This is a genomic window from Methanosarcina sp. (assembly GCF_049706645.1).
GTDB lineage: Archaea > Halobacteriota > Methanosarcinia > Methanosarcinales > Methanosarcinaceae > Methanosarcina.
On the sequence record NZ_JBNAKP010000035.1, the window covers coordinates 1 to 107,166 of the forward strand.

The following is a 107,166-nucleotide window of genomic DNA, read 5'->3' on the forward strand; positions in this document are numbered from 1 at the left end:
TCTAAATTGGATTCTAAGAATGTACTTTTATTGGGGGAACTCTGGTTATATGTCTATTACCTAAAATAAGCATTCTGAATCCTCAGTTTACGCACTTATTTTGTAGGACCCTAAATATATACCAATAATTTTATTGAAACATTTATTCTTTATATAGGATTTACGCACTTGAGGAGCAAAATAAAGCGCAAACAGGTCTGTTATAACTATTATGATTTAAAGTCTAATGCTATTGGCTTTTCAGTTAACCGCGTAAGTCCTATCTAATATTAGTAGTCCGTTTCTCAGGCTTATCTGAAATATGGATTTAATCGGAGTTAGCCCAAAGTTCTGGTTTTCAGGTGTCTTAAGTTTTCAATATTAATACAAAATACAGAGTTGCTAGATCTAAATAATCATCGTCTAACAAACCTTTGGGTTGAGTTCTTTTTTATATTATTTATTGCATATATTATTTATTGTATAATACTGAATGGAATGTCGACAATTAAATTGGGAAAGAAACAATAAATACTTGATAGGTAGGTGGACTTATCAGGAAAGGTTTTCAAACCAGAAGAGTCTATAAAATACATGAGGCAGGGTCATGAAGCTACTAAGGGGTCTTCCTTACAAGAGTAAATCAACACATGCTGTTGGCGAAGATTTCCAAGGCAAAAATAAACAATAAGGAACCAAATAAGGGGAGAAAACTAGATGCAGGCAAGTTCTATTGAAGTTCGGAATATTTTGAAAAGTATGAACTACCCTTTAACGAAAAAGGATCTAGTTCAGCAAGCCAAAAAGCATGGAGCCAGCTATGAGATAATAGAAGCTCTTGAGAATATTCCAGACAAGGGATACACTAGCGCTGACGATGTCATCAATGAATGCAAAGGCAAATTCAGGTCGTGGGGGTGAGTTCTTTAACAGACAATGCATTTGCAATACCTGTCCAGTCTGGGAAAGAATACAATCTGGAGAACGCAAAAACAATCGTGTATTATTGCAACAAAGGATAAGCTTAAAGCCAGAGTTGTGCTGAAGATTTTCCAGGCTTTCAGAATAGTCAAAGTTTGATATCCTCTCTAGAGTTATACGCATTTGGAGCACAAAATCAAATTCAATAGGCGTTGTAATTGACAGATCAGATTGACCGAGACTGTAAATCTATACAATTTTAAAATTAAATCCTGAAGTGCAGAGGATATTTTCCTGGCATAGTAATGCTTATTTTAGTTCAAAGCCGATAGTTGTATATGGATATTGCCGAGAGAAAAGACCTTAGAGGAGCTAACCTTCAAGGAGCTGACCTTCAAGAGGCTAAACTTCAAGGGGCTAACCTTCAAGGAGCTAACCTTGAAGAGGCTAACCTTCGAGGAGCTAACCTTGAAGAGGCTAACCTTCGGGGAGCTGATCTTTTTCATGCTGATCTTACAGAGGCCAACCTTCAAGGGGCTAACCTTATGGAGGCTAACATTGAAAAGGCTACCCTTCAATTGGCTAAACTTCATTTGGCTAACTTTAAAGAGGCTAACTTTAAAGAGGCTAACCTTCAAGGGGCTGACCTTTATGGAGCTGACCTTCAGGGAGCTAACCTTCAGGGAGCTAACCTTTATGGAGCTGACCTTCAAGAGGCTAATCTTGAAGGGGCTAACCTTGAAGGGGCCAAACTTGGAGGAGCTAAACTTGGAGGAGCTAAACTTGAAAAGGCTTACCTTATAGAGGCTAACCTTCAAGAGGCTAACCTTGAAGGGGCTTACCTTATAGAGGCTAATCTTATGGAGGCTAACCTTATAGAAGCTAACCTTGAAGGGGCTAAACTTGTAGGAGCTAAACTTGAAAGGGCTAAACTTGAAAGGGCTTACCTTATAGAGGCTAACCTTCAAGAGGCTAACCTTGAAGGGGCTTACCTTATAGAGGCTAATTTTCAAGGGGCTCATCTTGAAGGGGCTAACCTTAAATGGACTTACCTTCAAGGGGCTAACCTTGAAGAGGCTCATCTTGAAAGAGCTGACTTTAAAGGAGCTTCCCTTGAAAGAGCCAACCTTAAAAAAGCTAACCTTGAAGGGGCTTACCTTGTAGAGGCTAACTTTCAAGGTGCTAATCTTGAAGAGGCTAACCTTAAAAAGGCTAACCTTGAAGGGGCTAAACTTCAAGAGGCTCATCTTGAAAGAGCCGACTTTCAAGGTGCTAATCTTGAAGAGGCTAACCTTAAAAAGGCTAACCTAGAAGGAGCTCAGCATTTATCACTTGACCAGCTTTCTAAAGTGAAAACACTTTATGATACAAAATTAGACAAAGAACTCCTCATAAAATTAAAAGAGAAGTACCCTGCACTTTTTGAAGTGCCTGATGAATGACCAGATACTACCAAAACTTCCAGCATGGAATAGATCTCAACCTTTTATCATTTGCCTCTACAAATGATGGGAGACATCATGTTTTGTGTGGATATTTGACAGCTAAAGCCCTTATTGCACCCAACGTCAGCAGCAATACCGACATACCCAAAATAAATTGGTAATCATATTTTTGGGCATATACCCCTGCTGTGATTTCACGCATGACTATTAAAGTCGTAGCGTCGGTTACATATGTAAGTCTTATTTCTTTATGTTCTCGATAATCGACAAAAGTATTGAAAAGGTCAATAAGAATAAAAACTGTGAGGACACCGGATACTATCTGACCAAAACCGCCTCCCAGAGTCCCGGATAGAATTGATTTGATCTGTAGGAGGATATTTATTACCCCGACAATTAGCGCCAGTAGCAATATGTAAAGGATGAGAATAGTAACTAAATCAATTGTCATTTTAAATAATCTATCATGGGATATCATAAAATTTTTATAATGAGTTCTCATTTATATTTCCCCCTCAATAAAAAGATTACGATTTCTTAAATTCTAATTATATAAAAATTTTATCAAAGATATATATGAAACAAAAGATATTTTTGATATATTGTCCCGATTAGTTAATAATCTTGTTCTGCAACTCATTTAATGAAATGAAGATTTTTGAAAGTATTCTATTTTTTATGCTACTTCTTCAGACTTTTCTACTGTTTCTGCTGATACGCTTGCTGAAATTACTACAATAATTAATGTTAATATGTTTAATATTGTTACGAGTTTATTGATGCTTGATGAATATATTGAGGCTTCCAGAGCTAGTAACAAAAGAGCGATAATAATTATTGTTTGTTTTTTCTTTTCTACTGTTTCTGCTGATATGCTTGTTGTGATTGCTACAAAAATTAATGTTAATATGTTTAATATTGTTGCAGGTTTAATGGTGATTGTTGAATGTGTTGAGGCTGCCAGAGCTAGTAAAAAAAGAACGATAATAATTTTTGTTTGTTTTTTCAATGTGATGCCTTCTGATAATTAATATTTCTAAAAATGCTTTCGATAATTAGTAATGTTACGATCACGAACAATATAATTTTTGGCTTCCTTTTAAGAATATCCTTGAAGTAATTCAATCTATTGGAAGCTCTAGTGGGCTGGGCTCTCCGGCAGGTCTTAACCTTTACTTCAACACTTTCAGCTCGCTCTGGTGTGTCTTTTAACTATTACTCAAGAATTTATCCTCAGGATGGTTATAGATACATCAGAGAAATGTATAATAAAAATGTGCGAATCTGCAAAGGAAATTCAAAAACAATGGAATATAAAACGGAGATTATATTTTAGATCCTGCTGATGGAGAAGTTAAATTAACGAGAAAGAATGAAGCAAAGAAAAGATAAATAGCTCAGATTACTAGTAATTACAGAAAAAATCTAATGTGAGAGGTGCGATTCGAACGCACGAACTCCTAAAATCATTACTTTACGGTATCTGAAAGCGTTAATAAATTAAATACGACTTCAGTATTGTTCCTGCTGCCTGGTATTTTACACAGAGGCACAGTAGAAAGCCCCCCTCCCCGACAGACATCAGTCTGCCCTGGAGGGGTAGTTTACCCGGGATTAACCTACGAAGAGAAAATTTTCGAATTGCCATGGATCAGGATTGTGTTTCACGGCTGGATTTTCTTTGAAAAATATTTTGCGATTTTTTAGCGGTGTCCAGTCCGACGGTGTGGAAATAAATTTTCCAAGATACGGTCTGGCAATATCCAGGACAAAATCATGAGGCAGGTCCTCAGGTGTTTTAATACCTTCTCGCGGATTTTCAAGCATCCAGAGTACAGCAGCAACAATGCCTGCAGCTACCTGAAGAGTAGTAGCATTCTGACCGGGAGCAAGGGACCTGGCTTCTTCAATGCCCAATGAACTCCCAGTCCACCAGGAATTATAAGAATGGCCCATCAAGAGTGCACCCATTATATCCTCGCCAGATATGATTTCATTTGTCATAATCCTGAGCCTGGGTTGAAGCTTATAATTCCGGCCTCGCAATTCGCATAGAGACGAAAGTGTATCATGACAGGGCATATAAGCATAATGTACGGTGGGCCGATAGATCGCCCTGTCATCTTCCCAGACAGTTAACATTTGTGAAAGTCCATATGATTCGCCATGACGGATGGCCATACCTACAATTTCTTCATCCGGTATCCATGATCTGACCCATGTATTAACGCCCATCTGGGGCAAGAAAATCATATTTTTCGGTCCGTAATGAGGTATATGCGCCAGGGGCGGCAATTTGCTCTCATGCGTTCCCCAGGCTATTTCAACCGGGGCTATCCCTTCTTCCCTCAAGCCTTCGATGCTCCATGTTCCTACAAATTCATTAACCTCCTTTGCTCGGTTGGCAATTTGAGTATCTCGCTCGCTACAATGGATCACTTTGATTCCCAATTTCTTAGCCAGGCGGGCAAAATCCCTGTTTTTTGCAAGGAGGGCAATTTCCTGTTCATCCTCGGGGGAGACTTTCTTATCAGCACAGGTGCGGGTGGCAATATCCAGCAAGCCTTGTTTTACGAAGTGAGTTATCAGGCCAGGATTTGCTCCATGGTCAACGACTGCAGTCGGTGCATCTTTCCAATCACGGGAAAGTTCAAGCAGCCTCATTTGCCGTAAATAAAGCGATTTTTCCAATAGACTTCGGGTCAAAAATCCCTCAGTAGGATCCCATACTTCAACAGACGTGTTAACGAACAATACATTGTGATCATGGCACCACTTTATAATGTCATTGGCATCGATATTCCATGAAAGATCAATGATCAAGCCTTCATTTTCCATATATTGTGACAAAACTTGATCCAAATTTTTCGGGGTAATCTTTTCACAGACAAATCTTAATCCCTGATTAGTATACTTTTTCAGAGCCTTTGATTTGTCTTCAAAATCAATTAAGGTAATGTTTTCTAGCGGAACATCGAGTTTGTCCAGTAAAATGGGTAGGGTACATTGTGAAACTGAGCCATAACCAACAATGAGGATTTTATTGGAAAACCTTTTTTTCATAGGATTCGTAAACGTAAGGCATGGATATAACTTTTCGCATATACTTTTTTCAATAATACAACCTGATTCCTTCAAACCTGAGCGAGGGTCCATAACTGAAAAAGATAGTCGTCTTGCAAAACCTCTAAAAAATATGTACAACTTCATCGGATCACAACACACCTCGTTAAAACTTATTGTTTTTATTTCAATTCAGAAGGAGCTTTACAGGCCGTTCAGGACTGCATCCTAAAATCTGGGCCACTAATTAAGAAACATTCTTAACAAAACAGATCGGGTGAAAATATGAAAAAATCAAGTTCCGAGTTAAAAAGTATAATATGAGCTCATATCAAAACCTGTCTTATTCTAAATCATCAGGAGTTTTCAGGATAAATTTTCCATGATCAGATATTCGGTCGATTGTTCTAAATATGAGGTTTAAAAATGAAATTTTGAGTTTCGGGATAGGCTCATAATATAAGTGATAGTAGTGAATCATCATGAAAATGAATAAATCATAAGCTAAAAATTTTGATCTAGAACATTGATGCAAATTAACCAATATTATGGCCGTTTATTAATTTCCTGTTTCTCATAAAAGTATTAAGAGCCTATCCGAAAAGTAGAATAACTACATTTTAGGGTAATGTTGATTAGTGGCAACACGAAAAAACGGATACGACTACAAGATCTCTGACGAATTTTGGACTAAAATCAAACCATTGTTCCCCTTCCCTAAACCAAAAAAGAAGCCTGGAAGACCTAGAAAAGATGATAAGAGAATATTAAGTGGTATTTTTTATCTCCTTCGTACTGGTTGCCAATGGAAAGCTTTGCCAAGATTTTATGGAGCTCCAAGCACTGTCCATGATCGATTTCAGGAATGGCGAAGATCAGGATTATTTGAACAAATGTGGAAAGCTGGTCTACTGGAGTACGATAATAAAAACGGATTAGAGTGGGAGTGGCAAGCAATTGACGGTGTTATGACAAAAGCACCATTAGGCGGAGCTGGGACTGGAGCTAATCCAACTGATCGTGGCAAAAAAGGTACAAAAAGGAGTATTTTAACAGATGGTAAAGGTATACCACTTTCAGTAATAGTGGATGGAGCAAATCGTCACGATAAAAAGCTTGTAAAAGAGACTTTAGATGCCATTATTTTTGAAAGACCTTCTCCAGATGATGGAATTCAGAATATATGTATGGATAAAGGATATGATTTTCCTGATATCAGAGAATTAGTTAAAGAATATGGTTATACTGCCCATATCAAAAGCCGTGGAGAGGAAAACATAAGAATAGAGATACCAGATTTTAGGGCAAGAAGATGGGTTGTAGAAAGGACACATTCCTGGATAAACAGATTCAGAAGACTGCTTATAAGATGGGAAAAGAAAATTGAGAATTACCTTGCTATGCTACATTTAGCATGTGCATGGATAACATTCAGAGCAGCAGGACTTTTCGGATAGGCTCTAAGAAAAACTCTATCATATCTTAATAAATGTCAACAAATAATAAAATCAGTTTTACTCGATATAATTAAAAAAGTTTGATACGAGGGTGCAATTCGAACGCACGAACTCCTACGAGACTGGACTCTGAATACATCCCATAAGCTTTCAAGGAAGAGGTCAAGAAAGAGGTGATGGCAGTTCACACTCCAGAGACTAACGGTCTATGATATCCTATTGAATGGGCTGAAACTGTCATAAATCGCTATGCGGTTTTGTAGCGCAAGATCGCCCATCAGATACTGAAAAAAGGTCCAAGTCTCGTGCCATGATGTCCATCTCGTTAAGCCTGGCTGGTTGCCGGTTCGAGCTTCTCCGATTTCAAAAGCTGCTCAAACCTCTCTGGATTGAACCTGATGACCATAACATTGCCGACCCTGACAAATGGGAAGCCGATATCACCGAATCCCTTCACCATCTCAGCCGCTATCTTGTTTGCTCGCTCTCGCTGGCGAGATCTTAATGACGAAATCGAATGGTACGCCTCTGGCCTGGAAAAAACTCCTTTGTTTTCCAGCAGATCGGGCATATGCTTATGGTGTATATTGCCACTTTTGCCATAACTCTACTAATTCTATTGTTAGTCCTGTTTCATTTATTCTCTCCGCTTAGTTCCCAGAAGCTTAATACTCGATAAGAACATTGATATCCCCCCTCTTTTTGGATACGTTGACCAGCGTTTCGCACTCGACCTTCCTGAAATTCAGATCTGTCAGTGTGTTGCCGACCTTCACGTTGTTGAACTGCACGTTGTCCAGCCACGAAGGCAGATGGGGCTTGCTGATGATCAGACGGTTGTTCAGGGCGTCGGGAGCTATGCCCAGGCTGGCGATTAACATAAATGGCATGGTTCCAGACGCCCACGCCTGCGGGCTACAGGCTATAGGGTATTTCACTGGGATGCCGTACTCCGAGCGCGCCAGCCCACTGAAGCATTCCGGCAGACGGTAGTCCTTGAACGCCCTGGCCACCTCATATATGCCCGTGAACAATAAGGACATCTCATTGATGAATCCATACTTTCTCAAGCCCATGGCAATGATCGCATTGTCGTGAGGCCAGACAGTGCCGTTGTGGTACCCTAGCGGGTTGTATCGTGGCTCTTTCGATGACAGAGTGCGAATGCCCCATTCAGTGAACATGTCGTCTCTGAAGATCCTGTCGACCATGTATTTTACGTATTTTTGATCGATGATTCCTGTCCACAGGCACTGCGCAGGGTTCGACGATATTACATCGCATATGCCTTCCGCGTCCAGCGCCTGGGCGAAAAATTGCCTGTCTTTCATCCAGAACTCCCGGTTGAACCTCTCTTTCAGTTCCCGGGCTTCCTTTTCAAGCCTGGCCGCGTCTCTTTCCCGACCCAGTCGCCTGAATAACGGCGCAAGGTGTCTTTTTGCCATGTACACGTATCCCTGTACTTCGGCAACAGCAATTGGTTGTTTCGCCAGCGTGCCATCTGAACGGCTGATAGAGTCGGGGGAGTCCTTCCATCCCTGGTTGTAAATGCCCAATGGGGATTTCACCGCATAGTAGACAAAACCATTTCCTTCCATATTGGCGTAGATATTGATCCATTCCAGGGCCCGGTCCACATTGTCTTCCAGCTGCTTGACCAACTCGATGTCCCCAGTCCAATTCACATATTCGGTCAGAAGGATCAGGAACAGGGGCGTGGCGTCGACGGTGCCGTAGTAAGGCGAATGTGGGATCAGGTTCAGGTTAGCCAGCTCGCCCTGCCTCAGCTCGTGAAGCATTTTACCGGGCTCCTGGTCCCTCCAGTCATCTGAGATGTCGCTTTGGAATTTTGCGTTCACCAGCAGCGTGCTTTTTGCCAGCCCCGCCTCGAAAGGCAATAGCTGGAGAGCCGAGATGATGCTATCCCGCCCGAATAGTGCGTCATACCAGGGTACTCCGGCCGAATGGAACAAGTCTCCGTTAAGGCTCATGCGCATCATGTTTAGGTCGGCCAGAGAGCGCATCATGATGCTGTTGAAAATGTTATTGCTGGTAGGTATGTTGTTGCAGCAATCGAGGGTCTTAACGTAGGACTTCATGATCTGGTTCATTCGCTCATCGGGATTTTTCACTGGCCGTTCCGGTTCCTGTCCAGGCTTAATCTCCTCGGCGGAGATTTCCACATTGACCGTCTGTGACCCGCGGGGAGCTATCTTTAGCTCGAATGTGCATTTTTTCCCTTCAACCCTTGTTGGCAATGGATCAAATGCGATGATCGTATTGCGCCGACGCTTGTCCTCTCCCTCGTAGGATAAGTAAAGATTTTTACCATCGAACCGGGCAGGCAACACTTTCCCAGCGGTCGGAGGGGCGATGCCCCTGACGGTGAACATGTCTGCGAAATCTGCGTCGAATTCAAAAGTAAGTCTCAAATTCACAGGAAACATGTTGAAGTTCCGGATGGTCTGGCTATGCCGGATGCATCCTGGTATGACCGTGGCCAGGATGCCGAGGAGCGTTTCTTTGGCGACTGTGGTGCCCGTGCAATCCTTTAGTTCCGGGTTGGTGACCATAAGCGTCGATCTGAAACCATTCACGTCACTGGACAAAACCCGCGTCGGAGGCATGTCCATGAGTCGCATGAGAAAACCACTCAGGTACCTGCAATCACGGTAATAGAGGCCATACCCGTAATTTTCTGTAATAGGTATCTCGCCATTCTCTTGCGTTACGAGCGTCAGCTCGTCGTCCCGTATGACCATACTGTTGATAATGGTATTGGATAGGGTATGCCTCTTGTATATGTCCCAGGCTTCGGGGATTCTCTCTCGTTCAGAAAGCTCTAGCACGCAAATTCCTCACAACATAATTTCAATTTTTATATAGTGACTGCAGCCTTCAGGACATGCTCTGCCGTCAGGTCGCTTCTTACAAAAACTGCATGGTCAGACTGGTCACATATCCAAAGCGTATGCTTTCCGCCGTCATTGGCGTAAGCAGAACTTTTTCCATATGGAATCAATCTCAATAAACGCTCATTTTTCATAAGATCCAGGAGTGGTACAGGTTTTGGAGTAGTTGTCCAGGTTTTGGAGTAAGTATTCATTCTCACATATTTTATGCACTTGCCTAGCTAAAAAGTGATGTTGATATCTTCAACTAGTAACTCATTATCGGCAAGTACTGGATATTCCTTGCTGGTGTGATAACCCACAGGACGATGATTACAGGCGATATGCTTGAATTCGACACATTGGGGGAAATACAATTGATCAAATCCAGGAAAGTATTCTTGCTTTGTTTGTTTATCGGGAACTGAAAGTTCCCTTAAAAAAGAGACCATAGCATTCTACCATTTTCTTCATTTTAATTAAGATTAAGGGTTTTGGGACTAATTCAACCACAAGGTTTGATATGGCTCAAGAGAAACAATTAATTTTTCACATTTTAAACAAACATTTATTTTTTCACGATCAATAAGATTTACCATACCTGTCGTTTTACCTATCTTTTCAACTAAATCATTTGATAATGTAAGAGAAGTCTCTAATTTTTCTCCAGATAAATTATTTACAACAATCACATACTGATCGTCACTATTTATTCGATAGGAAAAAATCTCTTTATTGTCTGATTCTAATCTGGATAATTTTCCTCTTCCTAAAACAGGCATCCCTTTTCGCACTTCTATTAAGTTCTTGACTGTTTTGTAGATTACATTGTCTTTCTCTGAACTATAGAAGTCACTCTTTAAGATAGGGCCGCGGTTAATATCTCGACTATCAAAAGAACAAAAGTTTGTATCTATTTTATTTAGAACTTCCTTACGCTTATTTTCAGCTTCTTCTCCATGATTCGTGTTATTTTCGGCTCCAATTTCATCTCCATAGTAAATTACAGGCATCCCGGGAAGAGAAAGAAGTATAGCAAAAGCAAGACCTATTTTCGCTGGATTTTTGTCCAGGAAATTAGCCATTCTGCCGCTAATTCCAAGACCCTTAAAATCTTTACCCTTTGAAAGTAATGCATCATAAATAATTTTTCGGGTACTGGTATCAGCCATCTCAACAGTCAATTCGTCATGTACTCTTAAAAATTGAGCCCATGCAGTGGATTCAGGAATAGGAGGAGTTTCTTCATGTACATTCCAGAAATATTCGTTACTTCCTGTAATTAAGCTTGCCCAAATTGCAGGCATATACGGAAAATTATAAGCAACTTGAACCCCATCTGTTCGGGTTAAATTTTCGCCTCCGTAAATATCAAAAACGCGTTCTTTGCTAAAATATTTAAGAACCTCTTCTGGGGGTTCACAGGCTTCAGCGTGAAAAATTGATCTAGGGCCGATTGCCTGATTAAATGAACTTAAAATCTTGATTATACAGTGAGTCCTTGGCTGATTTTCAGCATTTGTACCTTTTTCCTTTATAAGAAAAGGAATAGCATCCAATCTGAATATATCTATACCTTTATTGCTCCAAAAAGCGATTATTTTCTCCAGCACATAGTAAAGAACCTCGGGATTTTCCCAGTTTATATCAAGCTGGAAAGGATAGAATGTATGATAAAGATAATAATCATCTCTGCCGATATTGACTTTCCTGTAGTGAGTTTCCTCACTGGCATCGGTAAAAATTAACCTTCTTTCTGACGGAGGGCCTCCGTCTTCTTCAATATATTTAATTATCGTACCGTCCTGCGAACATTCATACTTTGGTGGCTCTTTGCGAAATACGAAGTAATCCAGTTTACTGACATCACCATTTAAGGCGTCTTGAAACCATTCATGCTGATCCGAAAAATGATTCAATACTAAATCTGCTTGTATTTTAAATCCATATTTTTTCGCCTCTGCCATAAACTGATCAAACTCAGCAATCCCACCAAGATCTTCTCTAACTTTTTGAGGGTCTCGAACATCAAAACCTGCGTCACCCATTGGAGAATCCATAAAAGGCAAAATATATAGTGTTGTCACTCCTAAATCTTTAAGATAAGGGAGCATTTCTATCAAATCTTTAAATGTATTGGTAGTATTTTTATTTTTTACACCAAATTGATCTGCATAGAACGTGTACATTATTTCGTCTTTATACCAGCTGCAATCTCTTGTGATATCATCCATTTTTAAAGAAGCTAGACGTTCCGATCTCGCTCTTTCAATAATTTCCAGAATATTTGCAAACATCTCATCTACTTTGTCTTCTCCATAGACCTTTTCCAATGCTGGTTTAATATCTATTTCAAGTTGTTTTAAATAGGTTATACGTTCTGATCTGGCTCTTTCAGTAATTTCTAGAATATTTGCAAACATCTCAACTACTTCGTCTTCTCCATAAACCTTTTCCAGTGCCGGTTCAAAATCTATTTTGTTTTGTTCCGGTATTTCAAATACCATCAGACACCCTCTCTTGAGATCGGTGCAAAATCAAATAAATCCATGATAATCGCCCTCTAATTTTATTAAATTCCGGTTATCTTATTAACAATCCTCAGATATCATAAAGGCAAAAAAATACTAAAATAATTTATTTCTTTATTACATACTTCTTAATGTATTTATCTATTTTTTTATTATTGTCTAATGCTGAGTGCTAATGTTTTTTTAGAAGGTACAATCCTAAAATTGTATAATCCTACAGTTGTACAATCCTAACATAATACAAGCCAAAAATAAGCCTGCTAAGAGCAGGTCTTAATAATTAAATTTAGTTCCACAATTGGGATAGATTTATACATTTAAACTGAAAAATCAACAATAAATCGTTAAAAGTTTAAAAATAATTTCAACCAATCAAGCTTTAAATATCTCTTTCTGAAGGGCATTAGTACTCTCAAAGAAAAGAAGGAAAAAGGTTTAGGTTAAAAAATAAACTCTCCGATTATAGTGAAATTTAAAAGGACTGCTGATATTCAGGTTTTTCAAAATATTATATGTGCAAAGATGGACTAACAAAATAGAGTTAGTAAGAACTTAGTGTGAGATATGTAATTCTAACCACAACCGGCTTATAATTGGATTAATCCATCACCTTTGGCTAAGCGGAAGGCTATCATGTAACAAATATATATACTGCAATTGAGTGCGAGGAGTGCGATTCGAACGCCCGAACTCCTATGAGAATATATCGTAAACTTAAATCCTTTGATTCAGCTTCCTGCCATAACCCCAGAAGATATAAAAAATAGATATGAGCAAAAAAGTAGCTAATTAAAAAAAGTTTAATGCGAGAGGTGCGATTCGAACGCACGAACTCCTACAAGACTAGGCTCTGAACCTAGCGCCTTTGACCTGGCTGGGCAACTCTCGCATACGGGTATTTCTTAATTAAAAAGCTGGCTGGGCAACCCTTGCATGATATAGCTTATGTTGCAGGAGCAATAGTAGTGCTCTTTGTTCTTATACTTTTTCCTTGAAAGCCTCTTCGGAGGACGAAATTCGTCTGGACTCTTTTAATAATTTGCTTTTTCAGGGGCGGAATTTAACGCCGATTAAACCGGAACTCAAAAGACAGGAACCGGAAAAACCATGAATATTATAAAATATATAAAGTAGGTTTGGAATTGATGAAATTTTCATCTCATCAATTTCAGGATAAGGGCTTTTTGCGCATGCAGGCGGTTCTCGGCTTCTTCGAAAATTACGGAATTCGGGCCGTCCATGACTTCATCCGTAATCTCAAGGCCTCGCCGGGCTGGCAGGCAATGCATAACTATTACGTCCGGCTTTGCGATTCCAAGGAGTTCGGTGTTAACCTGGAAAGCGGAAAAGTCCTTCAGGCGTCTCTCCTGTTCGGCTTCGTCGCCCATGGAGACCCAGACATCCGTATAAATGATATCTGCATCTTTTGCGGCAATTTTGGGGTCGTCTGTAATTGTGAACTTGCCTCCGAGGGCTTTTGCCTTTTCAAGGAATTCGGCTTTCGGTTCATATCCTTTCGGGCAGGCTATGACAAATTCCATTCCCATAATAGCCGAGCCTAGCAGGGCTGAGTTGCAGACGTTATTTCCGTCTCCCACCCAGGCGAACTTCAGGCCTTCGAACCTGCGCTTGTATTCCATGATTGTCATGAAATCGCCCAGGATCTGACAGGGGTGTTCCCGGTCCGAAAGCGCATTGATCACGGGTATGGTTGAGTATTCGGCTAATTTCTTTACAGTTTCGTGGCTCATAACTCTAGCCATGAGTCCGTGAAGGTAGCCTGAGAGGGTTCTGGCAGTGTCCTCAATAGTTTCACCTCTTCCTACCTGGATATCTCTGGAATTCAGGTAAAGGGCGTGTCCTCCGAAATCAGTCATTGCAACCTCAAAGGATACCCTGGTTCTGGTGGAAGATTTCTCGAAAATCATCCCGAGGCTTTTATTCTTCAGGAACTCTGTAGATTCTCCTGCCTTGCGTTTTTCTTTCAGGTCTGCGGCCGATTCGAGGAGGTCATAGATCTCCTCTCTGGACAGGTCAGTTATCGAAAGTACATCCTTCTTCATCGCTTCAACCCCGATTTTATTCTAGCTAAATCTACTCCATTCTAGCTGAATTTACTTCATTCTGGCTGAACTTAAACTTTATATTACTGCATAGTACTTATTTGCACGCTGTACTTTTGCAGGACTCTTCAGGCAGTCAGCCTCTATTCCAGGCAGTTAGCCTCTAAGTTCTTTCATATGGGATATTCTCTTCTGGATAAGAGCGGCAGTCCCAATGTCTTTCCGGAAAAATAGCTTACCCCTGAGATTTTCAAGGGCGTTCTGGGCAATTTTTTCGGCTGCAGCTATGGTTTCCGCAATCCCGACAACTGCAATGGCTCGGGAGCCGGTTGTATAAACTTTCCCTTCTTTTTCGTAGACACTGGCATAGTAAATGGAAGCTTCCCCGACATCTCCTACACTTACCTCGCTGTCCTTTTCAGGCTTATCAGGGTAGCCTGCGGGAACGGCGTACTTACACACAGTCGCTTTCTTGCTGAAGCTTACAGGCAAGTCTCCAAGGGTTCCTTCAACCACAGCAGACATAATTTCCACGAAATCGGTTTCAATGAGGGGTATCACATTCATGGCTTCGGGGTCACCGAACCGTGCATTGAACTCGACGACTTTGGGGCCGCTGGCTGTAAGGATAAACTGGCCATAGAGAACACCCTGATACCCGGTTCCAGTTTCCTCATAAAGTGCCTTTACGGTATCCTGCATAATCTTTTTTGCTTTTCCAAGATCGTCAGGGAGCATAAAAGGCAGGATTTCCCCGGCGTCGGTATATGAACCCATGCCGCCTGTATTGGGTCCAAGATCCCCTTCATAAGCTCTTTTATGGTCCTGGACAGCAGGGAAGAAGACAAGGCTCTTTCCGTCCACAAAGGCCTGAAGCGTAAACTCTTCTCCTATAAAGCGTTCCTCGATGACCACAGCCCCTTTCTCAAGAAGCTCACTTGTGTAGGCTTTGGCAGCTTCAAGATCAGGGAGCTGGTCTCCCATAACTTTTACGCCTTTGCCCCCTGTCAGGCCTGAGGGCTTGACGGCCACGTCGCCCAGTTTTTCTATGAAAGCGTGTGCAGGTTGTTCCTCTGTGAAAACTTCATAGGCAGGGCAGCCTTCAATTCCATATTTTTTCATGAAATTTCTTGCCCAGGCCTTGTCAAATTCTATAATCGCACAGGCTTTTTTAGGCCCTACAACCGGAATTCCGGCTTCCCAGAGGGCATCTGCAGCTCCTGCTGCAAGAGGAGCTTCAGGGCCTATAAAAGCCATTTCAACATTTCTGGCTTTTGCATACTCAACGACTTTTTCAATTTCGGTTTCCGTCTCAAGGAGAAAATCCTCACAGAGGGCGGCAATTCCGGGATTTTTTTTCGCCATTAACGCATAAAGGGAGGGTTTATGCTTGCTTTTCTTGATTCCTTCGGCGATTGCATGTTCCCTTCCGCCTCCGCCGATGAGCAAAATTTTCATTTTCATTCTCCTGGTTTTAAAAAGATTACTTTCTTATGTTCAGGTCTGGCTTTAATGTGTACTGATAAGAAGATGAGATAAGAAAAGGTAATGAATTTTCAGTCCTCAAAACCTCTCGACGTTACTTTATGCAGCTATTTGTTTTTCTTGACAACACTTTTAATCAGGAATACACTGAAGGACTTCCTAGTTCTCTATTTCTTCTGATAAATATCTTCTCATTGTCAGGCTTCAAACCGAACTAAAGATCTTTCTTCTCAATATCTTTTCCAAAGCCTTGCGTCATTCTTTCCGGTGGTCGATCTTCCAGTTATCAAATTCTTTCCGCTGAACATGGGGTCTCAGGATTTCGTTATAGGCTCTGAAGCGCATATCCTGCCCTGACACGCAAAACCTAATTTTGTTAATTAAAAAATGAGTAAACTCTCTCAGGAGATACAGGGTGCGAATCAAAACCCATATGAAATATTCCAGAAAGAGCACCCGGAAGTAGTAGCACGTTTTAATGATCTTATTGAAGCCCGGAGAGCCTTGAAAGGGCTTGATGCCAAAGCAAAACAGTTAATCAATATAGCCATTCAGTCTGCGAATCGAAACCCAAGAGGCGTACAGATGCATGCGATGATGGCAAAGCAGAGGGTGCAACTCGTGACGAAATTATCGGTGAAGTGATCTTGAACCTTCATCAGTCCGGTTTCGCTAAAACTCTTGAGTATCTTCCTGCAGCGATTTACGGATTTAAAGGTAAAACCTGAAAGCTTCAGTAAAGGGAGTTGCTCTCGCACCTTCCTTACTTTAAGATATCGCTAGCACTCACAAGAGGAAGAAGTTCCGCACCTGCCTCTTTTAAGCTTTCTTTCGCTCCTTCTTCCCTGTCCACTACACTGATTACGTATTTGACGTTTGCTCCGGTTTCTCTGACAACCTCAATTGCGTCCCTGACCGAGCCCCCGCTTGTCGTTACGTCTTCAAGCATTACAAGCCTGTCTTCCGGTTTAATGTCGCCCACAAATCGGCTCTTTGTACCGTAGCCCTTTACAGCTTTCCGGACTATAAGCAGAGGAAGTTCGGTTTCCATGGAAACCGCGGTTGCCAGCGGCACACCCCCAAGTTCCACTCCTGCTACTATGTTCACATCCATTTGTTTTATCCTGAATGCTGCCTGCCGTGCTATAAGTTTCAGAGTTTTAGGATCGGTACTGGCTTTTTTGATATCTATATAATACTTGCTTTTCTTTCCCGAGGCAAGCGTGAAGTCCCCGTAGCGGACAGCTCCGCAGGCTTTGAGGGCTGCGATCAGTTCCTGTTTTTGCGTCTCTAATTCATTTTCTGTTTCCGATTTGCTCATGATCTCACCGGTTTGCAGCCTTATTAGCTATCTGTTTTTAAATATTACCTCATCAACATATTAAATCTTATATTTATTAATAACCTTATTAGCTCCCAAGCTTACCACGGTTCACATTTTTTGGTCAAACTTTTTTTGAAAAAGTTTGTGCTAAGAACCGTATTAGCTCCCAAGCTTACCGCGGTTCACATTTTTTGGTCAAACTTTTTTTGAAAAAGTTTGTGCTAAGAACCGTATTAGCTCCCATAAGCTTACCACGGTTCTTTCTTTATACCTGTGAAGTATCCTATTATATTTGTCGTAAGATGCAGCAGAGGCGTCGTTATAAGGATAGTTATCATTATCGAAGGCGTAAAATTGCTTACGAACCATTCAGGCGCTGTAAGGTATGCAAAGACCCAGGCTCCGATTACAAAGTCCAGCTGGTCTACAAGCGGGAGTGGAGCTCCTCTTTTCAGGCCCATTCTGCGCTTGAAGAAGCTTTTGAACATATCTCCGAAAAGTGAGCCGCAGGCAAGAGCCAGAACAACTATGAAAGCCTCTGTATAGTTCGGGCCGAAGGCTGGCATCTCGATTCCCAGAATCTCAAATCCTCTCGAACTCAGCCAGATCTGGATACTACCTGCAAGCACTCCGAAGAAAATGCCTGAAAAAAGCCCTCTGTAAGTTTTTCCATCTCCTATAATCCTTCTCCCGTCCCTTAAAGTTCTGCCTCCGTCAATCGGCTTTCCACCCCCGAAAACAGCTGCAAATGGGTTGGGAAGGTATGCCGGAATCATCAGCCAGAACGCTTTGATTATCAGCTCGATCGTGCTATCAACTCTTTATACCGGTTTTGTCTTTCTCTTGAGGCGAACTCAACTTTCTGGATATCGCTGTACTTTTTATTTTTCCTGGTATTTGTCCGCAGGACATACCAATAACTCATGCTCGCTATTTTTCCTACTTTCAACTGGTCAGTTACGGTTAAATAATTGACTTAATGAATAGACTTAAGTAGTTGGCTTAGATAATGAATTAAATAATAACTTAATGTGCTTAATTAATGGGCTTATGTAACTATTGACCCTATTTAATTGTATTTATTTTATTAAGTTTAATCTTAATTTACGCTTCTAAATGCCTTTTATAATATTGCTTCCAGAATCGTTTTTTCCAGTAGCAGAAAGTTATAAATGAGTAATAAGAAAAATGAGCTAATGAGAAAAAATGAATTAATAAGAGAGATCCGATTAATAGAAAAAACCGATTAATAGGATAGAACCGATTAATGAGATAGAACCGATTAATAGGATAGAACCGATTAATAGAGAAAACCAGTTAATAAGATAAACATATTCAGGTTTTTTTCTTTTACAGCATCGGTCTTAATTTTTGCAGTCTCGATCATTAAAACCGGGGTTCTTGCATTTTTAATAATCTTTTATTCCTTTCATTCTTTAAATCGGCCTATCTTCTTCCAGAAATAGCTGGTATTAAAGAAGAATAGTCAGGTTCAATTTATCCAGTGCGATTATAGGTTTCCTTCAGCTGAATTGGGAATATCAGTTTCCAATATATTTTCTAATTCCATTTTCTCCTGAAACGAGAGACCAAATTATTAATCAGTTGAATTATAATAATTTTACTATGAAACTTGAAATTTTTTATCTGAATCTTGATATTATAATGTCTCCTATGTTTAAATATTTTCATACAGTAACTCATGTCAGGAGTAATTGAAAGTTTTTCAATTCCCTTTTAATATATACAACTTTAAATAGTATGAGTACATTATTAATTGTTGGAGATGAATAACCTTCTAATTATATACGTATACAGGTTTAATTGTTAAATCTGTAAGGCCCTTCCCATCAATCTCATAAAACGGGGCTCTAGTAGCCGGTTATAAACATAAGATATTTGTTTTTAATAACCGGTTGTTGGACTTAAAACGGAAACAATCCGCTATATCACGTAAAAACGTTTTTTATTGTCTTTAAAATTTCAAAACGAAATACGTTACCGTATAAATATATCTACGGTGTGTATATTTGGCAGTTGTTGTCAGTTTTGAAAGGTGATTATAAAAGCATTCTTTGAAGGTCTAAACATAATTATCTTGATATTATTTTAACTGACAAACTTATCCATTAAACTACAAGTATGAAGGGGTTATCATGAAAGACTATGAAGTAAAAGTGCTGGACGAAAACGACCACATTTTTATTGAAACGTTACGGAACCTCGGGATGTCCAGAAATGTCGCTACAACCATGGCATATCTTATGAATGTCGACGAGGCTTCATCCCGCGAAATCGAAATCAGTACCGGATTAAGACAACCCGAAGTAAGCCTTGCAATGAGGCTGATGCGCAACCAGTCCTGGGTTAGCGTTCGTTCGGAAAAGAAACCTGGTAAAGGGCGCCCAATAAAGATTTATGCTCTTGCAGCTCCCGTTGACGAGATCATAAGTTATTATGAAGATAAAATTTACAAAGAATCTCAGGCAACCATCTCAGCAATTAAGAAGCTGAAAGTCATGAGTAAAAAGGTGCCTCTTGCTCCCTCAAAGTAAAGACTATCAAACAGGATTTGCTCCATAATGGCTGACAATCCTTCTCTGGAATTCGACCATTATGGAAATAAAAACCTTCCCATCATTTTTTCGTTCATGTTCTTTACTCCTCCGGATTTTCTTCTGCGCATTCAATCAACTTTTGCGTTGAAAATTACCTGATTCCGGACTTTTCCACCTTATATACAACTTGTTTCTCTTTTCCCGGGTTTAACTCTTGTTTAACTTTTTAAATCCTCTTTCTTCATGATTTCCCTTTAACCACAACTGCTGAGCCGCAACCGCTGAGCCGCAACCGTTCGCCGGTTGATCACGCCGGATAGGGCCTGGGAATTATAAGTATTTTCTGAATCACAGGCGTTCGCCGTTTTCAATCTAACTTTTTTGAAAAAAGTTTGCGGACAGGCCTTTTTTCTAAAAAGGTCTTTGGCTTGCAGAACTCGGGTAAGAATGCTCTAAAAGTGCTCGAAAGCTAAGAAATGCTCTCAATAATAAAAACGCTATACGGAGACTTTAAAAAATGTGGAAAAAAGGAATTGTAATAAAGGAGGGGTTCTGCTTTTTGCTGGCAGGTCAGCCCCCTGTGACAACTTTGAGGATTGTTAGTCTATCGGAACTGACTGCCCCATCAAGGGGAACAGCATTTCCTCCATTTAATACAAGTACTGTTTCCTGATTTATATCCAAAGTATTAAGCAGGTCTTCGTAGGTAGCGCTCTCAGCTATTTCTACGGTCTGCTCGGAAATCTTTCCAGCCTGGATTGTTATGTGTACTTTTCTACTCACTCGATAGATCCACCGCCGCTTACCTGAATTTCGTCTACGATTTCCTTTATTAACTTCTGCTCCAGTTCATATTCTTTTCTGATGCCTTTCCTTTCTGCATTTCTTTTCTGGAACTTTCCTGTCATTTTCAAATCTCCTACGATTTTTCAGGTTTGCAACATAGTTGGTATAGATCTCTTCAAGCAGACTTGTCTCTCTGTCTTCTCGAGATGTATATCCAATAATTATAATGATTTTATGTTTTAATTAATTTTTTGGTTGACAATGAGCTGGTTAACACATCTTATTTTCCAGGCCTATGGGTACTACACTCTCTAAGTTCCGATCCTGAGTATAGGTTAACATTGAATATGATATCTTTCGAAAGCTTGACAAAGGAGACCTAAAAAGGAGTCCTTAAAAATAAGCTAGAATATATTTACTCAGGAACTAATGTTTTGTTGTAGAGCTGGACAATACAATAAATGTTTAAAACTCGAAACAATAAGTTTTAATATAGGTTATGCCCGGAAAACAGGACTAACAGAGAATAGGAACTGAATAGAAATAAACAAAGAATAGAGAGTGGGTAAAGAATAGAGAGTGGACAAAGAATAGGAGTGGACAAAGAATAGGAGTGGACAAAAAATAATGAATCGGTAAAAAAGAAAATAGGCAAAGAATAGATAGCAGGAAATGAAAGAAAATAAGCAAAAAACCGGAACGGTTTGCCTGATTCTTAGACGTATTTAATTCGTAAATTGATTCGCAAATTAATTATACATCAGCCGGGATTCGAACCCGGGTTCGAGCGTTGGCAACGCCCGGTGATGACCGCTACACTACTGATGTGCTATGGTGCCCAGACCCGGATTCGAACCGGGGACAACTGCCTCTTCAGGGCAGCGCTCTCCCACTGAGCTACCTGGGCAGGCAAGTTAAAATTTATCATTTAATTAAGTAGTAGCCTGTTTTTTACTTTCCGGAAAAATCTCCGGAAAATTTTTGAGTGGGCCCGCTGAGATTCGAACTCAGGACCTCCGCCATGTCAAGGCGACGTCATAACCGTCTAGACCACGAGCCCAGTCGTTTGTTGTTTCCGTTTTTCGCATCAAAGTGCAACTCCATAGTACGCATCATCATTTATATAAGTTTTGGGTGGTCTGGACTTTTTCTATTCAAATCAGCCTTGAAAAGACAAAGAATTTTACACTCTGGTGGCCGATTTTTCACTCTGCCTCATACTTTGGAATTCTGGCTCAAATTTTTTATTCTCTGATTAATTCTTAAAAGCTCTCCCATAGTTTAGTTCTTTCATTCCTTATTTACTTCTTCCATTGTTTCCTTTTATACATCGCTTTAATTTATTTTCAAGTCCTGTTTTTAGAATCTTGCCATCTATAATTAGAGTGAACACGCCTCTAAAATAGTATGAATTCAATATCCCGGTTGAGGGAAACATGAACGGAGCATTCGATAATACAGGGACGTCCCGAACAATTCCGGAAATTCAGGGTAAAATTGATGCGGGAGACGCTGTGGTTCTTACGGCAACAGAAGTTAGTGCGAGAATTCGGGCAGGGGGGAAGATAGGGCTTGAAGATGTGGATGTTGTAACTACTGCAACTCGCGGCATTATGAGTGGAACTTATGCCGTACTTTCGTTCAAAGTTTCAGAGCCCGACTCGTTTGTCAAGGCATCCAAAGTCCTGCTGAACGGCGTGCCTGCAGTTGTAGGTCCCTGCCCTAACGAAAGGCTTGGAGTGCTGGACCTGATCGTACTCGGAACAGCTCACAGTGAGTCGGATCCCAGCTACGGAGGCGGACACCTGTTCAGGGAGATGGTAGAAGGAAAGACCGTTAAAGTTGATGTGACTACCAGTGAAGGAGATCGCTTTTCAGTGGAGACACGGCTATCTGAAATCCCCTATGCAAAACTCCATGCAACACGACATGCCTTTAAGAATTACCGGGCGTTTGTTAATCCCGGAAAAGAGCCTATTAAAACCATCTTTCATGCCCTGCCGTTTGAAGGTGAATTTAAAGAAATGACTTTTTGCGGCTGCGGCGAGTTAAATCCAATTGAAAACGATCCCGGGCTCGAAACTATAGGAATCGGGACAAGGGTGCTTCTCAATGGAGCAGACGGGTTTGTTACGGGCGCTGGCACTCGAAGCGCTCCGGATAATCCTAACCTTACAGGTTTTGCGGACATGCATGACATGATCCCTGAATACATGGGAGGCTTCGTAACCTCTGCCGGCCCTGAGATAATCAATACCTGGGCAGTCCCGATCCCGATTCTTCACGAAGGCATGCTGGAGAATATCCTGAAGCTCGATAAGGAAATTCCGCTTAAGCTGGTAGACCTCGCAGGCCGAATCCCGCTCTGTGAGATCACTTACGGCGATGTCTGGGATAATGCCGACCTGAATATAAAGTACGAGCCCGGAAAATGCATTAATTGCAAAGATTGTCTTGTAATCGAAGCCTGTCCCATGGGTGCGGTAAGCAGGGGGGAAACAGGAGCTGCACACCGTCCGGAACTTTGCTTTAGCTGCGGGCTTTGCATCTCAAGGTGCCGGGGGGAAGCATTCAGCGCAAATCTGGGTTCTGTCAGATGTGCAGCCGGGGGCTGCCTGAGAGACATCAAAGTAACCCTGCGCCAGTCTGACCGCGCAAGGGCAATCATAGCCGCCGAGGAGCTCAAAACGAAAGTTCTCACCGGGAGGTTCAGGCTTACTGAGGCTGTAGAAAAGATAAGCTGGAGAGAATGATACCAAAAAAGCTGCATAAAATAAAACTGGAAAGCTGATGTGGGAACTTAGACCTATAAGCAGAATTTTAAGCCCGTAAGCTGGAGAAAATCCCGGAGTAGAGAAAGCAAACGAGAAAAAGCGATAATCGCCCGGTATATTTTTCTCTCGCCCTCCTCCCATTTTCTTTCCTTTCCTTCTCTCCTTTTCCTTTTTTAATACTCTTGCGATTTGTGATACTTATTTTTTAAATTCCATTTCCACAGCTTTTTTACTTTCAAATACAATTTTTTAAAGCCTCTTTAGCCTCTTGCACTTAAAGCCTTAAGGCTTTCAAAGCCTCTTTAAATTCTGGGCTTTTAGTGCTTCTTTAAAGCGTTTTGTAATCTCTTCAGGGCTCAGGGGGATATTGGGAGCTTTTGTATTTCCGGGTTTCAGGATTACATGGATAAAGGAAAGTTCCTGCATGGCCCGAAACTTACTGAAAGCTTCTATTAGCCCCTCTCTGCTGTTTACTTTAGCCGTATTCTGAATTCCGCAGGCATTAGCGAAAATTTCCAGGTCAATATAGCGGAGGGCGCAGGTTTCCTGCGAACCTGTGGAGCCATATGCGCCGTTGTCAAGGCAGATAATTATCAGGTTTTTCGGGGCTTCTCTGGCAATTTCGAGCAGGGCGTTAGGATTCATAAGCAGGCTGCCATCCCCGTCAAAGGTCACGACTGTCTCCTCGGTTTGAAGAGCCAGGCCAAGGCCTATCGACGAGACAAGCCCCATTGACCCGAACATATAAAAATTAAGATCCCGGTCCTTGCAGGCATAAAGTTCCTTGCAGGGAACTCCCAGATTTGTCACCGTAATTTCGCCATCAAGTTGAGAAGCAACTGCGCAAATTGCATCGTTTCTGAGCATTTCTGGCTTTAGGGTTTCCCTGGTAAAGTTAAACCTGCATGTCCTTTCCATAACCTCTGGCTTTTCCGGCATTCCTGCAATTTCCCAGGCACAGCAATCCGAATTTTCCCAAACCTTAGGGGAGACCAGGGCTATATGTGGCCTTAAATTCTCAAAGGCGTCGTTTATTACGTTTTCAAGGAGAGAGAGCTTTTCGGCCTCATCGATTATTGTGTATTCCAGTCCTGCTCCTTCAAGGATTGCCGGCAGGTGGGCACCAAGCGGAACCTGTGCTTCTATGCCTTCGCCGTAAACCCCGCGCCAGCTTGTCAGGACAGGTAAGGGGATTTTGCATATTACATTCAGGGATTCGAGGGCGTTAACCATATTCCCAAGCCCTGTGCTCTGGATAAGCATCATGGGTTTCCCACCTGCCAGGTAAGCTCCGGCACAGATGCCCACGCCGTTCTCTTCTCTTGTTAAACGGACTTCGGGAAAGTTCTTCGAAACCAGGGGAAGTAAGTTCTTGATCCTATCGCAGGGCAGAGTTGCAGCAAGGTCGATACCTGTTTTTTTCATAATTGCTATTACTTCTTCTTCCGGACTTGCCACGTAAACACCTCTTTAGTTTTCTTTCTCTCATTTCTTCTATAATTTCCGAATTCAGACATTTTCTAAAAACCAAATTTTCTCCGAATTAGGTTTTTTCTCCAAACTCAGTTTTTTCGAATCAGATATTCAGTTCCTCCAGGGGCACATCCGGGTTTCCGGCAGTAGCTACCGGCGAGATCTGGAAAAGTGTGAAGTCCTCTTTCAGGCGCCTGTATCCTCCACCTGCAATGTTCAGAAGAATAGTTTCGTCCCTGGAGACCTTTCCGGCCTCTACGGCTTTTAAAAGGGAAGCTGCCGCAACTGCCGAGGGAGGCAGGATATCGATCCCTTCCAGGGATTCAAAAAGGGCCTTGGCCTCAAGGGCTTCTTCTTTCGTAATTGCGTACATTATTCCATCAGTATCTGCGAGTGCATCATAGAGCCCCCCAGTAACCCCATACGGAGGAGCCCGGTTGGTAAGCACGGTGGCGTAAGTATCCTCGATCTGTTTCTTTGCGTCCTTCATATCAAGCTCGGGAATAATCTGTCTTCTTCTTTCCTGCCAGGCGCTGTACATGGGCACAAAAGGAAGGTTCTGGGCAAGCTGAAGCTTCGGAAGTTTTTGTCCGAACCGCCCGTCGGCCCTGAGGCGTAATGCGGCTTCCCAGGCTGAAATTCCTCCAGTACCGCTTCCGACGGCCTGGAAATAATGGTCAGGAATCTTGCCTATAGTTACGGCTGCATCCAGCATTACAGTACCCATCCCGTCTCTTCTGGCAACATTTCTCGCTCCGCCTTCGGGAACCATCCCTGGCAGCTTTGCAATCCGGCCTGCGAGATTGATAGCATCGGTGTAATCGTTTCCAGGGCTCATGCTTATAAGATGAATGGATTCGGTCGGCTCCTCGGGCAGCCACAGCTTTGAAATTCCGGAATCCGGCACCACTATATACGCGTCAATTCCTGTCAAAGCCGATACGTGTGCAAAAGCCCGGCCTGTGTTTCCGGCAGAGGCGAGGACTATGGCTTTTCCCCCGGTTTCTTTCAGGAGCTGCATGGTCGGGTAGGCTTCTAGTTCCTTGAAACTGCAGGTCTTAATAAAAGCCCCTCTTTCGGGCCAGTACCCGCTGAACCCTATATAAAGGTTTGAAAGCCCGAGTTCCCTGGCTAGGGCCTCACTTTTGTAAGTTATGGGTCCTGCATCCGTAGTAAGTTCTTCCTGGATTGGGAGCCAGGAATGAAATCTTCCGATGCCTGGCTGATTTCTCAGTTCAAGCTTCTTTTCGAAATATTCCGCCCGCAAAAAGGCATCGTCGTTCTCACAGGTAAGCCTGTATTCCTGTCCGTATTCTCTTCCGCACTTCAGACATTTCAGTTTGAATCTTCCCATCGCTATCAAAGAAAATTGGGTTTCTTATTAAATATATATTCCTAAAAAGTGGATAAAATCGCCTTTTTGTACTACATATCTGCATTAATGCCCGTTTCCGGAAACTCCTTCCTCTGGAAAGGAAGAAAAAGCCTTTCCATGGATGCGAAACGGAAATAGTTCTTCTGGAGTACGAAACTGAAATAGTAAAATTGACAGTAATGACGTTAAAGGAGTTAAAAGGAGTGAAAAGGAAATTGAGAGGCTTCTTGAAACGGGAGCCTTAGATCCGGGCTCAATGAATATTAATTGGAAGCTACACCGGGTCTTTTTCAAACGTAAAAAGTGTTTGGAGTGGCTTTTGCGTGTTCGATATTTCTCCTGGCCCCCTCGGGGTAAACAACAGTAAGGACATCAGGCGCCATTCCAAATTCCCTGGACTCGTGCAGGTAATATTCCTCACTTTGTCTGGAAATGCCTTTCACCTGAATTAAAGCACTGGTTCTCCCTATCTCCTGGACTTTCACATTTTCAAAATCAAAAAAAATCTCTTCTATCTTGGGCTCCAGATGTTTGCTCCCGAAAAGAAATATGTAAGCCTGGGCAAAGGGACTTAGATGGTATTCAATGCTGATTTGAGCATCAGTTTTACTGAACGCGATTTCCATAGTGTCAACGTGGATATATTTCCCTTCCCTGAACTGGTCAGTATTAATTTCCGGGGATATCTTTCCAGCCATCAGGGCAGCCGAGATTATAAGCGCAATTGTGATTATAGCTTTTATTTTCATGGCTCTACGCAGTAATTACTCTTTAATCTAATATTTCTTTCCTCTATTTTTGCAATAATGTTAAATATTGCCAGCATAAAGCTACTTCGGACTAATGACGGATTCCTGTGAGACTACAAAAAACGAGACTGGAAAATAAAGACTCACAAAATAACCGTCGGAAATACCAGTATCAGAAAATACCAGCATCAGAAAATAACAAAATCAGAAAATAACGAGACTATAAAATGAGCAAAAAAGTTAACTTCGTATGTCCCAAGTGCGGTAATACCTCTTACGAAACCGGCGAGATCCGCAGTACAGGCGGCTTTCTAAGCAAACTCCTCGATGTTCAGAATAAAAGATTCACCCACGTCACCTGCAAACGCTGTAGATATACTGAATTCTACCAGGCCGACAGCAGCATGCTTGGGAATATTTTCGATTTGTTTACATCAAGATGAGCCAATACAGGATTTTTTTGGCGAAAATTACCTTCTTATCCCTTTTTTCGTTTTTTGATTGCTTATTAGCCGGGGCTGGAGAGTAGCGTCTTTAACGGAGCTTTTCAGGCTCGACGAAGGAGAGCGGCCTTTACAAGTGAGTTCCTGAACGAAAAATGTGCGTTTTATACAAATACTTTGCTCGATTTACTTTTTATTGGGTTTTAAGTTTCTTTCAAGAACTATTTATGCTTCTTTCTTCCGGTAACTTTTCATCAGCTCTAAGACCTCATTTAAGTGTGACCGGCTGCTGAATCCTTCTAACTCCCGGAAGTAATAAGCAGATAAATTCAGGATAGCTTAAATATTGTGTTTTTTCACGCTGTAATTGTAACAAAACGTGTGAATAAGAGACAGTTTGCTTCTTTTTCTTTGCACACTGGGAAAAAGCCGCGCAGACGGCGCGTGGACAAATTCGAGCTCACAAGGCTGATTACGGCTGCCCTTGGTTAGATTTCAGAGCGCTTCGAGATTTTCCCTCGTGAGGCTGAGTTCTTCCTTGAGTTTTTTGTTTTCAGGGTCTTTTTCGCTCAGAATTCCAAGGAGCCCAAACGCTTTTTTGAAGTTTTCTTTTGCCTCTTCGTTTTGCCCATTTTCAGAAAACAGGGTTCCGAGATTGTTGAGTATCATTACTGCATCTGATAGATATTCCGTATTTTCCGGGTAATTTTTAAGGAGCTTTTCCTGGATTTTGAGGGCTTTTTCGTAATTTTTTTCTGCTTCTTCGGTTTGTCCCATTCCGGCAAGCAGTTCCCCCAGGTTGTTCAGGGTGTTTCCTGCGTACATTTGATAAAATTCGCTCTCTGGTCTGGCATCAAGCCGTTTCTGGCAGATTTCGAGGCCGATTTCATAACACTTCTGCGAGGATTGGAAGTTGCCAGCTCTCCGAAAGATGTTCCCAAGGTTTCCGATGTTGTTCAGGTTCATGAGGAGGGTATCAAGGTAAAGTTTGTTTTCCGGCTCTTTTGAGAGGAGTTTTTCATTTATCCTTAAGGAAAAGGTGTAGGTATCCAGGGCTTCTTCAAGCCTGCCCAGGGACTGTAACAGTTGGCCTCTTACTTTTAAAGTGTGGAACAGAATGGCTCCATCCTTTGCTCCCTGTGCAATCCTTTCGGCTTTCTTGAGATATTCAAAGGCTTCTTCCAGGCTTCCTTTTTGCATCAGGTCCAGGGCTTCATTGAAATATTTTACTGCTTCTTCTCTCAACTTCTCAGCAGGCATAATAAAAAGACGGGCTTGTGATGTCTTATAGGTTATGTTTCGGCCATGTTTTTTCTTTCCTGTCATCACCTTTTTCTTCCAACTCCTTTATATATTACTAAAAGCTAAATTATAGATGTTCGAAGTTTCATATCTTTCTTTAACCACGTTTTCTAATACTTTAATGCTTATTGATCTCTAAAAAAGGTATTTGGGGAAAGAGAAATAACGTGGATACGGGAGTAGAAAAAGAAAAAGATAGAGGGATTCAGGGGAAGGATAGAATCGACGTTCCTAAATATCGCAAGCACGAAAAAGTATACCTCCTACTTGTGAGTATCTTTCTCGCAGCTATCCTTTTTTACACCCTTTATATCGGCCAGCTTCTCTGGGGCATAGTTATTGATATCCTGATCATGAGGCTTTATTTCCTGATGAAGCGGGAAAGAAGTTACTTCACGGAACGTGACTTGAATGAAGAAGAAGCCGGGACTCCGCATGATCCCGGAATAAAAAGAAGAGTCAGGCTTGCAAACATTGCTGTTACCCTCTTCGTGCTTGGGCTGGTTATTTATTCGTACTTTACTTTCCAGTTCATCTGGGGGGTTGTAGCAGGCCTGCTGATTTTGCTTTATGCGCACATGCTTCTATTTTCGAAAGATAACCTTTAAAGTTCGGAATTTTCCGACTTATTCACATTCTCCAGCCTTTCTTTCTTTTCCACCTTTTCCAGTGCTTCCGGTTTTTCCAGTGCTCCCACCTTTTCCAGTGCTTCCAGCTTTTCCAGCCTTTCACGGGTCAAAGTAATAGCTTCCTTGATATTCTCATTTTCAGGCTGCTGGGTGAGAAGGTTTTCCTGCATGCTGAGGGCTTTTTCAAGGTTCGGCTTTGCTGCTTCGTATTTTTCCGGGCCCTGCCGGGTGAGGCAGTTTCCGAGCTGGCTGAGCGCAACTGAGAGTTCGGCCTGATAGCCCAGGTTGTCGGGCTTTTCTTCGAGAAGCTTTTCATAAAGCTCAATCGCTTGCCTGAGGACTTCGCACGCTTCTTCAAAAGAGCCCGTATTGGTAAGGAGAGTTGCATAGTTATTCAGGTTCTCGCCGGCATAGGATCGGAAGACTGCATTTCCGGGCTCTTTCGCCAGGAGGTTTACATAGGTTTCACGGGCACGGGTATAATATTCGGCAGCTCGTGAATTTTCGCCTTTCTTCTTAAGAAGGTTTCCGGTATTGCTCAGAGTTGTGCCCATATAGTGCTGGTAGTCGATATTTTCAGGATCAGTTTTAAGAAGTTCTGAACCTGCATCGAGCGCTTTTTCATAGGTTTCGAGGGCTTCATCGTACTTGGTGGCAGTATAAAGGATGCCTCCGCGCGTAAAAAGAATATAATAGAGAGCGTCAGTAGATTTTGCTTTCCTTGCCGAGTCTTCGGCTTTATCTAGGGTTTCAAGGGCTTTCTCCAGTTTGCCTTTCTTTATCTGGGCTACAGCACTGTGAATTTGCTTCAGTAGGAGAAGATTTCTTACCTTGCTTCTGGACATAAGAGAAAAATGCCTCTTGTTTTTTTAAATAGCTGTCGATGCCGGTTTATGGGCAGCCGAAAGGGTAGAGCTCTGAATTAACTCCTGGTCAGCTTTTAAACAGCCTTGAACTACTCGGATCCAGCCCTGAACTGGCTCTGAATTAGCGGACAATGCTCAATGTATATATAGGGGAGATATCATAAAAGAGTTGAAACTATCTTAAACATTGATTTGAGAATTGATTTCTATTGCGTTTTCGAGCCAAATACGCAATTAGCAAATAGTTTATAACAAAAGGTTTCTATATACTGTATATACAGTGGTAGGTTAATTTTATATACAGCAAGTCTATATAATTAGCCGAAGTATGGATGGGGTACAGTAACTTCAGGAATTCGTTGTTATTGTGACATCCGCTTTTTGCCAATCATTTTATCACTGAGTCTGTTATTTTTTCGAAAACGTCAGGTATATATATCGATCAGTAACGTCTATTCAATAACGTTCGAATATGTGAGCTAACCATGGTGTATAATAATAATCAGAACATAGACGAGTCTTCGGGGAAGATGGACGAGCCCGCCAAAAATATAGGCGAGTCTGTTCATGACGTAGACAAGTCTGAGGCCGACCAGAAGAAGGATGAGTCCGGTATGGGTATGACTGGGCCTGAATCCAACCAGGTTAAGGCCGAGTCTGAGTCCGTTCAGGACATGGATGAAGATGTTGACATCGGTTTCCTATTTGAAAACACTTCTAATATAGATGTGCCTAAACTCCTTATCGACCAGGTGCTGGGGCAGGAGCATGCCGTAGAAGTTGTGAAAAAGGCAGCCAGCCAGAGACGGCACATCATGATGATAGGGACCCCGGGTACAGGGAAATCCCTGCTTGCAAAAGCAATGGCAGAACTTCTTCCTAAAGAAGAGCTCAAGGATATCCTTGTATATCCTAACATGGAAGACCTGAACAACCCTAAAATCAGGGAGGTTCCTGCCGGAAAGGGCAGAGAAATCGTAATGGCTCACAAAATGGAAGCCAGAAAGAAAGCCCAGGCCAGAAATATGCTCATGATGCTTTTTGTTGTGGGCATTATCATCTACTCTTATTTTGTTGCCCAGTTGCTCTGGGGAATTATCGCAGGCATCATGATTCTCATGCTAACCCGCCAGTTCCTGCCTAAAGAAGAAATGATGATTCCGAAAATGGCGGTTTCCAATTATGACAAAGAGCACGCACCTTACATCGATGCAACCGGAGCTCACGCAGGAGCTCTGCTTGGGGACGTAAGGCACGACCCGTTCCAGTCAGGCGGGCTCGAGACCCCTGCTCACGACAGGGTAGAGGCCGGAGATATTCACAAGGCCCACAAAGGTGTGCTCTTTATTGACGAAATCAACACTCTCAGGCTGGAATCTCAGCAGAGTCTCCTGACTGCGCTCCAGGAAAAGGAGTACCCTATTACCGGGCAGTCCGAGAGAAGTTCGGGCGCTCTTGTCAAGACCGAGCCTGTGCCCTGCGACTTTATTATGGTCTCTGCAGGGAACCTGGATGCCGTTCAGAAGATGCACCCAGCGCTCAGGTCAAGAATAAAAGGTTACGGCTACGAAGTCTACATGCAGGATTCAATGGAAGATACTCCTGAAAACCGCAAGAAAATGGTCCGCTTCGTTGCCCAGGAAGTTGTTCGGGACGGGCATATCCCTCACTTTGACGAAGGTGCAGTGGAAGAAGTGATCCGGGAAGCCAGAAGGCGGGCAGGCAGGAAAGGGCACCTTACCCTGAAGCTTCGTGACCTTGGAGGGCTTGTACGTGTGGCAGGAGACATTGCCCATTCCGAAGGCGCTCAATTAACAACCGCAGAGCACGTACTTGCGGCAAAGAGAATCGCAAGATCCATTGAACAGCAGCTTGCAGACAGTTACCTGGAACACCGCAAGGAATACGAATCTTTCCTCAGAAGAGGTTCTGCTGTGGGCAGGGTTAACGGGCTTGCAGTTATGGGCGGAGACTCAGGAATTGTACTCCCTATCGTTTCCGAAGTCACCCCTGCACTTTCCGGGGCCGAAGGACGCATTATCGCAACAGGTAAGCTCAAGACAATTGCAAAGGAAGCGGTGCAGAACGTCTCTGCCGTGATCAAGAACATGACAGGCACTGATGTTTCACGCCACGATATCCATATCCAGTTTGTCGGGACATATGAAGGTGTGGAAGGGGACAGCGCATCTGTTTCCATCGCCACGGCCGTTATCTCAGCTATTGAAAGGATACCTGTGGATCAGAGCGTGGCAATGACAGGTTCTCTCTCTGTCAGGGGAGATGTCTTGCCTGTAGGTGGAGTAACCTACAAGATCGAGGCTGCAGCCCAGGCCGGCATGAAGAAAGTTATCATCCCGAAAGCAAACGAGGCAGATGTTCTTATTGAAAAGGCATACCGGGAAAAGATACAGATTGTTCCGGTTTCCTCGATTGCGGAAGTGCTGGAACACAGCCTTGTAGGCCCGAGAAAGAATACTATTATCGAAAAACTAAAGAACATTACAAAACTCAGCTTCGATATTCCTGAGGTTTCACCCGCTTCCGTACAGGCTAAGAATCTTTTTGGGTGCAGGAACTGATCATGACAGATATTATGCAGGATATTAAATTTTATGACTGCAGGGTAATTGAGGGCAGTTCCACCTCTATTATCCTGGATAACGGAAAGATCGAGGAAATTTCCAGAAACTTCACACGGGGGGCTGGCGTAAGGGCCCTTTGTGGAGGTTCCTGGGGCTATACGTCCGTAGAAGGAGACATTGACCTTAAACAGGGTGTTGAGGCTGCTTCAAAACTTGCTTTTTCTATGAATGCCAGTACTCCCAAGGAAGATGTAGAACTTGCGGCCGTAAATTCTCCTGAAACAAAGAATCTTCCTGAAATCAGGATTGACCCAAGAGACGTCTCTATTGAGGAAAAAGTTGACCTTTTAAAGAGCATAGAAACCAGTGCAAAAGTAAAGGGCGTCAACAGTACCAAAGTAATGTACCTGGAATCCGAGTTTAAAGTCGAATACAGGAGTTCCGATGGTATTGAATCGGCTTATGAACTGCTGAACGTCGGTTTTGCGGTTTCTGCAGTTGCTTCCGAGAATGGCGTATACCAGGCAGGCAGAGAAAGCCGTTTTGGGTACGGGTATGAGCTTTTTAAGAAAGAAAACGTCCTGGAACTTGCCGGCAAGGCAGGAAATACCGCAGTCGAACTTCTCAATGCAAAAACCCCTAAAGGCGGAGAAATGCCTGTGATTCTTGACCAGGAGCTGGCCGGCGTCTTTGCCCACGAAGCCGTTGGGCATGCGTCCGAAGCCGATCTTGTCCTTGAAGGGGATTCCATCCTTGAAAACCGGATCGGAGAGCAGATCGCATCTCCTCTTATTACGATCATCGATGACCCTACTCTGCACGAGTTCGGGTATTATCCTTTTGATGCTGAAGGGTCACAATCAAGAAGGACAGAAATAATCAAGAACGGAGTCTTCAATTCTTATCTCCATTCCCGGGAAACTGCAGCAAAACTTGGGGGAACTCCAGGGAACTGCAGAGCTCAGGGCTATTCTATGCCTGTTGTCAGGATGAGCAATACCTTCATAGATAACGGGGATGCCAGGTTTGAAGAGATGCTTGAAGAGGTAAAGGACGGGATGTATCTCATAGGGTCCAGAGGAGGACAGGTGAATACCGGGGAAGGTATTTTCCAGTTCAATGCCGAAAAAGGATATCTGATAAGGAACGGAGAACTCACCGAGCTTATACGGGACGTTTCTCTTTCCGGCAAAACCCTTGAAATTCTAAACCACATAGCTCTTGTGGGCAACGACCTGAAAATGACTGCAGGCAGATGCGGAAAAGCCGGGCAGCTTGTATCCGTATCAGACGGTTCTCCTCACCTGGCTATCTCAAAAGCCCTTGTGGGAGGTGCCTGAAGATGTATGAGCTTGCAAGAAAAGCCCTCGGGCTTGCAGAAAAAGCAGGGGCTGAAGAAGCTGAAATTTATTACGCTGCAAACCGCTCAACAGGCGTGAATTTCAAAAAGGATGCCATAGAAAACGCTAAGGACCGTTTCTCGGAAGGCATAGGAATCCGGGCTATAGTAAACGGAGCCGTTGGTTTTGCCAGTACGAATTCGGCATCCCAGATCCAAAATGCTGTTGAGGTTGCAGTCGCCGAAGCCAGGGTCAGGGAGAGCGACCCTGATTGGGTAAGTCTTCCTTCGAACGGAAAATATCCAAAGGTCTCGGGCATCTTCGATAAAAAAGTTGAAGCTCTGGAACTTGAAGCCTGTATTGAGTATGCCCTGGCCCTCATTGAAGGTACGAAGGAAGTTCCAGGCACGCTTCCGACTTCAGGAGGCTTTACCAGGGCAAAGGGCAGGCAACTTATCCTGAACACGAATGGCATAGAAATCGAAGAAGAATCAACAGCGGTTTCCGGTTTTGTGGACGTCATTACGGTCAACGGGCAGACTTCAACAGCCTATGATTTTGCGGTTTCACGTTCTCTTGATATTGATTTCTTTGCTCTCGGAAAGAATGCAGCCGAGCTTGCGCTGAAGTCTAATGGCGGAATAAAGATCGAACCTCAAAAGACTGATGTGGTTTTCCATCCTTTTGCTTTATCTGATATTATTGAGGAAGCGCTTGCCCCTTCCCTTGACGCCGACAATATCCAGAAGGGAAGATCGGGTTTGATAGATAAACTCGGGGAAGAACTGGCAGTTCCTGAACTCAATATCTACGATGATGGCCTGATTGAGGCAGGAATCGAGACTTCGGCTTCGGACGACGAAGGTGTTCCTTCGCAGCGTAATACGGTAATTGAGAAAGGTGTGCTTGAAACTTATCTCTATGACAGTTATACCGCAGGAAAAGCAGGTGTGAAAAGCACAGGAAACGGCTCAAGGTCTTCTTATACAAGCCCCCCTTCAGTAGGGCTAAGGAACTTTATTATCGATTATCCTCAAACGGACGTTATTGCTGATACCCGGTCCGGGGTTTTCGTAAATACGGTAATCGGTGCCCACACAGCAAACTCCATTTCAGGAGACTTCTCCGTAGAAGCCAGAAATGCTTTCACGATTAAAGACGGAGCTCTTGATAAGCCTGTAAAGTCTCTCATGATTTCGGGCAATGCTTTCGAGCTCCTAAAACAAATCACAGGGGCAGGCTTTGATGTAAGGAAAGTCGGAGGAATAATTACACCTTCTATTCGGGTTTCGAATATGAGTGTAGTAGGTTAAGGGCTCTTGAAGGGCCCTTTTATTTTTCAAGAACTGGTTTTCTTAAGCAATTTTAACATTAATTTTTAATGTTACACTAAAAATTAATATTAATCTCTTAATAATTAATAACATTGCATTCATCAAAACAATTCATTCAAAACAATTCATTTAAAACGTTTCATTTAAAACATTCATTTAAAACATTTCATTTAAAGAATTACCGGGTTCTTTATTTCGAACTTTCGCCTTTTACGACCATTACCGGTATTTTTGAATGCCTTACTACTTTTTCAGCTACACTCCCCAGCAGGAACCTATCAAGCCCGGATCTTCCAAGTGTTCCCATAATTATAAGGTTTACGCCTTCCTGTTCTGCAAATTCCAGAATTTTGTCTGCCGGATGCCCTTCAAGAATTATAGGTTCTACCTGAACGCCTGCGGTTCTTCCTGCATCCTCCACAGAAGTAACGGCTTTTTTTGCTTCACCCTCTAAAAACTCCCTCAGTGACTCCTCCCACCCGAAATCTCTCGGAGAATAACCTGCCGGGACAATTACGTATACAGCATAGAGCTTTGCTCCGGTGAGCTTAGAAAGCTCGATTCCGGCCTCAATTGCTTTTCTTACCTGTTTCGAACCATCGGTTGCAATCATTATCTTTTCATAATTTTTGCCTTCCAAATTAAAATCCCCCAGTATTAACATCGCAAATTTCAATGTTATCATTTTTGCATTACAATTTTTGCATTATATTGTACAATTTCAAACTTCCGGAAACTTTCCGTTGCGCAGGTCTCTTCTTTATCCGTCTACATTTTCCGGAAAATGCATTCCATCCCATATTGATATATATACTTATTATATAAATTACTTTTTCGCTAAGTTTTAATTTATTTACTGATTCAGATTATTTCAGTCTTTATATGGAATAAATGAAATAACAAAATTTAATACTGCTTTAATATCGTTTTAATACTGTTTTAATACTGTTTTAATACTGTTTTAGTATTGTCCTAATTAGTTATCTGCGGACAAAAAGTCCTTAAAATATGATTTACTCCTTACGATTCTGGCACAAAAAGGAATTAACTTTTTGACCTGCCAAAACACTTATATATAGCTTAATCGTCAGAAGGGGGTAGTGAACGGGTAAAGCTCAAAAACAAATATTATTGACAATAATTATATCCAACATATTTTAACCTCCTCCAAAAACCCCCGTTCACTGCTGTGTTTTTTATATCTTTGTTAAGTTTATACAAGTAAACTTTAGTTATTTTTTCTCTATTTTTCTTTCATTTCTAATATTCTTCCTTAATTTTTTGTATCATCTGTTCTTTAAGAAACTTTTTTCTGAAAACTTCTGTACCTACAATTCTTGCATTGACAATTCCTTTACTGTAATACTTACTACAATCCCTTTGCTGATAACTCATAGCCAGACAGTTCCTGTATTATGGGGCAATGCTTAAAAGTAATAACAGGATTGCGAGCCTTACAAGCACGCTTATCGCGGTTGAGTATACGACAATCTGAAAGCCCAGTCGAGTTCCGAAAATCGCTACTTTTCCTGGGAGCTGGCTGCGAAGTGCAAAAATAGGGAGCATGAACATGCTGCCAAGCATGAGCACAATCATTGCCTGTATATTTGTTATCTCCCCTGAGTGAATCATCGGGCCCAGAAGTGAAATTCCCAGGATAGGGCTGGCTACGTAGCTTGTTAGCGGAACAATTGATTCGGGTGGGATTTTAAAAAACTCCGCAAGGGGAAGCACGCTGAAAATTTCGAAAGCTCCCTGTTCCTGAAGTGCGAAGACAATGGTAGTTGCAATAAGGTAAACTCCTGCAATCTTTAAGAAAGCCCTGAACTCTTTCCTGAAAGCCCGGTCAACTGCAGTTTTTAAGGATACTTTCTCCCGGTCCTGTGGTTCAGGAGCTCTGCAGGAGTTGCCTTTAAGGAACAGCTTGCTTGCAATTGCAACTACCAGGATTTTAAAAACTGCAGTGACAATGAACACAAGGGAGTAAAACCCCCCTACCACAAGGCCAAGTGCAGGCAGGACTACCGGAATCTGGTAAGTGAAAAGTTCCCGAAAATAAGCAGGCGTAGCATTCATCATCGCACATAGTAAGATCTCCCTATCCTCCAGGCAATTTTCTTTTTTTGCCTGGAAAAGCATGCTGTTTGCAGCCACCGTAGAACCTATTGAAACCAGGAAGGTTGAAGCGCAGGTGTCGGGCAGGTTGGTGTAGGCAAAAATAGGGCGTACAAGCCTGGAAAATTTCTGCATCAGGCCCAGTTCTACAAGTACACCTGTACCTACAAGCCCCACAAAAATCATTGCTAGTACGGGAAGCGCAAAATCAAGCACCTGGATTAAAAGGCCTATCATTGCTAGTTATTTGTATAGAGAGGTAAATCAATATATCCGGAAAAGATCTGAGACTCCTGCCCTGAAAATTTTAATGCCTGTATACTTATTTGCCTTTTTAGACAGTTTCTCCCCTTACGACAAGTACTGCTTTTTTTGCATGCCTTACAACATTTTCGGCCACGCTTCCGAGGAGGAATTTCTGGATTCCGGTTCTTCCCAGTGTACCCATGACGATAAGGTCAATATCGTTTTTTTCCGCAAAATCAACAATCTCATCCGCAGGGTTTCCTTCCAGGATTACGGATTCAACCTCGATATTTTCAGCTTTCCCGGAATTTTCGACATAAGCCGTTGCCTCCTCGCCTTCGGTCCTGAAGTATTCTAGAGTGGCCCTTTCCCACCCCACATCCTTGGGATAGGAGGGTATTGAAAGCCCTCCGGCGGCGATCACATATACAGCATACAGTTTTGCTCCGCTTATTTTTGCGATTTCAACTGCTCTTTCGACTGCTCTTCGGACGGGTTCCGAACCGTCGGTTGCAACCATTATCTTCCTGTAAACATTACTGATCATGTCTGACTCCCCATTTTCTTTTTAATTCTATAATTAATAGGACAACACTCCTTTATATAATCTCATCCAGAAAGGTAGCGGTGGCACAACAGGCCCTGTTGCCTGAGGTGGGATGCACCACCGAATTTGATTATTCCAAGAGTCCCGGAGCGTTTCAGGAATATTTCATTCTTTAATTCTCTCCCACCTCGCAGAAAATGAGGGCATGTGTCGGGCAGGCTTCAACGCAGGCAGGCACATCTCTGCCCTCGCAGAGATCACATTTTATCCCTGCTTCAGCTTGCCTGTTGATTACTCCGTGATGTGATGACATGGAGCTGGTCCAGCAGCCCATAACAAGAATCAACTGGTATAGAGAAATAAAACGGGGGCATACTGTAGAACAGGTCCAGCAGTTTACACAGCGTTCAGGATTGTGACTTACCGTGCAGGTAACTTCATCCTGGTGAAGAGCTTTTGAAGGGCAAACCGAAACACAGGGCGCATCCTCGCAGTGGCGACAGGTAATGGGAAGAGAGATCTCAAGGCCAGGGATATAATCCAGACAGATGCGTTTTTTCGGAGCCGGTTTTTCTCCTATAGCCAAAAAAAGATTCTTGCTCTCGGAATGTTCAACGGCACAGGCAACCTCACAGGAGCGACAGCCCAGGCAGCTTTCGGGCCGAATAACTATGTCTTTCATTATAAATCATCTCTCTGAGATCAGGCCCAGTGCCTTTCTTTTCCCATCAATGTGCTCAAGCATAAGGTCTGCGGCTTTGAAAGGATCGGGCTCAACTGCGAAACTTGCTCCTACCACGCTGTTTAAACCTCCTGTCAGGAGGGATGTAACGGCCTGGCTTCCAAGAACAGCCGGAACAGCACCAAGTACAGTAAATACGCCTGATGAAACTACGTAAGTCCCGATACTGACTGCTTTTTCACTCATCCATTCAGGGGCTGCTCCTGCTGCCGGAAGGTCGCTTATATCCACACCCAGGCGGTTTGCAAGTGCGGCTGAAAGCACAAGGATACGGCTGATATCAACACAGGAACCCATGTGCAAGACAGGGGGTACGCCAAGCGCCTTACAGACGGCTTTCAGCCCGTCGCCTGCAAGTTCGGAAGCTTCCGGCAAAAGCAGCCCTGCCTCGGCACAGGCAATTGCGTTGCAGCCGGTCGTGATCACAAGCACATTGTTTTTGATCAGTTCCTTAACAAGATTGACATGCCCGTAATTGTGCTTTACTTTTATATTGTTACAGCCCACAACAGCCCCTATTCCCCAAACTGCCCCGCTTTTTATCGCCTCAATAAGAGGGTCAGGGCTTCCGCCAAGCGCACCGAGGATAGCTTCGGCACTGAAGCCTACCATGCACTCCTGTTTTTCTTCCGGTATAGTAACCTTTTCCGGAATCCTGTTAGGGAAGTTTTCAACGGCTGCCCTTACGATTTCTTTTGCGGTTTCATAAGCCCTATCTTCATGGAATTCCATTCTTACGGTATTGGGGAAATCGGCTTTTGGGGATGTAGATATAAACTTTGTGTGATAGCAGCCCGTAAGCTCCCCAAGAGATGGCATAACACACTGGACATCTACAACCATAGCTTCCACAGCGCCTGTAATTACTGCCAGTTCCTGCTGGAGGAAGTTTCCTGCTATGGGAGTCCCATGCCGCATAAGGGTTTCGTTTCCAGTACAGCAGATCCCGGCAACGTTGATACCTGCTGCGCCCTTTTCCTGTGCAAGCTTAAGAAGTTCGGGATCTTCTGCAGCTTCCACGATCATTTCTGAAAGAATCGGTTCGTGCCCGTGGACAATTATATTTACCTTGTCCCTGGACAGCACCCCCAGATTAACGGTGCTTCTTCTCGGCTGCGGGGTTCCGAAGAGTATATCCTGGATATCGGTGGCGATCATTGACCCTCCCCAGCCGTCCGAAAGTCCTGTGCGCAGCCCTTGCAGCAGGATATGGACCGCATTATTGTCCACACCAATATGGGTCCTGTGCATGCATTCTACGATTTCGCGGTCAATTCCCCTGGGTTCTATTCCAAGTTCGGCCCAGAGTTTGAGCCTAGACTCAGGAGCTCTTCTGGTACACAGGAGGGGACCATTCTGTTTTCCAAATTCCAGAAGCAGTGCATCTGCGAGTCTGGCTGCCACTTCCTCCCGGCTTCCCTCTTCTGAGGAAATTCCATATTCCGATGCAAGGGATAATAGTTTTGCTTCATCTTTTATGCTGTAACTTCCAGCGTCTCCTTCGCTCATTTTCTTAAAGGTCAGCACTGCATCTCTTGCATGATCGGAGTGAGCTGCTGCACCTGCGGCAATTGTTCTCAGGAGGTTTCTTGCAACTATAATATCTGCAGTAGCCCCGCAAATTCCCCTGTCAGCTCCTTCCCCGAAGGGATCTATCCGGCAGGGGCCCATATTGCAATTCCGGCAGCAGATCCCGAGCTGTCCGAAACTGCACTGGGGTAGTTGCTTCTCGTACCTGTCCCAGGCAGTTTCAATGCCTTCTACCTCGGCTTTCTGGAGCATGATCCGGGTTGCAGGGTCAATGCTTTTCTCGTATATTTCCTGTTTCATCTCATATCCCACGATTTTTCTTTATTTTCTCGAACTCTCCGGAGTTATGTTTCTATCTCCGGATTTGAATATTAAGTTTTAAATCTGTTAGTGAATTTCCAGATCTATTAATTAACTTTTAAACCTGTATTCGTGAAGTAAGTAACCCGGTTAAATTCTCAATTCCCTGATATTGAATTCCCTTTTTCTTGATATTAGGTTCCATGTGATCTAAAAACCGGCTAATCTAAAAAAACCTTCAGAATTATCAAATTTTATTGTTTTATAAACTTTTTTAAAAAAGCCCCATTTTAATTCATATATAAGGTAATATGATTTGATATGACTGATAAAAAATTCAAATCACAGGTGCCTGTAAATATATAGATTACATTAAAATAGGAGGATGAATTGAATACCGTAAATAGCGGGATAAAGTTGAAGCTCACAGGATGAAGAAAAGTGAGAATCATAATTATTCCGACCAGAAGTAATATTCTCTCTTCCCCTATCGGAAAGCGGCTTTAACGGTGAATTTTGGTGAAAAAAGATCTTATGGACATTCTGGCCTGCCCTATATGCAAGGGCGACCTGATTTTGAACGTTGTTGAAGAAAACAAAGACGAGGTCATCTCCGGAACCCTCTACTGCCCTGTATGCAAAGAGCACTATCCAATAGATGAGGGAATCCCGAATTTGCTTCCTCCTGACCTCAGGAACTGATGTGAGGGTTAAACTTGCAGCAGATATTCCAGAATGTTATTATCAACCGGCAGGAAATAAACTCAATTGAGTTTGAAAAGGAAAGCGTTGAGATTTCTCTTTCTCCCGGCGGAGAGGAAACCTTTGAAGTTCTGATCACAAATTACGGGTCCCCTACTCATATCCACTTCTCAGTAAGTGATGAATTAAAAGGTCAGATCACTTTTCTGAGGGATAACCCGTACGTGCTTCAAAAAGAATACGTTTCCGCAGTTGCAAGAATCCCGCAAGAAGGCAGGGTGCTTACAAAAGGGCAGGTCTATATCACAGCAGGTTATGGCTCAAGAAAGAAAGGTTTTCCAGTCCAGCTTGGAAAAGTTGAATCAAAGCCGCAGGAACACTCGAAGGATGAGACCTATCCAGGAGATGAAGAAGAGGAATTGAATTCTCAAAAGCCCTCAGTTGCACTGCCTGTAAAGAGGATATCTCGCCCGAAATCAGGACGAGAAAAAGGTTCTGGTGCGTTTTCGTCTTTTATTCGTAAAAGTTTTACAGGAGGCTTTCCAGCTTCCACGGGAAGAAAAACCCATAATGTAAGTGGAAATGAAAAACTTCCTCTGAGTATGGCTTTTGGAGGCTTTTTACTGCTTATAGGCTTATTCTTCCTCTACTTTATTCTGCCAGCGGGCCTGCAGTTTAAAGTAAGCTTTGCCCAGTCTCTTTTATTTTCAATCCTTTTTGTGACCTGTATGACATATATACTGCTAAAAATTGCAGAAGACGGTTAAACCCTCAGGAAAACCCGGTTTCAACCTGATACTTCCACCCATAATTTCAGGTTCCTGACTGAGAAAGCACGGAAGAATTTATCCTGAATATTCATAATTTCGGGGTCGCCGAAAGACTGGAGAATTGTACTTTTTTGTACTTTTTTCTCCCTCCTTCCGTGTTTTTCCTGCCGCAGTCACTTGGCATCACGAATTTACAAAAATCGTTCCCTTTTTATGCAGGTCTGTTCTTTTACTTCCACTTCTTATTTGAGCCTGTTCTTTTTTAGAAGTAGAGAGTGTTTTTTATATCATGACGATATTGGTATTGTGTTCGTACCAAAGGATTAATGACAGATTTCCTACGCGTTATTGATTTGATTATTTTCCTGTTTAATTCCATGTAATTATCCTTTAGTCTAAAACCGCTATTAGGAACACTATTGAGGAAGCTTACCCATGAAGTATATCGTAGTTACCGGTGGGGTGATGAGCGGGCTTGGAAAAGGCATTACCATCGCATCCATTGGCAGAAACCTTAAAAATAAAGGCTATAAAGTTACGGCTATCAAGATCGACCCTTACATCAATATTGATGCAGGCACCATGAGCCCCTACCAGCACGGGGAAGTCTTTGTGCTCAAGGACGGAGGTGAAGTTGACCTGGATCTTGGGAATTACGAGCGATTCCTTGACACGGAACTTACAAGGGACCATAACCTTACTACAGGCAAGATTTACCAGGAAGTCATTTCCAAAGAGAGGAGAGGGGACTATCTCGGAAAAACCGTCCAGATTATTCCCCATGTCACAAATGAGATCAAAAACAGGATCAGGAAGGTCGCGGCCCGGAGTGGGGCTGATATCTGTCTTGTTGAAATCGGAGGGACTGTCGGGGACATTGAGAGCATGCCTTTCCTTGAGGCTGTACGCCAGATGCACAGGGAAGAGCCTTCCGAAAATATCGTATTTATTCATGTGACTCTTGTTATGGAAGACCTTCAGGGTGAACAAAAAACCAAACCCTCCCAGCACTCTGTAAAGGAACTCCGTGCCCTTGGTCTTAGCCCTGAAGTGATAGTTGCAAGGTCAAAAACTCCTCTTCAGGAAAGTGCCAAAGAGAAAATCGCGCTTTTTTGTGACGTGCCCCAGGAACTGGTTATCAGCGCTTACGATGCCGATGATATTTATGAAGTGCCTATTGTTATAGAAGAGCAGGGATTGACCACCCAGCTCATGAAACACCTGCAACTGGAATCAGGTGTCGAAAACGGTGGGTGGAAAGAAATGGTCGCAAGGATGAAATCCACAACCAGTATGGTCAAACTGGCAATCGTCGGAAAATATACTAATCTTGAGGATTCTTATCTCAGCATCCTTGAAGCGGTCAAGCACGGAGGAATCGATAACAGGTGCAGGGTTGAAGTCAATATGGTTGAAGCCGAAACTCTGGAAGAAGATCCGGCTGAGATTGAGAAGCTGATACAGTACGATGGGATTCTTATTCCGGGCGGTTTTGGCGGGCGCGGCACCGAAGGCAAAATGCTGGCAATCAAGTTCGCCAGAGAAAACGATATCCCATTCCTCGGAATCTGCCTGGGCATGCAGCTTGCAGTCATCGAGTTTGCCAGGAATGTGGCTAAACTTGAAAAGGCAAACAGTACGGAGTTTGATGAAGATACCCCTTATCCTGTGATTGATATCCTGCCTGAGCAAACCGGTGTTGCGGATATGGGCGGAACCATGCGCCTTGGAGACTATGAGGCTATCCTTAAAGAAGGCTCGATTGCCGCAAAAATCTACGGAACCAATTATATTGTCGAGCGCCACCGGCACAGGTACGAGGTTAACCCTGAGTTCGTGGACAGGCTTGAGTCTTTTGGCATTGTCTTTTCCGGCAAAAACAAGAACAGGATGGAGATTGCCGAGATTCCTGACAAGCGTTTCTTCTTTGGTTCCCAGTTCCACCCCGAGTTCAGGTCAAGGCCCGGAAGGCCGTCTCCCCCGTTCAATGGGCTTGTCGGGGCAATGTGCAGGTACAGGAAGGAAAGAGAAGGACTATAAAACAGGTAAAAGTTATTTGAGGGAATTTCTCGCTTTTAATTCCCTTTCTCCAATTTTTTTAATTCTGTATCGGATAAATTCAAAGCTTTAATCTAACCCTATACTCTGCTAGAAAAATTTTATCTGGCGGGAAACTGATAAATACTTTTAACACTGAGAATGATGAATTACGCGATATCTACTTAAGGCATTTCAAATCAGTAACGCCTGAACAGATATTGCAACTTCACCAAAGTCTATGAAGGTACGCACTATGGCAATGTCTAAAAAAGATATGGATAAGAAGAAGAGCGCTAAGAAAGAAAAGATGGAAGAGCTTGAAAAGATGGCTTCTGCAGGCAGCAAGGATGCCAAGAAGAAACTTGCAAAGGAAAAGAAGAAAAAATAACTCCTGAATAAATGTTTCTTTTCTATATAGCGTGTGAGAAGATCCGGGGACTATTCACCCCGATCCCACCAATTTTATTTTGAGAATCATGCAACAAATACTTTGCTAATTCTTTTTTGATCGCCTTAAATTTTTAAATTAGCCTATTAATCTATTATCTCAAGTTCCATTTTCTAAGTTATATTTAACTTATTTGCACAACACCTTTCTTATTTTTACAAAGTTTCATATATTTGAAAGACCGAGTTACTCTGGGTGATTATATGGAGACTATAAGTTTTTCAGATGCTTTTAAATATCCATTCAAAACGCCAAAAAGGCTTCTCTACGTGCTCTGGCTGTTCATTCCGGTTCTGGGATGGCTTATACTTTTCGGTTATGGTGTAAGGCTTGTCAACGAATTTATTGAAGGCAGGTATGAAGGGCTCATTAAACTCGATTTTATGGAAGACTTGAAGCTGGGGTTTATTACTTTCCTTAAAACTCTTCCTTTCTATGTCTTATATATCGCTATAGTTTTTGCAGCAACTTCTATCAATGAAACCCTGGGAAATCTCGTTAGCTTTCTGCTCGGCTTCTTTGTAGTTCCTATTCTTGTGGTTAATTTCTTCAGGAAGCAAACCATTGAGTCTTTTTTTGAATTTCAATTGCTGGATGTTGTCAGGGACAACCTTGGAGATTATATTATAGCAGTACTGAAACAGTATGCTCTTATCATTGTTTTTGCAATTCTCTCAATTGTACTCGTCGGAATACCAGCCATGTTCTTTACAAACTCGATATTCATTGCGAACCTTTACGGGAGGCTTGTTGAACAGAGGCATCCCCTGGCTCTAAAATCCCAGTCGAACGATCCAGTAACAATGTAATCAGGATAGGTTTCAGTTGTAAACCAGGTTTTCCTGGCTGACTACATATTTATTATATAAGAAAGCTGGAAAAACTAACAAAACTGAGGAAAATGAGGAAATTGAAGAATCGGAGAAAGTTAGCTGATATCGGGAAGTCAGAGGTTTCCTGGCTGAAAAAGTAAATAGGGGGCTGGATTAGCCAGTTTTTTCCTTTAATTCAACTTCTTTTGAGTTCCCAGCTTCTCAGCTCATCTGCAGAGGGTCTACCTTCATGTATTCCCTAAGTATGGTTGTTGCGTAACTTCCTTTCGGCAGCATGAACTCAAGCACAGCTTTTGATTTTCCCGGGTTCAGCTCATCTTCTCCAACCTCAAACTTCGGTTCAACCTGAAGGAGGATTTCCCGCCTGATACCTTTCGAACTCATTTCAGGAACCTCTTCTATATTGAAACCCTGCAGAGGGACTTTGAGTTCTTCAAGAACCGCCTGCTCGATCTCTCCAGGAACGCCTGAAGCAAATTCCGTATTGTAGCCCGGAAGGGGAGCGGTTATGAAAGCCCGGTTTCTTTTAATAAGACGGTTCATGGCGGTTACGGTTTCGGCTTTTACTTCCTCCGTTTTTGAAGAATCGGGCAGGCCCAGCTCGTTCTTGAAACAAACAATATCGCCTTCAAAAGCCCGGTTTAAGGGAAGGCCTTTTTCGATTCGTCTGCACAGGATTGTATTATATATATAGGACTGGTAGCCGTGAACAAACATCCTGTAAAGGTTTTTCGGGAGCACCAGAAAAGCGCCTGCGAAATCGTCAGGGTTTGCTATCAAATGGTTCATCATTGCCCTTTCATGCCCAAGGCGGAGAGGATAGGTTTTCAGGCCTTCCCTGAAATCGCGAGTCTCCTTAACGAACTGGCGGACCTGTTTTGTTTCTTCCGGCTCATCAGGAAAGGGTTCGGCAATATAGAGCAGGGCAGCTTTTTCGAAATCTCCCTCAACAATGGCTTTTCCCACCAGATGCGTAACAGGGCGCACAGAGCCGAAACGCTGGGTCCCGAAAAAGTTCGGAACTCCTCCCTGAGCCAGGATCTCGTTTGTGGTCTTTTCGAGCAGTTTGCTTGTTTCCTCAGGCGAATGGGCTATATTCCTGATAGTAATTATGAAATCGTTTCCCCACAGGTCTCCAAGTTCTACGGATTTACGGGAGCGGCCCAGGACTTTCAACTCTACGTCTTTTAGATGGACTCTTTCAATTTCGGAGGCGTCAACGTCAAAAATGCTGATTTTCTGAGTGGTAAGCGCACGTTTGTCCTTTGTGCCTGCAACGCTGATCCGTTTCTGGCTTATCTGAAGAATTTTTGCAAGGGTCCGGGTGAGGTGATGCGTATCCCAGTCGCGCTTTACGAGTTCCAGAATAAGGTATTTTCCTTCCTGTCCTTCCTCCCGGTTCGTAATCTCTTTAACGAAAAAATCCTCTACTTCCTGACGAAGCTGCCCTCCGAGGCCGTCGGTATCCGTGGAGTAAAGATTTACTCCGATCTGTTTTTCAATTTCCGGCACTTGCATGGGTAAAAAACTCTCCTTTATTAAGTATCTGGTGAAATTATAAAGCCCACCTGGGGTTGATATCAATAGCTTTTACTTCGCTCGTGTTTACGAAGGTCCAGCTTCTATATGTTTCATTTCCTTCAGTTGCCTTAATTCTGGCCTGGGCCGTTTTTCCGGGAAGCCCACCCGCATACAGGCTTGAAGTCGGGTCGAGCATCAGCCAGGAACCGTACTCGTCGGTCAGGTAATTTACATCGACGTCTCCGTAATAATTCCTTACCCCTTCGACTGAAGCATCTGTTGCAGCGGTTCCGTTACCTATATAAACCGCTGCAAAGGCATGGTTGCTGGTAAGGTAAACCCGGGTTGTGCCTCCTACAGCCTCAAGCATGGATGAGAGAAGGATTGCCTGGTCTTCACAGTCTCCGGCCCCTATTCTCAAAGTAACATTGGCAGGCTCCCAGATGTCGTTGCCTCTTGGGTCGCTGATGTATTCGATTTTCTCTTTTACCATGTCAAAGAGGGCACAGACCTGATAGATATTATACGCTCCCGGATATGAGCGAGCCACTTCGGCTGCCTTACCCCTTACATCAGGTTCGGCTGGTTCAACAAGTCGGTTTATGGTTTCAAAGTAGTAAGCAGGATTGTACCTATATACCGGAGCCGATTTTTCTGGCATTGGTTTCAGGTTTACAGGGAAGCCTTTCAGGGAATAAGGCTCGTATTCGTGCCATTTTCCTTCCGAGGTCGAGGCAAGCAGCCAGAGGACAATCTGGAAGCTGGCTTTTTCTTCTTCAGGGATCTGAACTGTGATTACTCCGAGATTCTGCTCTTCACCGGGCGAAATCAAAGCTCCGCAGTCCTCGGAATAAATCCGGCTTTCAGAGGCATTAACCGAAACCCCGTACCTGTCAATAAAAATCGGGTTTCTCCCTTCGTTTTTTATGCTGATTCTCATATAGCCTATTCCTCCCTGGAAAAACTCTGAAGCCTGGTAATTGCTGGTCAGGGAGAAACCAGGCTGCAACGGAGTTCTCAGGATAGGGGTGAGTTCACTTTTCCTGGGGGAATATGTGGGTATTGCCGGGGAAGTAAATAAAGTCGGTTCAGGCGTAAAAACACTTTCCTGGCTTCCCGGTTCCAGCCCTGAGGCGATATAACCTGCTACCTCATCCCTGAAATTCTCAATCGAATCTGAATACAGTACCCCGGTAAGTGTGGCGAGTACAAGGCACACGAATAAAACAACAGTTATTGAGGCCGCCTCTTTTCCTGAAACCCCTGAATCCCTCATAATGCCCTCCTGAATCAAATGCAGGCAGAACCTCTCTCTTGATAGGAGACGTTATCGTACAGATAGCCTTTGCTCGGTTTAATTTTAGTGCAGTTTCTCCAAACCTGATTTTCAGGTTCCCGGCACTTAAACAAGTTTAAGGTCCCGCGTAATTTTATCTATAAGCTCTTCCTTTGCCGGCCCTATTCCGAGGACTGTGACTGTTCCAGCCGGAATTTCCGTAAGCCCCGCATCCTGTATAAGGGCAGTAGGGAGTCCTTCCCTTCTTGCTTTTTCCTTAAGCTCGTAAAGGTCTTTAAGGGTAGGGACTTTCAGGACAACTTTTTTCTGCCCGCCTTCCTTCCACTTTTCAAGATCACTTTTACTTGCCCATTCGGCAGCAGAAACGGCAGCATGAGCTACCTGTACTGCAAACTTACCTTTGGAAAGCTTCAGATCGTCCCTGGTAACTATACACTGTTTATATTCACTCATCCTTTGCCTCGGGCTTATTCAAGGTCCGTCTATTTCTTAAATGTTTTTGGTGAAGGTATCCAAATCTGCTTTATATATCGGTTTTTGCATTCACTTTCCACTCATTCATTTTATGATCGGTCCGGCCTCAAAGTAAATATTAAAACTTGAAACTCTTTTTTTAAAATTTTAAACTTTTTCTTAACTTTTTCTTGAAGGATTTGATGTTATAAATGATATTATGGTTGATATCATTTATAACTCTTTCAGAAAATGTTTTCTATGTATTCTATAATGTACTCTGCAGGATTTATTCCCCATGCGTCAAAAATACCTTTTCCTGATGGTGTTCCGTTGACCTCAAGAATTTTAGGTTTCCCTTCGGTCTGGCTGGGGTGGACATTAATTTCTTTACCAGGTTTGTCAGTCAAACCTTCTATAATATCAACACCTGCAAAAGTTGTGCCTGCTGCCAGTGCAGCCTTTTCAGCAATTTCTTTCTGTTCTTCCGTAAGCACACACCGGTCTGCGTTTCCTCCCTGGCTCAGGTTGTTGACCCAGGAACCGGATGCTGCTTTGCGGTAAATGGCTCCTATAGCCGTCCCGCCAACGACAAAGGCTCGAATATCTCTTCCCGGATTTTCGATAAATTCCTGAATATACAGCACACCTCTCTCTTCAAGCAGTTTACTGAGAGTTGTTTCGAGGGATGAGGTCTCTACTTTCCTATCCGAAAACCTGACTTTCCCATTCTCTACTCTTGCAATATCCTTTCCTTTATACCCGAACACGGGCTTTATGACGGCGTCTTCGAACCTTGAAAGTACCTTCAGGGCCGCATCTACACTCTGTACTGCCACGGTTTCGGGTACAGGAAGTCCGGCTTTTGCTAGAAGATAGGAAGCATGGTATTTATTTGCGGCATTCCGGATCGCTTCAGGGGAATTAACAACAGGGATTCCTTCGGTTTCCAGTTCCCGCAGTATGTCAAACCTGAAAGACACGCCTTCGAAAGCCCCTGCACCTGCATCCCTTACAATTATCGCATCAAGATCACAGAGTTCTGTATCTCCCACTTTAAAGACAGCCGTTGATTTCTTAGCAACCGATTCGCCAGTTGCCGAGTTCATGCTGACCTCTGCAGCCCTGAGGTCCAGAACAAAAGGAGAAAAGCCTTTTTTTCTTGCTGCTTCAGTAAGTGCCCTGGCTGTCCAGTCTTCCGGGTCAGTGATTATAATCCCTACTTTTTTCATGGAGTATCATCGGGAGAATACCAGATCAAGTTTACGATAATTACAGGAGATGCGGAATCCATCAAACACTCAAAGACTTTTCTGGTATCATTGTGCGGGTTCTCATAAGGGAACCGGCTTTCCAGTGATTATGGGGACTAGAGTTTGTTTTCATTCCCCTTCGATCAGGTCTGCTCCGGAAGCGCTTCAAGTCCCTGCTTTTTTCGGTATTCATTGATTGCTCTGTGGATAGCTTCCCTGGAAACGACTGAACACTCCAGTTTGCCTGGAGGCAGGCCTTCGAGAGCTTCAGCGACGGCCTCGTTTGTCAGGTTCCAGGCCTCTTCAAGGGTCTTACCTTTTATCATTTCAGTCGCCATGCTGCTGGACGCAATTGCTGCCGCACAACCGAAAGTCTTGAACTTCACGTCTTCAACCCGGTCGTCCCGGATTTTCAGGAAGACCTTCATATGGTCCCCATGTGGGTTTCCTGCTTCTCCAACACCGTCCGCATCCTCAATTTCCCCTACGTTTCTAGGGTTCATGAAGTGGTCCATAACTTTTTTATTATACACAAAATTCCCCCGTTCTTATTATCTTATACGTTTCTTATTTATTTCTCACATATATTTTCGGGCTTATAGAAAGGAGATATTGCCCTCAGCTTTTCGACGATTTCAGGCAAGACTTCGAGTACATAATCAATATCTTCGCCGGAATTCTCGTCCCCGAGGGTCAGGCGAAGAGTGCCCTGAGCTATTTCAGGAGGCAGCCCGATTGCCCTGAGCACGTGCGAGGGATCAAGCGAACCTGAGGAGCAGGCACTCCCTGTAGAACAGCAGACCCCCATCTCATCAAGCATGAGAAGCAGGGACTCGCCTTCAATGTATTCAAAACTGAAATTCAGGTTGTCCGGAAGGCGCTTTTCCGGATGCCCGTTCAACCTGCAACTGGGGATTTCCAGGACTCCGGCAAGGAGCCGGTTTCTCATTTTTCTCATCTTTCCGCTGTGTTCCTCAAGCTTTGCTGTTGCAAGTTCTATTGCCTTTCCCATTCCTACAATACCTGCAACATTCTCGGTTCCAGCTCGCTTTTTACGCTCCTGGCCGCCTCCGTGCATGTAATTGTCGATTTCTGTCCCCTCTCGCAGATAGAGCGCTCCGATTCCCTTGGGCCCGTAGAACTTATGAGCGGAAAGGGAAAGCATGTCTACATCCCTGTCTTTCTTTTTCATCTCAAGGGGGATTTTACCTATTACCTGAACAGCATCGGTATGAAAAGGAATCTCATGCTCTCTTGCGATCTTACCTATTTCAGGAATCGGCTCTATTGTCCCGATCTCATTATTCGCATACATCACCGAGATCAGGATAGTATCTTCCCTGATTGCAGCTTCGACTTCTGCAGGGTCTACAAGCCCGGATCTGTCTACAGGCAGGTACGTTACATCAAAACCCTGTGTTTCCAGATACTTACAGGGGTAGAGCACGGCATGATGTTCAATTGGCGTGGTGATAATGTGTTTTCCTTTCTTTCGTCTGGCAAAAGCCGTTCCCTTGATAGCCCAGTTATCGGACTCGGTTCCTCCTGATGTGAAATATATTTCTTCAGGATCAGCCCCCAGAGCCTTAGCAAGCTGCTCACGGGCGGTTTCCACTGCTTCCTTACCTTCTCTCCCTATTGAATACAGAGAAGAAGGGTTTCCGAAATGTTCTTTTAAAAAAGGCAGCATAGCTTCAACTACTTCAGGTTTTGTGAAGGTAGTGGCTGCGTGGTCCATGTAAACAAAGCGCTTTTCTCCCATCAGAACCCCCTATGAAAATAGGGGTTTGCGCAATATGAATTTATTGTATATTTCGCTTTCCGGAATTTTCTGATTACGAGACCTTCAGGATAGTTTATTTCCCACCCGGAAACCTTAGCTTTTCAATGGAAATGGTTTTTGATCCTCTAACTATTTTTGGATTATGATAATCTGAGATTACTGCTGATACTGTACACAAGTCAATTTTATATAATAATCAGTATATCTACGAATACAGATCTGAGTCAAGCGCCAGGCAATATGGCACCCGGTAATAGTGGGGCACCGGGCATAAGATCTAAAACTATCTCTCTGAAGGGCTGGCTTATAGTAGTCGATTCTCTAAGGACTATGCGAAATTTGGGGGAACTTACCGGATTACCGCTTGTTGAAGGTTCTGGCGCGCTCATCCCCAATGCCAATCGAAATTTCTCCCGGGCATCGGCCAGGATACGGAAAATTATGATAGAGGGGGTATTTTAAACGGCAATCTATTCGGTTCAAATCACCGCTAAAACTCTTGAAGAGTTGAGGGCGCTGGATAAATTCGAGCTCGATTTAAAGTCTCGTGCTGCACGACAACTGGCTGTTGATCGCTTCATGGTTCCGGGTATTTTAACGGAGGAACAGGTTCGGCAGGTTGAGGCGGCAGGCTATACCCTGGAGATCGTTTCCGATCTGTCCCTGGTAGCTGAGGAACGGGTTCAGGAAGTATCGCATGTCAACCGCTTTGCTGAAGTGGCCGGGCTCTCGGGATTTGAAAAGCGTGCGGTACTGGGCTACATGACAGCAGACGAGGTTGAGTCTGCACTTGTTAATCTTCAGGCTCTGCACCCCGATCTCGTAACTCTCATCGAACTCCCGAACCGTACCTGGGAGAATAGGGTCTCTCATGCTGTACGTGTCCGTGCGGGAACGAATATGGATCGGGCTGGTGTACTCTTCACTGGCAGTATGCATGCGCGGGAGTGGGGCGGTTCGGATATCTGCATAAATTTTCTTGTCAATCTCATAAATGCTTACCGTTCCAGCAGCGCGCTAACCTATGGAGGGAAGAGTTTCCCTGCAGCCCAGGTCCGCACTATTCTTGAAAATCTTGATGTGTTTGTCTTCCCTGATGTGAATCCGGATGGTAAACACTACAGCCAGACCTATAACCCGAATTCCGGTAGCTCCCAGGGTTTCTGGTGGCGCAAGAACCGCAACCCAAACACCGCTGTCGGGGCTTCTTCTCCGGGTGTGGACTTAAACCGGAATTTCGATTTCCTGTGGGCCAGTGAGATTGGTACCTCTTCCAGTCCGTCGAGTTTTACTTATAAAGGCCAAAGTGCATTTTCCGAGCCTGAATCCCGTAATGTTAAGTATCTCTTCGACACTTATCCGAACATTGGTTACTTTGTGGATATACACAGCTACGGCGGACTTATACTGTATAATTGGGGAGACGATAATAACCAGACTACCGATCCCGGACAAAACTTTTTGAATCCTGCATATAATGGAAAGCGCGGAAGTCTGAATGATACGCTTTACGGAGAGTTCATACCCGCTCAGGATAAGGAAACGATTGTAAAGCTTGCCGATCATATGAATAGCGCGCTTGCGGCCGTACGTGGCAAGAACTACACCGTTCAACAGTCTGTCGGGCTTTATCCGACATCAGCGACATCAGATGATTATGTTTTTAGCCGCCATATCGTAAACGGGCTTAACAGGAAAGTTTATGCTTATACAATCGAGTTCGGTGAGGAATTCGTTCCTCCCTTCAGTGAAATGAATAATATCATCCAGGAGATTTGTGCTGCCATGAGTGAACTTTGCTGGGCCGCAGCCGGGACGTAAGCAGGAATGTTATCGGCGTTTATTCCCAGGATAATTATCCCTGAGGGAAGGACTGATTTGCGTGGGTTATTATATTGTAAGAATTCGCACCGATACGTGGGATCGGCTGCGTGACCTTCAACGCCTGTACGATCTTGACGTCTTTGGCCAGACGGCAAAGCAGCTTGCTGACGGTTCATTCGAGGTCCAGGGAGTACTCGCGGGTGAACGGATTGAATTCTTGTCCGGAAAGGGATACCGGATAGAGGTTCTCGCCGACGCTGAAGATATAGCAAAAGAGCGCTTGAAGGATGTGGCTGGTCCCGACGGGGAGCCCGAAGACCGGTCAGACCAGTAGTGATGATGAGGCAAATAATTGCGATTAACGGATCGGCCAGTATTCTGCTTTTACTGTATTTTTCCACCCTTTTAAATAACAGGTGGGCTTCTTTTTTTCGAAGACGGAAAACACGAACTAATTCTGGTAAACCGAAAATTAGATATATGGGAATTTGTAGTGCCATTCCAATCAGGTGGAGGGAAAAACAAACCTTGCTAAAACAATTCTCAATTATTCTGAGCATATATTTCCTGGGCGAGCTGATACAGAAAGTCTCAGGGCTGCCAATTCCGGGCAATGTCATAGGAATGCTCATCCTTTTCTTCGGCCTGTATACAGGCATAATCAAACTCAACATGATAGGCAAAATAAGCGAACTTTTGCTTGAGAACCTGGCTTTTTTCTTTCTTCCCGCAGGCATCAGCCTCATAACCTGTTTTGCCCTGCTTGAAGGAAAATGGACTGCGATTCTTGTGGTTTCCCTGATTTCGACCGTTATAACCCTTGGTGTGACAGGGCTTACAGTGGAACTCGTTAAAAGATTCCTAGGGAGAAAACCGGCAAAGGCCGCCGGCTGTGTGGGAAATAAAAGCAATGAAGGCAATGAGGGCAAGGAAAGCAGATCCGGGACGAATGCAAAAAGAATAATTGGCTGCGAAAACGGAGCAGAAGAGGTGAGCTGAAGTTGCGGATAGATTTTTTTAATGAATTTCTTAATACGCCCCTGTTTGGAATTTTACTCTCCTTAATAGCCTTCCAGATAGGCACACTCTTGTATAAGAAGACCCGGCTTTCTATCCTTAACCCCCTGCTTGTGGCCTCAGTACTCGTAATTGTTTTCCTCCTCTATTTCGGAATCGATTTTGAGATTTACAATCTCGGAGGCGATTACATCTCCTTCTTCCTCGGGCCTGCAACCGTGGTTCTTGCTGTGCCTTTATACCGGAAAATCCGGTTATTGAAAAGTAATGCTCTTCCTATCCTTGTGGGGATAATTGCAGGCTGTATAGCCGGTATCTCAAGTATTATTGCCCTTTCCAGCCTTTTAGGGCTTGATGAGGTCATAAGCAGATCTCTTGCCCCAAAATCCGTAACCACTCCCATCGGAATCGAGATTTCAAAACAGATAGGTGGCCTGCCTGCAATAACAGTAGCCGCAATCGTGTTTACCGGAATCGCAGGGGCTGTCCTTGGCCCATATATCTGCCGCTGTTTCCGGATAAAAGATAAAGTTGCAGTCGGCATTGCAATCGGCACTGCATCTCATGCGCTTGGAACAACCAGGGCAATAGAACTTGGAGAAACCGAAGGGGCGATGAGCGGGCTTGCAATAGGGATTGCAGGCTTGATTACGGTTTTCCTGGTCCCTCTGCTGCTTTACGTTTTCGGACTTATATCTTAAGCGGTAAATGGCTTACCTTAAACAATTGTTATTATAGCTTCGGCCGTAGATATTTACACTTTAATCTCTATATTCTTAATGGCCTTTTTATTCTTAATGGCCTTTTTCCAGGTTATCGGAAATCCGTGTACATTCTCATCTGCCACTGACCGTTCTGTATCTTTTTTCTTATAATCCCTTTTGCTATTCCCACATAGATCTCCCTTATCTGGGGTACGAGCATGGAGAGCCCTATTATATCGGACAGGAAACCCGGAGTTAGAAGGGCAAAGCTGCCAATTAGCACGAAGAGCCCGTGCAGGAGCTCGTTTCCGGGCATATATCCCCTGCCGGTTGCCTCCTGAATCTCACGGAGCACACGGAAACCCTGAGATTTTGCCAGGTAAGCGCCCAGGCTTGCAGTTAGCAGGATAACAAGCACGGTATTTAAAGCCCCGATCATTCCCCCTATCTTGATGAGCAGATAAAGCTCAATAATGGGGATAATCAGGAAAACGGAGAAGAGTTTAAAAAACATGTTGATCATTTTCAAAATTCTGGATATTTATTTGTACTGATTGTACTTATTAACAATTCTCAATATATCTTAACAATAGTTTAAATATCAATTCTAGATTTTACAGTGAGGAGCTACTGCCCTTCTTATATATTTTCTTTTGGGCTATTTTCTCAAAGAACTCTATTCGCTGAGAGATTTATAAATAAACGTATGAGTCTGTATGAGTATAATACTGAGTATCAACACTTAGTATCTAATGTTAAGTTTTACACCGGGCCCGAAACGAGATTCACAATACCGGTAATGGCATAATTCACAACGCCAGCAACTAAACTAAACTCACAACGCCAGCAGGAAAAAGGCAAAGACAGACCATAATGGAAGAAAAGCATGAAAGAAACAAAAAGTACGAAAAATGGAGTAAAAGGCACTAAAACAGAGCAGCCTCGTGGGAGATGGATGGCGCCGGGAATCGGAGCAGGTGCAGCCCTTGGAATTCTCTTTGGAAATTTTGTTCTCGGTCCCGCACTGGGTTCTCAGACCACAGGTTATATCCTCGGCATGTCTATGGGTGCAGCTATCGGTCTCGTTTCAGGATTATCATTAAGTTCAGGACAGAGCCATAAAACCGTAAACAAAGAAGAGAAAGAAAACTGACGCAAATATTAATTGACACAGATTTATTGACGCAGATTAACTAAAATAGATTAACTGACACAAACTGGTTGACATAGTTAATTGACAGGTTAATCGATACATGTTAATTGATAAGCCCAACTGATACAGATAGAACTGATCCGTATCCGGAACTGATGCGCTTGTCTGCAACGATTTTGAATCTACCTTTCTGAGGTTATATACTCCCAGTTATCTATTTACTCTTGCCTTGGGGTGGTTTACCCTTTTTCTTTTCAATTTACCTGCTGGCCCTTTCTTTCCAGTTGGAGACAATAGTCATTACGTTTTTATAGATACATATTTATTTTTCCTGCTTTTCCTGTTTTAACAGGACTACTTTTCTCCTGCAAAGCACGTTCTGTCAGGAAAGTGCTATTGCTTTAAGCAGGCAACTGTTTTATTTAGCGATACAAAGGGATAGTCTGTTATATGATAGCTATAATATTATGTTCGTAGTATAACGCACTATTAAATAAAATAATATTATACCCGAAACCCTACGCACTACTCACGCACTAATATATTCTATCAAATGTAAAATATAGTCCGGATGTTAACACTGATAGTAGTTTCACTTATCCCCTAAAAAATAGCATTTACTTTTCTGAGGTGCCGGATATATGGACTTCGATGCAATTGACGACTTTGTATATAATGTTATTGGAACGATCGGATCCGACCAGAAAAAGCTGTGCTCTGCAGTTGATTTTGTTCTGGAACTTGCGGAAGAAAAATCCTTTTCCCCCAATACCTTGCTTGACCTTTCCAATGCCTGCAAGCAGCAGAAAATGGTTATGGAAGAATATGTTTTCGCAAAAGCCTGTTTCATAAGGGCCTCCGGAAAACTCCGTGAGGATGCCTGTTTTGCGCTGGGCACTGCGGCGCACGTTCTGGGCTTTTACCTTGAAGCGGAAGCAAGCTATCTTGAGGTTCTAAAAGAAAATCCAGAGTGCGGAGATGTAAGGTGTGCCTATGCCGAACTTCTTTTAGAATCCGGGAAAACCGAAGACGCTGAGAAGGAGTATAAAGCGGTACTTGAAACTTCTCCAGAGCATGTAAAAGCAAGTGCAGGGTATGCTTACCTCCTGACCGAGTACGGATATGTAAGGGAAGCCGAAGAATACTACTCAAGGGCGCTTGCGGTTGATCCTGACTATGTTCCTGCCAGAGGTGGGTACGCAAACCTGCTTTTTGAGCTGGGAAGACTGAGGGATGCGGAAAAGGAATACAGGCTAGCAATAGAACTGGACCCTGAAGATCCAAGCCTACATCACAACTGCGGAGTTTTACTTTCTTTTTTAGGACGTTCTTCAGAAGCCGAAATAGAGTACAGAACAGCTCTCTCTCTTAACCCCAGACACAGGCGGACTCTTTTTAACTATGGGAACCTCCTTGCAAGAGAAGGCAGGGTCTCGGAAGCCGAAGCGCAGTACATGGAAGCTCTTGCCCTTGATCAAAACGATGCCAAAGTTCATTCCAACTATGCAAATCTCCTGGCCCGCTTTGGAAGGCGGTACGAAGCTGAAATGGAGTACAAAAAAGCACTCAGTCTGGACCCGGAGAGTGCCGAAGGACATTACAGCTATGGGAACCTTCTTTCGGAGATCGGGCGCTTATCCGAAGCCGAAGACGAATACAGGAAGGCACTTGTCCTGAATCCGTATTATCCTCCCCTTCACTACAGCTACGGCCTTCTTATGAGGAAGATGGGGCGCTTTGACGAAGCCAAAAAAGAGTACATGAAGGCCATGCAGCTTGACCCGGATATAGGAAGCAAAATGACAGAAACCTGGATCATCCTGGATTAAACATAAGTTCGGAACTTTGTATTAAGTTTCCCTACCCCATTTCCCTATCAAAGTAACATCCAACCCGGCATTTTCTTTTTACTTTTGATTAATCCTCAGAATACGAATCCAGATATTCGGAACCTATTATCGGTAGAATCTTCAGAAAAGTAACAATTTAGGAGACGTAAACTTTCTCTTACATTGAGCTTCTCTTATTCCTTCTAATTCCCGAAAACAAATAGTTTTATCTCTTCTTTTTCAAATAGGGCAAAAGCCGCCGCATTCCCGAGTCCGACATAGTCCGGGCAGGAAAAGAGGGAGAGCAGTTTCCCGCCAAACCACCACTTATACCCTTCCTCAAGGGCTGTATGACCTCTTACTATTCTTTTCAGATTATTTGTCTTTAAAAAACCGTCTACAATATCTGGCCCGAATTCCTTTACAGTCGAACCTCTGGTCGAACCGGTGAGTCCGGGACGTTCCGAAGGATCATTCCAGAGATAGGGAAAAGCGTCTTCCTTCCTGATATTATCAATCCTGCCTGTTCCGTTAATCCCGCCATGTACGCAGAACGTGTGCCCCGAAAGTATAGCTGCTATCGGCATTTTATCATATGTCCGGCTGACCCTCAGGAGAAATTCCTGATCTGAACCTATTTCCTCAAAAAAACCGTAGTAGAGATTCATATCCACAGTTTCGTGATTCCCCCTGAGAAGGACTATATGCTCAGGGTCTTCAAGCTTCAACCGGAAAAGCCTTATAAGAACTTCGGTACCTTGCGGTCCTCTGTCCACATAATCCCCGAGAAAAAGAAGATTTTTACAATTTATTTCTTCCCTTCTTTCTATTAAGAATTCGAGGGCCTGCAAATCCCCGTGAATATCCCCAACAATCATTATCTGCTCGGAATCAATTCGAAGCACGGCAGGTTCCGACTCAAACATACGGTTTATTTCCGGGAGAAGGAGAAGAAGTTCTTCTTTTGCGGCAATTTTACTGGAAACCTTTCCTGATACCACGGGATCACCTCTCTTCAAGGGCCTCTCAGGGAGGCCTATCTGGAAATACTTTTATACTCTTTTCTAGGGAAGCCAATCTGAATCGTTCTGTTATATACGAGAGGGAATTTTTATGCGATAAACATTTTCCAAGCCTCAAAGAGAAATTTTTTCAGCACTCGCATATGCCATCAGGTTCTCAATTTTCGTTTGTGAAGGCAGGCTTATAAATGCCAAAGTCTAAAATCAAGTATTAAATAAGCTTAAAATCCAGGCAATTAGAAGTCCAGACAGCCAGGAATCAATGAATTAAAAGTCCGGTCAATTAAAAACCCAGTAAACTAAAACCCAGTAAATTCAAAATCCAGTAAATTCAAAATCCAGTTAACTAAATTGAATTATGAAAGTTTTTATCCGGGATATACAAGGGGGGCAGAATAGTGGAACTTGATATCAATGAGCAGGATCCTGAGGATATGGATCTTACAGATGTTGTGCTTGAATACGATGATGTTGTCTCTGCAATTTCAGTTCTGGAAAAGCGCAGAGAGGAGTTGAGAAATCGTATTCTCAATACCCTGACGGAAAAAGATATCGATATACTGAGAATAGGAAATGTGGAACTCAAGCGGCAGAAGGTTGAATGGAAACTCTGGCGCGTAAACAGATTAAAATCCTATCTTATGAAGAAGGATCTCTGGGACATAGTCGAATCGGTTGACAGGAGAACTCTAAGCAGATTGATAGAAAAGGGAATACTGACTGAAGAGGAACTTAAAGGTACATACGATGTAGAGACGCGATACAGTTTGCATGTAAGCAGGGTTTGAATAGTTGGGAAGAAGTTGCTCGTATGGGAAAGGAAGGAAGAGACAAAGGATCCGGATAAGGTCAGTTTCATGTGAGCAGGAATTGAATTAAATAGAGAGCCTTCAGGTGAAGATTCAGGGAGGAATAGTCCATCTAATCCTCTCTTTCCGGTTTCTCGATTTTTCTGAGTTCTGGTTAATTGATTATTTTTCGAGATCTTACAAAGTCAACTATTTATGTTTTATATTACTACAGTTATACAGCCAACTATTTATATCCAGCCGAGTAAAGTCTCTTTAGAGGTAAATTTCAGGAGGTTTTTAGGCATGGAGATTGATGCTGTAGACAAGCTGGTTTTTCATGTAATCGAAGAGGTTGCAGCCGCTAATTCTGACCTCGATAAGGTCATTGAGTTTGTCATTTTCTTCTCAACTGAGCATGCGCTTTCCCAGGAAATCCTGCTGAAACTTTCATCTATTTTTGGTAAAGACTCGATGTACAGGGAAAAATACGTAATTTCCAGAGCTTGTGCCTCGCTATTCTCAGGAAAAGCCCGGGAAGATACGCTTATGGAGGCGGGAAAAACGGCTTTTCTGCTGGGACTTGATGAACTTGCTGTACGGGAATTCAAAGAAATTCTCAAAGAGGATCCTGAAAATATCGAAGTGCTTTGCGCATACGGGACAGTTCTGGCGAGGAAGGAGGAAACCGATGCTGCACGAGTTCAGTACGAAAAGGCCCTGGAACTTAATCCTTTCCACGTAGAAACGCTTTGCAGCTACGGTTGCCTGCTTTACAGGCTCAAAAAAACTGACGAAGCCGAAGAAATGTACAGCAGAGCCTTGCTTCTTGACCGGGAGAATGTGAGCGCTCATTGCGGGTACGGGATTCTGCTTTCTAAACGCGGGGAAATAACTGAAGCAAGCTACCATTATACTCGAGCTCTTGAGCTTGAACCTGGCCATGTGGAATCCAATTTCCGCTATGCCCGTCTCCTTGAAGAAAAGGGAGAACCCCTTGATGCTGAAAAACATTACATAGTAGCCCTCAAAGCTGACCCTGAAAATCCACGCCCGCATCTTTTCTATGCCCGGTTGCTTGCAGAACACGGGTTTATTCATGGGGCAAGGGTACACTTCAGGTATGCTCTTAAACTGAATCCTGAAGATGTTGAGGCTCATTGCGAGTACGCCAGGCTGCTTGCAAGATTCGGACACAGGCACGAAGCTGAAGTCCAGTATAAAAAAGCCCTTGAGCTTGACCCCGGGCATTTCGGAACCCTGCACGGGTATGCGGATTTGCTAAAAGAAAAAGGGCAGTACGCAGACGCCGAAGAAATTTACAGGCAGGCTGAGTTATTTAAACGAAGTGCCTGGTAACCGGTCAATACAACCTCACCGGTTCAATTCCCATTTTTTCCATCAAGCAGGCAGGGATATCGAGTACCTCCAGGACCGAATCTATAATAATTCCGTCGGAAGTTGCCACAATCAGATTCTTTTCCGGATTTCCTCCCTCGGTTTTCAGCTCGAAATCCGCGATTTTTGAGGTTTTTGCCTCGCCTGAAATTCCGTATTCTTTCAGTTTGTAACGGATGAAACCTGCAAGCTCCCCACTCCGGCTTATCTGGGCGTCAAAAAGAAAAATGACTGAGTTCGGACCTGCTTCGGAAAGAAACTTGAGGACTGCATTGAGGGCTTCTTCGATATCTTCGGCCTGTTTTGCCTTGCTGAAATAGTAGCGGGTATCTCTTATGTAGCCATCGTCACAGAACCACATAGGTTCTTTTTTTAGCAGGCTGTCCATACTGAGAAGAACATTGTACCCATCAAGGAGAAGCTTCCTATCTTTTATGCCGTTGCAGGCAATTTTTTTATTGATCCTGGAAACTATCCTGTCCGGGGGCATAACCACCCTTGTGAGTATCTGTCGTTCTTCCAGGCTGAGCTGGAAATGGTCAGCCACGAAACGGATAGTCGAAAACTTGGGATAACCCCATCGGAGTATGCTCCGGATATCCCGCGCAGGCTTGAGTAATTTTTTTCTGAGCCGTTCTTCTTTCAGGCAGGGATCGGAAAAATCAGCTGAACTTTCATGCAGATCTCTCATTAACGGTTGTCTCCTTTTAGGAAGGGAGTTCTTTAAATGAGTGAAGATATATGTTATATATACATATCTGCACAAATAAAAATAATAATGTGTGATCTCAGGCCGTCGGTTTGCCTCTTTGGTTTTTGTTTCGGTTCTGTTCAATTTTATCTTGATTTTCAGCTGTGAGCCAACTCACGGTTCCGGCTGGAGGGTTATACTATGGAAGTATTATGGCTGGCTCAGGAAGAAGTAAAAAGTGTTATGGATATGAGTTCTGATATGCAGGTAGTGGAAAGAGCTTTCAGGCAGCACGGGCTTGGCAGGGTCCAGATGCCTCCCAAATCGTACCTCTATTATACGGCCTATAACGGGGACCTGCGGACAATGCCTGCATATCTTGAAGAAGAAAATATTACTGGCGTGAAAATTGTAAACGTCCACCCCGGAAATCCGGATCGTGGGCTTCCTACGGTAATGGCGCTTATTGTCCTTATTTCTCCGGAAACAGGCGCTCCGGTAGCAGTTATGGACGGAACCTATCTGACCGATATCCGGACCGGAGCCGCAGGGGGGATTGCCGCAAAATATCTGGCAAGAAAGGATTCGAAGGTTATAGGCCTGGTCGGGGCCGGAAACCAGGCAAAGACCCAGATCGAAGCTCTCTGCGATGTTTTTGAACCCGAACTGGTAAGAATCACTTCCAGGACAAAAGAAAGTTCTGAACAGTTTATCCGGGAAATGTCAGATATTACTCCCTGTGAAATCCGTTATGAAGACAGCATTGAGAAGGTCTGCAATTGTGATATCCTGGTCACGACCACTCCGACCAGAAAACCTATCGTAAAGGCTCAGTGGATCAAAGAGGGCACTCACATAAATGCAATCGGGGCGGATGCGATAGGAAAAGAAGAACTTGACCCCGAACTTTTACTTCGGTCCAAGGTAATTGTGGACGATATGGTCCAGGCGCTCCATTCCGGAGAAGTAAACGTTCCTCTCTCAAAGCACTACATTTCGGAAAACGATATCCATGCCCAGCTCGGCGAAGTGATCGCCGGCCTGAAACCGGGCAGGACAAGTGATGAGGAAATTACGATCTTCGACTCAACAGGCCTTGCAATTCAGGACGTTGCAAGCGCACACCTTGTTTATGAGAGGGCTATCACTAAAGGACTCGGCATGCAGGTCCGGATGTTCTGAAGCTCCCGATCCCGTCTCAGGAGGACGGTCCGAACTGTGCTCTAAAAATAGGCAATGTGCTGCCCTTTTCGCTCACCTCGTTCGCTCAAGAGGGTTAATTTATAATTAAAGATACTGAAGCGAGCTCAAGAGGGGTAACTATGGGTAAGAGAAACTATTTTTTACTCGCTGGGGATGGATAATTGGGAAAGTAATGCTGTTTTTCGCCCGCGCAGGCGAACTGATTTATAGCGTTAAATCTTTTCCGTTTCTTCAGTTTTCTCGCGACTACGAGATTTCAGTGATTTAAAACCAGAGATGGCACCTGTTAAAGTAGTGTAAGAAAAGGAGCACGGACACTGTCTTTTCGGATCTTTCTTCTTTCGTGGTGTGGAACCTGACTGGGAATTTTCTGTATTGAGCTGGTTTGCAGATATAGTGAATTAAAACCACCGAAAGTGAGGAAAATAGAGAATAAACAGGTTACAGGTATGCTTTCAGGCTTAGAAGTATGAGTGGACTCTTTCGGGCTTAGATATATAAGGGGACTTTAACATAAATGTTAAAATTTGAAACTATAGTAGAACAAATTCACAATGCATAAATAATTAACAACAAATTATTTATTATTGAGCGGTTTCTGGAGGCCGGTTATACCCTCCGCGAATACTGTACTTTATTCCCCAATAATATAGTTTTTAGTTCCGACTATTCCCAATACTCTCCTGAAACCGCTCAGTACTTTTTTTACCCCGATACTTCTTTTTTTCAGACTCCGATTATCTCGTAGACTTTTTCCATGTCAAGATTCTGCTCAACTACATTTGCGAGTTCTTCGTAGGCGTCGCTTTCGGTCATGGCATTTTCAGGCCTGTACTCAAGCCCTTTCTTTTCGTAGAGGTAGTGCATTAGGGCATTTCTTATATTCCTGTTGTCAAAAAGCCCGTGAAGGTAGGTGCCAATTACCAGGCCGGCCTCGTCGATTGCACCGTCATCCCCGAATATGTTACGGTAGGAGTCGGTTATCCCCATATGGATTTCATATCCTTTTATTTCCTCCCCGTCTATAGGGGCCAGTATCGGGCCGTAAGCATTCACTTTCTTCGTGACCTGGATTGTTCTCTTTTTGTATTCTCCGAACTTTGTTCCGATATCCAGAAGTCCAAGGCCTTCGAACTCCGCTTCGACCCCGTTTTCGACCCCGGAATCATAAATTATCCTGCCAAGCATCTGGTAGCCGCCACAGATCCCGAAAATCGGAACTTTTCCCTTAAAAGCCTGAATTTTTCCGGCCATCCCGCTTGCCTTAAGGTCGAGCAGGTCATTAACCGTATTCTTTGTGCCCGGGATCATGATCGCGTCCGGGGTTCCGAGGTCTTCGTCAAGCTCTACGTAGCGGATTTTAGCAAATCCTTCAAGGGGTTCGAAGTCCGTAAAATTCGAGATCCTGGGCAGGCGGATAACCGCGATCTCGATATCTTTTTCGTTTTTTACGCCCTCTTTATCCTCAAGCGAGACCGAATCCTCCGAGGGGATATTGAGCTTGAAATAAGGAAGGACTCCAAGCACCGGGATGCCTGTTTTTTCTTCAAGTTGCTTCAGGCCCGGCTTCAGGATTTCCAGGTCGCCTCTGAACTTATTGATTACAAATCCTTTGACATTTTTCCGTACATCCTCGGGAAGAAGTGCAACTGTGCCGTAAAGGCTTGCAAAAACGCCTCCTCTTTCTATATCTCCAACAAGAATTATGGGAGCCTGCGTAAGTCTTGCAGTGCCGACGTTTACGATATCCCTTTCGTAAAGGTTAATTTCGGCAGCCCCGCCTGCTCCTTCCATGACAATAATATCGTGTTCCTTGCAAAGTCTTTCGAGAGCCCCTTCGAGGACTTCGTTCATCTCTGCAATGGAATCGTAGTACTGGCCTGCGCTTCTGTCAGCATAAGGTTCCCCCAGCAGGATTATCTGGGAAACGCAGTCTCCTTTGGGTTTTAGAAGGACAGGGTTCATATCGGCAGTGGGCTCGGTGCCTGCGGCTTTTGCCTGGATTGCCTGGGCAATTCCGATTTCCTTTCCGTCCTTTGTGATCCAGGAATTGAGGCTCATGTTCTGAGCCTTGAAGGGGGCAACCCTGTATTCTCTCGATAGGATCCTGCATATGGCAGTCACGACTGAACTCTTCCCAACATGGGAGGCGGTTCCCAGGATCAAAACGCTTTTCTTTTCCATTTTTACCACACCTTCTGCTCGAGCACTTATTTTTTAACACTTACTTTTATATTTTTTAATAAATTGGCCGTTATTTTTCTCCTGAGGATGCAAATCAAGTAAACTTGTTTATTTTTAATATTTATCCTCTTATACTTTAACTAAAGAATAAATAGTTTCGGATTCACCACAGGTTTTGTTTATCTACTTAAATAGCTGACCGGATTTCAGGCTTTTTATCTTCTCAAGCTTTATTTCTTATTTCAACCTTTAATTTCAACCTTTATCTTCTTTAGGACTTACGCGGTTGAGGAATGAAATCAAGTACATGTGGCCCCATCATAATTCTTGAGATTTAGACAGTTAAGTTTTACTGTTGCTGTTTTTCAGTTCAACCGCGTAAGTCCTATTCTTATCAAGCTTCATTTTCTTATTTCAATCATTATTTTCTCGTTTCAGGCTTTGTTCCCTGATTTTGCCTCTGCCTTGCGTGCTTTTTTCTACTTCCCATCCTTGATCGGGTTTTATCTTTTCTCCTTAAACCGAAAAACTTGTTTTTCTCGCTACATTTCTTTTAAATAACATCAAAACAATCTTTTTGGTAATCGAATCGGGGAAAAAAGACAATGAAAGCCGCGCTTTTCTTATTTATTTTATTTATCATCTCAGCCACTCCAGCGTTTGCAGCAGATGGCTCTCCTGCCGGAGAAGCGAATACGGCTCGCATAGCCGAACTTTATAGTGACCTTGAGTCCTTTGACGTGACTCTTTACTCGACCCAGCCAGAAGAAAATCTGAGTCTTGAGGCACTTCTTGTAAGTTCCGAAGGGACGCATGAGAAAACGCTTGACAGGCAGGTGCTTTTAGCTGGCAGCCTTCCTGCAAATATCAGAGCCACGAAGGTTGGTTTCTGGAATGTCAGCAATCCCGAACGTGGATCTTATACTCTGAGGGCCAGGCTTCTTGAGGGAAAACAGGTTATCTCAGAGGCGGAATATAACTTTGCTTATGGCAGCAATTCTGCGTCAAGGCTGCAGGTCAACGATCTGGTCCCTAACTCCCAGGGAATGAGTGTTGCACTTTCTCCAAAAGAAGCCTCACTTTTTGATATCGAATATATGCTTGTAAACGGCTCGGATGTCGTTTATACGACAAGAACTGAAAAATTATCGCTTACCAGCACTCCGGATGTCTTTTCTGCTCTCTGGGGCACGCTTCTTGAGAATAATAAGGAATATGTGGGCAGGGTCAAAATTCAGGTCTATTCCCCCCAAAGGGAATTTATAAGCTCAACCGAGCGGTTCACTGCCAGGAATGATGCTGAGATTACCGACATCTACGAAGATGAAACCGGAGCGAGCGCAACAGTTTTCGGGCGTTCCCAGGTGCCTTTTGAAGGAGACCTTGTCTTCTCTGTATATGAACTGGCTGGGGCTTCAGGAAATGGAAACTCCGGGCTGGTAGAATCCACCCGAGCAAGGGTTCCAGTGCTCCTGAATAACGATGATGAGACCGTTGAGGTTGCCTGGAGCCAGAGGCTTTCGGAAGGAGTCTACAGGCTTGAGATCGAGCTTCTTGGAAACGACGGTGACATTATTGAGCGCAGGGAAACTATAATTCAGTCCGACCTTTCCCCGGTTTCAAATGTGAGCCAGGTAAACGATTCTGACAATGGGACAGTAACTCCGGATGAGAATGATGAAGACGGCGTTCCTGGGTTTCCTTCAGTTGCAGGAATTACAGGGCTTATTGTGGTGTCGGTTTTTTTGAGGAGGATTCGAAGCTGAATCCCGTCATTTTACCTGTGGGCAACATTTGAGGTGTATAGGTTCATGGTTATCCTGATGCGTATCGTGTAAAATGAATTCAAAGAAAAATAAGTTCAAAGAAAAATAAGTTCAAAAAAACATAAGTTCAAAAAAACAAAGTTCAAAGAAATACAAGCTCAAAGAAATACAGGCTCAAAGAGACATAAACTGAGAAAAGAAACTGCAAATTAAATGTAACAGGAAACCTTAGAAACAGAGCTGTGAACCAATGCGCTACGAACTTTTTATTTCGCTCAGGCAGATTAGGGAAAGAAGATTCCAGACAATTCTTTCAGTTGGAGCTATAGCTCTTGCCGTTATGGTACTTACTGTTTCCCAGGCGCTTATGGTTGGTTTCACGGGCGAACTCTATAGCACTACAGTGAATAAACTTCCTCATGTTTCGGTATCGCCGCAGGAAGGTGAAGACTATATTTACCTTTACAGGACCCTTGTTGACGAGATTGGAAAAATCGAAGGGGTTTCTGCAATTTCTCCCTTTCTTACGGGAGAAGCTTCCTTCAGGTTCAAGACAAATTCCCTTAATGCCGAGCTGAAAGGCGTTCTCCCTTCACAGGAGAACAGTATCAGTGCTATTGAAGCCGATATGGTGGAAGGGGATTTCAGGGAGCTTGAATATTCCAGGAACACGGTAGTAATTGGCTCGAAGCTGGCAGATAAGCTTGAGGTTAATATCGGCGATTCCCTTGATGTATCTTTTCCCAATGCAAATCCGCTTTCCCTGAGGGTTGTCGGGATCTTTCATACCGGCTCTCCTCTGGACGAATCTCTTACTTATACTTCCCTGGATACCGCTCAGGAGTTCTATAATGTTCCGGACGTGATTAACGGACTTTCTGTCAGGCTTGAGGATTTTAACAGGGATAGGGAAGTCGCTGCCGAGATCGAAAAAACAGGCTATGAGGCAAGAGGCTGGACCGAAACAAATCCCGAAATCCTCAGGACTATTGCCATTGAAAGTACCTCCAATAGCGTCGTGCTCGGCCTAATTGTCGTAATCGCTTCTTTCGGCGTGGTCAGCACACTGAATCTGACGGTTATCGGCGCAACACGCCAGATAGGTATGCTTCGCGCGATGGGTGCCACCGTTTCAAGTATCCGGAAAATTTTCCTTCTTCAGAGCGGCATTCTCGGTCTGCTGGGAGCTCTCGTCGGTACCCTGACAGGGGTTGCAATAGCTTTGGCAATAGGACAGTATGAAATTCCCGGGGCTTCTTCTGAGCTCTACGGCGGCCTTACCACCATTCCGATCATAGTTCGCGTCCGGGATATTCTATTCATTATTGTCGCGGTTTTTCTTCTTAATTTAATTGCCGGGATCTATCCTGCCCAGCAGGCAGCAAAACTCGATCCTGTAAAGGCTATAAGCTCAAGATGAATCTATTAAATTATTGTTAGTGAATCCATTTGATTATAATTAGTCGGCCCGACCAGTTAGTATTGATGAGTGTATTTGGTCGAATGTATTTGGTCGAATGTATTGATTAGTAGATAAATTCAAGTATTATCGGTGAATCCACCTGATTATTTTTAAGCAGTTCACTTCACAGTAAGGATAAGTAAAATTAGAAATAGTAAAATTAGAAATACTTTAAAGACCTTTATAATGTATATATAGGTTTTTTCCTCTTTCATTTTTCCGTTTTTGCACTTTCCCTCTAAATAATTTACTCCAGCAAAAAAAATTGGTAACGCGGTTAAAATAATCGTTCTCGTTAAACATTTCAACGTCAACCAATATCCCTCCGGGTTTAAAATTTAATTCCCGTTAATTATATATCGTTTTTAGTCAATGTTTACATACTAAAGCATAGCGAACAAAAGCGAATAAAAGACCTTGTGCGGAATTCTCATCAACTGATCACTGTATGAGAATTCTATTTTCCTATTTTTTCGATTTCGTATAAAATTGCTGTAATCTTTTTATATCTTCTATTGAGATCCTGGTGATCTATTTTATACTGATTTTCTCAATAACTCTCCTTTATATCAAAATTTTATAATTTTTTCGTTATATATTGGTATCGGTTACCTTTTGATTTATTTATTCTCCTTAGGACTTACGCGGTTGAGGAATGAAATCAAGTACATGTGGCCCCATCATAATTCTTGAGATTTAGACAGTTAAGTTTTACTGTTGCTGTTTTTCAGTTCAACCGCGTAAGTCCTACTCCTTTAACTTGTCGATTCTCTTTTATATCAGAAAAAGGCAGCAGGAACAGGCTTCCGGCAGGACATATCTGTAACATATTTTAATTCCGGACACACAACGCAAATATTTATATTGATTGGCAGATATTTATGATGTAATGGAAGACAGTAAAGAATACCAGCTTTACCTTCAAGCCCTGGATAACGAAATATCTGCATGGGGAAGGAGAACGGCTATAAGGCAGCTCTGTGACTGTAAAACTGAGGAATCTCTATACTATCTGAATGAGCTTATAGTTGACAGACATTGTCTGGTGCCTGATTGGCTCAAAAGGATCGCAAGAGAGTACTACGTATCTCTATGCCTTGAATTTCTCTGATATTGAGCTTTTAATGAGTCCGGTTTTCTAAGGGACCTTTTGAAAAAGATAAATATCTGCTAAAAAATAATAATAAATTTACTTAAGAATAACAATGCATTTACTTAAAAGGCCGTACTAAAATGAGGCCGTATTAATAATATCGTACTATTTCTCTCCTGTTTTTAGATAACCTCTTTTTCCAAATCTGAAATTTCCGGTTTATCCGGAGTTTGAGGGCTTGCAATTACCTAAGGTTTATATGCAATTACCTCAATTCTTTGATAACTCTCAGGAACCATTAAGCTTAGCTACAGGCTTACTTTACCCGTGAGTTCCCGCCTCTGGTTCCTGTTATGATGAATTTATCTTTGTTAAAACTCAATTAATTTAATTATCGAATTTGGTTTTTATAAGTTTTAAACCTTAGTTTGATGAATTATTTAAGGATGGATTGGACAATGGGCAGGGATACTGGAAAAGTTTTAGGGGGCCCGGCAATAGCCTTGGTGGCCATAGGAGCAATATTAGATGTTATTTTATTCTATTTCATGTTCAAATTTGCCGACGAGGAAAACCTGTTTATGGTTCTCTTAACAGCAGCGCTGATAGGAATTATCGCACTGGGAATTGCTAAAGGTCTTGTTTCTATATCCAGGCGTAACTATGGTAAATAACCAGTAAACAAGTAACTTCGAATAATGTCAATTAAATACGACCCATACTGACTGAATAATACTAAATAGCGTCCAGATTGGGCTAAATGATGGCTAAATGTATCAAGTAGTCCAAAAGCATAAAATAATTCCAATAGCGCCAAATAATGACTGAGTAATGGCTAATAATGACTAAGATGAGAACAATTAATATATTGAGGATAAAAATAAGTACTATTCCAGTTTTATTTGTTCCCATTAATCTCTATTCTTTCTTCACTCAAGGTTCGATTTAGGCTCTTGAGAGGTTTTTCTTCTAAAATCTTTTAATTTTCTGGCTGATATGATACAGGCATTTGTGGAGTCGGTTACAGGCGCAGTGAGATTTTCTTTTAATGAAACTAATCTTTAGTTTCCTTATATCCCTTTCTTAGAGTTTTTTGCGGATTTACTTAAAATAATATGAAGGTTAATATGTTACCTCAGTTTAAAATTTAATATTTACGTTTACTAATTACATTTACTAATTACATTTACTATTTACATTTAGTATTTACATTTACTATCTACATTTACTATTTACACTTATTATTAATCTACCAGAGTTTTTCAGGCTGGACTGTCAGTTTCCAGGTGAGGAAACAAACCGAAAGTCCGGATTCAGGGGAAACAAATTATAGTGACAAATTTACAATTATAATAAGAACGAAACGGAAGGAGTTTACTCATGCAGTTGAAGCTGGAACATTTTAATATAAAAATAGGGCAGCACAAAGTGTTGCTAAATATTGCCGATGCGAAAGAACTGGGAGTTAATCCTGGGGATAGGGTCCGTATCCGCGGGCATCAAAGCCTTTCTGCCATTGTGGACACAACGGATGATATGGTTCCTCCGGGTACGCTGGGAGTTTTTTCCGAAGTATTCGAGCACTTCCTGGATTGGGATAAGCCGGTCGAAGTCGTTCCGGCATTCCGTTCAAAATCTGCATCCGTTATCAAGAAAATGATGGATAAAAGACCTGTTGTGCAGGATGATATCAAAACACTCGTGAACGATATTGTGGAGGAAAATCTCAGTGATATCGAACTCTCGGCTTTTATAACATCTTCTTATATTCACGGAATGACGGATGATGAGGTCGAATGGCTGACAAGGGCTATGATCGAGAGTGGCGATACAATCGAATTTGATACTCATCCTATAATGGACAAACACTCGATAGGAGGAGTGCCCGGAAATAAAATTTCTCTTCTGGTTGTCCCTATTATCGCTGCAAATGGGCTTCTCATCCCGAAGACGAGTTCCAGGGCGATTACAGGAGCAGGCGGAACTGCTGACCTAATGGAAGTGCTCTGTCCTGTAGAGTTCAGCTCCCAGGAAGTCAAAGAGATAACCGAAAATGTCGGGGGTGCGCTTGTCTGGGGCGGAGCCACCAATATTGCGCCTGCGGATGACAAACTCATAAGGGTCGAGTACCCTCTCTCCATTGATCCTTACTACCAGATGCTTGCCTCAATTATGGCAAAAAAGGGAGCTATAGGAGCCGACAATGTGGTAATGGATATTCCTGTCGGGCCAAGTACAAAAGTTCCAACTGTTCAGGATGGGCAAAAACTTGCAAGAGACCTGATTAACCTTGGGCACAGGCTTGGAATGAATGTCGAGTGTGCAATTACCTACGGCTCCTCACCCATTGGAAGAAAAGTAGGCCCCTCTCTGGAAGTCCGGGAGGCTATGAAAGTGCTGGAAAGCATGGAAGGCCCAAATAGTCTCATTGAAAAGAGTGCCGCCCTTGCGGGCATCCTGCTCGAGATGGGAGGTGCTGCTCCAAAAGATCGCGGAAAGGAAGTTGCACTTGAAACCTTGCGGAGTGGAAAAGCTCTCGAAAAAATGAAACAGATCATTGAAGCTCAGGGAGGAGACCCGAACATTACATCCAATGACATTCAGGTGGGGCAATACACAGCGGACATCTTTGCTTCTGCAGATGGGTATGTCATCGAATTTGACAATAAATGGATAATTGAGATTGCCAGACTTGCAGGTGCTCCTAATGACAAAGGAGCCGGAGTTTCTATCCATAAGAAAATGGGTGAGTCAGTTAAAAAAGGAGACTCGATCCTTACGATTTATGCTGAAAAAGAGTTCAAGCTTGAAACCGCATTGACAACGGCCCAGAGAACAAACCCGATAGTTGTTGAGGGCATGCTTCTGAGGAGAATTCCCGGAACTTATGGGTTCCAGTAATCCTCTCTCATTTTTTTCAGTGAAATCCTTTAATACCTTGCAGGGTTTTAGCACGAGCATGAAAAGGATTGTTTTGCTGCGCCTTGGGCATCGGCCGGAAAGGGATAAAAGAATCACCACCCACGTAGGCTTAACTGCCCGGCTGCTCGGTGCAGAAGGTATGCTCCTTGCCTCGGACGACCCCGGGATAGTACATACGCTTGAGGATGTCGTCAGGCGCTGGGGCGGGGATTTCTATGTTAAGAATAACGTCAACTTCAAACAGGAAATCCGGGAATGGAAAGCTACCGGCGGAAAAGTCTGCCATCTTTCGATGTACGGGGTTAATCTTCCCGGCGTCACTGACGAGCTTAAAAGTTGTGGCAGGCTTATGATTGTCGTAGGAGCTGAGAAAGTCCCTCCGGAAATTTACCAGCTTGCGGACTGGAACGTTGCAGTTGGAAGCCAGCCCCATTCCGAAGTTGCTGCGGTTGCAATTACCATGGACAGGATTGCAGATGACGAGCCACTTGAAAGGAAGTTTCCAGATGCCGAATTAACAATCGTGCCTGCAGAAAGGGGTAAGCAGGTTGTAGAAAATATCAGGGACTGAGCCGACATAAAGGATTAAGCCAAATCCTTTTTCACTTTCTTAATTTCCGCTTTCTTGTTTTCATAATACTTAGTCCTTTAATTCTTCAAAATTTCTGTTTCAATTCTTTAAAAGATTTGTTTGAATTCTTCTAATATTTGCCTAAACTTCTCATAATTTTTTACATCCTTCTAATTTGTTGCTTTCTCGTTTTTATTCTTTATCTGTGTTTTTGATGGCAGATTTCTTTTAATAATATAATATAATGCGATCAAATTTATTATTACGATTTATAAGAAAAGTGTTAAATATAAGTTCTACATAAATTAAAATGTCTACAGACAGACAAGTTCCTCCTGCTTAAGCAGTATCCGGATTCTTCCGTTTCCGTTCCGCCAGAAGGGGATAATAGGTGTGAACTCATAACGGTTCCGGAAAATTGTGTTAAGACCCGGTACATGGATGCAGGGGCGGAAATATTTTTTTGTTCAAATTTCTCGCTTTCCGGGCATCCTATCCGGCGATTTTATCTTTTTATCCCTTTCAGCTCTCTTAACCGAATAAACCTGGCCCTTATTTGAGCCTGGCCTTTATCCGGGTAAATTTCAATCCTTACTGAATAATTTTCAGTTTTTAATTTAATAAACTTCAGTTATTAACTGTGTAAACCCAAGTCAAGGTTTTCAACTTCACCAGACATTCTGAGAAACGAATAGAAGTGCATAACTTAAAATAGTAATAGAAAATAAGAGTTTGTGACCTTTATGGATTCAGTAGTGCAGGAAATATGTTTTCTAGCTGGAGGTATAGCTCTTCTCATACTCCTCCCACTATTGTTGAATCTTTGTAAAATTAGGCTCCTTTCATATTCCATGAAGCTTTGCAGCTGGATCTGCGGGATGGCAATAAGTTCGGACAGCCCGTGGGTTAAAATGCTTGTGCTTCATCTTGTTTTTTCAATTCGGCTTCTCATGTATCTTGCTATCGTTTCTCTCGAACAGGTAGATAAGCTGACTGCCAGAGGATTTTTAAAGCATTATGTGTCAGGTACCAGAATTGTCCTCTCTGAGCATATACTTTCTTTCCTTCACTCTCCGGAAGAAATTGAAAGGCATGTTCTCAGCCTTGAAGCTAAGCCTGTAAGCAGAAAAGATCAGCATTTGAAGAAATGAATTTTTGAAGAAACAAATCCTTTAAGTAAATTCTCTAAACCCTTTTTTCTATTCCTTCCATGCACTCTACTAAACAATAAAATTGACTGGAAAATTTCGGCTTTTTCCTGCATTTTGAGCCGCAAATATAATTACTGGCTCTTTCGAGGTAAATGGTAACGTTGTACGTTTTATATAGCTAGAGAATAGATTTCGTCCGGACGATTTATGGTCCACTGGCGTTTGTGCCGGGAAGTTTCAAATAGCGGGTTCCCTTATCTCTAGAGTTGAGAAGAGTGCGGCAATGAACATAACATTAATCGGGATGGCAGGAGCGGGAAAAAGTACTATTGGAAGAGTACTTGCAAAGCGCCTTGGATATACTTTTATCGATGTGGATCACCTGATCACGGAAAATACCGGAATGTCCCTCCAGGCCCTGATTGATAAAGAGGGGGATTCGGCTCTTATCAGGTTTGAAGAAGAGGCTATTCTCAGGCTCGAGCAGATGAACGGCTGCATTATTTCCCCTGGCGGGAGCGTAGTTTATTCCGAAAAAGCCATGGGACACTTAAAAGAAATCTCAAAAATAATTTTTCTGGACGCTCCCTTCAGAAGCATTGTAAGAAGGCTTCCCAATGCAAGAAAAAGAGGCATAGTAGGACTCAGGGATCGGAGCCTGAAAGAGCTTTTTGAAGAAAGGATGGTCCTGTACCGGAAATATGCCGATTTTTCAATAAAACTTAAAGGAAGAGAGAATATTCAGGAGATTGCTGAAAGAGTTGTTGAACTCTATTTTAAAGAAAATACCTGAGATTTATAATTTAGAACTGTTTATGTAAGAATTCAGAGTCGTTTATATGAATACTCAGTTGTGTTTTGTAAAGTTGCTTTTTCCTGATCTGGCTTTTCGATTTATCTTGCGCTGAGTTTCTTTTATATCATTGAATTTTTTTACATTATACAACCTTAAAAACGGTTCACTTTGACAGAAACTTTAATTTCAGGACATCTTCCATTAAGAACAGTTTATTTAAGAACAGTTTACATTATGGGCAGTTCACGGAGCTGGCTTACTTTAAAACAGTAGTTTAATTTATTAGCTATCAGGTCTTCAATCTGAGTAAAATCTTTCAATTAATAACATTTAAGCATCGGCCTGCAGGAAAAAAGGTCCGAGCGGCAGGAGATATAGAATGGCATCAAGTCGTTTCATTATTGCGGTTATAGGCAGCGACCGGGTAGGAATTGTTGCCAGGATCACTACTGTGATGGCAAATTTCAATGTAAATATTGTCGATATCAGTCAGACTATCATGCAGGGCATCTTTACCATGATTATGCTTGCAGAAGCCCCACAGGAAAATTTTGACCTTGCGGCTTTTCAGGAGGCTATGGGTGCCGAAGGAAAGAGCCTTGGAGTCGAGGTCAAGGTACAGCATGAAGACGCATTCCGCTTCATGCACAGGATCTGATCCGGGAAACTAATCGAATCTGAAAAACTAATCTGATCTGAATAAGAGGGAACTCTAATGCTTATAAACCCGAATGAGATCCTGGAAACAATCCAGATGGTCAGAATGGAACATCTCGATATCAGGACCGTAACAATGGGCATCAGCCTGAGGGACTGCAGCCATCCTGATATTGAAGTTTTCAATGAGAATATTTACGAAAAAATAACCGGCCGCGCAAAAGAACTTGTGCGCACAACGAACGAGATCCAGAGCCTCTACGGAATTCCGATAATCAATAAGCGAATCTCAGTAACTCCAATAGCCGTAGCAGCCGAAAGTTGCAGGTCTCCTGATTTCGTTTCCGTTGCAAAAACTATGGATGAAGCTGCAAAAGACGCACAGGTGGATTTTATAGGAGGTTTCAGTGCCCTTGTCCACAAAGGCGCAACCGGTGGAGACCTGAAGCTTATCAATTCCATTCCGGAAGCTCTTGCAGGCACGGAAAAAGTCTGCTCGTCGGTAAATGTTGCTACCACACGAACCGGAATTAATATGGATGCAGTCGGCCTGATGGGCGGCATCATAAAAAAGACTGCAGATCTGACTGCGGATAGGGATGGGATAGGCTGTGCCAAGCTTGTAATCTTTGCAAATGCCCCTGAAGATAACCCTTTTATGGCAGGAGCTTTTCACGGTATAGGTGAACCCGAGTGCGTTATCAACGTTGGGGTCAGTGGGCCGGGCGTTGTAAATGCTGCAATCCGCGAGCTTCAAAATCCGAATCTTACGGAGATTTCGGAGACCATCAAAAAGACGGCCTTTAAAATAACCCGTATGGGCGAAATGGTAGGCCGGGAAGTTTCGCGGAGGCTTGGAGTCGAATTCGGAATCCTTGACCTCTCCCTGGCTCCGACGCCTGCAATCGGGGACAGCGTTGCTGCAATTCTGGAGGCAATGGGGCTTGAGCGTTGCGGGGCTCACGGAACAACTGCAGCTCTTGCTCTTCTGAACGATGCCGTGAAAAAAGGCGGAGCGATGGCTTCCTCTTCGGTAGGTGGCCTGAGTGGGGCTTTTATCCCGGTCAGTGAGGACGCAGGCATGATAGAAGCTGTCAGGGTCGGTGCCCTTAGCCTGGAAAAGCTCGAAGCTATGACCAGCGTCTGCTCAGTCGGCCTTGATATGATCGCAGTCCCGGGTGATACTCCTGCTTCCACCCTTTCGGCTATTATCGCTGACGAGATGGCAATAGGAGTAATAAACAGAAAAACCACGGCAGTAAGGATCATCCCAGCACCTGGTAAAGGAGTCGGCGACTCCGTAGAGTTCGGCGGCCTGCTCGGAAATGCCCCTATTATGCCGGTAAGCGCTTTCAGTTCCGAAGTTTTTGTAAAACGGGGAGGGAGAATTCCGGCTCCTATCCAGTCACTTACGAACTGAAGTAATGGACTGAACTATAAACTAAATAATGGAGTAAATAACGGACTAAGTAATGGACTGAAGTAAGAACTGAAGTAAAAACCGGAATAATCGACTGAAATAGCGAATTGAAATATTATCCGAAGAACAGGTAATCCCCTATATATTCCAGTTTTCTCAAGGACATTGATGCCTTTCAGGACAGGTGGATCAAGCCGGTAAACCCGGCAACTTATTTTTTTCTTTTTCGGGAGAGGGTCGATCCGTTACCAGTTTCTTTCCAGTATGGAAGTTACTGAGTTTTGCGATGGGATAAAAATTCTCAAAAATTATCCGGGCTTAAAAATTTGCGTTCGAGAATAATATTTGCTTGAAAGCAATTTTTCGTATAATTAATTTAAAATAATTTACGCTACTCGTATATTCTGGAGTAGGGGACAAACCGGGGTATCATTTGGATAAACAAACCTCCGGAGGCCGCTGATCCATCTCTTCGAATAAACGTGTTTGGGGGAGCATAGTATTTTCGGAGAGGCTGTATTGGGGGATGCAGTGAACGGATTCGGCGCCTCTGGACTTCTTCTTACCATTCTTTTTGATTTATTATTCTTCTTTATGAAGGTTCCTGGTTTACATGTGATGAAGTATTCGATGGAAAACACTGCAAGATTCTTGAAAAAATACAGGGTTCTTGAGGAAATTAAGGAAATTCAAAGTCCGGAATTCGGGTTGAAAGCAGTTTCCCGGACCTTAAGGAGGCGTAACAATGAGTAGAACTGCACCGAAAACCTATATCACCTCGGGACACAGCGCCTGCCCGGGCTGCTGTGATATTTTTGCTGCAAAATTCACACTCATGGGAGCAGGTCCCAACAGTATTATTATTAACCCAACTGGCTGTCTTGAAGTCACAACTACGCCTTTTCCGTTGTCTTCGTGGCAGGTTCCCTGGATCCATTCCCTCTTTGAAAATGGAGCCGCAGTGGCTTCAGGCATTGAAGCTGGCTTAAAAGCCCTCGGCAAAAAGAAAGATATCAAGGTTATAGTTATTGCAGGCGACGGCGCTACAATGGATATAGGCTTCGGGGCCATTTCAGGCGCTTTTGAGCGTGGGCACGACTTTACCTATATCTGTATGGACAACGAAGCCTATATGAATACGGGAGCCCAGCGCAGCAGTGGAACGCCCTTCAATGCAAGCACCACAACCACTCCGGCCGGGAAAGTTTCCTTCGGAAACCCGTTCCCTAAAAAGGATATGCCTGCTATCATGGCAGCCCACGGCTCTCCTTATGTAGCCACAACCTCTATAGGTTTCCCAAGGGACATGATGCGTAAGGTCAAGAAAGCCACTGAAATCGTGGGCCCGACCTACGTCCATGCCCACGCCCCCTGTACAACAGGATGGGGCTTTGATACCTCCAAGACCCTGGAGATTGCTAAACTAGCAGTCGAAACTTGCCTCTGGCCCCTGTACGAAATGGAAAACGGGGAGATTACCCATGTCAGAAAGGTTAAAGATCCCAGACCGGTTGAGGAGTACCTGAGAATCCAGAAAAGGTTCAAACACCTCTTCACAATGGAAGGCGGTGAAGATGAAATAATGAAGATCCAGGCGGGTGCGGACTGGAACATAAAACACTTCGGGCTTCAGTGAAAAAATGCACTTCGGGCTTCAGTAAGAACTGAGGTTTTAAACTGGGTTTTACTTTCTTTCTGGCTTTACTTTTCAGCTTCTAAGTTCTTCCAGCCTGCAGGCATTTTGAACCGGTTTCACACTCCGGATTGTCTTTATTCCAGGTGTTCTGTATTTACCTGGTAACCGATCTGGCGTTTAGAGTTTTTCCTTATTTGCAGGCGCTTTTGAATCTGTCTGGCACTTAAAATTTTTATTCCGAATCTACCCAGAGCGCCCTCATCATTTCCCTTATTGCTTCTATCTTTTTTATATTAACTTCATCATTTACTATATCAAGCTCATTGAAAGACTCAAGGGCTATCTTAGCCGCAATTGAGGCATCGTTCAGGTATCTGCTTCCTGCATTGGTCACAATGGTCTGGAGGGCGGAGGCTGCCTGGAGAACCGCATTTTCCATATCTTCTTCTTCTGCGCTTTTTCCAATCTCTTCAATAGAGCTTGCGATACTTCTCACCGTATTCTGGAGGTTTTCCTGCATGGCTGCGGCAGCCATTTCCTGAAGCATAAGCTCTACTCCCACGGCAGCCTCTTCGAGGCTTCTCTGAGCCGTAAGTTTTCCAACACCCCCAAGACATGAGATGCATATTGCAGTGTTTTCCGAAAGATCGGGAAACTTCATCCTGGCAACCGCTTTTCCGATCTCTCCAAGCCCGATTACGACTGCTATGGTTTCTCTTTCCCGGTTAAGGAGAGCTGCCGTATTCCCGCTCTTCCCGAGCACTGAGGCCGCAAGCCTGGCTACCATTTCCATCTGGTGTTCGGCAGCCGTTTTTCCTATAGCTCCAAATGAAAGTAACACCCGGACAGTTGTGCCCTGCAGATCCTGCTCCACGGAACACTGCAGCAGCCTTTCAAGGGCGCGGATAGCATTTATTGCGGCATTTTCCATTCCCTGGAGGGCAGCAGCCTTTCCGATTTCCTTTATGGAAACCACCATTTTTTCAGCTTCTGGCTCCTTTCTCTCCTTCAGATAGCCTGTGCCGCTTTCGGTGAGATAATTAAGGGCCTGGCTCACTCCTTCGTCAAATCCCTCATTAATGGAATTAAACCCTAGATTTACCATTTTGTCTTCTTCTTTTGAAAACATGGCATAGGACTCCTTTTTGGCGGCACTCTTTCTTATATGAGACTCGCGAGAAGAGCTTTAATAAATATTTTCTTAAAAATTCTTTTATTCTCGTCAATCCCGGCCCCGCTTTATTTTTCATACTTATTTTTCAGATACTCTTGATTTATGGCTTCCCTGATTCAAATATTTTCAGGTAATCAGGTGAGCTTTCAGACGAATTAATAAGCCATTAAATTGATAAATTCATTAGATTAAATTAATAAATTCGTTAGATTAAATTGATAAACTTGTTAGATTAAATTGATAAATTCGGTAGAAACGATGTTAGCTTCTACTATCAGGTGTCTCTCGATACGACTACCCGCAGGCTATAAAACAGGCAGCAGAAGGCGATTTATCTGTGGAGGAAATGAAAGTGCAGTCTAAACAATCCCGGTGCCAGGCAGAGAAGACCTCATTCAGGTGTGAGCTTATAAGCTTTAATGAGGTCCTGCGGCTTTCCAAACTTCTTGCCCGCAAAATTAAGGCTTCCGGTTATATGCCTGACCTGATCGTAGCCATAGGGAGAGGAGGCTATGTGCCTGGAAGGCTGGTTTCCGATTTTTTGCTCTTTAATGACCTTACCTCAATGAAGATCGAGCATTATGCAAGAGCTGCAGACATGCAGGAAGAGGCAAGGATAAAATTCCCTATTCCTGTGGATATAACCGGAGAAAAAGTCCTGATTGTCGATGATATAACCGACACTGGCGAGACACTCGACCTTGCAGTGGATTACGCCCTGAGCCTGAAGCCCGCAGATGTCAGGACTGCAGTACTCCAGCACAAGACCTGCTCGGTTTTCACGCCTGATTTTTATGCCCAGAAGCTTATCAAATGGCGCTGGGTTATTTACCCCTGGGCCAGGTATGAGGACTTTGCAGGATTTGCGGAAAAAATCCTCCTGGACAGAGCCCTTGATCTCTCTCAAATTATAACCGAATTTAAGCACAGGTACGGGCTTGATCTCACGGAGCCTGAACTTTTAGAAATCCTGGACGATCTGACTGAAAGGGAAGAGCTTGAACGCACAGAACAGGATAAAAAAAAGCTATGGAGCATCAAGCGATAAACACTTAACCAGACCATTAAATAAGTGATCAAAGGACCCTGTTATTCCTGTACCATCGATCTTTAAATTCGTGTTCCAAAAACGATCGAAAAATATCTGTGTTCGGTTTTTCCTTAGTCTAAATGATTGAAACTTTGCTTTTGATGTCCATGCGATTCGTTATATAGTACTTGATTGTGTCAGCGGTCAAATTTTAAGGGATCGATAGATTGACAGACCGATATAATTAACGGACCTATAGAATCGAAGGGGCAACAAGGCGGTGAGGGTTAGCTTTATCACGAACCTGAAGGACGAGTTTTCGTAACCCTCCGTACTACCAAAATAGTAAAAAGGAAAAAAAAGACAAAAGTTTAGGGGCGTTTAAATGCCCTCACATCACGGTTTCAGTGACCAGTTCCATGTTTCCCTGTGAAAAAACTCTGGACACCCGGACATTCCAGTTTCCGCCTGACGTTTCGTTGTCTGCCTGGATCAGGTTGAAACACTGTGTGGTCTTGCCCCTGGTTTTGGACGAACAGAAGGTGCCTGCATTTACCACAAGCATATTGTTGAGGTTCCATACCCACGGAATATGGCAGTGCCCGCAAAGGACAAGGTTAACCTTGCAGCGGTTCAGAAGTTCGAGGACATCTCCTGCATCTACAAGCACGTTATTTTCCCTGCCAGCCAGAGGGATAGGGACAAGGTGGTGGTGCAGGGCAAAAACCTTGAAACTTTCCCCGGAAAAGGCTTCTTTGATCCAGCCGTAGTTTTCCCTGCCCACGTGGCCGTCGTTAAGGTCAGGCTGCGAAGAGTCAGCTCCGACAACTGTGACATCCGTGAAACTCTGAGACGAAAACCGGTTCTCGAAAAGGTCTTCAAAATGGAGATAGCCGGCATTTTTCGAATCATGGTTGCCCGGGACAAGGACTTTGTTTTTGCATTCAATCCTGTCAATAAACAGTTTTACCCCATTATATTCGGTTGAAAACCCATTTTCTGTCAGGTCGCCTGTAATTACCACGAGATCCGGTTCCAGCCGGTTTATGCTGTCAACCATGGAATCTGCAATTTCTGGAACAAAATACGCATCTGAATAATGGATATCTGAAAGATGTACAATCTGTATAATTTCTACTTCCTCTTTTCTATCAATTTTTAATATAAATCTTGTTAGTTGTGTTCAGGGCATAGGAGTTCTGTCCCATTATATATAGGTATCTTCCAAATTTACATACTTTCAAATATTTAATTATAATTCGTTAAAAAAGAAGGTTTATATTTCAAAACCCTTTTAACCGCTATAACTATTTATCTAATATTTATTCATGAACAATATCCACAAAAATTACATATTATGGTTTATCCGGTAATTATCCGGTATATTTCAGTCGATTTTTCAGGAGTAGCCACCGAATAGGCGGCGAAATTTTGTCTCTGTACATACAGAAATTAGAGCGATTATTCCGATCGAAAAAAATTACCTGCCTTCAATATCTTACTCTTTGAAAAGTTCAAAAGAAATTAGGAACCTTGTGAAGTAAAAACAAAGTAACTTACCCTAAGCTAGTCCGCTTGAGAAGGAGAAAGCGCTTTAACTGCCATAAATTAGTCCGCTTGAGCGAACGAAGTGAGCGAAACGGACCGCGTACTCCCGAGTCGCAATTCGGGCGAGTCGCAATTCGGGCGAGACGGGACCCGGGCTTGCAATAAATACATTAATAATGAGTTATGACTATTCACCTACGTTTCAGCTTCATTCTTATATTTTTCATTTAATTTACCCCCAATCAAGGTGAATTTATGTCATTAGCAAAACTCAGAACACATTATACAGCCGATGTCAAACCCGAAAAAGTTGACAACGGTCAAAAAATTACCCTGGCAGGCTGGGTCCATGAGGTAAGAGACCTCGGAGGGATCTGTTTTGTAGTGCTTCGAGATCGGGAAGGAAAAGCTCAGGTCACCCTTGTAAAGAAAAAAATTGATAAAGACCTGTTTGATGTTGCAAGAAGGCTTGTCCGCGAATCAGTAATTTCAGTAACCGGCTCCGTCAAATTCGAAGAAAAAGCTCCGAACGGATATGAACTGCTTCCTGAGGAGATAACTGTCCTGAATGCTGCAGATTCTCCACTGCCAATGGACACTACAGGCAAGGTGGAAGCTGAACTGGATACCAGGCTGGATTCACGATTTATTGACTTCAGGCGGGCCGAAACAACTGCGATTTTCAAAATAAGGCACCAGGCTCTCCAGGCTATCAGGGAATACTTTGTAACAAACGGATTTATCGAAACCGCAACCCCAAAAGTCGTGGCGACTGCGACCGAAGGCGGCACTGCACTTTTCCCGATTACCTATTTTGACAGAGAAGCTTTTTTGAACCAGAGCCCCCAGCTCTTCAAGCAAATCCTTATGAGCGGCGGTTTTGACAGGGTTTTTGAGATCGGCCCGATTTTCAGGGCAGAAGAACACGACACCCGCAGGCATTTGAACGAAGCTACTTCTATCGATGTCGAGGTTAGCTTTGCAGACCATTTCGATGTAATGGAAATTCTTGAAAACCTGGTGGCTTATGTCTACGCCCAGGTTATTGAAAAGTGCAAGCCTTCCCTTGAGACACTTGAGGTTGAGCTCAAAGTTCCGAAAACTCCTTTCCTTAAGCTTACCTATGACGAAGTAATCGAGATCATAAACTCCCGCTCGGAAGAGAAAATGCACTGGGGAGATGACCTCGGCACGCTCGGAGAGCATATTGTGGGCGATTACGTCTACGAGACCACAGGGGAATCCCACTATTTCATTATCGACTGGCCAACTGAGATTAAACCTTTTTATGCTATGCCTTATGAGGACAGGCCGGAATTCAGCAAGTCTTTTGACATGATGCACCGCACAATGGAACTCTCGTCAGGAGCCCAGCGTATTCATATTCCTGACCTGCTCAAGAGCCGGATAGAATCGCAGGGCCTGAATCCTGACGGCTTTGAGTTCTACCTTAAGGCTTTCGAATACGGTATGCCTCCACACGCAGGCTGGGGCATGGGCTGCGAACGTTTTATTATGACCATGCTCGGTACCGACAATATCAGGGATACCGTACTCTTCCCCAGGGACAGGAGAAGACTTTCTCCCTGAAATCCCTTATTTCTGGAGCTTAGACATTTCCAGTTTAATTTCAGTTTAATTTCCAGCTTAAAACCCTCGTGGTCCTTTTTTCAGGATTTGAACCGGAAAGGAATATACATGACAGAAAGAAATACATCCGCCGACTCCCAGGAAAAACGCGCAGCCGGCATTGCTGCATCGAGGCTGGTAGAATCGGGAATGATAGTGGGGCTTGGAACGGGCTCAACAGTTGCATATACGATAAAAGAACTTGGCAGGCGGGTAAGGGAAGAAGGGCTTGAAATCCTGGGTGTTGTCACATCATACCAGTCCGAAATGCTTGCCATAGAAGCCGGCATCCCTCTGGCCACCCTTGCCCAGCACCCGGAACTGGATATCGCTATTGACGGAGCAGACCAGATCGATTCAAAACTGTATGCAATCAAAGGTGGGGGAGCTGCTCATACCCGGGAAAAAATAGTATCGGCATCCGCAAGACGTTTCCTGGTCGTAGCCGACGAATCAAAAACGAGCACGCAGCTTGATAAGGCCGTACCGGTCGAGTTTCTCCCTTTTGCAAAAACACTTGTGATTAAAAAGATAAAGGAGCTTGGAGGAAAGCCCGAGCTGAGGTCTGCTTTAAGAAAAGACGGGCCTGTGATAACCGATAATGGGAATTTCGTACTTGACGTTGATTTTGGTGTAATAAACGATCCTGAAAGCCTTGCCCTCAAACTATCTTCAATTCCGGGAGTTGTTGAGCATGGGATATTTTCCAATGTGGATGAACTCTATATCGGGAAAAAAGACGGGTCAGTGGAGATAATCAGAAAATGAATCTGGTGCGAAAGTACAGTTACACCTTCAAACAGTTTCACCCTCAAGAATCAGTATATACCCGGTATGTTTTTATAGAAGTATTATCAGTAATTTTGTGATCAAATACTGCTTCAGATAAGGCAACTGATGAAATTATATTTTCAGGCTGATCTCGGGCTAAAATGACTGTAAGCCAGGATAACTTCAAATTATTGAGTAAAAGTCTTCGACATATGCACTTCATTTTAAGGAGGTTTTGGTTCAGATGGAAAAAGGTGGCCAGCCAATCATAATAGTAGATCCTAGAAAAGAGCAGACAAAGGGAAAAGAAGCGCTCAGCATGAATATTGCGGCTGCAAAGGCAGTGGCCAGCATAGTCAAGAGCACGCTCGGACCGAGAGGAATGGACAAGATGCTTGTCAATCCTCTCGGGGATATCACAATCACAAACGACGGTGCAACCATTTTACACGATATGTCCATCGAGCACCCGGCAGCCAAGATGGTGGTGGAAGTTGCAGAATCACTTGAAAGCTCGGCCGGGGACGGGACTACAAGTGCTGTCGTGTTCACAGGCAGTCTGCTGGAAAAAGCAGAAAGCCTTATTGAGAGCGGAGTCCACCCGACAGTTGTTGTTAAGGGATACAGGCTTGCAGCCGAGAAGGCTGTTGAGATCTTTGAGAGCCTGGCAGTCTCTACTGGCGAGAACGAAAAGGAAATGCTTATCGAAGTTGCCAGAACATCTATTACGGGCAAGGCTTCCGAAAAATACAACCGTTTGATTGCGGAACTCTGTGTGGATGCCGTGCTCGCTATTCGCGAGAGGGGAATAGTTGACCTTAAAGACATTATTATTACAAAAGATGTAGGCGGCAAGATCGAAGAGACCGAGTTCGTCGAAGGCATTGTAATAGACAAGGTTGCTCTGGACAGGGAATTCCCTCAAAAAATAAAGAATCCCAGAATCGCCCTGATCGATGCCCCCATGGAATCTGGCAAGACTGCGAACAAAGCAAAACTCCAGATCAGCGCATACGGCGATATTGAGAATTTTGTAAAGCAGGAAGAAGCAGCTCTGTTTGAAATGGCAGACCATGTTATCAGGGCAGGCGCGAATGCGGTTTTCTGTTCCAAGGGCATGGATGACAAGATTGCGGCCTACCTGCAAAACCGGGGAATCTATGCCACCCGCAGGGTTAAAAATGAGGACATGCAGCACCTTGCAGACGCCACAGGCGGAAGGCCTATCCGCAATATCAAGGAACTGACCCAGAAAGAGCTCGGACATGCAGGGCTCCTTGAACAGGACAGAAACGGAGACCAGGGTAAAACCTACCTCAGGGACTGCAAGGGTGCAAAATCCGTATCACTTGTTCTCAGGGGCGGTACCGAACATGTGGTTGACAACCTTGAACGCGCAATTGACGATGCCCTCAGAGTAGTGAAATGTGCAGTAGAAGACGGCAAGGTTGTTGCAGGCGGCGGCGCTTCCGAGATCGAGGTTGCACTCGAACTTCGCGCATTTGCCCCCGGCGTAGGCGGGCGTGAGCAGATGGCAATCAGGGCTTTTGCAGACGCCCTTGACGAAATCCCGAGGACAATTGCCAGGAATGCAGGCCTGGACACTATCAACACATTGGTGAATCTCAGGGCAAAGCATGCTGAAAACAAAAACGCAGGTCTGAACATCGTTACGGGCGCTGCCGAAGATATGTTTGAAAAAGGCATAGTGGATCCTCTCAGGGTTAAGGTCAACTCCATTAAAGCCGGCTCCGAAGCCGCAGTAATGGTGCTGCGTGTGGACGATATGCTCCGCGCCCAGCGCACTGGAATGCAGGACGTCAAACCGGAACATATGGCAAGCACTTACGACGGGATGTCAGCTCCTGCGCTTAACATGCACAGATAAAGCCCAGCCTTTAAATTAAGCTACGAAAAGCACGGTAAGCACAGGAATCTCTGTGCCCGTGTTTATTTTAGTTCACTTTTTCAGTGTTTTCCGTGATTAGTTTCATCTTAAGTGAACTTTTTCTTGTCTGTTTCTGAGTATAAACCCGGTGTTTTCGAATTGCTCGCTGCTGAGACTGAGTGGAAATCAAATTTCCCCGTAAAACCGCCGGTAATCTTCGATTGCCTTTTTAGCCTGGGCAGGGAATTCTTTTTTCATATATTCAATGAATTCGTCCCTTGATTGAATCTCCTTGAGAATTTCAAGCATGCGGACGGTAAATTTTCTTGATTCCACACTTCCTTTCCGGAGTTCAAAAGAGAGACAGAGGGCTTCTTTTGGAAAATACTTTTTCCGGATCCACGGAGAAACCGAGCCTAGAAGCACTCCTGCTTTCAGAATGCTATAGGCAGGCACTCCTATAAGTTCGAGCCTGTTCCTTCCGGCCAGTTTTTCAAGGTTTTCGCTGGAATAAGAATGGAGCTCGATATAGATTTCGGGTTTTAGCGCTTCAATTGCCCTGAGAATCTTCTTTCCGGGTCCTGAATAGTAATCCGGGCTCAGGGTTGAAATATACTTTCCGCAGTCTACAACTGGAATTAAAGCAAGAGTGCCTGTTTCCGGAGGCTTGATGCCCTTCAGGAGTTCGGTTGTATCTTTCCATTCCTCCCCGTGCAGGCCTGCAACAAAGAGCCGGACTGGTTTCCCGCTGCCGTAAATTTTTATCCCGGGATCCGTATTCGAATCTGGCAGCTTTTCTGTGCATTTGTGCTCGCCGGGAAGGGAACCCCCGGAACCTTCTGCTCCGTCAGCGTTCATCCTTTTCGATGCCTCAGAACTCTTTTTCTTCGGGCGGCTTTTCCTACTCGGGCAGGGGTTTTCTTGCGATAACATAGATCTCCTGCTTTTCGGAACTGATGACCTGCTGAATTTCGAGCCCAAGGTTCTCGACTTTACTTAGGATGGGTTTGGGATTCTTCTTTTTTGAAATTTTAACAACCTGGAGCAGTTTTCCCCCGGCTTTCAGCAGAGGCAACAATCTCGAAAGAGCCTTGATTGAATCTTCAGGCTCCAGGGTCATATCCGAAAGAACAACATCTACGGGTTCTTCGGAGAGTAATTTCAGGGGTACGGTAAAAACATCTCCGAATATTACGTCAACGTTTTCCCTCTCATATGCGATTTTTCCAAGTTCGCTCCTAAAATCCTTGCTGAATTCGATGCCTTTAACGTGGCCTGCAATTTCCGAGGCAAAGAGGATAAACCCGCCTGCACTGGACCCAAGGTCAAGCACCCTATCCCCTGGCTTAAGAATTCCGCTTTCTTCCTGAATTCGCTTGAGTTTGAAATAGCCCTGAGGCTGATCCAGACCCTCGGTAACCTCAATTACATCCTCAGTAGAAACGTCTCTGGAAACCTTCGTTACCGTCGTTCCGTTAACCTTAACATTTCCGGCAACGATAGCAGTCTTGGCTCTCCCCCTCGATTTGAAATATCCCATATCTACAAGGTATGCATCCAGTCTCATGGGGCATTGTATCGGAATAGCCTGTATATATAGATAACAAGTCGATTGCAAGCCTGTATATATAAGTAGCAAGTCGATTGAAATAAATTAAAGGAAGGGAAAAGCCAGATGTGGAAACGTAATTTGAGGGCGTAAAACTCTTTTTAACACCCAGTAACCCGGTATCATTTATATATTAAGTATAATAGTACATATAGTACATGTAATTTCCAAATTAATTACAGTTTTATTATTTATTGATAAGAAATGGATATACTTTTAAATGGCAATTTCATCTATATTTTATTAAGGCACGCATCCGGTTCTTTATTCAGGTTCTTTAAGGATACTTGAGCCAGTACAATATGTTTAAAAGTTCTTGGTTTTTGTGCGAGTCTACTTTATAAATATCTCCTTTTCAGCGTTTTACAATTCAATTCTTCATCCCTGAAATCTGGTGAGACAGTGTATCAAGAAACTCTTAAAAAATTTACATCGTTGTTCCCCCTCTGGGCGGTTCTCCTATCGGCTGTCGCATACGTTTATCCTGAATATTTTGCTCCCCATCAGGGGCTTATAGTACCCTTTTTAAGCCTGATTATGCTTGGAATGGGAGTTACTCTCTCGGTGGACAGTTTCCTTGCAGTATTGAAGAGACCGTCGGCAGTTGTCCTGGGCACTTTAATGCAGTACACTATTATGCCGCTTGCAGCCTGGATTGTTTGCCTGGTTCTGAAGCTTCCGGCCGATCTGGCTGCGGGCGTTATCCTGCTGGGCTGCTGTCCGGGCGGCACGGCTTCCAACGTGATTTCTTATTTAGCAAAAGCCGACGTGGCTCTTTCAATAGTCCTTACCTCGGTTTCTACCCTGCTGGCCTTCCTTGCAACGCCTTTCCTTACCTGGGTTTTTATAGGCCAGACCGTCGACGTTGATGTCACGGGCATGCTTGTGAGCGTTGTAAATGTGGTAATCGTGCCTGTGGCGCTCGGGCTTGCAATCAACTACTTTTTTGAAAAACGGATAAGCGCGGTCCGGGAGGTCTTTCCGGCAATCTCGGCCGCAGCCATAGTAATCATTATTGCCGTGATTATAGGGACAAATAGCGCGAACCTTGAACAGAGCGGCCCGCTGGTGCTGCTTGCAGTTATCCTGCACAACGGGCTTGGCCTTGCGGGCGGCTACTGGGTTTCAAAGGCCCTGCGATTTAGCGAAACCGAAGCAAGGACTATTGCAATCGAGGTCGGGATGCAGAACTCCGGCCTGAGCGTCGCCCTTGCGATAAAACATTTCACGGCTGCAGCCGCGCTTCCGGGTGCGATCTTCAGCATCTGGCACAACCTGTCCGGAGCTTTCCTTGCAGGGCACTGGTCAAAAAAGAGTGTAACTGATAGTGATAAAAAGGAGACGCCCAATAAAAAGAGTGTCTAAAATACAGGTACTGTCAGGAAATAAAAAAGGAACAGGAAGTTTTGGCCTCATTAGAAAAACTATTAACGCCTTCCGCTTCGTCTGATTCGTGGGGTTGTTGTTTTTACTTTCGTTTTTGGCCTGTTTCCTGTATCCTGAATTAATGAATTTTTATTTGTTGTGCCGGTTGTGTCTGTCGGATCTTTTGCGTCAACCTTTCTTGAAAGGTCGGAGGCATCCGTTTTTGTCGCCGGGTCTGGGGTAACGTAAGCTTTCGCAGCCCGGAAATTCGATGTCACGTGTCTGTTCCACAGGCTTGACCAGAAAAGCATTGACAAGAAACTGGGATGCCCGCTCTGGGTAGTACTATTATAGGAAGGAGTTGACGTATTATTATCTTCTACTGGTTTTTCCTGTCCGATGCAGCCGCTCAGCCCGCTGGTAATCAGCAGCATGACCAATAGTAAGCTTATTAAACTTATTTTTTTCATTGAAAACCTCTATTAAAAAGTATCTTGTACTTTAATCGGAGTGTTAAGTTTCCGAGTAAAAGCTATCATGGGTAAGTTTGTATATCTCTTTTCGAATTCCCATAAATGTATCAAAAAGTTTTGAATAGAGTTGGGAGTTTATTTTTTGTGTTGACTACCTTACATGAATCATTTTACCCATTTTTATAAGTTGTCAGCCTGAATCTTTTGAGCATTTAGAGGATTAATAATCTTTTTGTTATGTGTATTATGCGTACTCTCATTTAGCTTTTTTATTTGCTCACCTAGGTGTGCAGTTAACCATAAAGTGCTGTATCTAAGTTATCAGTTTTTGGTTCTTGTCTTTTGTTCCTTCCCCAGTTATAGACAATTCTCTTTGATACAAACGCAGTAACGGGATGTTTATGGATTGCTATAATCAATTGCAGATATGAAAGACGTAAAAGACAACCTGAAAATAGAAAAACAGCAACTTTGCAGGGCAAGACGTTGCTATCGTGTTTAACCTTTGAATACCTGACATACGAAACATTAGTTATTGATAATTGCCTGTGATATGAGTAATATTAATTCAAGTGTATACTGAAAAATAACAGTATTGTGAAATCCTTTTACATTCTAAAGCTAAGAATTAATTTTTTGTGTCATTCGTTTTTTAGTACAAACTATTTTTCATTAAATAAATTTAGGCTGCTAGACTCTTTAAAAGGACTGATTTTAACAATATGATGGGGGGCTTGGGATTTAGATCCTATGGAACGTGCGAACAGCAGCCAGTCCTTTCCAATCTTCGATGTCGAGTTCCGGTTTTTCGGCCCGATATTTGGCATACAATGCTATTCCCACAGCGTCTTCAAGGATATTGACTTTGACGCCCTTCTCGCGCAGCATCTGTTCATTGCCCGAGGCGTTAGTAATATCGCCTACGACAACACGGTCGAACTGCCGCATATATATTAATGTGGCGCAAATCTCGCAGGGGCTGAGTGTTGTGAAAATTGTGGTATCACTGAAGTCCTGTCTTCCCGCATCGCGTATCGCCGAAGTTTCACCGTGGTTGTAAGGGTTATTGTCCTGCACAAGCGTATTATGCCCTTTGCCGATAATCTGGCGAGTATTATTATTTATTATGACTCCCCCGATGGGGCAGCCACCCTCATCATAGCTTTTTTTTGCAAGTAAAACTGCTATACGCATAAAATTGCGGTCGCTAAGTTTACCGAAGAATTTATCTTCAACTATCGCAGGAAGACTTTTCGTGGGCAAATGGGCGATGACGTTAAGAGCCTTATCCGTAACAGGCGTGTCCTGTGTTATGAAGCGTTTCATAAGCTCACCTTTTCAAATTACTATAGCCTCATTTTCGGCAATCGCAATAGCTTGAAAATCAACTTTATGACAGGTATTTTTGATAAATACTCTCTACAGTAATGTTAGCCCCCTCAATAGGGTCGCCCCCGATGGCGGCAAAGGCTTGTCGTATTGGTCAATATTAGTACAACGCCTATTGCCAGCAAAATAGCAATTATCAATTTTTCTCTACCTTAAAGCATTTGTTTACCTCCGTTTATTTATCCTAACTTCCTCGTCTTGTTTAATATCTTTTGTAACATTTGGGTATTTAACAGTATGTTATACGAATCTCTGAATGTATTTCGAATTCTGAACCTTCTATGTTATACTTTTTGATGTTGAAGGTATCGGTTTTTCAGGAAAATCCAAGTGTATAAGGATCAAATGCTGGCTTATAAATGCGAGAATAATATTAATGAAAATTTTCTTATGCAAATTCTGCAGCAAAAGTTCTGTGGCAGTCATGGCTCGTACCGAGAATGCCCACAATATGGGCGCAATGCAAAAATTAACACAAGGCTTAATTTAATTACGGTTTTTTTATAAAGTTGATAAAAGTGTTAATTGTTAGAGACTTTGGTCATACAAATTATATGGATGTTTAGAAGTTGTAATGTTTGGAATTCAATCGGGTGTGAAACAAGCGATTGGAATCCAAAAATCCGAAATCTCGACTGCTTGCTTACAAAACGAAATCTAGAGAAGTAATTGAGTTTTGGGATCTGCTCTATGCTACACAAGCTCGGGCATTCTCTACAAGCGCTCAATCATTAGTTGACTACAACTAAAGTCTAGAAGCGATTGAAGAGTTATCTCATAAGGCTGTTGGTGAGATGCAAGTAGTAAAGAAGACGAAATACATCGAACCGACATAGAAAGGAGGAAGATTATGAGTATAGGTCAGGAATTATCATCCATAGATTTTCAATCAATGATTGGCGGCCCTTTGAACGCCGTAATCAAAGCTCAGGCACAATCTGCACAGACATCGGTTGACTTCATTAAGAGTGTTGGGTTCAATGGGCCAGAAACGGAAGACGCTGGGAAACCAACGATGGTCACTTTCGAGTATGATAAAATTTTCCAGGAGAAAGACGAACAGGGTAACATTGTCTACACGCCGAGACCAATGAAACTGACTGTGCCGATTCTCACTATGCTTCCTATTCCCTTTATCAGAGTATCAGATGTATCGATTGATTTCAATGCGAAAATCAATTCCGTTGTGGAGTCGACAACGACATCATCCTCGGAATTGAATGCATCTCTCGGAGTCAAAGGCGGATGGGGTCCAGTATCTGCGGAATTGAAATGCAGTTACAGCAACAAAAAATCAACATCAGCAACTGACAAGACGGAACGAACTTACAGCATGGCTATTCATGTTCAAGCAGAACAGGATGAGCTTCCTGCAGGTATGGAAAAGCTACTAGGTGTTCTTGAGAACAGCATAAAAGAGGTACCGAAAGCCGCGTAATTTGATTTTATTAGCAGGCAGGTAAAGGAATATTGAATATCCCTTTACCTTCCTAGAAACATAGGAGATTAAATATGGCAGACTTGGGTAGCCTTTTAGGCTCATTGATGTCCGGATTAATCAGTGCAAGGCGCATGGCTGATGAGCAAACGGCAGCACTTGCAGAATACTACAAAAGCATCCCTCTTCTCGAAGGTTTATCAGTTCCTCGCATACGAATCCCTGAATTGACAATTGATATGCCGATGCTTATCGAGAAACATGTAGAAGGAGAAGATGGAGAGATGGAAGATCCGATAAAGCTTACAGATGTAGCGCTAGAACAACTGAAAACTACCTTATCTAAGAACGATATAAAGATTAACCCTACTTTCCATGAAGCATTCGTAAATGAGGTAAAAGATCGGCTTGAGCTAGAAAAACAAACAGGAGCTCCTGTAATGAAAGAAACCATTGTGCGTAGTGTTCAAGATGCTTTTGCTGCCACTTTGACAAAGACGAAAACTACTCTGACTGCAGTAGACCAGACGGCCATTTCAAGAGATCTCCGGGGAAAAATATCAAAGGAAGGTATCGCCAGAGAGAGGGTACCTTCAAGTATTGTAGCCAATATCGTAACGGCCGATGTTAAAGAACATGCATCAAGCACAAACGTTGTGCGCCTGAGAATCACACTTAAAGAGGAAGGTCTAGAGTGGACTACCAGGGCGAGCGAAGCCGGTGGTGTAACGAGTACGTTACAGCCGGAATGATTGAAGGAGGACCACAGGATGCAATCTATTCTGCGGGAAAAACTCATGATCCAGGCGACAAAACTTGCTGCCGTCAGCAATATTTATCGTACCGAAGATTATCGCTTTGTGGATGCTTACTTTACATGGCTTGAAGAAGCTGAGAAAGAGCTGGCTGCCTTACGATCTCCCATTAACATAATGCTTCAGGCAGAAAAAAGTTCTTTGACTTCGATTCTGGATGGTTATGTACCCAATCACATTCAAGCAGGAAAAAGTACAAGGAAAATACAGAAAGCTGCTGCAGCCCAATCGCTGGAAAAAGTCTCAATAGAGATCTATTCCAAGATCGAAAATATTGATCACGCCCTTGATCAATCGAGCGAAAAATTATGTAATGCCATTGCAATTCTGGCAATCAAGGAACCTGAATTGTACAAGAGGCTTCAAGTAAACCAGCATGCAATAGATACTATATGGAAAATGCTTGGCGAAACACCCGAGACCATACCAATTTATAATTATTTTTGTGCAAAGCTCGTATCTTCGGACATAAATTACCTGCTCCTGGATATTATACAGAAAATTGAAAGCAATAAAAATCACACTTGAAGGATCATTTTAAAATATTTTTATATTGCGGGCTTCCTGTACCGAGAGCATTTAGTTCTTCACAACTATCAGTGCTCTCAATCCATTTCCAAATACAAGATAAATATTCCAATTGGAGAGAAATAGCTCTTGTCTATACCCTTAAAAACTGTAGACAAACAAATCGCAGTAAATAGTTTAATAAAAATTTCAGACTAAAAAACTTACAAGATAGATGCTTTCTTAAGATATAATGTTGCTATCCGGGACATTTTTATTGATCATAATAGAAAAATAGTTATGAAACTTTTATAGATTTAAAGAATAAGAGATTAAAGAAGCATTCTTGAATTCTCGATAGGCTCTCAAAGATCATATTTTTAGTTAATCTGTTTCAGTAGTATACTTTTAGAAAACATAGAGTACTGATATTATGGTACATTCTCACTAATTTAACATAAATCTACTAAAATATTCTAAAGTAGATAATTATTTATATGATAGGCATAATCTAGCCATCCGTTATATGATTAAAAGCTTAAGTTCCGCTCTTCCTGCAGTTTACCGATATTTTTTCCTCGTTGTTTTTTGGGGATGAGTTCCTGGCTTAACAGATTTATTCACGCTGGTTTGTAGACAAAATCATTATTCCGGACTGAAAGTATTGAAGGCAAACAGATATAAAATTAAAAGTAAGAGTATTATACAATTCACTGTCGGTAAACCTGATTTACTGCACGCAAATTCGAAGAAGCATTTATCTATTGCTTAATACTTTCACTTCGCTATATCACTCTATTAATAAAAAGTCTGCATTCTGCTGTATGTATCGAAAAACGGGGTAGTATGAATCATAAAACTGTCATCTCTTGTATAAGTAAAACCAGGATTTGTGAATTATAACTAGTTATTTATAATAATACATAGAATTATCTGCCTGAACTAATGGCTTGATAAGTGAATATAAAATCTAAGTTTTCCATAAAGGTTCTTAAAATTAATAAATTCAACTACTTCTGGATTTCTTAGTCTCAGACTTAAGATCCAGATTTTACTCTGAATTCAAAATTCAGACTGCTCGAACTCTAATTTCAAATTCTGTAATTCCAAACTCTGTATTTAACTTTAAAATTCTCATCTAACCGATTCAACTGGACAAAAACCCGAGAGAAGGAAAATGAAAAATATTATTATTAAAGGGGCACGGGAACATAACCTGAAAGATATCACGGTGGAACTCCCGCGGGACAAATTCATTGTCATTACAGGCGTTTCGGGGTCAGGGAAATCTACCCTGGCTTTTGATACGGTTTATGCCGAAGGGCAGAGGCGCTATGTGGAGTCCCTCTCAGCTTATGCGCGGCAGTTCCTCGGGCTTATGAATAAGCCGGATGTGGACAGCATCGAAGGGTTATCTCCGGCAATTTCCATTGAGCAGAAAACGACCTCGAAAAATCCCAGGAGTACGGTCGGGACAGTCACTGAGATTTATGATTACTTGAGGCTGCTTTTTGCAAGAGTCGGCACGCCTTACTGCCCGACCCACAATATAAAAATCGAGTCCCAGTCCCCTGAAAGGATTGCGGACAGCCTCAGCAGGGAATGCGAGGGCATGGTTACCATTCTCGCGCCTGTGGTTCGGCAGAAGAAAGGGACATACCAGCACCTCTTCAGGGAACTGAATAGCGAAGGCTTCGCCCGGATGAGGGTAAACGGGGAGATCCACAGGACTGACGATGAAATTACCCTTGACCGCTACAGGAAGCATGATATTGAAGTCGTGATCGACCGGCTGGATCCCTCGGAAGACCGCTCAAGGCTTGTCGAAGCCTGCGAAAACGCCCTCAAGAAGGCAGACGGGCTCTTAATTGCGGTTGATTCGGAAGGAAAAGACCACCTTTATTCCTCGAATATGGCGTGTCCGATATGTGGCATGGCTTTCGAAGAGCTTCAGCCAAGGATGTTTTCCTTCAACAGTCCCTTCGGGGCCTGTGAAGCCTGCAACGGGCTTGGTTTTAAGATGGAGTTCGACCCTGATCTGATCATTCCGGACAAAACTCTCTGCCTTGCCGACGGAGCTGTTGCCCTGTACAGAAATTACCTGGACAGTTACCGGAGCCAGCACCTCGCAGCCGTAGCAAAACACTTCGGGTTCGACATTTTCACCCCGATTGAGGCTCTCTCGGAGAAGCAGTATAATGCTCTTATGTACGGCTCGGACGAACGCATGCAATTCAGCATGAGCATGAAGAACGGAGACGCACAGTGGTCTCATAAAGGAACCTGGGAAGGGCTGCTTCCGCAGTCCGAGAGGCTGTACAACCAGACAAAATCCGATTACCGGCGAAAGGAACTTGAAAAATTCATGCAGGTTAAGCACTGTCCGAAATGCGAAGGCAGGCGCCTGAAGGAAAAAGTGCTTGCAGTAAAGCTCGGCGGAAAATCCATTGTGGATGCAACCGATCTTTCAATTCTGGACTGCATCCAATTTTTCGAAAACCTGGATCTCTCAGAAAAGGAAAGGGAGATTGCAAAGCAGGTTTTAAAGGAAATCCGGTCCAGGCTTGGCTTCCTTGAGCATGTGGGGCTCGGCTATCTTACCCTTTCCCGGAGTGCAGGCACTCTCTCAGGTGGAGAAGCCCAGCGCATCCGGCTGGCTACCCAGATCGGCTCAAACCTCATGGGCGTGCTCTATGTGCTCGACGAACCCTCAATAGGGCTGCACCAGAGAGATAACGAGCGGCTTATCCAGACCCTCCAGACCCTGCGGGACCTTGGAAACACCCTGATAGTCGTGGAACACGATGAAGATACTATTCGGGCTGCGGACTACGTACTCGATATCGGGCCAGGGGCAGGCATTCACGGAGGTTATGTGGTAGCTGAAGGTACGCCTGAAGAAATTGAAAAGCATCCTGAATCCCTGACAGGCCAGTACCTCTCGGGAGAAAGACAGATAAAACCGCCTGCGCTTCGAAGGCAAAGTGATGCGTTCATCAGGCTCAAAGGCTGCAGGGCAAACAACCTGAAGGATATAGACGTGAATATTCCCATAGGGATCCTGACTGTGGTTACAGGGGTTTCCGGGTCCGGAAAATCCACTCTAATTTACGATACCCTGTACAAAGCCCTGATGAAGAAAATAAATAAGTCAAGTGTAACGCCAGGGGACTATGATGAGCTGGTCTTTGATTCCGAGATCGATAAAGTAATCGTTATTGACCAGAGCCCAATCGGCAGGACTCCTCGCTCAAACCCCGCGACCTATACGAAGGTTTTTGATGCCGTCAGGCAGGCTTTTGCCGAAACCAAGGAAGCCAAAATCCGGGGCTATAAAAACGGGCGTTTCTCTTTCAACGTAAAAGGAGGACGCTGCGAAGCCTGCCAGGGAGAAGGGCTGATAAAAATCGAAATGAATTTCCTGCCTGATGTGTATATCGAATGTGAAGAATGCAAGGGTACACGCTACAACCGGGAAACCCTCGAAGTAAAGTACAGGGGAAAATCGATTGCTGAAGTCCTGGACATGACTGTAGAAGAGGCTGCTGAACATTTTGAGAATATTCCTGCAATCAAAGGCAAACTCGATACCCTGACAAGAGTCGGGTTGGGCTACATCAAACTTGGTCAGAGCTCAACAACGCTTTCCGGCGGGGAAGCCCAGAGGATCAAGCTGACAAGAGAACTCTCTAAAAAAGGTACAGGAAGGACGATTTATCTCCTTGACGAACCCACAACCGGGCTTCATTTCCATGACGTCAAAAAACTCATTTCAGTCCTTAACGGGCTTGTAGCAAAAGGAAACACCGTGGTTGTAATCGAGCACAACCTGGATGTAATTAAATCCGCAGACCATATCCTCGATCTCGGCCCCGAAGGCGGGAACGCAGGCGGGGAAATTGTTGCCGAAGGAACCCCCGAGGAGATATCTCTGGTTCAGGGAAGCCACACTGCACACTTCCTTGCTCCCAGGCTTTCAACATCATATCTTAACATGTCGGGAGCAGAGCCTGTTGAGGCCGTTTTTGAAGAAGGGGAAGAGTTTGAGGCCGATTATGAAGAGTTTGACGATGATCTGACTGGTGAATCTGAAGACTTTGAAAAAGATTCTGAGGAGGACTCTGAAGACGATTCCAGAGGTTTCAAGCACAGTAAACATAGGACTGACAAAGCGCTCGAAGAGCAGCTGATTTAAAACTTATTTAAAGTTGATTTAAGCTAATTCAAGCTGATTTGAGCTAATTTTAGCTATTTGGCTAATTTTAGCTAATTTGGCTAATTTTAGCTAATTTGAGCTATTTAAGATGAGTTATAAGCTAATCTAAGCTGATTTAAACTACCCATAACGACCTAGGAAACTTGAAAATGAGGCTTAAAAATGATTGACCTGGAGGCTCTTCCTCACTTGCCTGGTTGTTATCTTTTCAAAAATGAAGAAGGGACTGTGCTGTATGTAGGCAAGGCAAAGGACCTTAAAAAGCGGGTGAGCAGCTATTTCCAGAAACGAGACCATGACCCGAAGACCGAGAGCCTTGTACAGGCTGCCAGGGGCCTTGACTTCATTGTCACGAATACGGAAGTAGAGGCTTTCCTCCTTGAAAATACCCTGATCAAGAAACACTGGCCAAGGTACAATATTGCTCTCAAGGATTCAAAGCGGTATGCCTGCATTCATTTAACCGAAGAAAAGTTTCCAAGGATCAGGCTTTCCCGAAAAAAGGTAGACAGTGGGATATCTTTTGGGCCCTTTGTATCGGCAAAGGAAAGAGATTACATTTTTGAGGTTGTAAGAAAAACCTTCCAGCTCAGAACCTGCAAGCAGATGCCGAAGCGTGCCTGCCTCAGGTACCATATAGCGGCATGCAGCGGGCCCTGCATGGGGGCAGTTTCCCCGGAAGACTATGCCGAGAAAGTGAAGAAAGCCAGCTCGGTCCTGAAAGGCAATATCAAAGAGCTCATCGAGTCCATGGAAAAAGAGATGAGAGAACTGGCATCCAGGCAGCAATTCGAGCAGGCAATGGCTCTCAGGGACGAAATTGCAGCCCTTGAATATCTCCAGGAAAAGCAAAATATGGAGAGGCAAAAAAAGCATAACGAGGATATACTGAATTATATTGTCAGGGATGATACCGTTTATCTTATGCTCTTCAAGGTCTACAAGGGCACACTGGAGGACAAGCAGGACTATGTCTTTGCCTTCGGAGAAAATTTTCTGGAAGAATTTCTGGTACAGTATTATTCCGAGAACGAGCCGCCTGAAGAACTGATCCTGCCCGAACCTCTCGAAGAGTCGCTAGCTGATTTTCTTTCACATGTCAAGGGAATAAAGGTGAAAGTCACGGTTCCGAAACAGGGAGAGAAAAAGGAACTTCTTGATCTTGCCCTGAAAAATGTTGAGATCGGTTTCTTCGGGGACCGGAAAAAGCTCGAAGCCCTGCAAAGTAAACTATCCCTTCCGAAACTTCCGAATGTTATAGAATGTTTCGATATCTCGCATCTCTCAGGTACGGCTACGGTCGGCTCCATGGTGCAGTTCCGGGGAGGCAGACCTGATAAACACAACTACCGCCGCTTTAAGATCGAGAGTATTGAGGGGATTGACGATTTCGCTTCCATTGCCGAGGTTGTACGCAGGCGTTATTCCCGCTTGCTCGAGGACAAACATGACCTGCCTGACCTGATCATTATAGACGGGGGAAAAGGGCAGCTCTCCTCGGCTTTCCAGGAACTCCGGAAATTGAAGCTCAGGGTTCCTATTATCTCAATAGCCAAGCGGGAAGAAGAAATCTATGTACCCGGAATTAAGTCTCCGCTTCCCATCAAAAGAAATGAAAAAGCCTCGCTCTTTGTCCAGGAAATTCGGGACGAAGCCCACAGGTTTGCAATTACCTATAATCGCCTGCTAAGGCAAAAATCCCTGATTCCTTAAGAATTCCATTCTTAAGAGTCCCTCATCCCTTAAAAATCCTGAATTCCTTAATTATCTACACAATTATATATTTATACATTTAATAATATGTTTACGTACTTGATAAACTACATACTCAATATTAAGGGTCTTGACTTTATGAATTCTTCCGATCAAACATCCCAGACTTTAGCTCAAAAAATCTCAGAATCAATACATGATGCCCGATATCGGGACAGCCCGCAGTTCAGGCTGGTTTCCGATTTTGAGCCCAAGGGCTCCCAGCCGCAGGCAATTGAAAAACTTGTGGAGGGGCTGAAAGAAGGAAATCAGTTCCAGACTCTGCTTGGGGTGACCGGGTCAGGGAAGACTTATACCGTGGCAAACGTCATAAACCAGGTCAGGAAACCGACCCTTGTTATTGCCCATAACAAAACCCTTGCCGCCCAGCTCTATAACGAATTCAGGGAGTTCTTCCCTGAAAACAGGGTGGAGTACTTCGTCTCCTATTACGATTACTATCAGCCTGAGTCCTATCTTCCTGCTAAGGACCAGTATATTGAAAAAGATGCCCAGATCAACCCGAAGATCGAGCAAATGCGGCTTGCTGCCACCGCTTCCCTGATGTCACGCCAGGATGTTATTGTGGTGGCGTCCGTATCCTGTATTTACGGGCTTGGCAATCCTGAAAACTTCCAGAAGATGGGATTTGAATTAAAGGTCGGAGATAAGGTCCAGAGAAAAGAAATTCTGCAAAAGCTCGTTGAGATCCAGTTTGAACGGAACGACCTTGAGCTTATGCCAGGCCGTTTCAGGGTAAAAGGGGAAACCATTGATATTATTCCCGGATACTTTGATAATATTATCCGGATCGAGCTTTTCGGAGACGAGGTTGATAAGATTTCCGAGGTAGAGAAGCAGACCGGACAACGAACGGAAGATCTGGACTATTTCTTCGTTTATCCTGCCAGGCACTATGTTATTCCTGAGGAGGAGCAAAAAAGTGCGATTCAGTCCATTCTCGAAGAGCTTGAAGCCCATCTCCCCGAACTCGGGCTGCTTGAGTCTCACAGGCTAAAGCAGCGCACGCTTTATGATATGGAAATGATTCAGGAAACCGGGAGTTGCAAGGGCATTGAAAACTATTCCAGGCACTTTGACCACCGCAAGCCGGGAGAGAAACCTTTCTGCCTGCTTGACTATTTCCCTGAAGATTTCCTGCTGGTCATTGATGAGAGCCACCAGACCATTCCGCAGCTTCACGGGATGTATAATGGGGACCGCTCAAGAAAGAAGAGCCTTGTCGATTACGGGTTCAGGCTTCCCAGCGCCTACGACAACAGGCCTCTGAAGTTCGATGAATTTGAAAAGTATATGAAAAATGTGATCTGTGTCTCGGCAACCCCTTCAGATTACGAAAGGGAGCACTCCGTCCAAATAGTGGAACAGATTATCCGCCCTACAGGCCTTGTTGACCCTGAAGTAGAAATTCGCCCTCTTGAAGGGCAGGTCAGGGATGTTATGCAGGAGATCCGGAAGATCGTGGAAAAGGGTGATCGTGCCCTTGTGACCACCCTGACAAAAAAACTTGCTGAAGAACTGACCGAGTACCTTGCCAGGAACGAAATCAAAGCCCGCTACCTGCACTCGGATATCAAAACGATGGAAAGGACTGAGATTATCCGCGAACTCCGCCTTGGCAAATTCGATGTCCTTGTCGGGATTAACCTGCTCAGGGAAGGGCTTGATATTCCGGAAGTGGGCTTCATCGGCATCCTGGATGCGGATAAAGAAGGTTTCCTGAGAAACTCAAAGAGCCTGATCCAGACTATAGGCCGCGCAGCCCGGAACGCCAGCTCGAAGGTTGTCCTGTACGCCGACAATATGACCGATTCCATCAAAACAGCCGTTAATGAAACCGAACGCCGCCGCTCCATGCAGATTGCCTACAACAAGGAACACGGCATCGTCCCGACAACCATCATAAAACCCATAAGGGAAAAGGTTGTGGATATTACCGACACCAAACACATCCCGAAAACCGATATTTCTAAAATGATTATCGAACTGGAAGCCGAGATGAGAGAAGCTGCCGATAGGCTGGACTTCGAAAGGGCAATTCAGGTAAGGGAATTGATAAAGAAGCTGGAGAAAGAGATAAAGGTAGCCTGAGAGGGTTATATAAATTTTTTGTTTTGCTCTTACTTCTTCTCCTTTTTTCCAGCTTCCTTTTTCTACCCTCATTTTCTGTCTTTTATGTCTTTTTTTGCATCTTCTTTCATTTTTTATTAACTGTCCTTTATTTCAGTCTCATCCTATCAGAAATCTATCCAGTCAGATCTTGCAGGAATCAGGCTCAAAAGTCAAATAATGTCCCATGATATTTTTTTACATACAGGTTTATAGAATATGGAAATTATTCCGAAAGCTAAATCTTCATTTTCTTCGAGATTAATTTCTAATTCAATGGCTACCGCTGTTTATTATTTTGATCGTTAGAATTATACAGTCTAAAGTATATCAAACTAAATAAGTTTATCTGTTTATACTAATATAAGAAAGATAAGACTTTTTTAATATTTATGAGATTTTCGATTAACTGTAGTCACTACTACGGAATATAGTGGTAAATTTCGATGACCTCATAGGATGTAAAAGTCTCAGAAAAACATGTGTTTAGTTTCGATAAGGAGGTTTGATGATGAAAATAAAATATATTATTGTTGGAGTTCTGTTGTTTTTACTAGTTGCGGTCAGCTCTGCGAGTGCAGAAGAACTGGATTTTTCTAACACTCCAGGAGCTACCGATGCAGTGAGTGTTTATGCAACTTACAGTGGTAATACATTAACGATTTGGGCGGAACCTAAAGGTGCATCTGTAATTTCAGCAAGGATAGATGAAATAGGTTTTAATCGCCCTCTTTCTAAAGTGGATGTAACAACAGGTGGAGCCTATAATGTCCTGGACAGTTTAGGTGTTTACTGGAATTTTAAAGATAGTGATGCGCAGGTAGACGGTGTTGGGAAATATGCTTCTGTTTTTCATAGTCCAGGATCAAAGGCAACTAGAGTAGTAGTTACTTTTATAGATAATGAAGATATTCCTGAGAATGCTGCTGGTTTTGAAGTAGCTGCTCATGTTGCTTGGACTACCAATACTGGCACAGGTGAAGGAACTGCTGATGGAAGTGCTTTCTTTGCAGGCGATTCCCAGATCCCGGAATTCCCCACACTGGCTTTTCCAGTTGCTGCAATACTCGGACTGCTGTTCATTACACAGCGTAGAAAAGAGAACTAATCCTTCTCTTTTTTTCTTTTTGTCCATTCTTATTTTGACAGTTTCTAGCCGTTTACTCTAAAAATCTAATTAAAAACTGTAATTAGATCGAATTAAACATAATACTCAACATAAAACCGGTAAGCAACCTGAAGTTCTTCCAGTTCCCTGGGTTCCAGCTCAAAATCAGGCTGGCCGGTTTTGTAAATTTTTTCCCCGAAGTTTTTGAAGGTAAGTTCGCATTTTATATTTTCGGGAAGTTGAGCCTCAAAGCTGTCGCATTTATTACGGATTTTCAGGACAAGCTTTTCTACTTCTTCAGGACTGAATGTTTTCTTGTTTTCAGGGCTGTAATTTACCTCAACTATCAATTCTTCCTTGCTCGTTAAATCCGCCCAGAAACCGGAAAGTTCGCTTCCTTCTATCCTGTAATCCTGAAGCTCGAAACTTCTTGTGATTGTGTTCTTGATTTTACCCTCTTCCATATGCTTAGTTTAGAAAATGGGTCTATATAAACTCTCTTAAAAACGAAAAAGGTCTTAAAAATAAGGAATAGAGTTATTTGAGGCCGGTTAAAGGAGATCGGGTAACATTACTCCCCGAGTAACTCAACTCCCGTTTAATTCCGGTTCTTAGAGTTTCTTAAGCATGAGGGACATTATTCCGGGTTTTGAAGGTTGCATGGTCTGGGGCATAAACATACTGTCCATCCCTGAGGACTCACCGAACATTTCCTCGTTGACACGCTTGTTTATTTCATCAAAAATCATCTTATAGGCAATGCAGTGAGGGTCAACGCCCTTTACTTCACCGTCTGTGGGTACTATGGCATTGTAAGGGCATCCGCCTCTACAGTATTTGATATGGGCGCATTTCCCGCATGCTGTATCCACATATTCTTTAAATCTGAACATCTGCTTCCAGGCTTCGGATTGGGCAAGGTCTGCCATGGTAGGGCGGTCATAAACATTGCCCATGACGTATTCGGGCATTCCTACAAAGCGGTAGCAAGGATATATGTTTCCCTCAGGGCCGACTGCAAAAGTATCTCCCATGCAGTCAACGTAAGTACAGACCGTGCCTCTGCCTGTGAATACGCATTTGCACATGTGGTCAATATTCATAACGTCAATCCGGCCCAGGTTTTCCAGATATTTGTCAAGCAGATAGAGCAGGAGTTCTCCGTGTTCTTTCGGGTCAAGTGTCCATTTCTCAGGATTTTCGCCCTTTATGGAAGGCAGGCAGGGATGGAACTTAAGAGTTAAACCTTCCTTAAGATAAAAATTGAAAATATCTTCTTTAAATTTTATCGAGTGAGAAGTGAAAGTGGTAATAAACTTTACACCAAGTCCGTGGTCCCTGGCAATTTCATAGCCTTTCATAGTTTTGTCGTAGTATCCTTTTCCCCTCTGCAGATCGTTAAGTTCTTTTGGGCCGTCAAGGCTGGAGCCTATGGGAATATTATATTCCGCAAAAATCTGGGCTATCTCAGGAGTCATTTTCCAGAGGTTTGTCTGTATTGCAAAAGCTATTTTCCTGGGGCTCAAGCCCTCAACCAGAAGCGGCAATGCTTCCCTGTAAAATTCTGCCCCTGCCAGGAGCGGCTCCCCGCCGTGGAAAGTAAAAGTAACCGAATCTCCTCTGAAAACTTTAAGCCACTCAACCACTTCTTTTATGGTCTCGAGACTCATTATCGGGGACTTTTCTTCGGAACTCCAGCAATAACTGCAGTTAGCGGGGCAACCAAGGGTCGGGATCAGCATTACATGAAAAGGCATATTTAAAGCACCCCTTTTTTAAGCTTCTTTAAATTATTAGTACTTTTCTAAGTTATCCTATGAAGAAATAAGACTGGGTAAATCTGTAATATTTTATATGCATAATTTATATAATTATTAGACAGAACCTACTGAGAATTCATCTTTAACTTTTTTGTAAATCAGGATTCTAATTGAATTCCATCAGATTCAACATAGAACATTATTTTAACAAGTAATCTCAAATATATTACAAATCTTAAGGTTGATTTTATAACTGCTTTTTATAAATCGGGGGAAAATGTCAAAATTTGAAGTATATGCGGATGAAGTGGGGGGATATCACTTCAGGTTGAGGGCGAGAAACGGGCAGATTATAGCCGTAAGCCGGAGCTATAAAAGCAAAGAAGGCTGCCTGAAAGGTATCCAGTCCGTAAAATCAAGTGCCACAGGCGCACGTATTGTTATACTGGAAGAGAGACTTGAAACGGATTAAAAGTGTGAGTTTAAAATTAAAGATAGAGTCTAAAAGTAAGAGTGTTAGTCTAAAAGTAAAGATGTAAATCTAAAAGTAAAGGTATAAATCTAAAAGTAAGGACATAGGTCTAAAATGTCAGCGTAAGTTCCGGAATTCGATTCCTTCAAACCTGCACGCTGCAATTTTTCCCTCCCGGAAAGCATAGAGGAAGATTTTGAACAGTGCATAAAGCCTGAAATAATAAGCTAGCAGGACAGGAGAGCGAAACCCGCTGATGTATACGATTTTCTTATCGTCCCTTACAGAATCGTCCAGGAATTTTACGATTCCGTCAAAAGCGTCCCTTTCCAGTGTGCTTCCTCTCGGCAGGCGGGGCCCAAGCACCACAACATCTTCTTCCATTCCGTCAGCGCTTTCTGTTCCCTCTACAAAGCCGTAATTGAAAAATGTGGGCAGGGGGGAAAAGAAAGCCCTTTCATAGCCTTTTTCTGTCCTGTTATATTTCCAGAAACTGTACTTTGGAGTTTCTATAACAATTTTCATGAAAACTGACCCTGTCTTTGCTATTCAGGAATGAGCTTTTCAGGCTTCTTTTCAGCCTCAGATGTTTCATTTCTCAACCCTGCGTTTTTTCCACTTCTCAGCCTTATATTCTTTTTGTTTCGCAGCCCATGTTTTCCAATACTTTTTAGCCTTTTCTGCAAAGCCAAAAGACATATATTAAAATAGTTCTTGAAAGACGAATATAATTGAGCTTGTTTCAAAACTACTTCCAGACCCTTTAAACCAATATTTTGGAGTAGATAACCAACATCAATAAAGCTAAATGGAATATCTGTGTTTAGCCAAAACCATTAGTAACCGGAGTTT

Annotated in this window: 93 protein-coding genes and 4 tRNA genes; 51 read left to right on the forward strand and 46 right to left on the reverse strand. The window is 43.3% G+C overall.

Annotation, left to right across the window (positions count from 1 at the left end):
- The first annotated feature begins 696 nt into the window (after window positions 1–696).
- Together ACPK8D_RS12110 and ACPK8D_RS12115 are read left to right on the forward strand one after the other, a co-directional pair.
- Window positions 697–900, forward strand: a complete 204-nt coding sequence (locus ACPK8D_RS12110; RefSeq protein WP_424718113.1) for a DUF2795 domain-containing protein — start codon at window positions 697–699, stop codon at window positions 898–900.
- Window positions 901–1,238: 338 nt separating this feature from the next.
- Window positions 1,239–2,342 carry a pentapeptide repeat-containing protein gene (locus ACPK8D_RS12115; protein ID WP_424718114.1) on the forward strand — a complete coding sequence of 368 codons (1,104 nt, stop codon included), beginning with the start codon at window positions 1,239–1,241 and terminating at the stop codon, window positions 2,340–2,342.
- A 76-nt stretch (window positions 2,343–2,418) separates the two neighbouring features.
- On the opposite strand, the gene ACPK8D_RS12120 is transcribed toward ACPK8D_RS12115, so the two are convergent.
- The 3 genes from ACPK8D_RS12120 to ACPK8D_RS12130 all read right to left on the reverse strand — a co-directional run bounded on the left by ACPK8D_RS12120 (window position 2,419) and on the right by ACPK8D_RS12130 (window position 5,408).
- Window positions 2,419–2,796, reverse strand: a complete 378-nt coding sequence (locus tag ACPK8D_RS12120) for a phosphate-starvation-inducible PsiE family protein (protein ID WP_424718115.1) — start codon at window positions 2,794–2,796, stop codon at window positions 2,419–2,421.
- Window positions 2,797–3,021: 225 nt separating this feature from the next.
- Complete coding sequence (locus tag ACPK8D_RS12125) at window positions 3,022–3,354, reverse strand: hypothetical protein (RefSeq protein WP_424718116.1); 333 nt, start codon at window positions 3,352–3,354, stop codon at window positions 3,022–3,024.
- Window positions 3,355–3,959: 605 nt separating this feature from the next.
- Complete coding sequence (locus tag ACPK8D_RS12130; protein ID WP_424718117.1) at window positions 3,960–5,408, reverse strand: saccharopine dehydrogenase NADP-binding domain-containing protein; 1,449 nt, start codon at window positions 5,406–5,408, stop codon at window positions 3,960–3,962.
- A 638-nt stretch (window positions 5,409–6,046) separates the two neighbouring features.
- On the opposite strand from ACPK8D_RS12130, the gene ACPK8D_RS12135 reads away from it, so the two are divergent.
- Both ACPK8D_RS12135 and ACPK8D_RS12140 read left to right on the forward strand, forming a co-directional pair.
- Window positions 6,047–6,865, forward strand: coding sequence for an IS5 family transposase (locus tag ACPK8D_RS12135; protein WP_424718118.1), 819 nt, complete (start codon window positions 6,047–6,049; stop codon window positions 6,863–6,865).
- 313 nt (window positions 6,866–7,178) lie between these two features.
- The gene (locus ACPK8D_RS12140) at window positions 7,179–7,370 is read left to right on the forward strand and encodes a hypothetical protein (protein WP_424718119.1); all 192 of its coding nucleotides are present in this window, start codon (window positions 7,179–7,181) and stop codon (window positions 7,368–7,370) included.
- 160 nt (window positions 7,371–7,530) lie between these two features.
- Here the strand turns inward: ACPK8D_RS12140 and ACPK8D_RS12145 are convergent, their stop codons facing one another.
- From ACPK8D_RS12145 to purD, 6 genes are all read right to left on the reverse strand, one after another.
- Window positions 7,531–9,714, reverse strand: a complete 2,184-nt coding sequence (locus ACPK8D_RS12145) for a glycogen debranching N-terminal domain-containing protein (RefSeq protein WP_424718120.1) — start codon at window positions 9,712–9,714, stop codon at window positions 7,531–7,533.
- Window positions 9,715–9,743: 29 nt separating this feature from the next.
- Window positions 9,744–9,977 (reverse strand): hypothetical protein, encoded by a 234-nt coding sequence (locus ACPK8D_RS12150; protein ID WP_424718121.1) that lies wholly within the window; start codon window positions 9,975–9,977, stop codon window positions 9,744–9,746.
- A 279-nt stretch (window positions 9,978–10,256) separates the two neighbouring features.
- Window positions 10,257–12,263, reverse strand: coding sequence for an alpha-amylase family glycosyl hydrolase (locus ACPK8D_RS12155; protein WP_424718122.1), 2,007 nt, complete (start codon window positions 12,261–12,263; stop codon window positions 10,257–10,259).
- 828 nt (window positions 12,264–13,091) lie between these two features.
- A tRNA-Leu gene (locus ACPK8D_RS12160) sits at window positions 13,092–13,176 on the reverse strand.
- Between the two features lie 265 nt (window positions 13,177–13,441).
- A complete protein-coding gene (gene argF, locus ACPK8D_RS12165; RefSeq protein ID WP_424718123.1) occupies window positions 13,442–14,350 on the reverse strand; it encodes an ornithine carbamoyltransferase in 909 nt (302 codons plus the stop codon).
- Between the two features lie 156 nt (window positions 14,351–14,506).
- The gene (gene purD / locus ACPK8D_RS12170; protein ID WP_424718124.1) at window positions 14,507–15,808 is read right to left on the reverse strand and encodes a phosphoribosylamine--glycine ligase; all 1,302 of its coding nucleotides are present in this window, start codon (window positions 15,806–15,808) and stop codon (window positions 14,507–14,509) included.
- Between the two features lie 414 nt (window positions 15,809–16,222).
- Between purD and ACPK8D_RS12175 the strand changes: the two genes are divergently transcribed.
- On the forward strand, window positions 16,223–16,480 hold the full coding sequence (locus ACPK8D_RS12175; RefSeq protein WP_424718125.1) for a carboxymuconolactone decarboxylase family protein: 258 nt from the start codon (window positions 16,223–16,225) through the stop codon (window positions 16,478–16,480).
- Window positions 16,481–16,598: 118 nt separating this feature from the next.
- Here the strand turns inward: ACPK8D_RS12175 and pyrE are convergent, their stop codons facing one another.
- Both pyrE and ACPK8D_RS12185 read right to left on the reverse strand, forming a co-directional pair.
- The gene (pyrE, locus tag ACPK8D_RS12180) at window positions 16,599–17,156 is read right to left on the reverse strand and encodes an orotate phosphoribosyltransferase (RefSeq protein ID WP_424718126.1); all 558 of its coding nucleotides are present in this window, start codon (window positions 17,154–17,156) and stop codon (window positions 16,599–16,601) included.
- Between the two features lie 251 nt (window positions 17,157–17,407).
- Window positions 17,408–17,956 (reverse strand): CDP-2,3-bis-(O-geranylgeranyl)-sn-glycerol synthase, encoded by a 549-nt coding sequence (locus ACPK8D_RS12185; RefSeq protein ID WP_424718204.1) that lies wholly within the window; start codon window positions 17,954–17,956, stop codon window positions 17,408–17,410.
- Window positions 17,957–19,315: 1,359 nt separating this feature from the next.
- Here ACPK8D_RS12185 and ACPK8D_RS12190 point away from each other — a divergent pair.
- Entirely contained in the window at window positions 19,316–19,714 is a 399-nt protein-coding gene (locus ACPK8D_RS12190) for a transcriptional regulator protein (protein ID WP_424718127.1), read from the forward strand.
- Between the two features lie 573 nt (window positions 19,715–20,287).
- Here the strand turns inward: ACPK8D_RS12190 and ACPK8D_RS12195 are convergent.
- The 5 genes from ACPK8D_RS12195 to ACPK8D_RS12215 all read right to left on the reverse strand — a co-directional run bounded on the left by ACPK8D_RS12195 (window position 20,288) and on the right by ACPK8D_RS12215 (window position 21,563).
- Window positions 20,288–20,500 carry a MoaD/ThiS family protein gene (locus ACPK8D_RS12195; protein WP_424718128.1) on the reverse strand — a complete coding sequence of 71 codons (213 nt, stop codon included), beginning with the start codon at window positions 20,498–20,500 and terminating at the stop codon, window positions 20,288–20,290.
- A complete protein-coding gene (locus ACPK8D_RS12200) occupies window positions 20,497–20,625 on the reverse strand; it encodes a hypothetical protein (protein ID WP_255420867.1) in 129 nt (42 codons plus the stop codon). Before ACPK8D_RS12200 ends, ACPK8D_RS12195 begins: the two co-directional genes overlap by 4 nt.
- Before the next feature lie 634 nt (window positions 20,626–21,259).
- A tRNA-Gly gene (locus ACPK8D_RS12205) sits at window positions 21,260–21,331 on the reverse strand.
- A 4-nt stretch (window positions 21,332–21,335) separates the two neighbouring features.
- A tRNA-Phe gene (locus ACPK8D_RS12210) sits at window positions 21,336–21,410 on the reverse strand.
- A gap of 79 nt (window positions 21,411–21,489) precedes the next feature.
- Window positions 21,490–21,563: transfer RNA gene (locus ACPK8D_RS12215), tRNA-Val, on the reverse strand.
- 376 nt (window positions 21,564–21,939) lie between these two features.
- On the opposite strand from ACPK8D_RS12215, the gene ACPK8D_RS12220 reads away from it, so the two are divergent.
- Entirely contained in the window at window positions 21,940–23,256 is a 1,317-nt protein-coding gene (locus ACPK8D_RS12220; RefSeq protein WP_424718129.1) for a methanogenesis marker 16 metalloprotein, read from the forward strand.
- Window positions 23,257–23,568: 312 nt separating this feature from the next.
- Here ACPK8D_RS12220 and comE read toward each other — a convergent pair whose 3' ends face one another.
- The 3 genes from comE to ACPK8D_RS12235 form a co-directional block, all read right to left on the reverse strand.
- Complete coding sequence (comE, locus tag ACPK8D_RS12225) at window positions 23,569–24,735, reverse strand: sulfopyruvate decarboxylase subunit beta (RefSeq protein WP_424718130.1); 1,167 nt, start codon at window positions 24,733–24,735, stop codon at window positions 23,569–23,571.
- A 118-nt stretch (window positions 24,736–24,853) separates the two neighbouring features.
- Window positions 24,854–26,104 (reverse strand): cysteate synthase, encoded by a 1,251-nt coding sequence (locus ACPK8D_RS12230; RefSeq protein WP_424718205.1) that lies wholly within the window; start codon window positions 26,102–26,104, stop codon window positions 24,854–24,856.
- 311 nt (window positions 26,105–26,415) lie between these two features.
- Window positions 26,416–26,874, reverse strand: a complete 459-nt coding sequence (locus ACPK8D_RS12235; protein ID WP_424718131.1) for a hypothetical protein — start codon at window positions 26,872–26,874, stop codon at window positions 26,416–26,418.
- A gap of 227 nt (window positions 26,875–27,101) precedes the next feature.
- Between ACPK8D_RS12235 and ACPK8D_RS12240 the strand changes: the two genes are divergently transcribed.
- Complete coding sequence (locus ACPK8D_RS12240) at window positions 27,102–27,317, forward strand: zinc ribbon domain-containing protein (protein ID WP_424718132.1); 216 nt, start codon at window positions 27,102–27,104, stop codon at window positions 27,315–27,317.
- A 495-nt stretch (window positions 27,318–27,812) separates the two neighbouring features.
- Here ACPK8D_RS12240 and ACPK8D_RS12245 read toward each other — a convergent pair whose 3' ends face one another.
- Window positions 27,813–28,643, reverse strand: coding sequence for a tetratricopeptide repeat protein (locus ACPK8D_RS12245; protein ID WP_424718133.1), 831 nt, complete (start codon window positions 28,641–28,643; stop codon window positions 27,813–27,815).
- Between the two features lie 143 nt (window positions 28,644–28,786).
- On the opposite strand from ACPK8D_RS12245, the gene ACPK8D_RS12250 reads away from it, so the two are divergent.
- Window positions 28,787–29,227, forward strand: a complete 441-nt coding sequence (locus ACPK8D_RS12250) for a hypothetical protein (RefSeq protein ID WP_424718134.1) — start codon at window positions 28,787–28,789, stop codon at window positions 29,225–29,227.
- On the opposite strand, the gene ACPK8D_RS12255 is transcribed toward ACPK8D_RS12250, so the two are convergent.
- The gene (locus tag ACPK8D_RS12255) at window positions 29,224–30,093 is read right to left on the reverse strand and encodes a tetratricopeptide repeat protein (protein ID WP_424718135.1); all 870 of its coding nucleotides are present in this window, start codon (window positions 30,091–30,093) and stop codon (window positions 29,224–29,226) included. The two genes, ACPK8D_RS12250 and ACPK8D_RS12255, sit on opposite strands and share 4 nt — an antisense overlap.
- 506 nt (window positions 30,094–30,599) lie before the next feature.
- Here ACPK8D_RS12255 and lonB point away from each other — a divergent pair.
- From lonB to ACPK8D_RS12270, 3 genes are read left to right on the forward strand one after another with little or no spacing between them, the layout of a single operon-like run.
- Window positions 30,600–32,696, forward strand: a complete 2,097-nt coding sequence (lonB, locus tag ACPK8D_RS12260) for an ATP-dependent protease LonB (RefSeq protein WP_424718136.1) — start codon at window positions 30,600–30,602, stop codon at window positions 32,694–32,696.
- Window positions 32,697–32,698: 2 nt separating this feature from the next.
- Window positions 32,699–34,039, forward strand: coding sequence for a TldD/PmbA family protein (locus ACPK8D_RS12265; RefSeq protein ID WP_424718137.1), 1,341 nt, complete (start codon window positions 32,699–32,701; stop codon window positions 34,037–34,039).
- Between the two features lie 2 nt (window positions 34,040–34,041).
- Window positions 34,042–35,352 carry a TldD/PmbA family protein gene (locus ACPK8D_RS12270; protein WP_424718138.1) on the forward strand — a complete coding sequence of 437 codons (1,311 nt, stop codon included), beginning with the start codon at window positions 34,042–34,044 and terminating at the stop codon, window positions 35,350–35,352.
- A 211-nt stretch (window positions 35,353–35,563) separates the two neighbouring features.
- Here the strand turns inward: ACPK8D_RS12270 and ACPK8D_RS12275 are convergent, their stop codons facing one another.
- The 5 genes from ACPK8D_RS12275 to cooS all read right to left on the reverse strand — a co-directional run bounded on the left by ACPK8D_RS12275 (window position 35,564) and on the right by cooS (window position 40,853).
- A complete protein-coding gene (locus ACPK8D_RS12275) occupies window positions 35,564–36,013 on the reverse strand; it encodes a universal stress protein (protein WP_424718139.1) in 450 nt (149 codons plus the stop codon).
- A 773-nt stretch (window positions 36,014–36,786) separates the two neighbouring features.
- Entirely contained in the window at window positions 36,787–37,725 is a 939-nt protein-coding gene (locus tag ACPK8D_RS12280; protein WP_424718140.1) for a nucleoside recognition domain-containing protein, read from the reverse strand.
- A 97-nt stretch (window positions 37,726–37,822) separates the two neighbouring features.
- Window positions 37,823–38,281, reverse strand: coding sequence for a universal stress protein (locus ACPK8D_RS12285; RefSeq protein WP_424718141.1), 459 nt, complete (start codon window positions 38,279–38,281; stop codon window positions 37,823–37,825).
- Window positions 38,282–38,453: 172 nt separating this feature from the next.
- Entirely contained in the window at window positions 38,454–38,963 is a 510-nt protein-coding gene (locus ACPK8D_RS12290) for a 4Fe-4S dicluster domain-containing protein (protein WP_424718142.1), read from the reverse strand.
- Between the two features lie 6 nt (window positions 38,964–38,969).
- Window positions 38,970–40,853, reverse strand: coding sequence for an anaerobic carbon-monoxide dehydrogenase catalytic subunit (gene cooS / locus ACPK8D_RS12295; RefSeq protein ID WP_424718143.1), 1,884 nt, complete (start codon window positions 40,851–40,853; stop codon window positions 38,970–38,972).
- 534 nt (window positions 40,854–41,387) lie between these two features.
- Between cooS and ACPK8D_RS12300 the strand changes: the two genes are divergently transcribed.
- From ACPK8D_RS12300 to ACPK8D_RS12320, 5 genes are all read left to right on the forward strand, one after another.
- Window positions 41,388–41,555: a methytransferase partner Trm112 gene (locus ACPK8D_RS12300; protein ID WP_424718206.1), complete on the forward strand. Its 168-nt coding sequence runs from the start codon at window positions 41,388–41,390 to the stop codon at window positions 41,553–41,555.
- A gap of 14 nt (window positions 41,556–41,569) precedes the next feature.
- On the forward strand, window positions 41,570–42,322 hold the full coding sequence (locus ACPK8D_RS12305; protein WP_424718144.1) for a DUF7524 family protein: 753 nt from the start codon (window positions 41,570–41,572) through the stop codon (window positions 42,320–42,322).
- 438 nt (window positions 42,323–42,760) lie between these two features.
- Window positions 42,761–44,365: a glutamine hydrolyzing CTP synthase gene (gene pyrG, locus ACPK8D_RS12310; RefSeq protein WP_424718145.1), complete on the forward strand. Its 1,605-nt coding sequence runs from the start codon at window positions 42,761–42,763 to the stop codon at window positions 44,363–44,365.
- A gap of 259 nt (window positions 44,366–44,624) precedes the next feature.
- Window positions 44,625–44,753 (forward strand): hypothetical protein, encoded by a 129-nt coding sequence (locus ACPK8D_RS12315; RefSeq protein WP_424718146.1) that lies wholly within the window; start codon window positions 44,625–44,627, stop codon window positions 44,751–44,753.
- Between the two features lie 263 nt (window positions 44,754–45,016).
- Window positions 45,017–45,622, forward strand: coding sequence for a DUF4013 domain-containing protein (locus tag ACPK8D_RS12320; protein WP_424718147.1), 606 nt, complete (start codon window positions 45,017–45,019; stop codon window positions 45,620–45,622).
- A 225-nt stretch (window positions 45,623–45,847) separates the two neighbouring features.
- Here the strand turns inward: ACPK8D_RS12320 and truD are convergent, their stop codons facing one another.
- From truD to ACPK8D_RS12355, 7 genes are all read right to left on the reverse strand, one after another.
- Window positions 45,848–47,164, reverse strand: a complete 1,317-nt coding sequence (gene truD, locus ACPK8D_RS12325; RefSeq protein WP_424718148.1) for a tRNA pseudouridine(13) synthase TruD — start codon at window positions 47,162–47,164, stop codon at window positions 45,848–45,850.
- 37 nt (window positions 47,165–47,201) lie between these two features.
- Window positions 47,202–48,443, reverse strand: coding sequence for a transglutaminase-like domain-containing protein (locus ACPK8D_RS12330; protein ID WP_424718150.1), 1,242 nt, complete (start codon window positions 48,441–48,443; stop codon window positions 47,202–47,204).
- Window positions 48,444–48,569: 126 nt separating this feature from the next.
- Window positions 48,570–48,917, reverse strand: a complete 348-nt coding sequence (gene pth2, locus ACPK8D_RS12335) for a peptidyl-tRNA hydrolase Pth2 (RefSeq protein WP_424718151.1) — start codon at window positions 48,915–48,917, stop codon at window positions 48,570–48,572.
- Window positions 48,918–49,162: 245 nt separating this feature from the next.
- Window positions 49,163–50,149 carry a tetrahydromethanopterin:alpha-L-glutamate ligase gene (gene mptN / locus ACPK8D_RS12340; RefSeq protein WP_424718152.1) on the reverse strand — a complete coding sequence of 329 codons (987 nt, stop codon included), beginning with the start codon at window positions 50,147–50,149 and terminating at the stop codon, window positions 49,163–49,165.
- A 164-nt stretch (window positions 50,150–50,313) separates the two neighbouring features.
- The gene (gene nifU, locus ACPK8D_RS12345; RefSeq protein ID WP_424718153.1) at window positions 50,314–50,703 is read right to left on the reverse strand and encodes a Fe-S cluster assembly scaffold protein NifU; all 390 of its coding nucleotides are present in this window, start codon (window positions 50,701–50,703) and stop codon (window positions 50,314–50,316) included.
- Window positions 50,704–50,741: 38 nt separating this feature from the next.
- Window positions 50,742–51,932 (reverse strand): cysteine desulfurase NifS, encoded by a 1,191-nt coding sequence (gene nifS / locus ACPK8D_RS12350; RefSeq protein ID WP_424718154.1) that lies wholly within the window; start codon window positions 51,930–51,932, stop codon window positions 50,742–50,744.
- A 245-nt stretch (window positions 51,933–52,177) separates the two neighbouring features.
- Window positions 52,178–52,354, reverse strand: coding sequence for a hypothetical protein (locus tag ACPK8D_RS12355; protein ID WP_424718155.1), 177 nt, complete (start codon window positions 52,352–52,354; stop codon window positions 52,178–52,180).
- 106 nt (window positions 52,355–52,460) lie between these two features.
- Here ACPK8D_RS12355 and ACPK8D_RS12360 point away from each other — a divergent pair, with 106 nt between their 5' ends.
- The 4 genes from ACPK8D_RS12360 to ACPK8D_RS12375 all read left to right on the forward strand — a co-directional run bounded on the left by ACPK8D_RS12360 (window position 52,461) and on the right by ACPK8D_RS12375 (window position 55,495).
- Entirely contained in the window at window positions 52,461–53,774 is a 1,314-nt protein-coding gene (locus ACPK8D_RS12360) for a M14 family metallopeptidase (RefSeq protein WP_424718156.1), read from the forward strand.
- A gap of 61 nt (window positions 53,775–53,835) precedes the next feature.
- Window positions 53,836–54,111 (forward strand): hypothetical protein, encoded by a 276-nt coding sequence (locus ACPK8D_RS12365; RefSeq protein ID WP_424718157.1) that lies wholly within the window; start codon window positions 53,836–53,838, stop codon window positions 54,109–54,111.
- Window positions 54,112–54,305: 194 nt separating this feature from the next.
- The gene (locus ACPK8D_RS12370; RefSeq protein WP_424718159.1) at window positions 54,306–54,776 is read left to right on the forward strand and encodes a CidA/LrgA family protein; all 471 of its coding nucleotides are present in this window, start codon (window positions 54,306–54,308) and stop codon (window positions 54,774–54,776) included.
- A 2-nt stretch (window positions 54,777–54,778) separates the two neighbouring features.
- Window positions 54,779–55,495, forward strand: coding sequence for an LrgB family protein (locus ACPK8D_RS12375; RefSeq protein WP_424718161.1), 717 nt, complete (start codon window positions 54,779–54,781; stop codon window positions 55,493–55,495).
- Between the two features lie 112 nt (window positions 55,496–55,607).
- Here ACPK8D_RS12375 and ACPK8D_RS12380 read toward each other — a convergent pair whose 3' ends face one another.
- Window positions 55,608–56,021: an FxsA family protein gene (locus ACPK8D_RS12380; RefSeq protein WP_424718162.1), complete on the reverse strand. Its 414-nt coding sequence runs from the start codon at window positions 56,019–56,021 to the stop codon at window positions 55,608–55,610.
- A gap of 363 nt (window positions 56,022–56,384) precedes the next feature.
- On the opposite strand from ACPK8D_RS12380, the gene ACPK8D_RS12385 reads away from it, so the two are divergent.
- Window positions 56,385–56,651: a hypothetical protein gene (locus ACPK8D_RS12385; RefSeq protein WP_424718163.1), complete on the forward strand. Its 267-nt coding sequence runs from the start codon at window positions 56,385–56,387 to the stop codon at window positions 56,649–56,651.
- Window positions 56,652–57,292: 641 nt separating this feature from the next.
- Window positions 57,293–58,480 carry a tetratricopeptide repeat protein gene (locus tag ACPK8D_RS12390; RefSeq protein ID WP_424718164.1) on the forward strand — a complete coding sequence of 396 codons (1,188 nt, stop codon included), beginning with the start codon at window positions 57,293–57,295 and terminating at the stop codon, window positions 58,478–58,480.
- 203 nt (window positions 58,481–58,683) lie between these two features.
- Here the strand turns inward: ACPK8D_RS12390 and ACPK8D_RS12395 are convergent, their stop codons facing one another.
- The gene (locus ACPK8D_RS12395; protein WP_424718165.1) at window positions 58,684–59,481 is read right to left on the reverse strand and encodes a metallophosphoesterase; all 798 of its coding nucleotides are present in this window, start codon (window positions 59,479–59,481) and stop codon (window positions 58,684–58,686) included.
- A 419-nt stretch (window positions 59,482–59,900) separates the two neighbouring features.
- Here ACPK8D_RS12395 and ACPK8D_RS12400 point away from each other — a divergent pair, with 419 nt between their 5' ends.
- Together ACPK8D_RS12400 and ACPK8D_RS12405 are read left to right on the forward strand one after the other, a co-directional pair.
- Window positions 59,901–60,290, forward strand: coding sequence for a hypothetical protein (locus tag ACPK8D_RS12400; RefSeq protein WP_424718166.1), 390 nt, complete (start codon window positions 59,901–59,903; stop codon window positions 60,288–60,290).
- A gap of 306 nt (window positions 60,291–60,596) precedes the next feature.
- Window positions 60,597–61,649, forward strand: coding sequence for a tetratricopeptide repeat protein (locus tag ACPK8D_RS12405; protein ID WP_424718167.1), 1,053 nt, complete (start codon window positions 60,597–60,599; stop codon window positions 61,647–61,649).
- A 4-nt stretch (window positions 61,650–61,653) separates the two neighbouring features.
- On the opposite strand, the gene ACPK8D_RS12410 is transcribed toward ACPK8D_RS12405, so the two are convergent.
- Entirely contained in the window at window positions 61,654–62,379 is a 726-nt protein-coding gene (locus tag ACPK8D_RS12410; RefSeq protein ID WP_424718168.1) for a DUF434 domain-containing protein, read from the reverse strand.
- Between the two features lie 201 nt (window positions 62,380–62,580).
- On the opposite strand from ACPK8D_RS12410, the gene ala reads away from it, so the two are divergent.
- On the forward strand, window positions 62,581–63,561 hold the full coding sequence (gene ala, locus ACPK8D_RS12415; RefSeq protein ID WP_424718169.1) for an alanine dehydrogenase: 981 nt from the start codon (window positions 62,581–62,583) through the stop codon (window positions 63,559–63,561).
- 747 nt (window positions 63,562–64,308) lie between these two features.
- Here the strand turns inward: ala and ACPK8D_RS12420 are convergent.
- Window positions 64,309–65,766 (reverse strand): cobyric acid synthase, encoded by a 1,458-nt coding sequence (locus ACPK8D_RS12420; protein WP_424718170.1) that lies wholly within the window; start codon window positions 65,764–65,766, stop codon window positions 64,309–64,311.
- 605 nt (window positions 65,767–66,371) lie between these two features.
- Here ACPK8D_RS12420 and ACPK8D_RS12425 point away from each other — a divergent pair.
- The 12 genes from ACPK8D_RS12425 to ACPK8D_RS12480 all read left to right on the forward strand — a co-directional run bounded on the left by ACPK8D_RS12425 (window position 66,372) and on the right by ACPK8D_RS12480 (window position 79,240).
- Complete coding sequence (locus ACPK8D_RS12425) at window positions 66,372–67,532, forward strand: hypothetical protein (protein ID WP_424718171.1); 1,161 nt, start codon at window positions 66,372–66,374, stop codon at window positions 67,530–67,532.
- A 250-nt stretch (window positions 67,533–67,782) separates the two neighbouring features.
- Window positions 67,783–68,952, forward strand: a complete 1,170-nt coding sequence (locus tag ACPK8D_RS12430) for an ABC transporter permease (protein WP_424718172.1) — start codon at window positions 67,783–67,785, stop codon at window positions 68,950–68,952.
- Window positions 68,953–69,883: 931 nt separating this feature from the next.
- Complete coding sequence (locus tag ACPK8D_RS12435) at window positions 69,884–70,105, forward strand: hypothetical protein (RefSeq protein WP_424718173.1); 222 nt, start codon at window positions 69,884–69,886, stop codon at window positions 70,103–70,105.
- A gap of 428 nt (window positions 70,106–70,533) precedes the next feature.
- Window positions 70,534–70,761 (forward strand): hypothetical protein, encoded by a 228-nt coding sequence (locus tag ACPK8D_RS12440; RefSeq protein ID WP_424718174.1) that lies wholly within the window; start codon window positions 70,534–70,536, stop codon window positions 70,759–70,761.
- 706 nt (window positions 70,762–71,467) lie between these two features.
- Window positions 71,468–72,988: an AMP phosphorylase gene (locus ACPK8D_RS12445; RefSeq protein ID WP_424718175.1), complete on the forward strand. Its 1,521-nt coding sequence runs from the start codon at window positions 71,468–71,470 to the stop codon at window positions 72,986–72,988.
- Window positions 72,989–73,046: 58 nt separating this feature from the next.
- Entirely contained in the window at window positions 73,047–73,580 is a 534-nt protein-coding gene (locus tag ACPK8D_RS12450; protein WP_424718176.1) for a tRNA (cytidine(56)-2'-O)-methyltransferase, read from the forward strand.
- Window positions 73,581–74,431: 851 nt separating this feature from the next.
- Window positions 74,432–74,731: a hypothetical protein gene (locus ACPK8D_RS12455; protein WP_424718177.1), complete on the forward strand. Its 300-nt coding sequence runs from the start codon at window positions 74,432–74,434 to the stop codon at window positions 74,729–74,731.
- Window positions 74,732–75,014: 283 nt separating this feature from the next.
- Window positions 75,015–75,524 (forward strand): shikimate kinase, encoded by a 510-nt coding sequence (locus ACPK8D_RS12460; protein ID WP_424718178.1) that lies wholly within the window; start codon window positions 75,015–75,017, stop codon window positions 75,522–75,524.
- 382 nt (window positions 75,525–75,906) lie between these two features.
- On the forward strand, window positions 75,907–76,185 hold the full coding sequence (locus ACPK8D_RS12465; protein ID WP_424718179.1) for an ACT domain-containing protein: 279 nt from the start codon (window positions 75,907–75,909) through the stop codon (window positions 76,183–76,185).
- Window positions 76,186–76,242: 57 nt separating this feature from the next.
- Window positions 76,243–77,604 (forward strand): PFL family protein, encoded by a 1,362-nt coding sequence (locus ACPK8D_RS12470; RefSeq protein WP_424718180.1) that lies wholly within the window; start codon window positions 76,243–76,245, stop codon window positions 77,602–77,604.
- 519 nt (window positions 77,605–78,123) lie between these two features.
- On the forward strand, window positions 78,124–78,357 hold the full coding sequence (locus tag ACPK8D_RS12475) for a hypothetical protein (protein WP_424718181.1): 234 nt from the start codon (window positions 78,124–78,126) through the stop codon (window positions 78,355–78,357).
- Entirely contained in the window at window positions 78,350–79,240 is an 891-nt protein-coding gene (locus tag ACPK8D_RS12480; protein WP_424718182.1) for a thiamine pyrophosphate-dependent enzyme, read from the forward strand. The genes ACPK8D_RS12475 and ACPK8D_RS12480 overlap by 8 nt, the downstream gene beginning before the upstream one ends.
- Before the next feature lie 232 nt (window positions 79,241–79,472).
- On the opposite strand, the gene ACPK8D_RS12485 is transcribed toward ACPK8D_RS12480, so the two are convergent.
- The gene (locus ACPK8D_RS12485; RefSeq protein ID WP_424718183.1) at window positions 79,473–80,369 is read right to left on the reverse strand and encodes a hypothetical protein; all 897 of its coding nucleotides are present in this window, start codon (window positions 80,367–80,369) and stop codon (window positions 79,473–79,475) included.
- Window positions 80,370–80,766: 397 nt separating this feature from the next.
- Between ACPK8D_RS12485 and ACPK8D_RS12490 the strand changes: the two genes are divergently transcribed.
- A complete protein-coding gene (locus ACPK8D_RS12490) occupies window positions 80,767–81,462 on the forward strand; it encodes a phosphoribosyltransferase (protein WP_424718184.1) in 696 nt (231 codons plus the stop codon).
- A gap of 373 nt (window positions 81,463–81,835) precedes the next feature.
- On the opposite strand, the gene ACPK8D_RS12495 is transcribed toward ACPK8D_RS12490, so the two are convergent.
- A complete protein-coding gene (locus ACPK8D_RS12495) occupies window positions 81,836–82,549 on the reverse strand; it encodes a metallophosphoesterase family protein (RefSeq protein WP_424718207.1) in 714 nt (237 codons plus the stop codon).
- 698 nt (window positions 82,550–83,247) lie between these two features.
- Here ACPK8D_RS12495 and aspS point away from each other — a divergent pair.
- The 3 genes from aspS (at window position 83,248) to thsA (ending at window position 87,280) form a co-directional block, all read left to right on the forward strand.
- On the forward strand, window positions 83,248–84,582 hold the full coding sequence (gene aspS / locus ACPK8D_RS12500; protein ID WP_424718185.1) for an aspartate--tRNA(Asn) ligase: 1,335 nt from the start codon (window positions 83,248–83,250) through the stop codon (window positions 84,580–84,582).
- A 108-nt stretch (window positions 84,583–84,690) separates the two neighbouring features.
- On the forward strand, window positions 84,691–85,389 hold the full coding sequence (gene rpiA / locus ACPK8D_RS12505; RefSeq protein WP_424718186.1) for a ribose 5-phosphate isomerase A: 699 nt from the start codon (window positions 84,691–84,693) through the stop codon (window positions 85,387–85,389).
- A gap of 247 nt (window positions 85,390–85,636) precedes the next feature.
- Window positions 85,637–87,280: a thermosome subunit alpha gene (gene thsA, locus ACPK8D_RS12510; RefSeq protein WP_424718187.1), complete on the forward strand. Its 1,644-nt coding sequence runs from the start codon at window positions 85,637–85,639 to the stop codon at window positions 87,278–87,280.
- Window positions 87,281–87,466: 186 nt separating this feature from the next.
- Here the strand turns inward: thsA and ACPK8D_RS12515 are convergent, their stop codons facing one another.
- Window positions 87,467–88,213 carry a DUF2119 domain-containing protein gene (locus ACPK8D_RS12515; protein WP_424718188.1) on the reverse strand — a complete coding sequence of 249 codons (747 nt, stop codon included), beginning with the start codon at window positions 88,211–88,213 and terminating at the stop codon, window positions 87,467–87,469.
- On the reverse strand, window positions 88,182–88,847 hold the full coding sequence (locus ACPK8D_RS12520) for a S4 domain-containing protein (RefSeq protein ID WP_424718189.1): 666 nt from the start codon (window positions 88,845–88,847) through the stop codon (window positions 88,182–88,184). The genes ACPK8D_RS12515 and ACPK8D_RS12520 overlap by 32 nt, the downstream gene beginning before the upstream one ends.
- Window positions 88,848–89,324: 477 nt before the next feature.
- Between ACPK8D_RS12520 and ACPK8D_RS12525 the strand changes: the two genes are divergently transcribed.
- Window positions 89,325–90,254, forward strand: a complete 930-nt coding sequence (locus tag ACPK8D_RS12525; RefSeq protein ID WP_424718190.1) for a bile acid:sodium symporter family protein — start codon at window positions 89,325–89,327, stop codon at window positions 90,252–90,254.
- A 62-nt stretch (window positions 90,255–90,316) separates the two neighbouring features.
- Here the strand turns inward: ACPK8D_RS12525 and ACPK8D_RS12530 are convergent, their stop codons facing one another.
- The gene (locus tag ACPK8D_RS12530) at window positions 90,317–90,724 is read right to left on the reverse strand and encodes a hypothetical protein (RefSeq protein ID WP_424718191.1); all 408 of its coding nucleotides are present in this window, start codon (window positions 90,722–90,724) and stop codon (window positions 90,317–90,319) included.
- Between the two features lie 744 nt (window positions 90,725–91,468).
- Window positions 91,469–92,053 (reverse strand): nucleoside deaminase, encoded by a 585-nt coding sequence (locus tag ACPK8D_RS12535; RefSeq protein ID WP_424718192.1) that lies wholly within the window; start codon window positions 92,051–92,053, stop codon window positions 91,469–91,471.
- 913 nt (window positions 92,054–92,966) lie between these two features.
- Between ACPK8D_RS12535 and ACPK8D_RS12540 the strand changes: the two genes are divergently transcribed.
- From ACPK8D_RS12540 to ACPK8D_RS12570, 7 genes are all read left to right on the forward strand, one after another.
- Complete coding sequence (locus tag ACPK8D_RS12540) at window positions 92,967–93,554, forward strand: DUF2589 domain-containing protein (protein ID WP_424718193.1); 588 nt, start codon at window positions 92,967–92,969, stop codon at window positions 93,552–93,554.
- 74 nt (window positions 93,555–93,628) lie between these two features.
- On the forward strand, window positions 93,629–94,306 hold the full coding sequence (locus ACPK8D_RS12545; protein ID WP_424718194.1) for a hypothetical protein: 678 nt from the start codon (window positions 93,629–93,631) through the stop codon (window positions 94,304–94,306).
- A gap of 18 nt (window positions 94,307–94,324) precedes the next feature.
- Window positions 94,325–94,897: a hypothetical protein gene (locus tag ACPK8D_RS12550; RefSeq protein ID WP_424718195.1), complete on the forward strand. Its 573-nt coding sequence runs from the start codon at window positions 94,325–94,327 to the stop codon at window positions 94,895–94,897.
- Between the two features lie 1,156 nt (window positions 94,898–96,053).
- Window positions 96,054–99,071 (forward strand): excinuclease ABC subunit UvrA, encoded by a 3,018-nt coding sequence (gene uvrA / locus ACPK8D_RS12555; RefSeq protein ID WP_424718196.1) that lies wholly within the window; start codon window positions 96,054–96,056, stop codon window positions 99,069–99,071.
- A gap of 183 nt (window positions 99,072–99,254) precedes the next feature.
- Complete coding sequence (gene uvrC, locus ACPK8D_RS12560; protein ID WP_424718197.1) at window positions 99,255–100,805, forward strand: excinuclease ABC subunit UvrC; 1,551 nt, start codon at window positions 99,255–99,257, stop codon at window positions 100,803–100,805.
- Window positions 100,806–100,943: 138 nt separating this feature from the next.
- Entirely contained in the window at window positions 100,944–102,956 is a 2,013-nt protein-coding gene (gene uvrB / locus ACPK8D_RS12565; protein ID WP_424718198.1) for an excinuclease ABC subunit UvrB, read from the forward strand.
- 529 nt (window positions 102,957–103,485) lie between these two features.
- Window positions 103,486–104,082, forward strand: coding sequence for a PEF-CTERM sorting domain-containing protein (locus ACPK8D_RS12570; protein ID WP_424718199.1), 597 nt, complete (start codon window positions 103,486–103,488; stop codon window positions 104,080–104,082).
- Window positions 104,083–104,174: 92 nt separating this feature from the next.
- Here the strand turns inward: ACPK8D_RS12570 and ACPK8D_RS12575 are convergent, their stop codons facing one another.
- Both ACPK8D_RS12575 and ACPK8D_RS12580 read right to left on the reverse strand, forming a co-directional pair.
- Entirely contained in the window at window positions 104,175–104,546 is a 372-nt protein-coding gene (locus ACPK8D_RS12575) for a hypothetical protein (RefSeq protein WP_424718200.1), read from the reverse strand.
- Window positions 104,547–104,693: 147 nt separating this feature from the next.
- Complete coding sequence (locus tag ACPK8D_RS12580; RefSeq protein WP_424718201.1) at window positions 104,694–105,839, reverse strand: TIGR04083 family peptide-modifying radical SAM enzyme; 1,146 nt, start codon at window positions 105,837–105,839, stop codon at window positions 104,694–104,696.
- A 280-nt stretch (window positions 105,840–106,119) separates the two neighbouring features.
- Here ACPK8D_RS12580 and ACPK8D_RS12585 point away from each other — a divergent pair, with 280 nt between their 5' ends.
- Window positions 106,120–106,314 (forward strand): YegP family protein, encoded by a 195-nt coding sequence (locus tag ACPK8D_RS12585; protein ID WP_424718202.1) that lies wholly within the window; start codon window positions 106,120–106,122, stop codon window positions 106,312–106,314.
- Window positions 106,315–106,431: 117 nt separating this feature from the next.
- Here ACPK8D_RS12585 and ACPK8D_RS12590 read toward each other — a convergent pair whose 3' ends face one another.
- On the reverse strand, window positions 106,432–106,839 hold the full coding sequence (locus ACPK8D_RS12590) for an inorganic diphosphatase (RefSeq protein ID WP_424718203.1): 408 nt from the start codon (window positions 106,837–106,839) through the stop codon (window positions 106,432–106,434).
- Window positions 106,840–107,166: the final 327 nt, after the last annotated feature.

What these genes read in the sequence shown, in the direction of transcription:
- ACPK8D_RS12110 (WP_424718113.1), top strand. Translation starts at nt 697, where the DNA reads ATGCAGGCAAGTTCTATTGAAGTTCGGAATATTTTGAAAAGTATGAAC.
- ACPK8D_RS12115 (WP_424718114.1), top strand. Translation starts at nt 1,239, where the DNA reads ATGGATATTGCCGAGAGAAAAGACCTTAGAGGAGCTAACCTTCAAGGA.
- ACPK8D_RS12120 (WP_424718115.1), bottom strand. Translation starts at nt 2,796, where the DNA reads ATGACAATTGATTTAGTTACTATTCTCATCCTTTACATATTGCTACTG.
- ACPK8D_RS12130 (WP_424718117.1), bottom strand. Translation starts at nt 5,408, where the DNA reads ATGAAAAAAAGGTTTTCCAATAAAATCCTCATTGTTGGTTATGGCTCA.
- ACPK8D_RS12140 (WP_424718119.1), top strand. Translation starts at nt 7,179, where the DNA reads ATGTCCATCTCGTTAAGCCTGGCTGGTTGCCGGTTCGAGCTTCTCCGA.
- ACPK8D_RS12155 (WP_424718122.1), bottom strand. Translation starts at nt 12,263, where the DNA reads ATGGTATTTGAAATACCGGAACAAAACAAAATAGATTTTGAACCGGCA.
- argF (WP_424718123.1), bottom strand. Translation starts at nt 14,350, where the DNA reads ATGAAGAAGGATGTACTTTCGATAACTGACCTGTCCAGAGAGGAGATC.
- purD (WP_424718124.1), bottom strand. Translation starts at nt 15,808, where the DNA reads ATGAAAATTTTGCTCATCGGCGGAGGCGGAAGGGAACATGCAATCGCC.
- ACPK8D_RS12175 (WP_424718125.1), top strand. Translation starts at nt 16,223, where the DNA reads ATGAGTAAACTCTCTCAGGAGATACAGGGTGCGAATCAAAACCCATAT.
- pyrE (WP_424718126.1), bottom strand. Translation starts at nt 17,156, where the DNA reads ATGAGCAAATCGGAAACAGAAAATGAATTAGAGACGCAAAAACAGGAA.
- ACPK8D_RS12190 (WP_424718127.1), top strand. Translation starts at nt 19,316, where the DNA reads ATGAAAGACTATGAAGTAAAAGTGCTGGACGAAAACGACCACATTTTT.
- ACPK8D_RS12200 (WP_255420867.1), bottom strand. Translation starts at nt 20,625, where the DNA reads ATGACAGGAAAGTTCCAGAAAAGAAATGCAGAAAGGAAAGGCATCAGA.
- ACPK8D_RS12220 (WP_424718129.1), top strand. Translation starts at nt 21,940, where the DNA reads ATGAACGGAGCATTCGATAATACAGGGACGTCCCGAACAATTCCGGAA.
- ACPK8D_RS12230 (WP_424718205.1), bottom strand. Translation starts at nt 26,104, where the DNA reads ATGGGAAGATTCAAACTGAAATGTCTGAAGTGCGGAAGAGAATACGGA.
- ACPK8D_RS12235 (WP_424718131.1), bottom strand. Translation starts at nt 26,874, where the DNA reads ATGAAAATAAAAGCTATAATCACAATTGCGCTTATAATCTCGGCTGCC.
- ACPK8D_RS12240 (WP_424718132.1), top strand. Translation starts at nt 27,102, where the DNA reads ATGAGCAAAAAAGTTAACTTCGTATGTCCCAAGTGCGGTAATACCTCT.
- ACPK8D_RS12245 (WP_424718133.1), bottom strand. Translation starts at nt 28,643, where the DNA reads ATGACAGGAAAGAAAAAACATGGCCGAAACATAACCTATAAGACATCA.
- ACPK8D_RS12255 (WP_424718135.1), bottom strand. Translation starts at nt 30,093, where the DNA reads ATGTCCAGAAGCAAGGTAAGAAATCTTCTCCTACTGAAGCAAATTCAC.
- lonB (WP_424718136.1), top strand. Translation starts at nt 30,600, where the DNA reads ATGGTGTATAATAATAATCAGAACATAGACGAGTCTTCGGGGAAGATG.
- ACPK8D_RS12265 (WP_424718137.1), top strand. Translation starts at nt 32,699, where the DNA reads ATGACAGATATTATGCAGGATATTAAATTTTATGACTGCAGGGTAATT.
- ACPK8D_RS12270 (WP_424718138.1), top strand. Translation starts at nt 34,042, where the DNA reads ATGTATGAGCTTGCAAGAAAAGCCCTCGGGCTTGCAGAAAAAGCAGGG.
- ACPK8D_RS12280 (WP_424718140.1), bottom strand. Translation starts at nt 37,725, where the DNA reads ATGATAGGCCTTTTAATCCAGGTGCTTGATTTTGCGCTTCCCGTACTA.
- ACPK8D_RS12285 (WP_424718141.1), bottom strand. Translation starts at nt 38,281, where the DNA reads ATGATCAGTAATGTTTACAGGAAGATAATGGTTGCAACCGACGGTTCG.
- ACPK8D_RS12290 (WP_424718142.1), bottom strand. Translation starts at nt 38,963, where the DNA reads ATGAAAGACATAGTTATTCGGCCCGAAAGCTGCCTGGGCTGTCGCTCC.
- cooS (WP_424718143.1), bottom strand. Translation starts at nt 40,853, where the DNA reads ATGAAACAGGAAATATACGAGAAAAGCATTGACCCTGCAACCCGGATC.
- ACPK8D_RS12300 (WP_424718206.1), top strand. Translation starts at nt 41,388, where the DNA reads ATGGACATTCTGGCCTGCCCTATATGCAAGGGCGACCTGATTTTGAAC.
- pyrG (WP_424718145.1), top strand. Translation starts at nt 42,761, where the DNA reads ATGAAGTATATCGTAGTTACCGGTGGGGTGATGAGCGGGCTTGGAAAA.
- ACPK8D_RS12315 (WP_424718146.1), top strand. Translation starts at nt 44,625, where the DNA reads ATGTCTAAAAAAGATATGGATAAGAAGAAGAGCGCTAAGAAAGAAAAG.
- ACPK8D_RS12320 (WP_424718147.1), top strand. Translation starts at nt 45,017, where the DNA reads ATGGAGACTATAAGTTTTTCAGATGCTTTTAAATATCCATTCAAAACG.
- truD (WP_424718148.1), bottom strand. Translation starts at nt 47,164, where the DNA reads ATGCAAGTGCCGGAAATTGAAAAACAGATCGGAGTAAATCTTTACTCC.
- ACPK8D_RS12330 (WP_424718150.1), bottom strand. Translation starts at nt 48,443, where the DNA reads ATGAGGGATTCAGGGGTTTCAGGAAAAGAGGCGGCCTCAATAACTGTT.
- pth2 (WP_424718151.1), bottom strand. Translation starts at nt 48,917, where the DNA reads ATGAGTGAATATAAACAGTGTATAGTTACCAGGGACGATCTGAAGCTT.
- mptN (WP_424718152.1), bottom strand. Translation starts at nt 50,149, where the DNA reads ATGAAAAAAGTAGGGATTATAATCACTGACCCGGAAGACTGGACAGCC.
- nifS (WP_424718154.1), bottom strand. Translation starts at nt 51,932, where the DNA reads ATGGGAGAAAAGCGCTTTGTTTACATGGACCACGCAGCCACTACCTTC.
- ACPK8D_RS12380 (WP_424718162.1), bottom strand. Translation starts at nt 56,021, where the DNA reads ATGATCAACATGTTTTTTAAACTCTTCTCCGTTTTCCTGATTATCCCC.
- ACPK8D_RS12385 (WP_424718163.1), top strand. Translation starts at nt 56,385, where the DNA reads ATGAAAGAAACAAAAAGTACGAAAAATGGAGTAAAAGGCACTAAAACA.
- ACPK8D_RS12390 (WP_424718164.1), top strand. Translation starts at nt 57,293, where the DNA reads ATGGACTTCGATGCAATTGACGACTTTGTATATAATGTTATTGGAACG.
- ACPK8D_RS12405 (WP_424718167.1), top strand. Translation starts at nt 60,597, where the DNA reads ATGGAGATTGATGCTGTAGACAAGCTGGTTTTTCATGTAATCGAAGAG.
- ACPK8D_RS12410 (WP_424718168.1), bottom strand. Translation starts at nt 62,379, where the DNA reads ATGAGAGATCTGCATGAAAGTTCAGCTGATTTTTCCGATCCCTGCCTG.
- ala (WP_424718169.1), top strand. Translation starts at nt 62,581, where the DNA reads ATGGAAGTATTATGGCTGGCTCAGGAAGAAGTAAAAAGTGTTATGGAT.
- ACPK8D_RS12420 (WP_424718170.1), bottom strand. Translation starts at nt 65,766, where the DNA reads ATGGAAAAGAAAAGCGTTTTGATCCTGGGAACCGCCTCCCATGTTGGG.
- ACPK8D_RS12425 (WP_424718171.1), top strand. Translation starts at nt 66,372, where the DNA reads ATGAAAGCCGCGCTTTTCTTATTTATTTTATTTATCATCTCAGCCACT.
- ACPK8D_RS12430 (WP_424718172.1), top strand. Translation starts at nt 67,783, where the DNA reads ATGCGCTACGAACTTTTTATTTCGCTCAGGCAGATTAGGGAAAGAAGA.
- ACPK8D_RS12435 (WP_424718173.1), top strand. Translation starts at nt 69,884, where the DNA reads ATGGAAGACAGTAAAGAATACCAGCTTTACCTTCAAGCCCTGGATAAC.
- ACPK8D_RS12440 (WP_424718174.1), top strand. Translation starts at nt 70,534, where the DNA reads ATGGATTGGACAATGGGCAGGGATACTGGAAAAGTTTTAGGGGGCCCG.
- ACPK8D_RS12445 (WP_424718175.1), top strand. Translation starts at nt 71,468, where the DNA reads ATGCAGTTGAAGCTGGAACATTTTAATATAAAAATAGGGCAGCACAAA.
- ACPK8D_RS12450 (WP_424718176.1), top strand. Translation starts at nt 73,047, where the DNA reads ATGAAAAGGATTGTTTTGCTGCGCCTTGGGCATCGGCCGGAAAGGGAT.
- ACPK8D_RS12455 (WP_424718177.1), top strand. Translation starts at nt 74,432, where the DNA reads ATGAAGCTTTGCAGCTGGATCTGCGGGATGGCAATAAGTTCGGACAGC.
- ACPK8D_RS12460 (WP_424718178.1), top strand. Translation starts at nt 75,015, where the DNA reads ATGAACATAACATTAATCGGGATGGCAGGAGCGGGAAAAAGTACTATT.
- ACPK8D_RS12465 (WP_424718179.1), top strand. Translation starts at nt 75,907, where the DNA reads ATGGCATCAAGTCGTTTCATTATTGCGGTTATAGGCAGCGACCGGGTA.
- ACPK8D_RS12470 (WP_424718180.1), top strand. Translation starts at nt 76,243, where the DNA reads ATGCTTATAAACCCGAATGAGATCCTGGAAACAATCCAGATGGTCAGA.
- ACPK8D_RS12480 (WP_424718182.1), top strand. Translation starts at nt 78,350, where the DNA reads ATGAGTAGAACTGCACCGAAAACCTATATCACCTCGGGACACAGCGCC.
- ACPK8D_RS12485 (WP_424718183.1), bottom strand. Translation starts at nt 80,369, where the DNA reads ATGTTTTCAAAAGAAGAAGACAAAATGGTAAATCTAGGGTTTAATTCC.
- aspS (WP_424718185.1), top strand. Translation starts at nt 83,248, where the DNA reads ATGTCATTAGCAAAACTCAGAACACATTATACAGCCGATGTCAAACCC.
- rpiA (WP_424718186.1), top strand. Translation starts at nt 84,691, where the DNA reads ATGACAGAAAGAAATACATCCGCCGACTCCCAGGAAAAACGCGCAGCC.
- thsA (WP_424718187.1), top strand. Translation starts at nt 85,637, where the DNA reads ATGGAAAAAGGTGGCCAGCCAATCATAATAGTAGATCCTAGAAAAGAG.
- ACPK8D_RS12515 (WP_424718188.1), bottom strand. Translation starts at nt 88,213, where the DNA reads ATGTTATCGCAAGAAAACCCCTGCCCGAGTAGGAAAAGCCGCCCGAAG.
- ACPK8D_RS12520 (WP_424718189.1), bottom strand. Translation starts at nt 88,847, where the DNA reads ATGAGACTGGATGCATACCTTGTAGATATGGGATATTTCAAATCGAGG.
- ACPK8D_RS12530 (WP_424718191.1), bottom strand. Translation starts at nt 90,724, where the DNA reads ATGAAAAAAATAAGTTTAATAAGCTTACTATTGGTCATGCTGCTGATT.
- ACPK8D_RS12535 (WP_424718192.1), bottom strand. Translation starts at nt 92,053, where the DNA reads ATGAAACGCTTCATAACACAGGACACGCCTGTTACGGATAAGGCTCTT.
- ACPK8D_RS12540 (WP_424718193.1), top strand. Translation starts at nt 92,967, where the DNA reads ATGAGTATAGGTCAGGAATTATCATCCATAGATTTTCAATCAATGATT.
- ACPK8D_RS12545 (WP_424718194.1), top strand. Translation starts at nt 93,629, where the DNA reads ATGGCAGACTTGGGTAGCCTTTTAGGCTCATTGATGTCCGGATTAATC.
- ACPK8D_RS12550 (WP_424718195.1), top strand. Translation starts at nt 94,325, where the DNA reads ATGCAATCTATTCTGCGGGAAAAACTCATGATCCAGGCGACAAAACTT.
- uvrA (WP_424718196.1), top strand. Translation starts at nt 96,054, where the DNA reads ATGAAAAATATTATTATTAAAGGGGCACGGGAACATAACCTGAAAGAT.
- uvrC (WP_424718197.1), top strand. Translation starts at nt 99,255, where the DNA reads ATGATTGACCTGGAGGCTCTTCCTCACTTGCCTGGTTGTTATCTTTTC.
- uvrB (WP_424718198.1), top strand. Translation starts at nt 100,944, where the DNA reads ATGAATTCTTCCGATCAAACATCCCAGACTTTAGCTCAAAAAATCTCA.
- ACPK8D_RS12570 (WP_424718199.1), top strand. Translation starts at nt 103,486, where the DNA reads ATGAAAATAAAATATATTATTGTTGGAGTTCTGTTGTTTTTACTAGTT.
- ACPK8D_RS12575 (WP_424718200.1), bottom strand. Translation starts at nt 104,546, where the DNA reads ATGGAAGAGGGTAAAATCAAGAACACAATCACAAGAAGTTTCGAGCTT.
- ACPK8D_RS12580 (WP_424718201.1), bottom strand. Translation starts at nt 105,839, where the DNA reads ATGCCTTTTCATGTAATGCTGATCCCGACCCTTGGTTGCCCCGCTAAC.
- ACPK8D_RS12585 (WP_424718202.1), top strand. Translation starts at nt 106,120, where the DNA reads ATGTCAAAATTTGAAGTATATGCGGATGAAGTGGGGGGATATCACTTC.
- ACPK8D_RS12590 (WP_424718203.1), bottom strand. Translation starts at nt 106,839, where the DNA reads ATGAAAATTGTTATAGAAACTCCAAAGTACAGTTTCTGGAAATATAAC.